We start from the raw sequence: 111,328 nt of genomic DNA, 5'->3' as shown, positions 1-111,328 counted from the left end.
CGACATGGCCCAACCACCTGTCGATCCTCAAGCACATGGGGATGGAGCGGGTTGATTACCGCTATTTCGACGAAGAGACGCGTGGCGTCGATTTCGATGGCATGATGGCCGACCTCGCCGGGGTCAAGGCGGGCGACGTGGTGCTGGTGCATGGCTGCTGCCACAACCCGACCGGCGCCAACCTGAACCTTGCCCAGTGGCGGGAACTGGTCGCCCTGCTGAACGCCAAGGGCGCGATCCCGATGGTCGACATCGCCTACCAGGGCTTTGGCGACGGTCTGGACGAGGACGCGGCGGGCGTGCGCCTGATCGCGTCGAGCGTGCCGGAATGCATCATCGCGGCAAGCTGCTCGAAGAATTTCGGTATCTACCGCGAGCGCACCGGCCTGCTAATGACGGTCGCACAGGACACGGCCAAGCAGAAGCTCAACCAGGGCACGCTGAACTACCTGAACCGACAGAACTATTCCTTCCCGCCCGATCACGGCGCGCGGCTGGTGACGCTGGTGCTGAACGACCCTGGCCTGCGCGCCGACTGGGCGGCGGAACTGGAAGAGGTGCGCCTGTCGATGCTGGGCCTGCGCGAGCAACTGGCCTCGGAACTGCAGCGCCTGTCGGGGTCGGATCGCTTCGGCTTCATCGCGCAGCATCGCGGCATGTTCTCGCGCCTCGGCGCGACGCCGGAGCAGGTTGCGCGCCTGCGCGACGAACATGCGATCTACATGGTGGGCGATTCCCGCCTGAACATCGCGGGTCTCAACAAGACCACGGTGCCTATCCTGGCGAGGGCGATCGTCGACGTGGGTATCTGATCCGGGCGTGATCCGGCGGCCTCGGCTGAGGCCGAGACACCATGCCTCTGCCCCCTCCCTGTCCCTCCCCCGTGTCCGGGGGAGGGAACACCGTTGAGGCCGATCCCGTCAGGACGGCCGCATCATCCGTGGCAGGCGACGCTGTCCTCCGGCGCTTCGGTTCGGTCGGTCATGCCATAGTCGCGCAGGACATGGCAGACCTTCAGCCGGTAATCGGCGAAGATGTCCTTTCGCCCGCGGCTCTGCGCCCGGCGATGCGCGGCCAGCCGGCGCCAGCGCATCACCGCCTCCTCATCCTCGAAGAAACTGATCGACAGCAGCTTTTCCGGGTTGGTCAGGCTCTGGAACCGCTCGACCTTGATGAAACCCTCCATCCCTTCGGCCAGCGGCCGCATCTCGGCGGCGATGTCGAGATACTCGGGCACGTGGCCCTCCTTGGGGATGACTTCGAAGATGATTGCGATCATGGCGTTCCCTCCTGTTGGCTGCGCGCAAGCTGTCGTGGCGACAGGAAAAGCGCAAGGTCAGTCCGGATTGCCGCGCGTCATCGGGATGGGCAGAGGCGTCTCGCGGGGATGGCCGTGGCGGGCGCCAGCCATGACGCGCAGATCCTGCCTCCTCTGGTTCGCAAGTACCGCGGGAGAGTCGTCGCCAGGCGACGGGGGCAGAGCCGCCTCGCACCTGCCACCCGCACCCGGCGTCAGGATGGGGCGCAGCAGCGCCACGGGATGCGCCCGCAGCGACAGGCGGAAGGCGACGTAATCCTCGACCACCGCCTCGCCCGGCGTCATCGCGGGCAGATGCGCCGCGGCCTCGATGATCGCCTCGCCGTCCATGTCGCGGGCGAACAGCGGCAGGTCGGGGCCTTTCGTCGTGGCCTTGGCCTCCCACAACGCGTCGCGGCGGTTCAGGCCAAGCGAGGCAAAGACGTCCGCCTCGGCCAGCCGTGCCAGCACCTGCGGGCCCAGGTCGGCCCGGCGCCAGACATCCCGCACGGCGGCATAGCCGTTGCCGCGCGCGGCGGTGATCCAGGTCGCGTCCTCCTCGGCCAGGCCCCGGATCTGGCGAAAGCCCAGCCGCAGCGCCAGCCCACCTTGGCCGTCGGGCTCCATCGTGTTGTCCCAGAAGCTGGCATTGATATCGACCGGGCGCACCGTGACGCCGTGTTCGCGCGCGTCGCGCACGATCTGCGCGGGGGCGTAGAACCCCATAGGCTGCGAATTCAGCAGCGCGCAGGCGAAGATGCCGGGATGGTGCCGCTTGATCCAGGCCGAGGCATAGACCAGCAGGGCGAAACTGGCGGCGTGGCTTTCGGGGAAGCCGTATGAACCGAACCCCTCGATCTGGCTGAAGCAGCGCTCGGCGAAGTCGGCCTCATAGCCGTTCTTCGCCATGCCGCGCAGGAAGCGAGTGCGGAATTCGCTGACATTGCCGTGTTTCTTGAAGGTGGCGAGGCTGCGGCGCAGACGGTCGGCCTCTTCCGGCGTGAACCCCGCGCCGGTGATGGCGATCTGCATCGCCTGCTCCTGGAACAGCGGCACACCCAGCGTCTTGCCCAGCACCTGGCCCAGCGCGTCAGAGGGAAATGCGACCCGCTCCTCGCCGTTGCGGCGGCGCAGGTAGGGATGCACCATGTCGCCCTGGATCGGACCGGGGCGGATGATCGCCACCTCGATCACCAGGTCGTAGAAGCAGCGCGGCTTCATCCGCGGCAGGAAGTTCATCTGCGCCCGGCTTTCCACCTGGAAGATACCCACGCTGTCGGCCTTGCACAGCATGTCGTAGACGCGCGGGTCCTCGGGCGGCAGCGTGGCCAGGCTGTGCCTTTGCCCGTGATGCGTGGCGATCATGTCGAAGGCCTTGCGGATGCAGGTCAGCATGCCGAGGCTGAGCACGTCGACCTTGAGGATGCCCAGCGTGTCGATGTCGTCCTTGTCCCAGCAGATGACGGTGCGCCCCTCCATCGTGGCGTTCTCGATCGGCACCAGCTCGTCCAGCCGGCCTTCGGTGATGATGAAGCCGCCGACATGCTGGCTGAGGTGGCGGGGAAAGCCGATGATCTCGTAGATCAGTTCGAGGGTAAGCGTCAGGCGGCGGTCGTCGGGGTCGAGCCCGATCTCGGCCATGCGCTGGCGTTCCAGCCCCTTGGTGGAGAAGAACCCCCAGAGCTGCGAGGACAGCGCGCCGATCGTGTCTTGTGACAGGCCCATGGCGCGGCCCACCTCGCGGATGGCGCGCTTGCCGCGGTAGTGGATGACGGTGGCGCAGAGGCCCGCGCGGTGGCGACCATAGCGGTCGTAGATGTGCTGGATCACCTCCTCGCGGCGTTCATGCTCGAAGTCCACGTCGATGTCGGGCGGCTCGTCACGGGCCTCGGAGACGAAACGCTCGAACACCATCGTGCCGATCTCGGGCGAAACCGAGGTGACGCCAAGCGCGTAGCAGACGACCGAGTTGGCGGCCGATCCGCGCCCCTGGCAGAGGATGCCGCGCGAGCGGGCAAAGGCGACGATGTCGCGCACGGTCAGGAAATAGGGTTCGTATTTCAGCCTGGCGATCAGGCGCAGCTCATGCGCCAGCATGGCGCGGACCTTGTCGGGGGCACCCTGGGGATAGCGCCAGTGCAGGCCTTCATGGGCGAGGCGCGACAGGCGCTCTGACGCCGTTTCGCCTTTGGCGATCTCGGAGGGGTACTCGTAGCGCAGGCTGCCGAGGTCGAAGGTGCAGCGCCCGGCCAGGGCCGCGGCGCGGTCGAGCGCCGCGCCATGCGGGCCAAGGATGCGGCGCATCTCCGTCTCGCTGCGCAGGCGCTGTTCGCCATTGGCCAGCGCGGCGCGGCCCAACTGGTCGACGCGGCAGCCTGTGCGGATGGCGGTCAGCACGTCGGCCAGGCGCCGGCGCCGGCCGTGATGCATCATCGGCGCGGCTGTGGCGAGCGTGGGCAATTCCAGATGCGCTGCGAGGCCGGCCAGCCGGTCGAAGCGCGCCCTGTCCTGCCCGTCATAGGCGGGGGCGAGGGCCAGGTGCATCTGCCCGGGAAAGCGGCGCGACAGCCGTTCCGCCCGTGTCCGCCATTCGCCCGCGCCGCGCGGTCCCGCCTGTGCCTGTGGGGCTGGGTGGAGGATGAATTCCAGCCCCTGCGCGTCCTCCGGCAGGTCGTTGAGGCCGATATCGCAGGAGCCCTTTCGCGCCCGCAACCGCCCCGTCGAGATCAGCCGGCAGAGCGCCGCCCAGCCCTGCCGCGTGGCGGCCAGCGTCGTCATCTGCACGCCTTCGCGGAAGACCAGCCTTGCGGCGGGGATCAGCCGGGGGACGTTGCGGATATCGGCCGAAGCGGCGCGCGGCAGGCCGTCGGGGCAGGGTGGGCCGATGGGGCCGTCGCGCGCCTCGATCGCGTCGCGCTCGGCCACCTGGCGGGCGATCTCGCGAGCGCGGGCATGGGCGCGCACGATTCCCGCCACGCTGTTCTCGTCGGCGATGGCGATGGCCCCTATGCCGATCAGGGCGGCACGGTCCATGTAGTCCTCGGGGTGGGAGGCCCCGGTGAGGAAGGTGAAGTTGGAGGTGATGCAGAGTTCCGCCGTCATGGGCGGTATATTAGTTCACGTTATGTTCTTTTTCGAGTCCGGTTGATCCGGGTGGCGACGTTTTTTGCGGGGGCTCTGCCCCCGTCGCGCGCTGCGCGACTCCCCCGGAGTTTGCCGGGCAAGATGAAGGGGACGGTCAGCGCAGGGCGGATTTCATCGCCGCTTCGGGGAAGCAGGTGGCGGGCGCGCCCCGCGACTCCTGCCATACACCGATGGATCGGCGGGTCTTGAACCCGGCGAGGCCGTCGGCGCCCCCCACGTCATGGCCCAACCGTTCCAGCGCCGTTTGCATCGCGGCCACGTCGGAGCGCAGCAGGCTGTCGACCTTGCCCCAGGGCGCGGTGAAATCGCCCATGCCATACTGGATGCGGTCGCCCACATGGCCCACGAAGAGCGCGTAGAGGTCGGAGAAGTTGTAATCCTTCAGGACGTAAAAATTCGGCGTGACGATGAAGGCCGGGCCGTTGCGGCCGGCGGGTAGCAGCAGCGAGCCCTTGGCGCGGGCTTCGTGGTCGGGAAAGGGTTTTCCGTTGATGCGGCTGATGCCCATCGCTGCCCAGTCGCGGATCGGGCGCGCCTGATCGGGGCCTTCGAGCGTGCAGGAGACGGATGCGGGCAGCGTGACCTCGAACCCCCAGTCGCGCCCGGTTTGCCAGCCGTGTTTGGCCAGATAGCTGCCGATCGAGGCGATCGTATCGGCCTCGGACCGCCAGATGTCGGCATGGCCGTCGCCGTCGCCGTCGGCGGCGTACTCCAGGAAGTTGGACGGCATGAATTGCGGCTGGCCCAGCGCGCCGGCCCAGCTGCTTTTCATTGCCCGCGAGGGCGCGTGCCCGGCCTCGGCGATTTGCAGCAGGGCGATCAGTTCCTGGGTGAAATAGGCGGCGCGGGTCGACATGAAGCCCTTGGTGCCCAGCACGCGGAAGGCGTCATGCGGGATCGCGGCGCGGCCATAGCCGCTTTCGCGGCCCCAGATGGCGAGGAGGATACGGGCGGGGACGCCGGTCTTGCGCTCGGTGGCGGCGAGGGCGGTTGCATGGGTTCGGGCCATCTGGCGGCCGACCGACGTGGCGCCGTCCAGGGCGCCTCGGCTGAAATACCGGGCGGGGGCGCCGAATTCGGCCTGGCTTTGCGGGCGGCTTTTCGGTGGTTTCGTGCCGGGCGGCACGAGGTCGGGCAGATCCCAGTCCAGCGCGACGCCGTCAAAGGCGCCCTCGAAGGTGCGGCGCGAGACGCCCTTTGCCTTGGCTGCGGGCCAGATCGACTGTTCCAGCCAGGTGCGGAACTGGCCTTCGACCTGCGCGCGGTTCTGTGCCGCGGCGGGACTGGCGCAAAGCAGGGCGAGAAGGAGCAGCGCGCGGATCATGGAGCCTCCGGGTTTCGGCCAGTCTAGCGCCCGAGCGTGGCCGCTCAAGAGGCGGTCCTGCGGCCAGCGGGACGCCGCGCATGGCGCGGTCAGGGGTGCTTGCGGTGCGGTCCCAGAAGGGTCGCCAGCAGCAGGACCGCGCCCGAGACGGTGGCGATCATCCCGGCGGCCGAGACCGCGTCGGTCCGGCCCAGCCAGAGCGGACCGTAGCCTGCCATTACATAGCCCAGAACCGCGGACAGCGTGGCAAAGCCCAGCGACCAGGCCACCTGCGCCCCCAGACGGTCGGTCATCATGCGGGCGGCGGCTGGCGGGCAGATGAACATGGCGATCACGATGATCGAGCCCACAGCGTCGAAGGCCGCGACCGCCGCCAGCGCGGCCAGTGTGGCGATGGCCAGGCCGATCAGCCCTGTCGGCAGGCCGAGGCTGCGGGCGAATCCCTCATCGAAGGTAGCCAGCACGAAGGGCCGCCAGAACAGCGCGACCACCGCCGCGACCAGAACAGTGACACCGGCCATTCGGAACAGTTCCGGCGGCAGCAAGGACAGCGCGGACGGATCGACAAGCGAGGCCCAGCCCACAGCGTCCAGCCAGATCAGGCTTTCGAGATTGCCATACAGAGCGTGTTCCACGTCAAGATGCACCGACGACGTGTCGGATTGCTCCAGCAGCAGTACGCCGCCCGCGAACATCGCGGTAAAGACGACGCCCATCGCCGCCCCCGGCTCGACCCGGCCAAAGCGGCGGATCGCCTCGATCGCCAGCACGGCAACCAGCGCGGCACCGGCGGCGCCCAGCATCATTGGAAGCGTGGAGATGACCCCGGTCAGAAGGAAAGCCACGACGATGCCGGGCAGGACCACGTGGCTGATCGCGTCGCCGATCAGCGACTGGCGGCGTAGCAGCAGGAAGTTGCCCGGCAGCGCGCAGGCGATGGCGGCCAGCGTGCCGATCACCATGGGCGGCAGCGATAGGGCGACGAACTCGAACCCCATCAGGTGGCTCCCCTGGGGGCCAGGGTGGTATCCAGCGCAGCCAACTGGTCCGCCGTCAGCACGCTGTCGATCAGGGTCAGCCCGTCATCGCGCGAGGACAGGTCCGTCAGCGTGTCCGAGCGGCGCAGGGCCTGCCAGCGCGCCTCGTCCAGGCGGATGCGGGCGGTCTCGGCGCGGCCGGCCTCGGTCGGTTGACCATCGGGGCGTGTCAGGCCGGCGCGGCGCAGCATCCTGCGGGTCATCGCCTCGTAGACCGGCTCGCCGCGCGAGAGCGCCAGCAGGCCCTGCCGCAGGTGGACGCGGCTTTGAAGACGGCGGTGGCGCAGGGCTGCGGCCAGCAGCCCGCGCGACGGTGCGACCAGCAGCGACACCGCGAACAGCGCGAAGCCCAGCAGCACCACGATGGGGCCGGTGGGCAGGGCGGGGGCGGTGGCCGACAGCGCGGCGCCGCCATAACCGGCCAGCCCTCCGAACAGGCCCGACAGCATCACCACGTGCAGCGCCCGTTCCGACCAGAAGCGCGCGGCGACGGCGGGAATGATGAGCAGGGCAACGATCAGGATCAGGCCGACGATCTTCAGGCCCACCACCGTCACCGCCAGCACCAGCGCCATCAGCGCTGCGTCCATGCGGGCGACACCGATGCCGTTGACCTGGGCGTAACCCTCGTCGAAGGCGACCATCAGAAGCGGGCGGCGCAGAGCCAGAACTGCGGCCAGCACGGCCGCCCCGCCTGCGGCGATGATCAGCGCGTCGGCGCGCAGCATCCCGGCGGTCGAGCCCAGGAGGAACCCCTCGAGCCCCGCCTGCCGCCCTGCCTGCATGGTCTGCACGATGGTCAGCAGAACGATTCCAGCGCCGAAGAAGGTGGACAGGATCGCGCCGATGGCGGCGTCCTGCGGCAGCCGCGTGCGGGCGGTCATGCGGCCCACCAGCCACAGCCCGATCCCGGCCGACAGGGCCGAGCCTAGCATGAGGCCGGGCAGGAACCGCCCCTCGCCCCCCAACGCGACCATCACCATGAAGGCCAGCGCCAGCCCGGGCAGGGTCGCATGGCTGATCGCGTCGCTGACCAGCGAGCGTTTGCGCAGGTAAAGGAACCCGCCCACCGCCCCGGCGGCGATGCCCAGCGCGGCAGAGCCGAGCGCCACCAGCGCGGCGTTGTAGCCCAGTTGCAGCGTCAGCGCCTGCCAGATCATCACGCCCTCCGCGCGGTGAACCCGTCGGACAGGCGCCCGCCATAGGCCTCGTGCAGCGTGTCGGTCGTGAAGGCGGTGGATACCGGCCCCTCGGCGATGCGGCGGCGATTGATCAGGAAGACGCGGTCGAAATAGGCCTCGACCGTGGACAGGTCGTGATGCACGGCGACGATGGTGCGGCCCTCGTCGCGCAGCGCCTTGAGCACGGCGATGATGGCGGATTCGGTCGCTGCATCGACTCCGGCAAAGGGTTCGTCCAGCAGGAACAGGTCGGCCTGCTGCGCCAGAGCCCGGGCCAGGAAGACGCGTTGCTGCTGGCCGCCCGACAGCTGGCCGATCTGGCGGTCGGCGAAATCGCGCATGCCGACCCGGTCAAGACAGGCCATAGCCGCCTCGCGGTGCTGCGGGCGGACCCGGCGCAACAGGCCCAGATCGCGATACATGCCCATCAGCACCACGTCGATGACCGTCACCGGGAAGTCCCAGTCGATGCTGGTGCGCTGCGGCACATAGGCGATGCGGCTGGACTGCCGCGCCACGGGCTTGCCCCAGGCGGTGATGCGCCCGGCCAGCGGTTTCACGATGCCGAGGCAGGCCTTGAGCAGGGTCGACTTGCCCGCGCCGTTCGGGCCGACGATGGCGGTCATCTGCCCGGGCGCGACGGTCATGTCGACCGAGAACACCACCGGATCGCCGCCATAGGATACGGTCAGGCCGCGCACCGCCAAGGGGCTGGTTTCGGCCTTGTCGGAGGTGCCGGGGCGGGCCAGGCGCATGCTCATGCCGACCCCAGCCTGCCGAAGAAGCCCGTCTCGGGCGCGTCGCCGCCCAGCGCGCGGGTGATCGTCGTCACGTTGTGGTCGATCATGCCCACATAGGTGCCTTCCCAGGTGCCCGGCTCTCCCATCGCGTCCGAGAAAAGCTCGCCACCGATGCGCACGTCGTGGCCCTGCGCGGCGGCGCCCTCGATCAGGGCGCGGATGTTGCGGTCAGAGACCGAGCTTTCGACGAAGACCGCCGGGATGCGCCGGGCCACCAGTGTGTCGACCAGTTCCGCGATGCGGGCGAGTCCCGCCTCGGACTGGGTCGAGATGCCCTGGATCCCCATTACCTCGAAATGATATTCGCGGCCGAAATAGCCGAAGGCGTCATGCGCCGTAACCAGCACGCGTGCCGCCTCGGGCACCGTGGACAGCGCGTCGCGGGCTTTCGCATCCACGGTCTCAATCTCGGCCAGCAGGCGCGCGGCGTTTTCCACGAAGGTCGGTTCGTCTCGCAGCGCCAGCATGGCGTCGCGGGTGGCTGTCACCGCGTGCGACCACAGGCGTGGCGCCATCCACAGATGCGGGTCAGTGCGGCCCTCGTATTCGGAGTGACGCAACAGGTCTGCCTCTGGCGCGGCCTCGGCCACCGCGACGACACTCGTCTTGCGCCCCAGGTCCAGCAGCAGCCCTTCCAGTTGCGCCTCCAGATACAGGCCGTTCCAAAGCACCAAATCGGCGCGCGACAGCGCGACGATGTCGGTGCGGGTCTGGCGGTAGGAATGCGGATCGACACCGGGGCCCATCAGCGCGGTCACCTCGGCCGCCTCGCCGGCAATGGCGCGGGCGGCGTCGGCGATCATGCCGGTCGTGGCCACGACGCGCAGCGGGGTGTCAGCCCGGCCGATGGCGGGCGCGGCCAGCCCGGCAGCCGTAAGGGTCAGCATGGATCGTCGGGTCAGCAGCATCGTGTTCCTCCTTGGCCTGCATATGCGAGGCATTCGCAAAAAGTCAATCCAGTTGCAATCCATTCTCAAAAAAGTCCGCCGATTGACGATCTGCTGCCTGCCGTCTGTGCGCGGCGCCATGAAATACGGCACGCCGCCGCTGGACCTTGCCACCTTGTCTCTGGCCGGAAGCGGACTTGCACGGCGGCCGCGCGTGGCCGTGACCCATCAGCAGCCCTTTTTCCTGACGTGCTTCGGGTCCGAGCGTTGCGGCACGCCAGAGATCGCGGCGGCCATCGAACGCGGCGGCATTTTGGATGCGATGGTCTTGCGTTGCGCGCTGCCCTACGGCCCGCGCGGCATCAAGCCCTTCATCAAGGCCGAGCTGTTCCTGCAGAACGGGCTGATGAACGCCGTCCGGCTGCGCTTTCTCGATCGGGCGCGGGCGGTGCTGAACTGTGACATCGACGAGCTGGTGATGGATGCGCGCGGCTCTATCTTCGACCGGGCGGTGCACAGCCGCTTCGGCCTTGTCGCTTTCCCGGGGTGCTGGGCGCTCCGCGCGCCGGGGGCGTCGGGGTTGCCCAGTCATGCCGGCCACAGCCATCGCGACGACCCGCCTCAATCCTGCCCGACCAAGTGGTGCATCGTGCCCTCCGGCCCGTCGAGGGGGTTGCAATGGCGCGCGCATCAGCTGGAGCGGCTGCCTCTGCCCCGGCTGTTCGCCCCGCGCGACGCCTGGTTCTGGCATCTTTACGGCCTGACAACGGGCTGGAAACGCATCGAGGCGACCCGCGTACGCTCCTGCCTGGTGCCTGAACCGGCCCTGACCCAAGCCATGGCTGCGGCGGGCCTGACGGAGCGGCAGGCGCCGTCTTGGCTTCAGGGCGCTTGCAACCCATGTGCGGGCTTGCCACTCTTGAGCATCCGCAGGAGCGAATGATGACCACCGCGACAGCCACAGCATCCCCGACCGCCACGCAGCTTCCCCAGACCACAGAGGGTCGCAACCCGGGCATGGACCTGGACATGGACTGGGTCATGCGCGCCCGGGCCAACCGCTCGGCCATCGAGCGGCGGGCCACCACCCTGCCGGGTCGGCGCAGCGTCAAGAAGGATCACCAGGCGGCATGGCTGGCCCGCGCCATTTCCTGCATCGACCTGACGACGCTTTCGGGCGATGACACTGCGGGCCGCGTGGCGCGCCTGTGTGCCAAGGCGCGCCAGCCGGTGCGCCCAGACCTGCTGGCGGCGCTGGGGCTGGAGGGGCTGACCGTCGGCGCGGTCTGCGTCTATCACGACATGATCGAACCGGCGGTGACGGCGCTGCATGGCTCTGGCATCCCGGTCGCGGCTGTCAGCACCGGCTTTCCGGCGGGCCTGTCGCCCTTTCACCTGCGCTTGGCAGAGATTGGCGAAAGCGTGCAGGCCGGCGCCGAGGAGATCGACATCGTGATCTCGCGCCGCAAGGTTCTGACCGGCGACTGGCAGGGGCTGTATGACGAGATGCGCGCCTTTCGCGCCGCCTGCGGGGCCGCGCATGTCAAGGCGATCCTCGCCACAGGCGAGCTGGGCACGTTGCAGAACGTTGCGCGCGCAAGCCTTGTCTGCATGATGGCCGGGGCGGATTTCATCAAGACCAGCACGGGCAAGGAAAGCGTCAACGCCACGCTGCCTGTCAGCCTCGTCATGGTCCGCGCGATCCGCGAATACCACGAGCGCACCGGCTATCGCGTCGGCTACAAGCCGGCGGGCGGGATTTCCAAGGCCAAGGATGCGCTGGTCTACCTGTCGCTGATCAAGGAGGAACTGGGCGACCGCTGGCTGCGGCCCGACCTGTTCCGCTTTGGCGCGTCCTCGCTGCTGGGCGATATAGAACGGCAGTTGGAACACCATGTCACCGGTGCCTATTCCGCCGCCTGGCGGCATCCGATGGGCTGACCCATGCAGCGCAACCCGCATCTGATCCTGATCGGCCTGTCGATACTGCTGTGGCTGGGCGCCCAGAACTGGCGCCGCCGCAAGCTGAAGCGCGCGGTGCGCGACCTGCCCACGCGGATGCAGCGCCTGCTTGGCCCCGAGCCGTCCTTTGATCCGCCATCCGAACCGCCCGAGGCGCTGGCCCCGTATGCCACGCTGCATGCCAGCACCCGCCGGGTCGAATGGGTGGTCCGCGGGCTGGCTCTTCTTTGGCTTGCCTATGTCCTCTACCTCGAGCTGAAAGGCCTCTCGTCATGACCGTCAAGCACCTCTTCGAGAGCATGGACTACGGCCCCGCCCCCGAGGCGGCGGGCGATGCGCTGGCCTGGATCACCGACCAGGGCGCGCGCTTTGGCCATTTAATCGACGGGGCGTTTGCCGCGCCGGGCCAGACCTTCGAGACCCGCAATCCTGCCACAGGCGAGGTGCTGGCCGAGATCACCCAAGGCACACCCGAGGACGTGACCGCCGCCGTCGCTGCCGCCCGCCGCGCGCAGCCCAAGTGGGACAAACTGGGCGGCAAGGGGCGGGCGCGCTTCCTCTATGCGCTGGCGCGGCTGGTGCAGAAGCACTCACGTCTTCTTGCGGTGCTGGAAACGATGGACAGTGGCAAGCCTATCCGCGAGGCGCGCGACATCGATATCCCGCTGGTCGCCCGCCACTTCTACCACCACGCCGGCATGGCCCAGCTGATGGAGGCCGAATTGCCCGGCCGCACGGCTCTGGGCGTCTGCGGGCAGGTCATCCCGTGGAACTTTCCGCTGCTCATGCTGGCGTGGAAAGTCGCGCCGGCGCTGGCCATGGGCAATACCGTGGTGCTGAAACCCGCCGAATGGACGCCGCTGACCGCGCTCTGTTTCGCCGATCTCTGCCAGCAGGCGGGCCTGCCCAAGGGTGTCGTCAACATTGTCACCGGCGATAGTGCGACCGGGGCCGCCGTGGTGGCGGCAGAGGTCGACAAGGTCGCTTTCACCGGCTCCACCGATGTGGGCCGCAAGATCCGCGAGGCGACGGCAGGGCGCGGCATCGCGCTGACGCTCGAGCTGGGTGGCAAGTCTCCGTATATCGTGTTCGAGGATGCCGATCTCGACTCGGCGGTCGAAGGGCTGGTCGATGCGATCTGGTTCAACGGCGGGCAGGTCTGCTGTGCTGGCTCGCGCCTGCTGGTGCAGGAGGGGGTGGCCGAGACATTCCACAACCGTCTGCGCGCCCGGATGGACAAGCTGCGGGTTGGCGACCCGCTGGACAAGTCGATCGACGTGGGCGCCATCGTCGATCCTGTCCAGAAGGAACGCATCGCCGCGCTGGTCGATGCCTCGGGCGGCTGGGTCTATCGCGCGGCATGCGAGGTGCCCGCGGGCTGCTATTACCCTCCGACACTGATCGCGGGCCTCTCGCCCGCCGATCCGTTGATGCAGGAGGAAATCTTTGGCCCGGTGCTGGTGTCCTCGACCTTCCGCACGCCGGACGAGGCTGTGCAGATGGCCAACAACACGCGCTACGGCCTCGCCGCCAGCGTCTGGAGTGAGAACATCAACACCGCGCTCGACGTGGCGCCGAAACTGGTGGCGGGTGTGGTCTGGGTGAACGGCTCGAACATGTTCGACGCTGCCGCGCCCTTTGGTGGTGTGCGTGAGTCGGGTTTTGGCCGCGAAGGTGGCTGGGAAGGGCTTTCGGCCTACACCAAGCCGGCGGGCAAACGGGGCGCCATGGCAAAGCCCGTGGCGCCCTTCGACGGGGCCGAGGCCGAACCTCAGCCAGTGGACCGCACCGCGAAACTCTACATCGGCGGCAAGCAGGCGCGCCCTGACGGAGGCTACGCCCAGAACATCTACGACAAGCGCGGCAAGCTGATCGGGCAGGCGCCCATCGCCAACCGCAAGGACGTGCGCAACGCGGTCGAGGCGGCGCGCGGCGCATCCGGCTGGGCGGGGGCAAGCGCGCATAACCGCGCGCAGGTGCTTTATTACATCGGCGAAAACCTGGCCGCGCGGGCCGAGGAATTCGCCGCGGGCATCGACCGGCTGACCGGGGGCAAGGGCGGCAAGGCCGAAGTCGCGGCCTGTGTCGACCGGTTCTTCACCTATGCCGGCTGGGCGGACAAGTTCGACGGCCGCGTGGCGCAGGCACCGATTCGCGGCCTTGCCGTGGCGCTGCGCGAGCCTTGTGGCGTGATCGGCGCGCTGTGCCCGGACGAGATGCCCTTGCTGGGGCTGGTGTCGTTGGTCGCGCCGGCCATCGCGCTGGGCAACCGGGTGGTGGCGGTGGCCTCGGAACCGTTCCCGCTGGCGGCGACGGATTTCACCTCGGTGCTGGAAACGTCTGATGTGCCCGGCGGGGTGGTCAATATCCTGACTGGCCCGCAGGTGGACCTCGCCCCTGTGCTGGCGGCGCATCTGGACGTGGACGCGGTCTGGAGCTTTTCACCCCGCGTGGATGCCGCAAAGGTGGAGCGCGCCTCGGCCGGGAACCTGAAACGGACCTGGATCCAGACCACGGCGCGCGACTGGCAAGGTGCGGCGGGCGAGGGGCGCGCGTTCCTCGAGGCCGCGACCGAGGTCAAGACGGTCTGGGTTCCCTACGGCGCCTAGCGGTAGGGAAGCAGCGCCTGAGCCCCGGAAACAGAAGAGGAGAAGACACCATGGCCCTGCCCGATTTCATCAATGCGCTGCCGGGCGTCGCGCTGCCGATCTCCGAGGACAAGGTTTCGGCCCGGGCAATCCGTTCGGACCGGGGCCTGGCGGTGTTCTTCACCATCCACGAGGATCTGGAATTGCCGCTTCACAGCCATGGCGACCAGTGGGGCACCGTTCTGGAAGGCGAAATGACCCTGACCATCGGCGGTGAGACGAAGGTCTATCGCCCCGGCGACTCCTATTTCATTCCCGCCGGCGTCGAACATGGCGCGAAACTGCCCGCGGGCGCGGTCATCCTCGACGTCTTCGCCGAGGCAGACCGGTATCCCTTGCGCGATTGACGCGGGCTGCCCGGCGGCGTATCGCCGCCACGTCCCGCGCCGGATCATTGAGAAATACGCCCCGCGATGCTATCTTTATTCCACGCCCGGTGCCGGGGCGAGGGATCGGCACGCGCTGAAAAGGAGGACGACGTCCTGTCATCGACGGCTCATGCGGCACAAGCCGCGCATTCCAGCGGACCGCTTTCCGGTCCGGTTTCCTCTCGAGTGACGAGCGAGACGCTGCTGTCCGCCATCCTCGAGTGCCTCTCCGACATGAAGGCCGAGGACATCGTGCAGATCGACCTGCGCGGCAAATCCTCTGTCTGCGATTACATGGTGATCTGCTCGGGGCGGTCCTCGCGGCAGGTCGCGGCGATCGCCGAGCGGGTCGAAGAGGTGCTCAAGCAGGATCACGGGACGCTGTCCCGGACCGAGGGCAAGGAAACCGGCGACTGGGTCCTGATCGACGCGGGGGACGTGGTGGTTCACGTGTTCCGCCCCGAAGTGCGCGACTTTTACCAGCTGGAAAAGATGTGGCAGCCTGTGGGGGCCTCCGGCAAGCCCGGGGCCTGACATGCGCCTGCATCTTTGCGTCGTGGGCCGCCTTCGGGCGGGGCCTGAACGCGCGCTGATCGATGACTACCTGATGCGATTCGACCGGACAGGCCGGGCGGTGGGCCTGGGCCCGGCGCAGGTCCACGAGGTTGACGACCGCAAGGGCGGCGGCATGGCGGCCGAGGCGGCGCTGTTGCGACGCGCGCTGCCCGAAAACGCCCCTTTTTGCGCGATGGACGAACGCGGGCGCGTCCTGACCTCGCCCGAGTTCGCCGACTGGCTGGCACGGATGCGCGACGACGGGGTGCAGGATCTGGGGTTCGTCATTGGCGGGGCGGACGGGATCGAACCGGCCCTGCGAGACGATTCTCGCATGACGCTGTCCTTTGGCGCGATGGTCTGGCCGCACATGCTAGCGCGGGTCATGCTGGCCGAACAGCTGTATCGGGCCGCCACGATCCTCGCGGGATCGCCCTATCACAGGGTGTAAGGGGGCGCTGCCCCCGTCGCCTTCGGCGACTCCCCCGGAGTTTATCGGGCAAGATGAAGGGTCACGAATACGCGATGCCCAGCAGGATGACGCCGAGAATCACCCGGTAGATCACGTAGGGCGTGAAGCTGACCGAATTGATGAGGCGCATCATCAGCCAGAGCGCGCCGAGCGCCGCGGCGAACGCGAAGAACGCGGCGATGCCTGCGTCGCGCGCGAGGCCGGGGGTGACGTTGCCCACCACGTCGAGTGCGAGGATGCCGCCGGAGGCCAGGATCGTGGGGATCGACATCAGCATCGACAGCCGCGCCGCGTCGTGGCGTTCATAGCCAAGGGTGCGCGCCGCGGTGATGCAGATGCCCGAGCGCGAGGTGCCGGGGATCAGCGCGACCGCCTGCCAGAAGCCCATGACCAGGGCGTGTTTCAGGCTCCAGTCGCTGGCGGTGCGTGTCTCGGGTCCGGTCTTGTCGGCCCAGTACAGGACGACGCCGAAGATCAGCATCGTCCAGCCGATCACCGCGGTCGAGCGCATGGCGTCGTCCCAGCCGGTGAGTTTCAGGACAAGGCCCGCGATGATGACAGGCACGGTCGCGATGGCGAGGCAGAGCGCGAGGAAAGCGCCGGGCGTGTCCACCCGACCGCGCAGGAGTCGGCCGGTGCCGGCCAGCGCCAGCCCCACGTCGCGGCGGAAATAGAGGATCACGGCGCAGAGCGTGCCGAGGTGCACGGCGATGTCCAGCGCCTGGCCCTGATCGGCCATGCCGGTCAGGCTGGGCAGGAGAATCAGGTGACCCGATGACGAGATCGGCAGGAATTCCGTCACGCCCTGGACCAGGGCAAGCATCAGAAGATAGGTGAGCGTCATGGCCGGGCCTGTTTGCTGCGCTGCCTTTGGCCTATCATGTCTGGGATTCCAAGGGGAAGGATGCATTTAGGTATCAAATCGGACCCAATTTTGCGGCATTGCAGCGAAGTTTCTCTCGCGAGGGTCAAGAAATCCAACATATAGGTCAGTAGTTCTGACTTTTATTCGGTTTCAGCTTCCCGTAATAGGGCGTTTCAAGGACTCTCAGGAGGGATGGACTCCATGGCAAAGCAGCCGATGCTGAAATTCGTGACCACCGAGCGCGAGATGCCGGTCAAGCGGGAGGCCGACTTGCGCCGGACGGATTTCGACGAGATCTATGCCGAGTATGCCCTTGCCAAGGCCGAAGAGCAGGCAAGCCGGTGCAGCCAGTGCGGTGTGCCCTATTGTCAGAGCCATTGTCCGCTGCACAACAACATCCCCGACTGGCTGCGCCTGACCGCAATGGACCGGCTGGAAGAGGCCTATGAAATCAGCCAGGCCACCAATACCTTCCCTGAGATCTGCGGCCGCATCTGCCCGCAGGACCGTCTGTGCGAAGGCAATTGCGTGATCGAACAGTCCGGCCACGGCACTGTCACCATCGGCGCGGTCGAGAAGTTCATCACCGACACCGCCTGGGAAAAGGGCTGGGTCAAGCCGGCCGCGCCGGCGCGCGAGCGCGCGGAAAGCGTGGGCATCATCGGCGCCGGCCCAGGGGGCCTCGCGGCGGCAGACATGCTGCGCAGGGCGGGCGTTCAGGTCACGGTCTATGACCGGTATGACCGTGCGGGCGGCCTGCTGACCTACGGCATTCCCGGCTTCAAGCTGGAGAAGGACGTGGTCATGCGCCGGATCGAGCAGTTGGAGCAGGGCGGTGTGCGCCTTGTGATGAGCTGCGCAGTGGGCGTGGACATGAGCTTTGAGGATATCCGCGCCCAGCACGACGCGGTCATCATCGCCACCGGTGTCTACAAGAGCCGTGACCTGGGCGGGCCAGGCGCCGGGGCGCAGGGCATCGTCAAGGCGATCGACTATCTGACCGCCTCGAACCGGGCGGCCAATTTCGGCGACAGCGTGCCGGAATTCGAAAGCGGCGAGTTGAACGCCAAGGGCAAGCGCGTGGTCGTGATCGGCGGTGGCGACACGGCGATGGATTGCGTGCGCACGGCGATCCGGCAGGGCGCCGAGAGCGTGAAGTGCCTCTATCGCCGCGACCGGGCCAACATGCCGGGGTCGCAGCGTGAGGTCGCCAATGCCGAGGAAGAAGGCGTTCAGTTCGAGTGGCTGACCGCGCCTAAGGGTTTCAAGGGCGAGCCTGTGAGTGCCGTCGTCGTGCAGAAGATGCGCCTGGGCGCGCCGGATGCCACGGGCCGCCAGTCGCCCGAGTTGATCGAGGGCTCGGATTACGACGAGCCCGCCGACCTGGTCATCAAGGCGCTGGGCTTCGAGCCCGAGGCGCTGCCGACGCTCTGGGGCTGCCCGGAACTGGAAGTGACCCGCTGGGGCACGATCAAGGCCGAGTTCACCACCGGCAAGACCGCGCTGCCGGGCGTCTACGCGATCGGCGACATCGTGCGGGGCGCCAGCCTCGTGGTGTGGGCGATCCGCGATGGGCGCGACTGCGCCGAGTCCATCTTGGGCGAATTCGCCGCCCGGTCCGCGGTGGCGGCCGAGTGATGACGGCAGAGCGGACCGGCGGCTGCCTGTGCGGCGCGGTGCGCTTTGCCGCGCGGGATGTGCCCGGGAAATGCGGCGTCTGCCATTGCGAGATGTGCCGCCGTTGGACCGGCTCGGCGCTGATCGGGGTCACGGTGCCGACAGGCAGCGTCACCTTCAGCGGCGACGGTCTGCGGGTGATCCAGTCGAGCGGCTGGGCCGAGCGCGGGTTCTGCGGGGAATGCGGCTCGGGGATCTATTTCCGGGTCACCCGGGAAGGGGAATGGTTCGGAAATACCGAGCTGCCCATCGGGATCTTCGACGACGCGAACGGGTTCGAGATCACGAACGAGATCTACATCGACCACAAGCCTGACAGCTTTTCCTACGAGGGGATGCAGGGGCGGCGGTTGTTGACTCGGGCCGAGTGTGTCGAGAAGTTTTCGGCTCTCGAAGGCGGCGGGCCGGAGGACTGACGGAGAATGCGGGACCGGGGGCCAGCCCCCGGACCCCCGGAGTTTGAGGGCAAGATGAAGAGGGGGCCGTGTGCCTCGCTTCGGACGGTCCGGAGAGGATGACCGCCCCTGGGGCGGGTTTGCATGGAGGATGCCATGACCAAGTATGATGCCGAATGGGCCGCGCGCGAGGAAACCAAGCGCAAGTGGATGGCGGAGAACGGGCTGTATTCCGAGGCGGAAGAGCATTCCTCCTGCGGTGTCGGGCTTGTCGTGTCCGTCGATGGCAAACCCTCGCGCAAGGTGGTCGAGAACGGGATCCAGGCGCTGAAGGCGGTCTGGCACCGGGGCGCGGTGGATGCCGACGGCAAGACCGGCGACGGTGCGGGCATCCATGTGCAGATCCCCGTGGCCTTCTTCTATGACCAGATCACGCGCACCGGCCACACGCCGCGCAAGGACCAGCTGATGGCCGTGGGCCAGGTGTTCCTGCCGCGCACCAATTTCGGCGCGCAGGAGACCTGCCGGACCATCGTCGAGACCGAAGTGCTGCGCATGGGCCACTACATCTACGGCTGGCGGCACGTGCCGGTCGATGTGACCTGCCTCGGCGAAAAGGCCAACGCCACCCGCCCCGAGATCGAGCAGATCCTGATCGCCAACGCCAAGGGCGTCGACGAGGAGACCTTCGAGCGCGAGCTTTATGTCATCCGCCGCCGGATCGAGAAGGCCGCGGGCGCGGCCGGGATCAACGGGCTGTATATCGCGTCGCTGTCCTGCCGCAGCATCATCTACAAGGGCATGATGCTGGCCGAACAGGTGGCCGAGTTCTATCCCGACCTCCAGGACCCGCGCTTTGAATCCGCGTTTGCGATCTATCACCAGCGTTATTCGACCAACACCTTCCCACAATGGTGGCTGGCGCAGCCCTTCCGCATGTTGGCCCATAACGGCGAGATCAACACGCTGAAGGGCAACCTGAACTGGATGAAGAGCCACGAGATCCGCATGGCTTCGGCCACGTTCGGGGACATGGCGGGCGACATCAAGCCGATCGTGCCGAACGGGTCGTCGGATTCGGCGGCGCTGGATGCGGTGTTCGAGGTGCTGGTGCGCGCCGGGCGCAATGCGCCGATGGCCAAGACCATGCTGGTGCCGGAATCCTGGTCCAAGCAGGCGGTTGAACTGCCGCAGTCCTGGCGTGACATGTATTCCTACTGCAACTCGGTGATGGAGCCCTGGGACGGTCCCGCCGCCCTGGCCATGACCGATGGCCGCTGGGTCTGCGGCGGCCTCGACCGCAACGGCCTGCGCCCGATGCGCTATGTCGTGACGGGCGACAACCTGCTGATCGCGGGCTCCGAGGCGGGCATGGTTCCCACCGACGAGGCCACGGTGCGCGAGAAGGGCGCGCTCGGGCCGGGCCAGATGATCGCCGTCGACATGAAGGACGGCAAGCTCTACCACGATACCGAGATCAAGAACCGCCTCGCCGCGGCGCAGCCTTTCGGCGAGTGGGTGGGCAAGATCAACGACCTGGACGACGCGCTGGCCAAGGTGACCGAAAAGCCGGTCTTCGACGGTGCCGAGCTGCGCCGCCGCCAGATTGCCGCCGGCTACACGATCGAGGAACTGGAACAGGTCCTGGCCCCGATGGCCGAGGATGCCAAGGAAGTCGTGGCCTCGATGGGCGACGACACACCGTCCGCCGTGCTGTCGAAGAAGTATCGACCGCTGTCGCATTACTTCCGCCAGAACTTCAGCCAGGTGACGAACCCGCCGATCGACTCGCTTCGGGAATACCGGGTGATGAGCCTCAAGACCCGGTTCGGCAACCTCAAGAACGTGCTGGACGAGGACAGCAGCCAGACCGAGATCCTCGTGCTGGAAAGCCCCTTTGTCGGCAACGCGCAGTTCACCGAGTTGAAGAAGCACTTCAACGCGCCCTCGATCGAGATCGACTGCACCTTTGCCGCGGGCGGCAAGCCAAATGCGCTGCGTGATGCACTCAGCCGCATCCGGGCCGAGGCCGAGGATGCCGTGCGCTCTGGCACCGGTCACATCATCCTGACCGACGAGCATTGCAGCCCCGACAAGGTGGCGATGCCGATGATCCTGGCCACCAGCGCCGTGCACAGCCACCTGACGCGCAAGGGGCTGCGGACCTTCACCTCGCTCAACGTCCGCTCGGCGGAATGCATCGACCCGCATTACTTTGCCGTGCTGATCGGCGCTGGTGCGACGGTGGTCAACGCCTACCTGGCCGAGGACAGCCTGGCCGACCGCATCAAACGTGGCTTGCTGGATGGCACGCTGACCGAAAACGTCGCCCGCTATCGCGAGGCGATCGACCAGGGCCTGCTGAAGATCATGTCCAAGATGGGCATCTCGGTCCTGTCGTCCTATCGCGGCGGCCTGAACTTCGAGGCGGTGGGCCTGAGCCGCGCCATGTGCGCGGAGTATTTCCCCGGCATGATCTCGCGGATCAGCGGCATCGGCCTGAACGGCCTGCAGCGCAAGGCCGAGCAGGTGCACGAACTGGGCTTTGTCTCGGGACAGGACGTGCTGCCCATCGGCGGCTTCTACAAGTTGCGCAAGTCGGGCGAGACCCATGCCTGGGGCGCGCAGACGATGCACCTGCTGCAGGCGGCCTGCGACAAGTCCAGCTATGAGCTGTGGAAGACCTATTCCAAGGCGATGCAGGCCAACCCGCCGATTCACCTGCGCGACCTGCTGGCGATCAAGCCGCTGGGCGAGGCGATCCCGCTGGAGCAGGTGGAATCGATCACCTCGATCCGCAAGCGATTTGTCACGCCGGGGATGTCTCTGGGCGCGCTGTCGCCCGAGGCGCACAAGACGCTGAACGTCGCGATGAACCGCATCGGCGCCAAGTCCGACTCGGGTGAGGGCGGCGAGGATCCGGCGCATTTCGTGCCGGAACCCAACGGCGACAACCCGTCGGCCAAGATCAAGCAGGTGGCGAGCGGCCGCTTCGGCGTGACCGCCGAATATCTGAACCATTGCGAAGAGCTTGAGATCAAGGTCGCGCAGGGCGCCAAGCCCGGAGAGGGCGGCCAGCTGCCCGGCATGAAGGTGACCAAGCTGATCGCGCGGCTGCGCCACTCGACCGAGGGCGTGACGCTGATCAGCCCGCCGCCGCATCACGACATCTATTCGATCGAGGACCTCGCGCAGCTGATCTACGACCTCAAGCAGATCAACCCGCGCGCCAAGGTGACGGTCAAGCTGGTGGCCTCCAGCGGCGTCGGCACCATCGCGGCCGGCGTGGCCAAGGCGAAGGCGGACATCATCCTGATCTCGGGTCACAACGGTGGCACGGGCGCCAGCCCCGCGACCTCGATCAAGTATGCCGGCCTTCCGTGGGAGATGGGCCTGACCGAGGCGCACCAGGTTCTCGCGATGAACAACCTGCGCGACCGCGTGACGCTGCGGACCGACGGCGGGCTGCGCACCGGGCGCGACATCGTCATGGCCGCGATGCTGGGGGCCGAGGAATACGGCATCGGCACCGCCGCGCTGATCGCGATGGGTTGCATCATGGTGCGCCAGTGCCAGTCGAACACCTGTCCGGTGGGCGTCTGCACGCAGGACGAATCCCTGCGCGCCAAGTTCACCGGCAATGCCGACAAGGTGGTGAACCTGATCACCTTCTACGCGCAGGAAGTGCGGGAAATCCTCGCCTCCATCGGCGCGCGCAGCCTGGAAGAGGTGATCGGCCGCGCCGACCTGCTGAGCCAGGTCAGCCGGGGCTCGGAACATCTGGACGATCTCGACCTCAACCCGCTGCTGATCCGCGTGGATGGGTCCGAGGACATCGTCTATGACCGCTCCAAGCCGCGCAACGTGGTGCCCGACACGCTGGACGCCGAGATCGTGCGGGATGCCGCGCGCTTCCTGGAAGATGGCGAGAAGATGCAGCTGTCCTACGCGGTGATGAACACGCACCGCACCGTGGGCACGCGGGTTTCCAGCCACATCGTGCGCAAGTTCGGCATGCGCAACGCGCTGCAACCCGACCATCTGCACGTCAAGCTGACCGGCAGCGCCGGCCAGTCGCTGGGCGCCTTCGCCGCGCCGGGGCTGAAGCTGGAAGTGTCCGGCGATGCCAACGACTATGTCGGCAAGGGCCTGTCGGGTGGCCTGATCGTCGTGCGCCCGCCGCAGGTGAGCCCGCTTGCCGCGTCGGAGAACACGATCATCGGCAACACCGTGCTTTATGGCGCGACCGACGGGCACCTGTTTGCCGCGGGCAAGGCGGGCGAGCGGTTTGCCGTGCGCAATTCGGGCGCCAAGGTGGTTGTCGAGGGCTGCGGCAGCAACGGCTGCGAATACATGACCGGCGGGGTCGCCGTGATCCTCGGACCGATCGGCGCGAACTTTGGCGCCGGGATGACCGGGGGCATGGCCTATCTCTACGATCCCGAGGGGCTTGCCGCCGATATGCTGAACCCCGAAAGCATCGTGACCTGCCCGGTCGCCGTGACCGAGTGGGAAGCCCAGCTCAAGGGGCTGATCCAGCGCCATGCCGACGAGACGCGCAGCCGCAAGGCCAGCGACATCCTCCAGCACTGGGAGACCGAAAAGGCGAACTTCGTCCAGGTCTGCCCGAAGGAAATGCTGAACAAGATCCCCTATCCGCTGGGGATCGAGGATCGCCGCGTTCCGGCTGAGTGATCGCCAAGACCAACCCCTTCGCGCCAAGGCGCGGAGGGGCTTCGCCAGGCTAGGCCAGCCGGCCGACTCCGACCACGTAGTTCTTCCCGTAGGCCTTGGCGCATTTCGGGCAGGTCGTGTAGAAGAACCAGATGTCGGTGGGCTCCGATCCGCGACTGCGGACAAGGTCCTGCATCTCTCCATACCAGTCGCGCGCAGTCCGGTAGGGCCCCTCGAAGACCTTCGTGACGAAATCTCCGGACAGCGTCACGTTCTCCTCGGTGTCGACGGGCTTGGTCGTGGCGAACAGGTGTTCGGCGTTCCAGGCGGACCTGTCCCGCGACAGGACGAGCGTCTGCCCGATATCCATCGCCTCCTGGTCCTCCATATGCCGGAAGACGCGGCCAAAGACCCGACCCATGTCGACCGGGACATGCATGACGCTGTGGGTCGACGCACGGACGAAAGGCTTGTCCTCAAAACGCAGAACCTGACCGTCCCATCCTTCGGGGTTGAAGCGGGCGCAGCACCCGGTCGTGTTGACGCTGGAATCATAGTGGGGGACAGCATTCGTTTGCATGGCGAACCTCCCTGATGAACGGAGAAAGTGTGGCCGAATCTTGGGCGTCGGTCCTTGTCCGGGATCAATGGGCCCGAGGCGAGGCTCGAAACTGTTCGTCCCTGTCTCTGCGCGCGGCAATCGACGGTCGCAAAGCTGCCTTGTTCCCGTCGCACTGGGAACCAGTTTCGCGGATAGCTTCCGATTGTCCGCGAAAAAGACCCAATAGGGCGGCAGTCGGGGATCATGCAGGCAGAGGGGCGTCCGTCGACGGACTGCCTTTCGCCTGTTTCTTTGTATTGCCCACTTTCGAGCGAATTCGGTACGCAATCGCTGTCTATCAAGATGGTGTGCGTAACGAGTGCCCGGTGTTTCGGGTGGGGCCGTTGCGGCCCCTGGGGCAGTTCAGCAATGAGTTGCCCCGTTCCCTTTTCCTGGACCGGACATCGGGATAGGAAGTGACATGGCAGCGAGAAGCACGGCAAAAACGTCCAGCACGGCCAAGACGCGGACCGGAAGGACCCGCGCCTCCCGGCCACGCCCGTTGCGCTGGCTGCGGCGCTGGGTCTTGCGGCTGGGGTTTGTCATGATCGCGGTGATGGTCCTGTCGGTGCTGCTGTTCAGCCAGGTGAACCCGCCCACGACACACACGATCTGGTCCGAAGGCCGCCGCCTGGGCACGGTGGAGCGCGCCTGGGTCGACGCCGATGCCATCGCACCGGTCATGCTGCGCAGCGCGGTCGCGGCGGAGGATGCGAATTTCTGCACGCATTGGGGGTTCGACATGGACGCGATCCGTGCCGCCATCGCCGAGGGCGCGCGGCGTGGCGGGTCGACCATTTCCCAGCAGGTGGTCAAGAATGTCTGGCTCTGGCAGGGCCGCAGTTATGTGCGCAAGGCGGCCGAGGCGGTGATGACGCCCATGGTCGAGGGCATCTGGTCCAAGCGCCGTATCCTCGAGGTCTACCTGAACGTGGCCGAGTTCGGCGAGGGCGTGTTCGGTGTCGAGGCCGCGGCGCGGCACTATTTCGGTAAGGGCGCGGGTGATCTCAGCGGGCGGCAGGCGGCGCTGCTGGCCGCAGTCCTGCCCAATCCCAAGGAACGCAACGCGGCCCGCCCCACGGGCTTCCTGGACCGCCGCGCGCGGGCGATCCAGTCGGGCGCGGCGACCATCGCCGCCGACGGACGGGCCGCCTGTTTCGAGTGATCGACTGCGCGGGTAGACTGCCGGCTCCCTCTTGGAGCAGTCTGGATCCCGAAAGGGAGGGTGCCATGCAGAGGCAAGGCGGGATGGTGCGCAGCAGGCCGGGATGGGCGCTGTTGCTTGCCGTGACGGTTGCCGGGATGGCGACGCCCGCCGCGGCGGACGTGCCGATGGTCTTCATGGTGGCACTGTTCAAGGTCAGCTCGATCCCGGGCATCCTCGCAGTCCTGCTGATCGAGGGGCTGGCGCTGCGCTGGATTTTCGGCTTCGACACGCCACTGGCGATGCGGACCGCCTTCTATGCCAATGCGGTCAGTTTCGGCGTCGGTCTGCTGCTGTATCCGATGATCGGCGCGGCGCTGTATCCGGTTCTGGCGCCCATCGTGATGAAAGCGTATGGTGCCGCGGCCCTCGCGGAACTGGCGATCACGCTGGGGGCGCTGGTGATCCTCGACACGCTGATCGAGTTGCCTTTCATCGGCAGGTTGCGCAAGGTGCGGCTGGGTCTGCGCGCCTGGGCGGGGTTCTTTCTTGCCAACGTGCTGGGCGTGCTGGCGCTTGCGGCTTTCGTCGTCGATTACGGCGCGCTGTTCGAGAAACCCCTGCCGCGGGAAGAGGTCGCCGGGCTGGAAGCCCATTACGCGCCCGAGATCGCCTTCATGCACCGTCTGCTGGATGAAAGCGCGGCGGTCTATGCCGAGCATGGAGAGATCTACGGGACCGACTGGGTGGACCAGGTCAGCGCAGAGGCGGCGGCCTTTCGTTTTCGCAGACTGACGGTTGCACGCGAGACCGCCATGCCCATCGTTTGGGGCGAGGGGCTGCACAGCACTTCGGGTCGGCGCGGCGAGGGCGCCTATTACACCGACGACGTCTGGGTCTGGCGGACAATGGAACAGGACGGCATCTGGTACTACACGTACGAGTTGCGGACCTCGTGGAGCCCCCAGACGCTGGCGGTGCGCGCGCTGTTCGATCCACCTTGATCTAGGTGGAGCCGTGCAGCCGGACATGGTGAAGCGGTTGAACCCGACGCCCGTTCGCGGCTACACGTGATGAACGTTCCCCTGTCCGCAACCGCCGGGTGCCTCATGGCCAAGCTCTACCACGTGCCGCTGTCCCCGTTCTGCCGCAAGGTGCGGCTGAGCCTTGCCGAGAAGAAGATCGAGTGCGAGCTGGTCGAGGAGCGGTATTGGGAGAAGGATCCGGATTTCCTGCGCCGCAACCCGGCCGCCAAGGTGCCGGTCCTGCGCATCGACGGCAAGACCATGTCCGAGTCGACCGCGATCTGCGAATGGATCGAGGAGACGTATCCGGAACCGCCGCTGATGCCCCGCAGCGCCGATGCGCGGCTGGAGGTGCGGCGGCTGGTCGGCTGGTTCGACGACAAGTTCCACAACGAGGTGACGTCGAAGCTGCTCTATGAGCGGGTCAACAAGAAGGTGATGAAGGCGGGCTTCCCGGACAGCGGCAACGTCAAGGCCGGCGCCAAGGCGATCAAGTATCATCTGGATTACATGGCCTGGTTGCTGGATCACCGCCGCTGGCTGGCGGGCGACGCGATGACGCTGGCGGATTTCGCGGCGGCCGCGCACCTGTCCAGCCTGGACTACATCTCGGACGTGGACTGGAACCGCAGCCAGGTGGTCAAGGATTGGTATGCCAAGATAAAGTCGCGCCCGGCCTTCCGATCGATCCTGGCCGACCAGGTGCCGGGCTTTCCGCCACCGGCGCATTATGCCGACCTCGATTTCTGAGACATCCCGCGGCGCAGGCGAGGGGCCGGCCCCTCGCGCTCCCCGGAGTTTAGGGGCAAGATGAAGGGGACGCGGTGGCCGGTCTCGCCGATCAGCTGAAGGCGCGGGCCTTGGAGGAGGGATTCTCCGCCTGTCGAATCTGTCGCCCCGATGCCATCCCGCAGGCGATGGCGCGGCTGCGGGCCTTCCTGGACGCAGGTCATCACGGGCAGATGGGCTGGATGGACGAACGCGTGGCCTGGCGTGGCGATCCCGCTGCCCTCTGGCCCGGGGCGCGGTCCGTCGTCATGCTGGCCGAGAATTACGGCCCCGAACACGATCCGCTGACGGTGCTGGAGCAGCCCGAAAAGGCCGCGATCAGCGTCTATGCGCAGAACCGCGATTATCACGACGTGGTCAAGAAGCGGCTGAAGCGGCTGGGGCGCTGGCTGATCGACGCGGCAGGCGGCGAGATCAAGGTCTTTGTCGACACCGCGCCGGTGATGGAAAAGCCGCTGGGGCAGGCGGCGGGGCTGGGCTGGCAAGGCAAGCACACCAATCTCGTCAGCCGCGAGCTGGGGTCCTGGTTCTTCCTGGGGTGTCTTTTTACCACGCTGGACCTGCCGCCGGACGAGGCCGAGACGGATCATTGCGGATCGTGCCGGCGCTGCCTGGATGTCTGCCCGACCGATGCCTTTCCGGCGCCTTACCGTCTGGATGCGCGGCGCTGCGTTTCCTACCTGACGATCGAGCATCGCGGGCCGGTGGACCCAGACCTGCGGGCGCGACTCGGCAACCGCATCTATGGCTGCGACGATTGCCTGGCGGTCTGTCCCTGGAACAAGTTCGCCGCCCGCGCGGCGGAGGTGAAGTATCACGCCAGGCCCGACCTGCTGGCGCCCGACCTGGCCGCGCTTGCTGCGCTGGACGATGCGGGGTTCCGCGCACGGTTCTCGGGCTCTCCGATCAAGCGGATCGGGCGCGACCGGTTCGTGCGGAACGTCTGCTACGCGATCGGCAATTCGGGGAGCGCGGCGTTGTTGCCGGCGGTCGAGGCGCTGTGCGGGGATGCGGACGAGGCGGTGCGGGACGCGGCGCGCTGGGCGGTGATCCGGCTAAAGGAAAGGCGCTGACCGGGGAACGGTCAGCGCCACGAGGTCGTGCCTTGGGGGATCGAGGGAAACTCTCTCTCCTCCACTCCTATGTGGGGCCATTCCCCGCATAAAGCAAGCGCGCTGTTGCGCGTTTGCGTCAGTTGTGAACGAAATCTTTCGTCCGGCTTGATCCGCAAAGGGAAATTTCCCTGTGCGGGACTTCATTTCACGCGCGCGCGAGCGATGTGTCGCGCCATTGCTTCTGTCGCGTTGCCGCCCAAATATGGAACAGGATCAAGGGAGACCTGCTGCATGACGCATTATGAACGCCGCCCCGAGGCGGTCGCCGCCCTGACACCCGAGCAATATAGGGTCACACAGGAGAACGGCACCGAACGACCGGGATCGGGGGCATACCTGCACAACAAGGAGCCCGGCATCTATGTCGACGTGGTGTCGGGAGAGCCGCTTTTCGCCAGTGCCGCCAAATACGAATCAGGCTGCGGCTGGCCCAGCTTCGTCAAGCCGATTGCGCCGGACAACATTGTCGAGCTGCGCGACACCAGCCACGGCATGATCCGGGTCGAGGTGCGCTCGCGCCACGGTGACAGCCACCTGGGCCATGTCTTTCCCGACGGGCCGACGAGTCGCGGCGGGCTGCGCTATTGCATCAACTCGGCCAGCCTGCGCTTCGTCCATCGCGACGACATGGAGGCCGAGGGTTATGGCGCCTATATCGACCAGGTGGAGGAACGCGCATGATGGAACGGGCTGTATTGGCCGGGGGCTGCTTCTGGGGCATGCAGGATCTGATCCGCAAGCTGCCGGGGGTATCCAGGACCCGGGTGGGCTATACCGGGGGCGATGTGAAACACGCCACCTACCGCAACCACGGCACCCATGCCGAGGGGATCGAGATCTGGTTCGACCCGGAAAAGATCAGCTATCGCCGGTTGCTGGAATTCTTCTTTCAGATCCATGACCCGACCACGCCGAACCGACAGGGCAACGACCGGGGCATGAGCTATCGCTCGGCGATCTACTATGTCGACGATGCACAGCGGCAATGCGCGCTGGAAACCATCGCCGATGTCGAGGCCTCGGGCCTCTGGCCGGGCAAGGTGGTGACCGAGGTCGAGCCTGTGGGCGATTTCTGGGAGGCGGAACCCGAGCACCAGGATTACCTGCAACGCTATCCGGGCGGTTACACTTGCCATTTCCCGCGCCAGAACTGGGTTCTGCCCCGGCGCGACGCGGCGGAATGACGGGCAGGGCGGGGTGAAACCCGCCCGTCTTCCCTTCACGCCACCAGAGGAGTGCCACCATGACCGAGACCACCTTCTGGGACCGGGTCGCGGACCGCTATGCCGCGCGGCCGCTTGGCAACCCCGAGGCCTACGAGGCCACGCTGGAGCGGGTGCGTCACTGGCTGCCGCCCCGCGCCTCGGTGCTGGAACTGGGTTGTGGCACCGGCAGCACGGCCTTGCGCCTTGCAGCGGATGCGGGTGCGATCCTCGGCACCGACCTGTCCGCCGAGATGCTGCGCATTGCGCGGGGCCGCGCGACCGAGGCGGGCGCGGCGCATGTGACCTTTGAACAAGCGGCGGCGGATCGCGCCGGTGCGGGCCAGACCTTTGAAGCGGTGCTGGCCTTCAACCTGCTGCACCTGCTGCCCGATCGCGCGGCGGCGCTGCGCCATGTGCGGGGGATCCTGCCCGCGGGTGGCCTGTTCATTTCCAAGACGCCGTGCCTGTCGTCGAAACAGTGGTTGCGACCGGTGATCCTTGCCCTGCGCTGTTTCGGCAAGGCGCCACCGGGCATCCGCTACCTGTCTCCCGCGCAGGTCGAGGCCGAGATCGCTGCGGCGGGGTTCGAGATCGTCGAGACAGGCGACTACCCCAAGAGCCTGCCCAACCATTTCGTCGTGGCCCGGGTGATCTGAACTCTCAGAGATCCATCCGGTAGAAGACCATCGTGTCGTGCAAGTCGGGAAAGGCGCGCAGTGTGCTGCTTTGCGCAAACGCATCGATCCGGCGAAAGCCGATGCTGTCATAGAGCCGCTGCATGGGTGTGTTGATGCTGATCGTGTCCACCAGCAAGGTGCGCAGCCCCATTGCGCGCGCCGCGTCGATGCGTCGGTCCACCAGGGCGCGGCCCAGGCCGGTACCGCGCATCGCGTCGCGGACGTAAAGCCGTTTCAGCTCCCCGACGTGTGGGTCGATTTCGGACAGAGACCCGCAGCCAACGGCGCGGCCATCTGGGGTGCGCGCGATGCACAGGCATCCTCGGGGCGGCAGGAAGTCGTCGACATGGTCCCAGAAATCCTGCACCGCCGCCGCGATCGGAACATCGGGGCCGCTGGCGCGCGCGACCATCGGGATCATCTCGCCGTAGAATTCGTGCAAGAGCGCGTTCATCTCGGCCCGGTCAGGGGCGGTGTCGGGTGTCTCGATGCGAAAAGGGGGCTTTCGGGAACTGGTATATGAAAAATCCTTTGATGACGTGCAAAGGCTATCACGGTCCGCGCCCTGCACGAAGCGCCGCGCTGCTCTGACGCGACGTTGACGTGGACGGCGCGGGCGTCATGGTGTCAGGTGCCCGGAATTGAGGGAGGCCCGCCATGACCGATTATCCGCACCTGCTGCAACCGCTCGACCTGGGGTTCACCACGCTGAAGAACCGCGTGTTGATGGGCTCGATGCACACCAATCTCGAGGAAACCGGCGACTGGAACCGGGTGGCCGAATTCTATGCCGCGCGCGCGCGGGGCGGGGCTGCGCTGATGGTGACGGGCGGCATGGCGCCGAACCGCGAAGGGGGCGTGTTTCCGGGCGCGGCGGGGCTTTTCAGCGAAAAGGACATCGCCAATCACCGAATGGTGACGGAGCGGGTGCACGAGGCGGACGGCAAGATCGCCATGCAGATCCTGCATGCAGGCCGCTATGCCTATGGCCCGGAATGCGTGGCCCCTTCGGCGATCAAATCGCCGATCAGTCCCTTCCCGCCGAAGGAGCTGGACGAGGCGGGGATCGAAAAGCAGATCGCCGATATCGTCACCGCGGCGGTGCGCGCCCGCGAGGCGGGCTATGACGGGGTCGAGGTGATGGGGTCCGAGGGGTATTTCCTCAACCAGTTCCTGGTGACCCATACCAACAAGCGCACTGACCGTTGGGGCGGTTCGTATGAGAACCGGATGCGCCTGCCAACGGAGGTGGTGCTCCGGGTGCGCGAGGCCGTGGGGCCGGATTTCATCATCATCTACCGCCTGTCGATGATCGACCTTGTGCCGAACGGCTCGACCCACGAGGAGGTGGTGATGCTGGCGCAGGCCATCGAGGCGGCCGGGGCCACGATCCTCAACACCGGCATCGGCTGGCACGAGGCGCGGGTGCCGACCATCGCCACCAGCGTTCCCCGCGCGGCCTTTGCTTGGGTCACGAAAAAGCTGATGGGCAAGGTGGGCATTCCGCTCATCACTTCGAACCGGATCAACACGCCCGAAGTGGCCGAAGACGTGCTGGCCACCGGCTGCGCCGACATGGTCAGCATGGCGCGCCCCTTCCTCGCCGACCCGGATTTCGTGAACAAGGCGGCCAGCGGCCGGGCCGACCTGATCGCACCCTGCATCGCCTGCAACCAGGCCTGCCTCGATCACACGTTCATGGGCAAGATCTCATCCTGCCTGGTGAACCCGCGCGCGGCCTTTGAGACCGAGATCGTGATCGGGCAGGCGGAGACGCCGAAATCCGTGGCGGTCGTGGGCGCGGGCCCGGCGGGACTGTCGGCGGCGATCACGGCGGCGCAGCGCGGCCATGCCGTGACCTTGTTCGACGCCGACACGCAGATCGGCGGGCAGCTGAACATGGCGCGGCAGGTGCCGGGCAAGGAGGAGTTCCACGGGCTTGTGGACTGGTTCGGCGCGATGGTGCGGGAAACTGGCGTGACCGTGAGGCTCGGCCAGCGCGTGTCGGCCGATGACCTTGCGGGCTTCGACGTGGTGATCGTGGCCACTGGCGTCACACCGCGCGATCCCGGCATTCCGGGACAGGATCATCCCTCGGTCATCAGCTACGTCGAGCTATTGCGCGGCAAGGCGCAGGCAGGCAAGCGCGTGGCGGTGATCGGCGCGGGCGGCATCGGTTTCGACGTGTCGGAGTTCCTCGTGACCGACCACAGCCCCACCACCAGCCTGCCCGACTGGATGCGCGAATGGGGCGTGACGGACCCCGAGACGCGCTCGGGCCTCGCACCCGAAGGCCCGCAGCCCGATGCGCCGGTCCGCCAAGTCGTCATGTTGCAACGCAAGGCGGAAAAGCCGGGCAAGCGGCTGGGCAAGACCACAGGCTGGATCCATCGCGCCGCGCTCCAGATGAAGGATGTGCAGATGAAGGCGGGCGTGAACTACGAGCGCATCGACGACCAGGGGCTGCACATCTCTTTCGGCGAGGGGCGCGACCGGCCCGAGGTCATCGCCTGCGATACGGTCGTGCTTTGCGCCGGGCAGGAGAGCGAGCGCAGCCTTGCCGATGCGCTGGAGGCAAGGGGGATCGCGGCGCACGTGATCGGAGGGGCCGACGTGGCGGCGGAACTGGACGCCAAGCGCGCCATCGACCAGGGCGTAAGGCTGGCGGCGACGCTCTAGGGACGGAGACGGCGCTCGTCCTGCGGACATCGCCCCGCCCGCCGTCCCATGCCTGTCGCCGCTGGACGCGACAAGGCGCAACCCCGCGCTATCTTTCCCGGTGCAACATGCAACGGGAGGTTACCATGTTCCGCCAGACACTGATTGCCCTGGCCTTTGCCGGTCTTGCCGGAATGGCCAGCGCCGAAAGCCAGGCCACCCCGGCACCAGAGGGGGCGATGGCCTATTTCATCGCGCTCGAGGACGGCGCGACCGTGAGCAGCCCGGTCACCATCCGCTTTGGCCTGTCCGGCATGGGCGTCGCCCCCGCCGGCACCGAGAAGGAGAACACCGGGCATCATCACCTGCTGATCGACCGCGCGCCGTGGGGCGAGGGCGAAAGCGACGCCGAATACGCCGCGAACGGCCTGCCCGCCGACGACAATCACAAGCATTTCGGCGGCGGCCAGACCGAGGTGACGCTTGACCTCGCGAACGGGACGCACACGCTGCAACTGCTTCTGGGGGATCATTTCCATGTGCCCCACAACCCTGTCGTTGCCTCGCCGGTCATCACGGTCACGGTGAACTGAGGCCTTCGGTGCCGGTCCGGTGGGATCGGTCCGGCGCCCCCAGCCCGCGGCGGAAAACCCGACTTTTCCGCCGCGGGACAAGCCGCTAGGCTGATCGTGCATCCCGTGACGGAGGGCAGGACATGCGCGCATCGGCCGGTCGGCGGTTCCTGGTGGTGGGGCTTCTCGTCCTGCTGATGTTCGTGCCGCTGTTCTTCGCTGCCGAGGTGATCGACAGCCGGAAATCCTATTCCCAGTCGACCATCGACAGCGTCGGCGAGGAATGGGGTGGCCCGCAGGTTCTGGCCGGGCCGCAGCTGGTCATTCCGGTGGAACGCACGGTCACGCGCCTGGCCACACGCCCCCGCCTCGACCCGGCCACCGGTGCGGTGCTGACCGATGCGCAGGGCAACGAGGTGGTCGACCGTTTCGAGGAAACCGTGCGCCAGCTTGCCGCACCGATCCACCTCTATCCCGACCGCTTCGAGGCGGATGTGCAGACCGCAACCCAGATCCGCAGCCGGGGCATCTTTACCGTGCCGGTCTACACGGCCGAGGCGGAGATCCGCTTCGACTTCGACACCGTGCTGGTCGACCGCGTGCTGGCGGAGGACGAGACCATCCTCTGGGACCGGGCCGAGATCCGCATGGCGGTGGGCGCCAACCGCGCCCTGCGCGGCGCGGCCGAGGTCACGGCGGATGGCCGCGCGCTGGAACTGGCGCCGCTGACCGGCGAGGCAGGGTTCCTCGCGCGGCTGGGCGATCCGAGGGGCATCGACGCCTACACGCTGGCGCTGGGTTTCAACGGGGCGCAGTCGCTGATGCTGGCGCCGGTGGGGCGCGACAGCCGCGTGACCCTGTCGGGCGACTGGCCGCACCCCTCCTTCACTGGCGCCTTCCTGCCGGACGGCTCGACCGTGACCAAGGACGGGTACGAGGCCACATGGACCATCCCGCACCTGGCCCGCGCCCTGCCGCAGGCCGCACGCGAGGATCCGCAAGCCATGGCGCAGCGGATGACAGCCTTCGGCCTGCGCTTCGTCGAAGCGAACGATTTCTACCACAAGGCCTTTCGTGCCGCTCGTTACGGCATCCTGTTCATCGCGCTGACCTTTCTCACCGTGGTGCTGATGGAACGCAGCAGCGGCCAGCCGGTGCACCCGGTGCAATACATCCTGATCGGGCTGGTGCAGACCGTCTTCGTTCTGCTGATGGTCGCCTATGCCGAGCATCTGGGCTGGGGCCCCGCCTACCTGATCGCCTCGGGCGCCACGATCGCGCTGCTGACCGCCTATGGCGCCTTCGGGCTGAAACTGGGCAGGCGCGCGCTGGTGCTGGGAGCTATGCTGGTGTCGGTCTACGCGGTGCTCTACATGATCCTGCAATCGGCGGATTACGCGCTGCTCGCCGGGTCCACCCTGGCCTTCCTGGCGCTGGCGCTGACCATGTGGGTCACCCGCGACGAGGACTGGTTCGGCCCGGAACGGCCCCGCCGCGAAGGCGCCTGGTCGCGGCTGCTGGGCGGCTCAGGGCCACCCCCGCCGCCCGACACGCCCGCCTGACCGTTTCCCCGACCCTGACAGCGCCGATGAATTCCCCTCAATTGTCCCGCGCATGCCCCGATTGCGACATGTTTGACCGCGATACACTGGGGCAGGCAAGAAACGATGAGGGAACCGCATGGACCGTCTGACCGAGATGGAGGCTTTCGCCACGGTGGTGGATCAGGGCGGCTTCACCGACGCCGCCAAGAAGATGGGCATTTCCAAGTCCGCCGTGTCGAAACATGTCTCGTCGCTGGAGGCACGGCTGGGCGCGCGGTTGCTCAATCGCACAACCCGGCGCGTCAGCCCGACCGAGATCGGACTGGCCTATTACGACCGCGCCCGCCGCGTGCTGAACGACGCGGGCGAGGCGGACGCACTGGTGACCTCGATGCAATCCGCGCCCTCGGGGCTGCTGCGGATCTCGGTTGCCACGGATTTCGGGGTGAACCACCTGTCGCCCTGCCTGGGCGAGTTCCTGGCGGAATTCCCCGACATCACCGTGAACATGGTGCTCAACAACCGCTACGTCGAACTGATCTCGGAAGGCTTCGACATGGCCATCCGGATCGGCGAGCTGGAGGACAGCACGCTGCGCGCCCGCAAGCTGACCGAGACGACCAAGCGGATGATCGCGTCGCCCGGCTATTTCCAGAAATTCGGGCGCCCGCAGCGGATCGACGACCTGAACGAACACAAGCTGCTGCACTACTCGAACCAGGCGTCGGGCAACGTGTGGAAGATCACCGCGCCGTCGGGCGAAAAGCGCCAGGTGCGCACCGCGGGCTGGCTGTCGGTGAATGACGGTCAGTCGTTGCTCAATGCCTGCATCGCGGGCCTCGGCATCGCCTACCTGCCCTCCTACCTCTATCACGAGGCGATGGAAAAGGGCTTGGTCGAGGACGCGATCCCCGACCTGCCGGTCGAGACGCTGGGCATCTACGCGGTCTATCCGCCGGGCCGGTTCACCCAGCCCAAGGTGCGCGCCTTCATCGACTTCCTCGTGCATGCCTTCGCCGAGACGGGACCGGAAAAGTGGTGACAGCGCCGGGCTGACGCCGCGCGTGTCGAGACGTTCAAAGGCAGACTGGCCCCGGACGCACTCCGGGGCCTCTTTCCGTCTATTCCGTCGAGATCACCACCACTTCGACCCGGCGGTTCGCCTCGCGCCCTGCGGCCGTCAGGTTGCTGGCCACCGGCGCCAGGTAGCCTGCGCCCTCTGCGCCGATCTGCGCGCCAGGGATGCCGCGTGCCGCGAGGTAGTCGACCGCCTCCTGCGCGCGCCGTTTCGACAGCGCTCGGTTGGTTTCCAGCGAGCCCGTCGCATCCGTGTGCCCCACCAGCAGCACCTGGCGTGACGGGTTCGCGCGCAGCCATTGCGCCAGTTCCTCCAGCGCAGCGACGGGGCCTTCGCCAAGGCCCGCCGACCCGCTGGAGAAATCTAGCCCGGGCAGAACCGCGTGGCCGCGCGCCTCCAGCGCCTCGGCCAGGCTTCCGGTGGCGGCGGTGGGTGCCGGCGTGACTGGACCGGTCGGTTGCGGCGCGGTTGCGGCGACCGCTGGTGCGGCCTGGCCTGCGCGCACGATCTGCACGTAACCCGACCCCCGGTCGCGGCTGGTCAGGACCGACAGGCCCGCGCCGTCAGGCGAGAGCGCCGACAGGAACCGATAGGCCGACAGGTCGACATACATCGCGGGCGCCGGGATGACCTCGGTCGCAAAGCGGAAATCGAAGCCGCCGCAGCCACGCCCGGCGCAATCCAGCAGGATCGTCCAGCCTGCCTGTTCCAGCTGCGTCCGCAGGGGTGCCATCAGTTGCAGCGGCGTAAGACCGGACCCGTCCAGCCGAAAGGCCTGCAGCGTGATCGGCCCCTCGATGCTGCGCACGGGCAGGCCCTCTCCCGGGGCCCAGGGCCCCGTGGGCAGCGCATAGCTGCCGGGGTCGCGGGCCTGTTCTTCGGTCAGCCGGGCATTGGCGGGCAGAGCAAGATCCTGCGCCGCGCCGCTGCCCGCCGCCACAAGCAGCGCCAACGCCAGCCCCCAGGCCCGGCGCGGCTCAGCGCGCCTGCGCGTGATACACATCGTTCGGGCGCATGTCGGTCGCGCTGGCCACCCGGTTCGTCATGTTGAAGAAACCTGCGACGTTGGCGATGTCCCAGATATCCGCCTCGGAGAAGCCCGCGTCGCGCAGCGCCTCGCGGTCCCATTCGCCGATCTCGGCGCTGGCCTTGGTCATCTTCTCGGCAAAGGACAGCATGGCCCGGTGCCGGTGCGACAGGTCCGCGACGCGCCAGTTCATCACCAGCATTTCGCCCAGTTTCGGTTCGCCCGACAGTTCCCGAACTGCCGCACCATGCGCGGTCAGGCAGTAGAAGCACTTGTTGATCGACGAGACGACAACCGCGATCATCTCTCGTTCCAGCTTGGACAGGCCGCTCTCGGCCAGCATCAGCTCGTTGTACATGGCGGTGAAGGCGTTCAGCTTGGCGACGTTGGTGGCGTAGGCGCGCAGCACGTTGGGCACCATGCCCAACTTGTCCTGGCACACGTCGAAGTATTTCTGCGTCTCGGGTGGCAGTGGGTCCACCATCGGCAGGTTCAGGGCGGTGGGCTTGGTCATGTCTCGTCGCTCTCCTCGGGCAGGACCCGATAGTGGTAGCCGCCCGCGTCCCGCATCCGCAAGGCGCGATACAGCGCATTCGCGCCGACATTCGCATCGGTGCAGAGTGCGCCGATCCAGTCCGCCCCGTTGTCGGCGGCCCAATGCGCCGCGCAGCGCATCATCCACTTTCCCAGACCCTTGCCCCGGTGAGGTTCCGCGATCTCCAGCGCGTGGACCAGCGCGATGCGGTCATGGATGGCGCAGAAGCCAGCCCCTGCGGGCCGGTCGCTGACCCGTCCGAAGAGGCCCGTCTTCGGCCCCTTTGCCCGGGCCATGACGCGCAGCCGCGCCTCTCCGATGCCGCCGGCCTCCCAGATCTCGCGCATGATGGCCAGCGGTTCCCATATGGCGAAGGCGGTGACGGGCGGAATGCGCTTGTCGGTCAGTTGCGCCACCGGGCACAGCCAGATCGTCACCGGGTCCTTGACCTCGTAGCCGCGCGCGGCCAGCACCGCGTCCAGCGCGCGGTCCTCGGGACGGACCATGAACAACGGCGCCTGCTTCATCATGCGCATTGCCTTCTCGGCGGCAGAGAGGTCGTCCTCGCGCCATTCGCCGCGCGCCGTCGCGGCCGAGACCCGCTGGCCGCCGCCGCGCCCCTCGCGCAGCGTCCAGGGCCCGGCCTGGATCGTGGCCGCGGCCGGCCATGTGCCGTCGATGGCGGCATAGAGGCGCGACGCCTCGGGCAGGATCATCCGAACATCTCCGCCAGTCGGGTCATCGCCGTGTCCAGCCGGCCCGCGTCATGGCCCCGGATCACCACGTTTGCGCCGAACACGCCGTCCTTCTGGAACGGGTAGGAGCCGAATTGCAGGTCGTCGAATTCCTGCGCCAACGCGCCCAGAGGCCCGGCGATCTCGCCCTCGCCGCGCAGAATGCGCAGGGATTGCGACAGCAGTGGCGCGCCCCCGGTGATCGTCGGCAGGACGCTGGCCACCATCGCCTGGAACACCGCCGGCACCCCGGCCATGACATGCACGTTTCCGATGGTGAAACCGGGCGCGATCGACACCGGGTTGTCGATCAGCGTGGCGCCCGCGGGGATGCGCGCCATGCGCATCCGAGCGGTGTTGAACTCCATGCCCTGCCGGTCGTAATGCGCCGCCAGCAATGCGCGGGCGTCATCCCGGACGTCGATGCCCACGCCGAACGCCTCGGCCACGCAATCGGCGGTGATGTCGTCATGGGTCGGCCCTATGCCGCCGCTCGTCACGACCACGTCATACGTGGCGCGCAGCGCGTTCAGCGCCGCGACGATGGCCGCGCGCTTGTCGCTGACGATCCGCACCTCCTGGAGGTCGACGCCGTGGCGGGTGAATTCGTTTGCCAGGAAATGCATGTTGGCGTCGCGGGTGCGGCCCGACAGGATCTCGTCTCCGATCACCAGCATGGCGGCGGTGGGGTTGGGCATGGCGGCGCTCCTTGCGAGGGGTCTGGCCTTGGTATAGGCCCGCGCGCATGCGCTTTCAAACCCCGCTGATCCCCGCCCGGCTGATCCGCCGCTACAAACGCTTTCTCGCCGATTGCGTGCTGGAGGACGGGGCCGAGGTGACGGCCCACGTGGCGAATCCCGGCTCGATGCTGGGTCTTGCGCAAGAGGGGGCCCGGATCTGGCTGGAGCCGAACAACGATCCGAAGAAGAAGCTGAAATACGCCTGGCGCCTGGTCGAGCATCCGGGCGGGCATTTCACCGGCGTCGATACCGGCGTGCCGAACCGCGTGCTGCGCGCCGCTTTGATGGCGGGGCGAGTCGCCGGGCTGGAAGGTTATGACATCGTCCGCCCCGAGGTGAAATACGGCGAGAACAGCCGCATCGATTTCCTGCTGTCAGGCGGCGGGCGGCCCGACGCCTGGGTCGAGGTGAAATCCGTCACCCTGTCTCGTGAGGCTGGCCTGGCCGAGTTTCCCGATAGCGTGACTGCGCGCGGCACGAAACACCTGGCCGAACTGGCGCGGGTGGTAGAAACCGGACAGCGTGCGTTGATGCTGTATCTGGTGCAGCGCACCGATTGCACACGAATGCGTCTGGCCGCCGATCTCGACCCGGCCTATGCGGCGGGCTTTGCGGCGGCCCGCGCGGCGGGGGTCGAGGTCATGGCGCTGGGCTGCGCGATCTCGCCGCAAGGCGTGGACCTGGCCGGGCCGGTCGACGTCATGGAATAGGCGCCGGCGCACCCGCGCGGCGGCGATTTGGTGGACGTGGGCGTAACGCTCGACAGGAGCCACGTGTCTGGCAGGGACAAAGCGCCCTGCTCCACCGCTGCGCGGCTCTCGCCCCGCCGGTTCAATTCCCGCCCAGGATGCTACGCAGCAGCTGCTCCAGCACCGTCTCGCGTTCCGCGCGGCTGGGCGCGGCGGCCGTCGGTGCGCGCTCGGGCGACTGCTGCGGCGCCTGTTGCACCTGCGAGGGCGCAGGCGCCTGCATCGGCAGCGGGCGCGGTGGCAGCCCCTCGTTCACGCGCAGCATCACCGCCTGCCAGATCTCGGCGGGCAGGCCGCCCCCCGTCACACCGCTGAGCGGCGTGTTGTCGTCGTAGCCCATCCAGACGCCGGTGACGTAATCGGCGGTAAAGCCGACGAACCAGGCGTCGCGCGCCTCCTGGCTGGTGCCGGTCTTGCCGGCCACGGCGCGGTCGGGAAGGGCGGCGCGGCGGCCGGTGCCCTCGGATACCACCTTTTCCATCATCCAGGTCAGCTGCTCGGCGGCGTCGCGGCGGATCACCCGCTCGGCGATGCCGCCGCCGGTGCCCATCAGCGGCGTGTCGTCCCCCTTGATGCGCAATTCGCGCAGGCCATAGGGTGTCACCGACGAGCCGCCGTTGAGGATCCCGGCATAGGCGCCCGTCATTTCCAGCAGCGTCGCCTCCGAGGCGCCAAGCGCCAGCGCGGGTGTGTCCTGCAACGCGCGGTCGATGCCGAAATCCGCCGCGACCCGCATCACCAGGTCGCGCCCGACCGACTCCGACACCCGCACCGCCGGGATGTTCAGCGAGTGCTTCAGCGCGTCGGTCAGCGTGACGCGCCCCCTGAAATCGTTGGTGTAGTTCTCGGGGCACCAGCGACCGGAACCGGGAATGCTCATGCAGAAGGGCTCGTCCACCACCGTGTCCAGCGGCGAATAACCCAGTTCCAGCGCGGTCGCATAGACGAAGGGCTTGAAGGCAGACCCGGTCTGCCGCACCGCCTGCGTCGCCCGGTTGAATACGCCCGAGGCGTCGGTGTCGCGCCCGCCCACCATTGCCCGCACCGCGCCATCCGCCGACATGACAACCACGGCGACCTCGGCCTTGGACCCATCGCGCACCTTTTCCGAGAAGACCTTGTTCACGGCTTCGGCGGTCGCGCGCTGGATGCGCGGATCCAGCGTGGTCGAGATGATCACGTCCTCGGTCGTGTCGCGGGTCAGGAAATCGGGGCCGGTCTGCATCACCCAGTCGCCGAAATAGCCGCCATCCAGGCTCTGGCTGTCCGAGGACAGGCTTGCCGGGTTAGCCTGCCAATGGGCTGCGTCGGCGTCGCTGAGGAACCCCTGCTCGTTCATCAGCCGCAGCACCGTCGCGGCACGGTCCTGGCTGCGTTTCAGGTTCGCCGTCGGTGCCAGCCGCGAGGGCGCGGTCAGCAGACCCGCCACCATTGCCGATTCGGAAGGGTTCAGCGCGCCCGCCGGCTTGCCGAAATAGCGTTGCGCCGCGGCCTCGGCGCCGTAGGCGCCGGCGCCCATGTAGGCGCGGTTGAGGTAGATCGAGAGGATCTGATCCTTGGAATACTTGACCTCCATCGCCATCGCGAAGATCGCCTCGCGCGCCTTGCGCTGAAGGCTGGACTGGCGGCAATCGGCGACGTAGTCGGCCTCGCTCTTCCACTCGGTCGGATCATACTCGCGGCCCAGGCAGATCAGCTTGGCGGTCTGCTGCGTGATGGTCGAGCCACCATGCCCCGACAGCGGTCCGCGCCCCTCGGACAGGTTGATGCGCACTGCGCCAGCGACCCCGCGCGGGCTGACGCCGAAATGGCTGTAGAATCGCTTGTCCTCGGTGGCGATCACCGCGTTCTTGAGGTGGACAGAGACGCTGTCCACCGTCACCGCGCCGCCAAACTGCGAGCCGCGCAGGGCGAATATCCGGCCATCGGCATCCAGCATGGTGACAGAGCCGCGCGCGCGCCCGTCCAGCAGCGCCTGATATTCCGGTAGCGTGGTCGAGGTTGACCAGACCATCGCGCCCAGGATCAGGCCGGCCACCAGTACGATGACCGCCGTCACCCGGAAGGCCAGCCGCAGGATCCAGCGCACGAAGGCTGCGATCCAGCCCAGCGGCCCGCGCCGCACCTTGCGCGCGGCGGGCTTTCGGCGCGTCTTGCGCGGGGCTGCGGCGGGCTTTGCCGCGGACTTGGGATAGCGCCTGTCGGCGACGAGTCGCTTGTCGCCTTTGCCGTTGGTGCTCATGGAAATCTGCCCGGATGACCCGTTTCTTTGGCCGCGACTCTACCCGCTTTGGTGGGGGATGTTGACCGTCTCTTTGCAGCCGCAGAGTTTTTGTTTTGCCTAATTTTTACTCATAAACGAATTTTTGCACAAAAATTGGTCTTAATGCCGCCTTCAGACGCTGCTCCGGGCCGTCTTTGGCTTCCCAATCCGGCATGGTCGCCTCTTTCTGCAACAGCATAACGCAGGGACCGGCCTGCCAGAAGCGAAAGGGATGAAGGTGAAACTGATCATTGCAACGATCAAGCCGTTCAAGCTCGAGGAGGTGCGCGAAGCGCTCACCGGGATCGGCGTCCGCGGCATGATGGTGACCGAGATCAAGGGCTTCGGCTCTCAGTCCGGCCACACCGAGATCTATCGCGGCGCGGAATACGCAGTGAATTTCGTGCCGAAGATCAAGCTTGAAATCGTCGTGGCATCCTCGATGGCCGACCAGGTGGTCGAGACCATCAAGACCACGGCCCAGACCGGCAAGATCGGCGACGGCAAGATTTTCGTGCTGGACGTGCAGCAGGCCGTGCGGGTGCGCACCGGCGAAACCGACGCAGACGCGCTGTGACGCGGGCAGGAAAAACGAAGGGATACGGACACATGACACTTCTCAAGACTCTCGCTCCGGCTGCCGCTATCGTGGCTCTGCCGACGCTGGGGCTGGCACAGGACGCGGTTCCCGGCACCGATGCGTCCACCGACTCGATCTTCATCTTCAACTCGCTGCTGTTCCTGATCGGCGGCTTCCTCGTGATGTGGATGGCCGCGGGCTTTGCCATGCTCGAGGCTGGCCTCGTGCGGTCCAAGAACGTGGCGATGCAGCTGACGAAGAACATCTCGCTCTTCGCCATCGCCGCCGTCATGTATTACCTGATCGGCTACAACCTGATGTATCCGCTGGGCAACTGGTCCATCGGCACCGATGACACCGGCGGCTACCTGGGCGCCTTCGGCGTTGCCGTTCTCGAGGCTGTGGGCGTGGCCCGTGATGGTGCGGACGATTACGGCTATGCCTCGACCGGCTCGGACTTCTATTTCCAGCTGATGTTCTGCGCCACCACCGCGTCGATCGTCTCGGGCACCCTGGCCGAGCGCATCAAGCTGTGGCCCTTCCTGATCTTCACCGTGGTCCTGACCGGCCTCATCTACCCGATCCAGGCCTCCTGGAAGTGGGGCGGCGGTTTCCTGGATAGCCAGTATGGTTTCCTCGACTTCGCAGGCTCGACGGTCGTGCACTCGGTGGGCGGCTGGGCAGCGCTTGCAGGCGCCCTGATCCTTGGCCCGCGCATCGGCAAGTATGGCAAGGACGGCCGCGTGACCCCGATCATGGGTTCCAACCTGCCGCTCGCCACGCTGGGCACCTTCATCCTGTGGCTGGGCTGGTTCGGCTTCAACGGGGGCTCGCAGTTGGCCATGGGCACCGTGGGTGACGTCGCCGACGTGTCGCGCATCTTCGCCAACACCAACACCGCAGCCGCAGGTGGCGCCATTGCTGCGCTGATCCTGACGCAGGTCCTCTACAAGAAGGTCGACCTGACCATGGTTCTGAACGGCGCGCTGGCCGGCCTCGTGTCGATCACCGCAGAACCGCTGACCCCGACCCTGGGGGCTGCCACCCTGATCGGTGCCGTGGGCGGCGTGATCGTGGTCTTCGCGGTTCCCTTCCTCGACAAGCTCAAGATCGACGACGTGGTCGGCGCCATCCCGGTGCACCTCTTCGCCGGTATCTGGGGCACGATGGCGGTCCTGCTGACCAACGCTGACGCCACCTTCATGGGTCAGCTGATCCCGATCATCATCGTCGCGGTCTTCGTGTTCGTCACCTCGGGCGTGATCTGGTTCATCCTCAAGGCCACCATGGGCATCCGTGTGAGCCAGGAAGAGGAAATCACCGGTCTCGACATGGCCGAGCTGGGCATGGAAGCCTATCCCGAATTCTCCAAGGGCTGACCTCCTCCTTCCAGTCAACCCATTGGACAACCTGCCCGGGCGAGCAATCGCCCGGGCTTTTTACATTGCATCCGCCTTGCGGATGCAACGGGTGGGGTGAGCGTCTTTTCGAAGAAAAGGCGCGGCCTCGCGCCTTCAGGCAGGGGCGCCGCTAAAACCGGCATCGCCCGACCTCCACGCCCCAGACCTGCAAGCCGCCATTGGAAAACCCGCGCCCACCCGCCACACTGACCGGGTCAGCAAGCGGTTGGAGGAAAACCCATGAAAGTCGCCATCGTCGGGTCGGGAATGGTCGGGTCCACCGCGGGTTTTGCGCTGGTGATGCGCAACGTGGTCTCTGACCTTGTCCTGATCGATCTCAACCACGCACGCGCCCGCGCCGAGGCCGAGGACATCGCCCATGCCGTGCCCTTCGCCGGGTCCACGGTGGTACGCGCGGGGGATTACGCCGACATCGCCGGGGCGGCGGTGGTCATCCTTGCCTGCGGTGTCTCGCAGCGCCCCGGAGAGACGCGGCCCGAACTGCTGGGCCGCAACGCCGAGGTGTTCCGTGCGGTTATCGGGCAGGTCATGGCCGTGGCGCCCGATGCGATCCTGCTGGTCGCGAGCAACCCGGTCGACACCATCACGCAGGTCTCGACCCGGCTGTCGGGCCTGCCGCCGGGGCGGGTGATCGGCTCTGGCACGATCCTCGACACCGCGCGGTTCCGCTGGCTGATCGGGCGGCATCTGGGCATCGCGCCGGGCTCTGTCCACGGCTACGTGCTGGGCGAGCATGGCGACAGCGAGGTCCTGGCCTGGTCCAACGTGCGGGCGGGATCGGTCCCTCTGACCGCTTTTGCCGCGCAGATCGGCGCGCCGCTGACGCAGGACGTGCGCGACCGGATCGACCTCGGCGTGCGCCGCGCCGCCTACACGATCATCGAGGGCAAGGGCGCCACCTGGTATGGCATCGGCGCGGGGCTGGCGCGGATCGTCCAGGCCATCGGGCGCGACGAGCAGGCGGTGCTGTCGGTTTCCATCGTCGAACCCGACGCGCTGGGGGTGCCCGACGTCGCGCTGTCGCTGCCGCGCTTGGTGGGCGCGCAGGGCGTCACCGCAACGCTCTGGCCCGATCTCGACGCAGGTGAGACCGAGGCGTTGCGCCACTCGGCCGAGGTGCTCAAGGCGATGGCGGACAGCGTGCCGCTCTAGTGTCCGGCCTCGCGCAGCAGGCGTTGTTGCGCCACCGCCTCGTGCGCCGCGGCGCGGCGGTCGGCAAAAAGCGCCTCCTCGACATAGGTCAGGTGCGCCTCGACCGCCTTGCGCGCCGCCGCCGGGTCCCGCGCCTGGAGCGCCTGGTTGATGGCGCGGTGCTGGTCCAGCAGGGCGCTGCGGGTGGTGCGCTGGCGGAACATGATCTGGCGGTTGTAGAACACACCCTCGCGCAGCAACTGATACATGGTGCGCATCATGTGCAGCATGATGACGTTGTGGCTGGCCTCGATGAGCGCCAGGTGGAAATCCGCGTCGAGGCTGGATTCCTCGTCCGGGTTGCGCTTGGCATGGGCCGCTTCCATCTTGCGGAAGATCGTGTCGATCACAGCGAGATCGCCATCTGTGCCGTGGATTGCCGCCCGCTCGGCGGCCAGCCCCTCCATGTCGCGGCGAAAGGACAGGTAGTCGAACACCGCCTCGTCATGGCGCGAGAACAGCCCCGACAAGGCCTGCGAAAAGGCGCTGCCCAGCACGTCGCTGACGTAGATCCCGGCACCCGCCCGCGCGGTCAGCAGGCCGCGCTCCTGCAACTCGGCCACCGCCTCGCGCAAGCTGGGGCGCGAGACGCCCATGCGCTCGGCCATGTCGCGTTCCGAGGGCAGGCGCTCCCCCGGCCGCAAGACGCCGCGCAGGATCAGCTGCTCGATCTGGCGCACCACAGCGGCGGCGAGTTTCTCGGACTGGACGGGTTCGAAGGGCATGACGGCTCCGGGGCGAATTGGTCAAAGGATATGACCGCATCCCCGTTGCGGCAAGGCCGGGTGCCCCCGGTGATCTGGATTAACAAGTTATTGATCTTATGTCACTATTCCTGACGCAAAGTTTCGCGTGCGAAACAATGGGTCAGGATTGCAGACCTTCTTCGTCCAGCAGGTGCCGCCCCTCGCGGTCCTCGACCTCGATCACCCAGAGATCGGGGTCAAAGCCACGCTGCCGGGCGATCGTGGCGTCGACATCGGCCTCGGGACCCTCGGCCAGCACGGTCCAGACCCGGCCGCCGGTCATCAGGTCGAAGCCCCGGGTAAAGGCGCGGGCGCGCCCGTCGAGCGTGTTCAGCTTGACCAGCACCGCTCCGGCCGTGTCGTCGCCATGCGCCACGACAAAGGCCGGAATGTCCATCAGTCGCAACCGGACAAGATAGGCATCGATCCAGAAGCGCGCGGTAAGGCGGGTCATGCCCGCCCCCGGGTGCAATTTTCCCGAGGGAAACCTGCAAATTCCTCCAAAGGAACTCGCCCGCGCTCAGGCATTGCCGTCCTTGAAATCGAGACCCATTTCGGAATAGCGCTCTGCCTCGTCCTGCCAGTGCTCGCGGACCTTGACCTGCACGAAGAGATGAACCTTGCGGCCAAGGAACTCCTCGAGTTCCTCGCGCGCGGCCTTGGAGATCGCCTTGATTGTCTCGCCCTTGTGGCCCAGCACGATGCCCTTGTGGCCGTCACGCGCGACATAGACCACCTGGTCGATCCTTGCCGTGCCGTCCTCGCGTTCCTGCCAGCTCTCGGTCTCGACCGTCAGTTGGTAGGGCAGTTCCTGGTGCAGCCGCAGGGTCAGCTTTTCGCGTGTCATCTCGGCGGCGATCATGCGCAGCGGCAAGTCGGCGATCTGATCCTCGGGGTAAAGCCAGGGCCCCTCGGGTACCTGGCCGGCCAGCCATTCCCGCAAGTCGTCGACGCCATAGCCCTTTTCGGCCGAGATCATGAAGGTCCTGGCGAAATCGAACCGCTCGTTCAGCGCCTGTGACAGCGTCAGCAGCGCCTTGGCTTCGACCCGGTCGATCTTGTTGATCGCCAGCGCCACGGCGCGGCCCCGCGGCAGGTCGCGCAGCCCCTCGAGGATGCGCTCGACCCCGTCGGTGATGCCGCGATGAGCCTCGACAAGCAGCACCACGATATCGGCGTCCGCCGCCCCGCCCCAGGCCGCCGCCACCATCGCCCGGTCCAGCCGTCGGCGCGGCTTGAACAGGCCCGGCGTGTCGACGAAGATCAACTGGCTTTCGCCTTCCATCGCAACGCCTCTGATGCGGGCGCGGGTGGTCTGCACCTTGTGCGTGACGATCGAGACCTTGGCGCCGACCATGCGGTTGGTCAGCGTGGACTTGCCCGCGTTGGGCTCTCCGATCAGGGCGATGAAACCGGCGCGTGTGGTCATGGGGCTTCCCTTGTCGTTAACCCTGTCGCTTCGCCACTTGAGGGCCACATGGGTTCAAGCCTTCGGCTTTAACGCGGAACGCCGCGCCGCGCCAGACCTGCGATCCCGGATCAGCGAGTAGACCCCGGCGCCCACGATCAGCGCCGCGCCGCTCAGGGTCAGCGCGTCGGGGCGTTCTCCGAACAGCGTATAGGCCAGCACCAGCGCCACGATCAGCCGGAAATAGCGGAAGGGCGCAACCACGCCGACCTCGCCGGTGCGCATGGCAAAAGTCATTGCAGTATAGCCCAGCACGCCCGAGACTGCCGTGCCGCAGATCAGCAGTGCCGCAAGCGGTGCGGGCAGTGTGGGCGGCCCGGGTTCGAAGGCCAGGATCACCAGCCCCGCGACGGTGACCACGGCAAAGCCCAGCACCCCCAGTTGCGCCGCGTGCACGCTGGCCGGTGCGGCGCGGGTGGCGAGGTCGCGCCCGGCGAAACCGATCATGCCCAGCAGGGCGAATATGGCGTTCGGCTCGATCCCCTCGGGCGAAGGGCGCACGATCAGCAGCACGCCCGCAAGGCCCACCGCCATCGCCGCCCAGCGGCGTGGGCCGATCTTCTCGCCGAGGAACAGCGCCGCACCCGCCATCACCACCAGCGGCGCCGCCTGGAGGATGGCCGAGGTGGTCGACAGCGGCGTGTAGGCGAGGGACAGGGCGAAGAACAGCCTTCCGACGATCTCGAACCCGGTGCGGATCAGCAAGCCGCGTTTCAGGTAGGCCGGGGTCAGCACCGGCACGCCTTTTGCCCGCGCATAGACGGCGTAAAGCGCCATCGCCACCAGCCCGTATTGCACCGTGCCCATACCCGCCGTCACCCCGCCCGTGGCGGTGGCCGCCTTGAAGAACGCGTCCTCGATGCCGAAACCCAGCATCGCCAGCATCATCAGGATCGCGCCGCGCAGGTTGTCGGTCACGTCAGTAACTTTCTGGACAGGTTGAGAAAATCGAAACTCAAGGTCAACTAATCGTCTCCGACTTCGATTCTCAATATTGCGGGCTCGCGGCGATCATTCCTTCATATCGGGCCTTTTCGAAAGACCTTGCGCTCGTTTCTTTGAATTGGATACCCTGTGGTTCAGTCGTTGAAGGTGTGTGTTTATGGAAGTGTTGGTTCTCGTTGTGCTTGGCGCGTTGTTGGTAGCGTTTGTTTCACGATCTGCAAGGAAACCACCTCCTCCGCCTCGAACCATCGAGGATGATTTCGAGAAACTCTCATTTCCACCGACACTGCGCCCCCAGCCCTCGGGAGAAGCGTCACCGGTCAGGCGGGTTCTCAAGGGCCGCGCGTGGGTGGTCGACGGAGATACGATTGATGTCGAAGGGGTCAGACTGAGACTGTTCGGGATAGACGCGCCGGAAATGGATCACCCCTATGGAAAACAGTCCAAGTGGGCCATGGTCAACTTGTGCAAGGGCCATCTTGTCACCGCCGAGATTGTCGATGAGGACACACACGGCCGGAGTGTTGCGCGATGCCTGTTGCCTGACGGACGTGACCTGTCGGCGGAACTGGTAAAACAGGGACTCGCGCTTGATTGGCCGAAGTATTCTGGTGGCGAATATAAGCCCCTCGAAACCGAAAACGCGCGAAAAAGGCTATGGCGGGCATCTGTGCGTCAAAAAGGCCGAACCGATCTTTGGGAAAAGTATCCCGCCAGCCAAGGTCGACAGCGCTAGGACCGCTGAGCCTATCCCAGCCGGTCCAGAAGCGCCTTTGCCGCCACCTGTTCGGCCTGCCGCTTGCTGCTGGCGCTGGCGGTCTCGGTCTCGCCCGAGGGCAACTGCACCTCGATGGTGAAGACCGGCGCATGGTCCGGCCCTTCGCGGCCGGTCAGCACATAGGCGGGCGGCGGCATGCCGCGCGCCTGCGCCCATTCCTGAAGGCTTGTCTTGGCGTCCTTGGCGTCGTCGTCGACCGCTTCGATCCGGTCGCCCCAAAGCCGCAGCACAAGGTCTTGCGCGGCATCGAAGCCGGCGTCGAGGTAGACGGCGGCGATCACCGCCTCCATCGCGTCGCCCAGCAGCGCCACCTTGCGCCGCCCGCCGGTCATCTGCTCGGACCGGCCCAGTTTCAGCGCCTCGCCCAGTCCCACGTCGCGCGCCACGTCGGCGCAGGTCTCCTTGCGGACCAGCGCGTTGAATCGCGGCGCAAGCTGGCCCTCGGCGGCCTTGCGGTCGGCCCGCAGCAGAGCCTCGGCCATCACCAGGCCCAGCACCCGGTCGCCGAGGAATTCCAACCGCTGGTTGTCCTCGCGACCCGGCCCGGACATCGAGGAATGCGTCACCGCGCGGCGCAGCAGGCGCGGGTCGGCAAAGGCATGGCCCAGCCGCTCCTGCAACGCCAGCAGCTCCGCCGACAGCTTCATTCGATTCCCTTGAAGAACCGGTCGCCGCGCCACGTCCAGAAGAACAGCATAGACCGCCCGCCCGACGAGAACATGATCCGGTCGGCACGGCCGATCAGGTTCTCGTAAGGCACGAAACCGACGCCGCCGACCATGTTCGAGATCCGGCTGTCCGAAGAGTTGTCGCGGTTGTCGCCCATGAAGAAGTAATGCCCGGCGGGAACCGTGTAGACCTGCGTGTTGTCCGAGCCCTGCGTGCCGATGTTCAGGATCGAGTGCGAGGTGCCGTTCGGCAGGGTCTCGATGAACTTTTCCTTCTGGCACACGCCGCCTTCGCCCACCGGGTCGTTGGAACAGCGCGGCCGCAGGCGCTGCGGTCCCTGCGCCTCGGCGGTCTCGTCGAACGTGCCGTCCGGCGTGACCTGGACCGGCGTGCCGTTGATATGGACCAGCCCCGCCTTGACCTGGATCTGGTCGCCCGGCAGGCCGATCAGCCGCTTGATGAAATCGCGCCCTGTCACCGGGTGGCGGAACACCACCACGTCGCCGCGCTGCGGTTCTCCGCCGAACAGGCGGGTGTTGTCGCCATCCGCCCAGCCGCACAGGTCGCTGGCGTCGATGTCCAGGCCCACCGCCGGAACGATGATCGACGGGCAGGAGGCATAGGAATAGCCATAGGCCATCTTGTTCACGAACAGGAAGTCGCCGATCAGCAGCGTGTCCTTCATCGATCCCGACGGGATCCAGAAGGGCTGGAAGAAAAGGGTGCGGAACACGCCCGCGATCAGCAGGGCATAGACGATGGTCTTGATCGTCTCCCAGATCCCGCCGCCGCTCGTCTCTTTCGCCATGTCGCGCCCCTGCCTCGGATGTCCCGCGCTACATGAGCGGCCCGGCCCGGAGTGTCAAGGCAAGCGCAGGGCGCGTGGCGCCCGAAACAGGCCCCGCAGGTCCAGGCCTGTCCGGACCGCCCGCTTCTTCTTGTTCCAAATACGCCGGGGGAGTCGCCGTCAGGCGACGGGGGCAGAGCTCCCTTGCCCCGCCACCGGCCGCGCCTCGATCACCACAAAGGCCTGCGCCCAGGGGTGATCGTCGGTCAGTGTGACGTGGATGATCGCCTCGTGTCCCGGCGGTGTCATGGACTCCAGCCGTTCCTTCGCCCAGCCGGTCACGGCCATCACCGGCTGGCCGGTCTGCAGGTTGCTGACCGCCATATCCTTCCAGGCGATACCCATGCGTAGGCCGGTCCCGAGCGCCTTGGAACAGGCCTCCTTCGCGGCCCAACGCTTCGCATAGGTGCCAGCCACGTCGGCGCGTCGCTCGGCCTTGCGCTGCTCTACCTCGGTGAAGACGCGGTTTCGGAACCGGTCGCCGTGGCGCTCCAGCACCGCGGCGATCCGCTCGATATTCGCAAGGTCGGTTCCGATGCCCAGGATCATGCGCGCCTCATGCGGAAAACAACGGAAAGGATACGCCCAGCGCCCAGGCCAGCACCAGCCCCAACGCCAGACCCGCGCCCGACGCCCCGCTCCGCGCCGCCGCCCAGCGGCCCATCAGGCCGAAGGTCAGCCAGAACAGCACGATCACCGGCGCGATCATCACCAGGAAGAACAGCCCCTCGAAATCCAGCGCCACCGCGATGCCGAGCGAGACCAGGAATCCGACCCGCGCCGCGATGCGCTGCCACAGGGGCGCGCCCCAGGCCGTCCAGGCATCCGCCAGCATGAAGGGCACCGCCCCCAGAGCCAAGGCCGCAATGATGCCAAGGCGCGGCAGGGTGGGCCAGAAATTCGCGCCATAGCGGTCGAGCGCGAGACCGAACACGCCCAGCCCCCAGGCCAGAAGCGCCACCACGGTCAGCGTCGATGTCCACCGAGGGCTTCCGCGCCAGCGCCACAGCAGGGCCAGCTGGATCGCACCATAAAGCGCCAGGTGCAGCGCCAGGTAATCCGCGACCAGCACTGGCAGGAGGCGGGTGTCCAGCGGCGCGGCCAGCAGCGGCGCGGCTAGCATCGGCAGCAGAACCAGCAGGCCAAGGCGCGGCGCGCTCAGCGGTGCGGGTGCGTCGGGCCCGGCGGGCAGGCGCCGCGCGATGGGCGCGAACAGCGCCGCGATCGCCGCCAGCAGCCCCAGCAGCGCCCAGCCGGTCTGCGGCACCGGTGCCCTTTCGCTGCGGCCATAATAAGCGTTCAGCCAGTCTAGCGCCGCTGCCCGCCCTGCGCGGCTGTGCAGGATTGAGACATGCTCGGCATAGGGCGCCAGCAACGCCTCGCGCGCGTTGGATCCGCTTGTCACCGCCTCCCCTTCCTGCGCGGCGGGATCGACCATACGCGCCGCTTCCAGCGCGAACTCGGCCAGTCCCGGCTCCCACGCGCCGGTGATCAGCAGTAGGTTCTCCGGGTGGCTCCGGTCTATTGCCAGCGAAAAGGCCGAGAGCAGCACCAGCGGCCCGATCCCCTCGGTCTCCAATGCGGTGCGCACCAGGATATCGGTCGCCATGGAATGGCCCAGCAGCGCCACGGGTTCGTCGCCGCGCCGAACTGTCTGGATCACGCTGCGAGTCTGCTCGACCAGCAACCGCGTCGTGCCGTCCAACGAGGTCACGTCGCCTGACATCGGGATGTCATGCCGCCCGTGCCCCTCGAAGTCGAATGCATACACCGTGTATCCCGCCTGCGCGAGCACACCGGCATAGCCCTGCATCATCTGGCGCGACCCGGCAAAGCCGTGCGCGATCACCACCACCGGCCCGTCGCTGCCGTCGCTCCACTCGGTGATCGGCGTCGGGCCCTCGCGGAAATCGGTCAGGGTCAGGCCCGCACGTGCCCCCTCCAGCAGCCAGAGCGCCCAGGCGCCGACCAGAACCGCCAGCAGCGGCAGCAAGCGGCTCATTCCGGCTGCAGCAGCATGGCGCCGATCGCCCCGGTCGCCTGGTTCAGGGTAAAGCGCAGGATGCCGTCCTCGAAATCCCCGGTCCCACCGTTAAACCGCGTCGCGGGCAAGGTCAGGATCAGCCCCACGGTCGGGTCATAGCGCGCGGCCAGTGCCGCGAAATCGACGCCGGCGAAACCCATGCCGCCGCTGCCGACCATCCGGCATTGCCGATCGCCAAGCTGCGAATAGGGCGGCGACAGCACGAGGATGCGATAGCCCCCCGCTGCCGGCTCGCCAGTGTCGATCAGCGCCACCCGCACCGCGCCGTTGGCGAAGGTGCGCGTGTTCTCTTCCCAGGGCTCGGCCAGGAACTGCGCCCCCGCCGCCCAGTCGTCGCAATCCTGCACCTCCTGCGCGGCGGCGGGCAGACCTGCGGCCAGCAGCAGAAGGGCAGCGCGGATCACGCCCGCGCCTCGTCCATCAGGCGGCGCATCTCGTGGATGGCTGGCGCCAGCCCGCGAAAGATCGCCTCGCCGATGATGAAATGGCCGATGTTCAACTCCATCACCTCGGGAAAGGCGGCGACCGGCGCAACCGTCTCGTAGGTCAGTCCGTGGCCCGCATGCACTTCGAGCCCCAGCGAATGCGCATAGGCCGCCATGGTGCCCAGCCGCTCGCATTCGGCGTCGCGCTCGTCCAGCCGGCCTTCGGCGTGGAAATCGCAATAAGCCCCGGTGTGCAGCTCGATCACCTGCGCACCGATGCGGTGGGCGGCGTCGATCTGCACAGCGTCCGCGGCGATGAAGATCGACACCCGGCAGCCCGCATCGCGCAAGGGTGCTATAAAATGCGCCAGCCGGTTCTCGTCACGCGCCACTTCCAGACCGCCCTCGGTCGTCCGTTCCTCGCGCTTTTCCGGCACGATGCAGACCGCGTGCGGCTTGTGGCGCAGGGCGATCTTCTGCATCTCGTCGGTGGCCGCCATCTCGAAGTTGAGCGGCAGCGTCAACGCCTCCATCAGCCGCTCGATGTCGCGGTCCGAGATGTGGCGGCGGTCCTCGCGCAGATGTGCGGTGATGCCGTCGGCGCCGGCCTCCTCGGCGATCTGCGCGGCACGGATCGGGTCAGGATAGGCACTGCCGCGCGCGTTGCGCACGGTTGCGACGTGGTCGATGTTGACGCCCAGGCGCAGGCGTCCGGCATAATCGGTCATGGGTCTGGTTCCCTCTTGCTTGCCGCCCAAGCTAGCGGTCCGCGCGCGCGGTGCAATCGTGAAAGCGCGATCGGCGGTGACGATCCGGGAAACCTGCCCCTGCTTCTTCTGGCAAAAAAATATTTCGGGGGTCCGAGGTCAGACCCCGATGCGGTCGCGCAGCAGCCGCAGCGTGGCGCGGTCGGCCTCGTCCAGCGGCGCGCAGCGCGAACGGAACAGCGTCGCCTGGCTGCGCAGGACGGGTTCCTCGGCCAGCACCTTGAGGTGGTTTGCGCGCAGCGTCTCGCCGGTCGAGGTGATGTCGGCGATGGCCTCGGCGGTCAGGTTGGCGACCGTGCCCTCGGTCGCGCCCTGGCTGTCGACAAGCTGGTAATCCGACACCCCGCCGTCACGCAGATAGTCGCGCACCAGCCGGTGATACTTGGTCGCAATGCGCAGCCGGTGGCCGTGCCGGGCACGAAAGGCGGCGGCGGCGGCGTCGAGGTCGTCCAGCGTGTCCACGTCGACCCAGCAGGCGGGCACGGCCACGATCAGGTCGGCATGGCCAAAGCCCAGCTCGGCCATCTGTTCCACCTTCTGGTCCCACTGCACCAGCTTCTCGCGGATCAGGTCGGTGCCCGTCACGCCCAGGTGGATGCGCCCGGCGGCCAGTTCGCGAGGGATCTCGCCCGCCGACAGCAGCACCAGCGCCACGTTCTCGACCCCGTCCACCGCGCCGGCGTATTCGCGTTCCGACCCGGTGCGCGACAGCGAAACACCGCGCGTGCCGAACCAGTCGAAGGTCTTTTCCATCAGCCGGCCCTTGGACGGCACGCCCAGCTTGATCATGCCGCGCCCTCCATCTGCATCAGCGCGTCGGGCCGGATGACGCCTCCTACGGCGGGGATCTCGCGGCCCTGGCCCAGGCGGCGGGTCAGCGCGTCATAGCGCCCGCCGGTGGCGACGGGGGGCAGGTCGGGGCGCGCCTCGGCGATCATGCCAAAGACGAAGCCGTCGTAATATTCCATCGAGGTGCGGCCGAAACTGGCCTCGAAGCCGAGGCGGCCCACGTCGACCCCGCGCGCCGACAGCGCCTCCAGCCGCCGCGCCATGCGCGTCAGCGCGGGCGTCAGCGCGGGCAGGTCCACGGCGATGTCGCGCAGCCGTTCCAGCGCAAAGGGGCCCGGCGCCTTGACCGCCAGCACCGCGTCGATCAGCGCCACCTGTTCGGCGCTCAGGGGCGGCTCGGCGGCATCGGCGCGCAGCGCCTCGATCCGGGCGGCGATCTCGGCCTCGCTGCGCAGGCCGATCATCGGCGTCGCGCGAGCCATCGGGTCGGCCTCGGCCAGCAGGGCGCGACGCGTGGGCGGCATCGGCGTCTTGCCTGAGAACCGGTCGAGCAGTTGGCGGAACCGGCGCGGCCGCCAGAGATGGCGCATCAGCGCGGCATGACGGCGCTCCGAGGCGCCAAGACCCGCCACGGCGGCGGTCAGCACCCCGATATCGCCGGTGACGGCGCGCAGGGCGTAGCCCTTGAGCAGGTCGGCAAACAGGGCAAAGACCTCGGCATCTGCCGCCGCCGGATCGGCGCGGTCGAAGATCTCGAAGCCGACCTGCAGGTATTCGACGGGCCGTTCCGGGTGCCTCTCCTGCCGGCGAAAGACCTTGCCGGAATAGGTGTAGCGGGCGGGCTCGGCCCCGTCCGACATGTGCATCTGCACCACCGGCACGGTGAAATCCGGGCGCAGCATCATCTCGCCCTGTACCGGGTCGTGGGTCACGTAGGCACGGGCGCGGATGTCCTCGCCATAGAGGTCCAGCAGCGTCTCCGCCGGTTGCAGCACGCCCGTTTCCACCGGGATCGCCCCGGCGGATTCGAAGGCCGCGCGCAGTTGAGCGGCCTTGGCGACAGAGACGAGGCTCACCCCTGCGCCCCTGTATCCAGATTGTGTGCAGAGAGTATTTCACGAACCTTCGCCACCAGGTCGCCGCGCGGCACCTCGTATTGGCTGGGGCGGTCCTTCCATTCCTCCAGCGTGGCGTCCTGCGCGATTTTCGCGCCCAGGATCAGGTCCTTGATCTGCACGACGCCATTGGCCTTCTCGTCGCCGCCCTCGATCACCGCGACGGGGGATTGCCGCTTGTCCGCGTATTTCAACTGGTTGCCGAAGTTCTTGGGGTTGCCGAGATAGACCTCGGCGCGGATGCCCGCCTGCCGGAGTTCCGCGACCATCTGCTGGTAGTCGCCCATGCGGTCGCGGTCCATCACGGTCACGACGACCGGCCCGGCGACCTGCCCGCCGATCCGCCCCTTTTCCCGCAGCGCGGCCAGCAGCCGGTCGACGCCGATGGAGACGCCCGTCGCCGGCACCGCCTGCCCGGTGAACCGCTTCACCAGGTCGTCATAGCGCCCGCCGCCCGCGACCGAGCCGAACTGCCGCTTGCGGCCCTTGTCGTCGAGGATTTCGAAGGTCAGCTCCGCCTCGAAGACCGGCCCTGTGTAATAGCCCAGCCCGCGCACCACGCTGGGGTCGATGATGATGCGGTCGGGGCCGTAGCCCTGCGCCGCCAGCAGAGCGGCGATTTCCTCAAGCTCCGAGACCCCCTCGTCGCCGACCTGTGACTCGCCGATGGCATCGCGCAGGTTGGCCAGCGTGTCGGCGGCCTCGAGCCGCCCCGAGGTCAGGAAGGCGATGACCGGCTCTGCCTGATCCGGAGCCAGACCCACGCCGTCGATATAGGCGCCCGAGGCGTCCAGCCGCCCCTTTCCCAGCAACTCGCGCACCCCGGCCTCGCCGACCTTGTCGAACTTGTCGATGGTGCGCAGCACGGCGGCGCGCTGGTCGTCGTCCTTGAGGCCCATCACCTCGAGCACGCCATTCAGAACCTTCCGGTTGTTCACCCGGATCAGGTAGTCGCCGCGCGGGATGCCCACGGTTTCGAGGCAATCGGCCAGCATGGCGCAGATCTCGGCATCCGCCGCGACGCTGGCCGCGCCCACGGTGTCCGCGTCGCACTGGTAGAACTGGCGGAAGCGCCCCGGCCCCGGCTTTTCATTCCGCCAGACCGGGCCCATCGCATAGCGGCGATAGGGCAGGGGCAGGTCGTTGCGGTGCTGGGCATAGACGCGGGCAAGCGGCGCGGTCAGGTCATAGCGCAGCGCCACCCAGCCGTCATCGTCATCCTCCCAGGCGAACACGCCCTCGTTCGGACGGTCCACGTCGGGCAGGAACTTGCCCAGCGCCTCGACCGTCTCGACCGCCGAGGATTCCAGCGCGTCAAAGCCGTAGCGATGGTAGACCTGCATGATGGCGCGCAGCATCTCGGCGCGGTCCGACACCTCGGCGCCGAAATAGTCGCGGAACCCCTTGGGGGTCTGCGCCCGCGGGCGGAGAGATTTCTTGTCCTTGGCCATGACTCGGGGCTCCGGCTTGGGTCGCGCCCCCTCTAGCGGAAGGGCGCAGGGGGGGCAAGCGACGGGGCGGCGGTCAGAACGTGTAGCCGAAGCGGGCGATGTCCTGCGCGCAGAGGTCGGCGACGTGATCGGCCAGCGCGGCGTCGTAATGGTCGCGGTAATCGCCACGGTCGGAGCGGTTCACATGCGGCAGGTCCGGGGTGAAACCGAGGTGCGCGGCCAATGGGGCCATGTCCTTGTCCAGTTGCTCCAGACGCAGGAAAAGCGCCGGGCGTTCCGCCCCCGTCAAGTCGCGGACGTAACGGCCATAAGGCCATGCCTTGAGGCTGGCCATGGTGTGCGGATGGCGCAGGAAGCCCGCGAAATCATGCGTCCGGGCAAGCGTCACGGCATCATGGTCGAACTCCTGCGCGCGCAGCCAGTGGTAATAACTCACCAGCCGGTCCCACGGGTTGCGGATAAGGGTGAAGACCCGCATCCCGTCCATCTCGGTGCCGCTCACCACCCCGTCGAGATCGGCCAGTGTGGAGTGCTTCCACAGACGGCCTGCCGAGGTCAGCCCCTTCAGCCGCCCCTTGCGGCGCTGCGCCTTCGGCGTGTCTCCGATCAGGATGTCATCCTTCATCGCCCGCGCCTCCAGCGCCAGCGCCATCGAGGTGCCGCCGGTCTTGGGGATGTGGACAAAGATGTAGCGGCGCCCGCGCGACACGATCATGGGCGCGACGGTAAGGCAGGCCGCCCGGACCACGCAAGCAGGGTCAAACTTCCCTGGCGATCTTGCGCAGTTCGAATTTCTGGATCTTGCCGGTCGAGGTCTTGGGCAGTTCCTGGAACACCACCTTTTTCGGCGTCTTGAACCCGGCGAGGTGCTGGCGCGCATAGGCGATCAGGTCGGCCTCGGTCGCGTCATGACCGTCCTTCAACTCGACGAAGGCGCAGGGCACTTCGCCCCATTTCTCGTCCGGCTTGGCCACCACGGCGCAAAGCAGCACCGCGTCATGGCCCATCAGGCAGGATTCCACCTCGACCGAACTGATGTTCTCTCCACCCGAGATGATGATGTCCTTCGCCCGGTCCGCGATCTGAAGGTAACTGTCGGGATGCAGAACGGCGATGTCGCCGGAATGGAAATAGCCGCCCGCGAACGCCTCTTCGGTGGCCTTGGGGTTCTTGAGATAGCCTTTCATCACGCCGTTGCCGCGAAACACGATCTCGCCCTTGGTTGCGCCGTCGCACGCCACCTCAGCCCCGGCCTCGTCCCAGACGGTAACATGCTCCATGAAGGGCATGGCGACGCCCTGCCGTGCCTTCACCGCGGCGCGCGCGTCGCCTTTGGTGTGCTCCCACTTCGCTTGCCAGGTGGATTCGGTGGCGGGGCCGTAGGTCTCGGTCAGGCCGTAGACCTGGGTGACGTTGAAGCCCATCGGCTCGATCTTGGCGAGCGTCGCCGGGGCGGGGGGCGCACCCGCGGTAAACACCTCGACAATGTGCGAGAACTCACGGCGTTGCGCCGCGGGTGCGTTCACCAACGTGTTCAGCACGATCGGCGCGCCGCCGAAATGGGTTGCGCCCTCGTCCGCGATGGCGTCGAAGATGTTCTTCGCCGTGATGTCGCGGCAGCAGACGACCGTGCCGCCCACCGCCGGCATCATCCAGGTGTGGCACCAGCCGTTGCAGTGGAACAGCGGCACGATGGTCAGGTAGACCGGGTGCAGCACGATCCGCCAGGACAGGACTTGCCCCATGGCATTCAGGTAGGCGCCGCGATGGTGATAGACGACACCCTTGGGCCGCCCCGTCGTGCCGGAGGTGTAGTTGAGCGCGATGCTCTCCCACTCGTCCTCGGGCATGATCCAGGCGAAACCCGGATCGCCCGAGTCCAGCAGGTCCTCGTAGGTCCGGTAGTGTCCGCCGGCATGGACGCCAGCATGGTCGTCGGGAACCTCGATGATGACCGGCGCCGACCCGTCCATCCGTTCCAGCGCCTCGGCCAGCAGCGGCAGGAATTGCGGGTCGACCAGCACCACCTTCGCCTCGCCATGATCGAGGATATAGGCGACCGTATCGGGATCGAGCCGCGTGTTGATCGTGTTCAGCACCGCGCCACAGGCGGGCACGCCGAAATGCGCCTCTGCCTGGGCGGGAATGTTGGGCAGGATCGTCGCCACAACGTCGCCGGGACTTACCCCCAACCCCGCCAGCGCCGAGGCCAGCCGCGTCACCCGCTCGATGTATTCGGCATAGGTCTTGCGATGCGCGCCGTAGACGACCGCCAGGTGATCCGGCCAGATCTGGGCCGCGCGCGTCAGGAAGGACAGTGGCGTCAGTGGCACGTAATTCGCCGCGGTCCGGCCCAGCCCGGTCTCGTCCTTCATCCAGCCCATGATCCCCTCCCGTTTGTTGCGCGGGCCAACGATATGGCGCGGGGCGCATTTGGAAAAGCCCATTCCGTGCCCCCGCGTCCCGGCTTCTTCGGTTCACGAATTCCGCGGGAGGGGTTCGGAACGGTCAGAGGCCTGCCCGTGGCGCGACGGCGGGATCAGCGCACTGGGTCGAGCAGCGCGTCGCGCATCGTGCAGTCGCGCACCACGTCGCGGCCGCAGGGCACCGGGTCGAGCGTTTTCGACAGGCACAGCCGCGCCTCCTGGATGCGGCCGGCCTTGCAGGTGATGGTCAGCATGTCCGCCTCCCAGCCGGGATTGGCCTTGAGGAATGCCTCTTCGACCACCTGCGCGGGCAGGGAGACGGGCTGCTCCAGCGCGCGGAACACGGGCGGGCGGTTCACGGCGTCATAGGCGCGCCGGGCTGTGGCGAAATAGTCTTCCGCCGACAGGCCCGAACAGCTGCCATGCTTGTTCCACTGGTGCCAGGCCAGGCCCGGCGTGCCCATGATGTCCGCCATCCCTGCGGTCATGGCGCGGGTCGGCGGGCGCTGCGGCGTGGCGCAATAGGACGGCCAGCCACGATGATATTGCGGCCAGAGCCCGTGCAGGATCCAGCCGTGGTCCTCGTCGCATTGCGGGCTTCGGCGGGCATCGCCCTCCAGCGCGCACCAGGTGGGCGACCAGCTGAGCGCCAGCACATAGTAATCGAACTCGCCTGCCCGCTCGCCCTCGGCCAGGGCGGCGGTGACGCTCAGCAGCAGGGCAACCAGCCAGCGCATTTTCTCTTTCCCTCTTGGCCCCGGACGACTATATACGCGCCGAGTTTCCCGACAACGGCAACTTGTTCCGGCCCTCCGGAACCGCCGAGGCGCAAGCCCGGCGCCAGGATTTCCGTTGTCCGACGACAAGGAGAAAACGACATGGCAAAGCTGCTGCATCCCAAGGCGACCGCCGTCTGGCTGGTGGACAACACCACGCTGAACTTCAAGCAGATCGCCGATTTCACCGGCTTCCACGAGCTCGAGATCCAGGGCATCGCCGATGGCGACGTCGCTGTCGGCGTCAAGGGCTTTGACCCGGTCGCCAACAACCAGCTGGACCAGGCCGAGGTCGAGCGCGCCGAAAAGGACCCGCTCTACAAGATGCGGCTCAAGCACAACCCCGCCGCCGAGGACGAGGACAAGCGCCGTGGCCCGCGTTATACCCCGCTGTCCAAGCGCAAGGACCGTCCCAACGCGATCCTCTGGCTGGTCAAGTTCCATCCCGAGTTGACCGACAGCCAGATCGCCAAGCTGGTCGGCACGACCAAGCCGACCATCCAGACGATCCGCGACCGCACCCACTGGGACATCCAGAACATGCAGCCGATCGACCCGGTCGCGCTGGGTCTGTGCCGCCAGTCCGAACTGGACGATGCCGTGGCCAAGGCCGCAAAGAAGGCCGAGGCCGTGATGACCGACGACGAGCGCCGCAAGCTGGTCTCGACCGAGCAGAGCCTCGGGATGGAGACAGAGCCGCGTCTGCCCACCGCGATCGAGGGGCTCGAGACCTTCAGCCTGTCCGACCCGCGCGGCGAGGATGACGAGGACGAGGACGAGCCCGATTTCAGCGATGCCGAAAGCTTCTTCAAGCTGCCCGCGGGCGGCGACGATGACGACGACGACGAAGATCCGCGCCGCTGATCCGGTGCGCTTGCCGCGGCGCAGGGTGGAAATTCTGCGCTGCGGCACTATGTGTTCTGGGTGATGAACGCTTTCGCGACAGTCTCCCGCGCGCTGCCTCAGCCCGGCGGCGCAGCCCTGCTGCTGGATTTCGACGGCACGCTTGTCGACCTGGCCGAGACGCCGGGGGGCATCGCCATCGACCCCGGCCTTCCCTCCTTGCTGGACGATCTGGCTCGGGCCACGGGTGGCGCGCTGGCGCTGGTTTCGGGCCGAGCCATCGATGATCTCGCCGGTTTCCTTCCAGGCTATGGCGGCCCGCTGATCGGCGGCCACGGTGCCGAAACCCGGCTGGACGGGCGTATCTCGCGGCATCCGCTGGCGGGATCGGCCCTGCTGGCGCGGCTCTGGTCCGAGGTTCAGGCGCTGGCCGCCGAGGCGCCGGGCCTTCTGGCCGAGCCAAAGCCCACCGGCTGCGTCCTGCATTATCGCCGCGCGCCCGGGCACGAGGCCTGGGTGCAGGACAGGCTGGCCGCGCTGGCCGGCTCTGCGCCGGGGATAGAGGCGCACCAGTCCAAGATGGCGGTGGAACTGCGACCCGACGATATCGGCAAGGATCGCGCGGTGGCAGCGCTCTTGCAGCTGCCGCCCTTTGCCGGCCGGGCGGCAATTTTCTGCGGTGACGATGCAACCGACGAGCCCGCCATGGCGTTCTGCCTGCAAGCAGGGGGGACGGCCATCAAGGTGGGCAAGGGTCCCAGCGCCGCGCCCCATCGGCTCGACGCGCCCGCCGCGCTGCGCGCCGCACTGACCCATTGGGCAGGACTGGAGACCGCGAGATGACCGGCAGACTGATCGTCCTATCGAACCGTATCCCGACCGAGGCGCAACCCTCGGGCGGGCTGGTCGTCGCCTTGCACGATTGCCTGACGCAGCGCGGCGGCATCTGGATCGGCGCCGCCGCCGAGCCGACAGCGACGCCCGACGAAGGGTTCCGCACCGTCGCGACCGGCGCCTACACGCGCCTCGCCTTCGACCTGACGCCGCAGGAGTTCGAGACCTATTACCTCGGCTATGCCAACTCGGTGCTCTGGCCTCTGTTCCACCGCCGTGCCGACCTCATGGACGTGCAGCCGGGATTTGCCGAGGGCTATCTCGGGGTGAACGCGCGGCTGGCGGGCCTGCTGGCCGATTTCCTGCGCCCCGACGATGTGCTGTGGGTGCAGGATTACCATTTCCTGCCGCTGGCGCACGAATTGCGCCGTCTGGGCGTGACGAACCGGATCGGTTTCTTCCTGCATATCCCCTTCCCCGTGGCCACCGACGTGCCCGCACTGCCAGAGGCCGCCGTCCTGCCGGACTGGGTCGCGGGTTACGACGTCTTCGGGGTCCAGACGCGGGCGGATGTGGAGCGGCTGCGCATCCTGTTCGATCGCAACGGCGTGTCCGGTGCGCTGGGTGACGGGCCGATCCGGCTGCGCGGGCGAGAGGTTCTGCCGCTGGCCTGCCCCATCGGCATCGACGCGAAGGGCTATCGCGAGACGGCGGCGAAGTCGGCCGGCGGGGATCGCATCGCCATGCCGCCGCAACAGAAGCTGGTGCTGGGCGTCGACCGGCTGGACTACTCCAAGGGTCTGGTGCAGCGCTTTGCCGGGTTCGGCGCCTATCTCTCTGCGCGGTCCGGGGACGATCCGCAGGCGACGCTGTTGCAGATCGCGCCGCCCTCGCGCGAGGATGTCGATGCCTACCAGGACATCCGGATGCAGTTGGACCTGACGACGGGGTCCATCAATGGCGAACATGGCGAGATCGACTGGACGCCGATCCGCTACATCCGCCGTCCGGTTCCCCGCGACGACCTGGCGGGACTGTATCGCCGGGCGGACGTGGCGATGGTGACGCCGCTGGCGGACGGGATGAACCTGGTGGCCAAGGAGTTCGTCGCCGCGCAGGACCCGGCCAATCCCGGCGTGCTGATCCTGTCGCATTTCGCCGGCGCGGCGGAACAGATGCCGCAGGCGCTGATCGTGAACCCCTACGACGCGCAGGACATGGCGCAGGCGCTGCGGCGGGCGCTGACCATGACGCTGGCAGAGCGCCGCTCGCGGCACGCCGCGCTGTGGAAAGCAGTCGACGACGAGGATATCGGCTGGTGGACGCGGCGCTTCCTGAATGCGCTGGGCGGGGCCACAGTGGCCGAGGTCGCCTGACGCGTCACATCCGCTTGCGCGCGTTCAGCGCGGCGGTGATCGTACCGTCGTCGAGATAGTCCAGTTCGCCGCCCACCGGCACGCCCTGCGCCAGAGAGGACAGCGCCACGCGCCCCTCCAGCTGGTCGGCGATGTAATGCGCGGTGGTCTGGCCGTCGATCGTGGCGCCAAGGGCGAGGATGATCTCGGAAATCGCCTCGGCCTCGATCCTTCGGGCGAGTTGCGGGATGCGCAGGTCATCCGGCCCCACTCCGTCCAGCGCCGACAACGTGCCGCCAAGGACGTGGTAGCGCCCCTTGAACACGCCCGATCGTTCCATCGCCCACAGGTCGGCCACGTCCTCGACCACGCAGAGCAGGCCGTTCGCGCGGGCCTCGTCGGCGCAGATCGGGCAGATGTCGGCCGTGCCGATATTGCCGCAGTTCAGGCAGTCGCGGGCAGTCCGGGCGACCTCGGCCATGGCCTCGGCCAGCGGCATCAGCAGCATCCCGCGTTTCGCCATCAGGTGCAGCACCGCGCGCCGGGCAGAGCGCGGCCCGAGGCCCGGAAGCCGGGCCATCAGGTCGATCAAGGTCTCGATGCTGTCAGGTGCACTCACGGGGCGTCGGGCGGGGTTTCACCCCCGCCTCTCCTTCAGAAGGGCAGCTTCATGTCTGCTGGCAGGCCCAGCGATTCGGTCAGCTTGCGCATCTCTTCGGCGCTCTTCGCGCCGGCCTTGGCCTGGGCATCCTTGATGGCGGCGAGGATCAGGTCCTCCGCCACTTCCTTTTCGGACGGCACGAAGATCGACAGGTCGATATCCAGCCCCGTCAGCTCGCCCTTGGCGGTGGCGGTGGCCTTGACCAGCCCCGCGCCGGATTCGCCGGTCACGGTGATCTGCGCCAAGTCCTCCTGGAGTTGCACCACCTTGGCCTGCATCTCCTGCGCCTGTTTCATCATCTTGGCCATGTCGCCAAGTCCGCCAAGTCCGCCGAGTCCCTTGAGCATCGTCATTTCTCCTGGTCTGTGGTCCGCCCCTGCGAGGGGGCGGTGTAGAGGATGGTTGCAACACATATCGCAGCGACGACGGCGATGAACAAGGCGGGCGAGGCGATACAGCCCTCGGTCGCGGCCATTTGGGTCGTCTCGCCGCCGCCGGGCGCGAAGACGCGCAGCGAAGCCAGGATCGACCAGCCGCAGACCGCCGCCAGCCCGACCCACTGATTGCGTAGCCGCACGGCCAGGGCCGTCACCAGCAGCAGGACCAGCGAAACCGGCGAGGCCGCCATGTGCAGCGCCTCGTCCAAAGCGTTCGCGGGACCGCCGGTAGGATCCCAGAGCGGGCGTAGCGTGTCGCAGGTTGCGGCCAGCGCCGGGCCCGGCAGGGCGATGCAGAGGGCCAGCGCGGCAACGGCCCGGCCAAGGGCGCGGGTCGGGGTCATTCCTCGAACGGGTCCCACTCGTCCTCGACCTCGGGCAGGGCCTCGGCCTGCGCGGCGGTGTTGGCCTCTTCCACCGTGCGGATCGCGGCAATCTTTGAACCCGGAAATGCGGCCAGCGCGGCCTTGACCAGCGGATGCGCCTCGGCCTCGCGCTTCAGCGCCTGCGCGTCGGCATCGCGACGTTCGGTGATGGTGGGTTCCGTGCAATCTCCAACCACCGAGATCGCCCAGCGGTTCCCCGTCCAGCGTTGCAGCGCGCCGCCCAGCCGCGCGGCCAGGTCGGAGGGTGCATTGTCGGTGGGCGTGAACTCGATCCGTCCGGGGCTGTAGGCGGCAAGGCGCAGGCAGCCCTCGACCTCGACCAGAAGCTTGACGTCGCGGTTGGCTCGGATCAGGTCCAGCACATGCTCGAACGTGGGATAATGCGCCAGCGCCTGCGCCGGGGCCAGCGCCACGACCGTGTTGCCGTGGCTGGCCAAGGGGCCGGAAGGGCCGGGATGGGTGGGCGCGGGCATACCCTGCGCGCGGGTCTGCGCGCTGCCGCCGGCACTCATGCCGCCAGAGGGGCCGGGGCTGGCGGGCGGTGGCGTGTCCTGCAACTTGCGCAGCAATTCCTCGGGCGAGGGCAGGTCGGCGACATGGGTCAGGCGGATCACCGCCATCTCGGCCGCCATCATAGCGGACGGCGCGGTCGAGACCTCCTCGATCGCCTTAAGCAGCATCTGCCACATCCGCGTCAGTGCCCGCATCCCCAGCCCGTCGGCAAAGGCGAGGCCGCGCGCCCGTTCATCCGGCGAGACCGTGGGGTCCTCGGCAGCGTCCGGCGTGATCTTGACCACGGAAATCCAGTGCGTCAGCTCTGCCAGGTCGCGCAGCACCGCCAGCGGGTCGGCCCCGTCGGCATATTGCGCACCCAGTTCCTGCAAGGCGCCCGCCGCGTCGCCGCGCATGATCCGCTCGAACAGGTCCATGGTGCGGCCCCGGTCGGCCAATCCCAGCATGGCGCGGACCTGGTCGGCGGTCGTCTCGCCCGCGCCATGCGAAATCGCCTGGTCCAGCAGCGAGGTGGCATCCCGCGCCGATCCCTCGGCCGCGCGGGTAATCAGCGCCAGCGCGTCGTCGGCGATCTCGGCGCCCTCGGACGTGGCAATCTTGCGCAGCAGCGCGATCATCACCTCGGGTTCGATCCGGCGCAGGTCGAAGCGCTGGCAGCGGGACAGCACGGTAACGGGAACCTTGCGGATCTCGGTCGTGGCAAAGATGAACTTCACATGCGCCGGCGGTTCCTCCAGCGTCTTGAGCAGCGCGTTGAAGGCGCTGGTCGACAGCATGTGAACCTCGTCGATGATGTAGATCTTGTAGCGCGCGCTGGCCGCCCGGTAATGTACGCTGTCGATGATCTCGCGGATGTCGCCGACGCCGGTGCGGCTGGCCGCGTCCATCTCCATCACGTCGACATGGCGGCCTTCCATGATGGCGACGCAATGCTCGCATTTCCCGCAGGGTTCGGTCGTGGGGCCGCCCTTGCCGTCGGGGCCGATGCAGTTCATGCCCTTGGCGATGATGCGCGCGGTGGTGGTTTTTCCGGTGCCGCGAATCCCCGTCATGATGAAGGCCTGCGCGATGCGATCCGCTGCAAAGGCGTTCTTCAGCGTGCGCACCATCGCGTCCTGCCCGACGAGATCGGTAAAGGTCTCGGGGCGGTACTTGCGGGCGAGCACCTGGTATTGCGGTGTATCGGACATGGGTGGCCTTCCTTGCTGGAGCCAGAGCCTAGGACGGGGCAGCGGCGCCGTCTACCCGTCCGGGCGCGTCAGTAGTGCGGCGGCTTCTCGTTGCCCAGGACGACGCCACCCGTGCCCTCGGATTCGCGCTGGGCCTCGCGGTACAGCAGCATCTCGACCCGGCGGGTCAGAACGGCGATCTCGCGGTCCTGTCGGGCCACGGTGTCGCTGAGATCGTCGACTGTGCGGATCAGGTGCGCCAGGCGTTCCTCGATCTCGGTCATTTCGGACCCCTTCCGGCTTCGGCCTTCTTCTTTTTCAGCGCCGCCAGCTTTGCCTTGAGCGCGCCCTTGCGGCGGTTCTGGTAGGCGGTGATCAGCGGCAGCGAGAGGTAGTAGCAGACCATTCCCGCGACGATGCCCGGCAGGATGCCGCCCACGAGGTAGGGATAGAAGACCTCGTGGTAGAAGATCGACAGGCGCGACCAGTCGGTCTGGGCGTCGGTGAACAGCGCCACGAAATTCTGCCACAGGTCGTCGCCCGCGAGGACGAATTTCTGCAACAGGGTGCCGTGTTCCTCTTCCGGGGTCATGCCAAGCAGCCAGTAGCCGGTCTTGAGCGCGATCACCCCGATGGGCACGTAGGTCAGCGGGTTGCCAAAGAAGGTCGACAGCATCGCGGCCAGGATGTTGCCGCGCATCACCCAGGCAATCAGGCCGGCACAGACGAAATGCAGGCCGTAGAACGGGGTGAAGGTGGTGAACACGCCGGCAAAGATGCCGCGCGCGATGCGGTGCGGCGGATCGGGCAGGCGGTTCAGCCGGTGGCTGACGTAACGCGCGGCGCGGCCCCAGCCGCCACGCGGCCAGAGTGCCTCGACCACGACCCGCCAGGCCGGTCTTCGATCCCGTCGCTTGAATACCAAGACGCCGTCCTTACCCTTTGCCCCGCCAAGTCACTCTGCCGCTTCCGGGGTGAGGGCAAGACCCGGATCGCGGCGCCGTTCGACCGAGGCCAGATTGCTGTCTGCCTCGAGCGCGGAGAGGACGCTGTGCAGATGTTCCGCATCGCGCAACTCCACGTCCACCATGATGCGGTAAAAATCCGGTTTCCGGTCGACGAAATGCAGGTCCGAGATATTGGCCTGACGCTCTCCGATCAATGTGCAGATTCGTCCCAGGACGCCGGCATCGTTGGTGATCGTGAGATCGAGCGAGACCGGATAGACCGGCGGGTGCAACCCGTCGGCCCAATGCAGGTCGAGCCAGCGGTCGGGCTGGCTTTCGAAATCGGTCAACGCGGCGCAGTCGATGGCATGTACGGCGACGCCCTTGCCGGGGCGCACGATGCCGACGATGCGTTCGCCCGGCAGCGGCTGGCAGCAGGGCGCGCGCTCGAACGCCTGGCCGTGGGCCAGGCCCACGACGGCGCGCTTGGCCTCGACCTCGCCGCGGTCGGCGGGGGCGAGATCGGGGTAGACCGACTGCACGACGGTGTCGGTGCCCAACTCTGCCCGGCCCAGCGCCGCCAGCAGATCCTCGGCATCCTCGTAGCGCAGGGTGCGCGCGGCCTTGGCCAGGACCTTGTCCGTCGCCTTCTTGCCGTGGTGGTCGAAGGCGGCGCGCGCCAGTTCCAGCCCCAGCTTGGCAAAGCGTTCCTTGGTCGCCTCGCGCAACGCCCGGCGGATCGCCGTCTTGGCCTTGCCGGTCTGGGCGATGTCCAGCCAGGTCGCCTGCGGCATCTGACCCTCGGCGGTGATGATGTCGACCGACTGGCCGTTCTTGAGCCGGGTCCAGAGCGGCACGCGGATGCCGTCGACCTTGGCGCCGACGCAGCCCGCGCCGATCCGCGTGTGGATCGCATAGGCGAAATCCAGTGGCGTTGCGCCCTTGGGCAGCTTCACCACGTCGCCCTTGGGCGTGAAGCAGAAGACCTTGTCGGAATACATCTCGAGCTTGACCGCCTCGAGGAATTCGTCGTGGTCGTCCTCTTCGTCGAACTGCTCGGTCAGCTGGGCGATCCACTTGGTCGGATCGACGGCAAAGCGGTTCAGCGCGGGCACGCCGTCGCGGTAGGACCAGTGCGCGGCGACGCCTGTCTCGGCGACCTCGTGCATCTCGCGGGTGCGGATCTGCACCTCGACCCGCTTGCCGTCGCGGCCCGAGACGGTGGTGTGGATGCTGCGATAGCCGTTCGATTTCGGCTGGCTGATATAGTCCTTGAACCGGCCCGGCACGGCGCGCCAGCGCTGGTGGATGGCACCCAGCGCGGCATAGCATTCGGCCTCGGACTGGGTGATGACGCGAAAGCCATAGATGTCTGAGAGCCGGGAAAAGCCTATCTTCTTTTCCTGCATCTTGCGCCAAATCGAATAGGGTTTCTTGGCCCGGCCAAAGACCTGGGCGTGCACGCCGACCTTTTCCAGTTCCGCCTGCATGTCGGCGGTGATCCGGTGGATCACGTCGCCGGTTTCCTTTTGCAGCGTGACGAAGCGGCGGATGATGCTGGAACGCCCCTCGGGGTTCAGAACGCGAAAGGACAGGTCCTCGAGTTCATCACGCATCCACTGCATGCCCATCCGGCCGGCGAGCGGCGCGTAGATGTCCATCGTCTCGCGCGCCTTCTGCACCTGCTTTTCGGGCCTCATCGCCTTGATGGTGCGCATGTTGTGCAGCCGGTCGGCGAGTTTCACCAAGATCACCCGCAGGTCCTTGGACATGGCCATGAACAGCTTGCGGAAGTTCTCGGCCTGCTTGGTTTCCGAGCTGGACAGTTGCAGGTTGGTCAGCTTGGTCACGCCATCCACCAGGTCGGCGACTTCGGTGCCAAAGCGGCGCTGCACCTCGGCATAGGTGCTGCGCGTGTCCTCGATGGTGTCGTGCAGAAGGGCGGTTACGATGGTGGCATCGTCCAGCCGTTGTTCGGTGAGGATGGCGGCGACGGCCACCGGGTGGCTGAAATAGGGCTCACCCGACTTGCGGGTCTGCCCTTCATGCATCGCGCGGCCATAGTCATAGGCCGCGCGGATCAGCGCCTCGTTCGTGCGCGGGTTGTAGTTGCGGACCAGGGCGACGAGGTCTTCGGCGGCGATCATGGCGCGATGTTCCTCAGGACCCCGGCAGCGGGGCGCGTCAGCCCTGACCCTGCGCCTCCATCAGCGCGCGCAGGAGTTTCTCTTCGCTCAGGTCGTCCTCGACCGGGCGGTCCGCCTCGGCACCCATCAGCAGGGCCATGGCGTCGTCCTCGGGTTCGTCGACCTCGATCTGGGTCTGGTTCGATTCGATCAGGCGTTCGCGCAACTCGTCTGCCGACTGCGATTCCTCGGCGATTTCGCGCAAGGCGACGACGGGGTTCTTGTCGTTGTCGCGGTCCACGGTGATCGCGGCCCCGGACGAGATTTCACGGGCCCGGTGCGCGGCGAGCATCACCAGCTCGAACCGGTTGGGAACCTTGTCGACACAATCTTCAACCGTTACTCGGGCCATTGGACACTCCGTTCGTCAGACTTCGGAAAGCCGTGGTTTATCGCGGATGATGGGGCTTGACAAGGGCGGAAAACCCGTTCCGCGATGACTTTTCCGCGCGTCACAAGGGTACCACGGCGGCGCGTTCGGGGGCGGGCAGATCATTGCAAAGCTGGCGCGCGCTGCGGTCCAGAACGGGATGGCGCCAGCCGGGGGCAATGTCGCAGAGCGGCACGAGGACAAAGGCGCGCTCGGCCATGCGCGGATGCGGCAGGATCAGCCTGTCGGGGGCAAGGCGGCGCTGCTCTTCGGGCGGAAGCCCTTGCCAGCGGCCAAAGGTCTCGCGGTCGGGCAGAACCGCGTCGCCGGCCGCCAGCAGATCCAGGTCCAGTGTGCGCGCCGCCCAGCGCGCGGTCCGTTGCCGGTCGAAGGCCGCCTCGATTCGGTGCAGTGCCGCCAGCAGCGCCTCGGCGCCGCCTTCCCAGCGCAGGGCGACCGCAGCGTTGACATAGTCGGGGCCGGCACCGGCGGGAAAACAGGGTGTGCGGAAGAATCGGCTGACACGCATTAGTTGTGCGCCTTCGCGCGGAAACTCGCCTAGTGCTGCGGCCAGCGTCGGCGCGGCATCGCCTGCGGTCGACCCGAGGTTTGAACCCATCGCGATGAGATATTCTTGTCTGATCATGAAATTGGGCATATCTTTGAGGTATCGGTTGTTGCGTTTGCGTCACTTCAGGTGCTTGTGTCGGACTGAAAAATCCTTACTTTTACGAGGCTCGGATCGCCGAACTTCTACTCACACTCACGGACTGGCGGTCTCATTATCGGAAGGACATTTCATGTTTTACAAGGACGAACGGCTCGCGCTGTTCATCGACGGATCGAATCTATACGCCGCAGCCAAGGCGTTGGGATTCGATATCGACTACAAGCTGCTCCGACAGGAATTCGCGCGACGCGGGAAAATGGTGCGCGCGTTCTACTACACGGCGCTGCTGGAGAATGACGAATACTCGCCGATTCGCCCGCTGGTCGATTGGCTGCACTACAACGGGTTCTCCATGGTGACGAAGCCCGCCAAGGAGTACACCGACAGCCAGGGCCGCCGTAAGGTGAAGGGCAACATGGACATCGAACTGACGGTGGACGCCATGGAGCTCGCCCCGCGGGTGGACCACATCGTGCTGTTCTCGGGCGATGGCGACTTCCGTCCGCTGGTGGAAAGCCTGCAACGCCAGGGCGTGAGGGTTTCGGTCGTCTCGACGATCCGCAGCCAGCCGCCGATGATCGCGGACGAACTGCGCCGCCAGGCCGACAACTTCATCGAACTGGACGAACTGCGCGAGGTCATCGGCCGCCCGCCGCGCGACACCCAGGTGGAGCGCAACTTCGAGGTTGCCAACACCAAGTAATCGGGACGGTCCGCATGGGGATGGGGACCGGACTAATGGATCAGGCCGCCGCGCTGGGCGGCCTTTTTCTTGCTGCCTTCGGGGCCGCGACGATCCTGCCGTTTCAATCCGAACTGGTCTTTGTGGGCCTGCAACTGGCCGACGCCGCGGGCGTCGGTGCACTCGTCGTGGTGGCCAGCATCGGCAACACGCTGGGTGCGGTGGTGAACTATGTCATGGGCCGCGGGGTCGAACGGTTCCGCGGGCGACGCTGGTTTCCGGTCACGCAGGCGCAGTTGGACCGCGCGCAGGACTGGTATCGCCGCTGGGGCGTCTGGACGCTGCTTCTGTCCTGGGCGCCGTTCGGCGACGCCTTTACCGTGGTTGCGGGCATCATGCGAACCCGCTGGTGGGTGTTCCTGGCGCTGGTCGCGCTGGCCAAGACGGGGCGCTATGTCGTGCTGGCCTGGATCACCGCGCAGGCGGCGGGCTGAGCGGCGGAAGAGCGCATGGACAATCCGCGCCCGCGCCCCATAGTCCGCCGCATGGAAAGCGATCTGATCATCACCGGCGGCGGGCTGAACGGCCCCGCCCTTGCCCTTGCTGCCGCGCGGCATGGGCTGTCCTCCATCGTCATCGACTCGCTGCCGCGCGACACCCGTGCCGATCCGGCCTTTGACGGGCGATCCTATGCGCTGGCGCATGCCTCGCACCGGATGCTCGACCGTCTGGGCCTGTGGGACGGCCTGCCCAACCAGCCGATGCTGGAGATCAAGGTCAGCGACGGGCGCGTGGGAGAGGCGGGCGCTTTTCTCGGCCTGCATTTCGACAGTGCCGAGATCGAGGAAGGCCCGATGGGCTTCATGGTCGAGGACCGGCACATCCGGCGCGCCCTGCTCGACGCGATGGAGGCCGAGCCGAAGATCACCCATCGCGCCGGCGAGACGGTGATCGCGCAGGAAACCGGCCCGGCCTTTGCCACGGTGACACTGGCCACGGGCGAGGAACTGACCGGGCGCCTTCTGGTGGGTGCTGACGGGCGCAGCAGCGGCACCGCCGCGCGGGCGCGGATCAAGCGCACCGGCTGGCGCTATGGCCAGACAGCGCTGGTCTGCGCCATTGCGCATGAGCGCCCGCACAATGGCGTCGCGCACCAGCTGTTCCTGCCGCCCGGTCCGCTGGCGATCCTGCCGCTGACCGGCAACCGCTCCAGCATCGTCTGGTCGGAGACCGACGCGCAGGCCCGCGCCATCAACGCACTGTCCGATGACGATTACCTGACCGTCCTGCGCCCGCGCTTCGGCGATTTCCTTGGGGATATCTCGCTGGCCGGGGCGCGCTACACCTATGCGCTGGGGCTGTCCCTCGCGAATGCCTTTGTCGCAGACCGGCTGGCGCTGGTGGGCGATGCGGCGCACGGTCTGCATCCGATCGCGGGGCAGGGGCTGAACGCCGGGCTGCGCGATGTGGCGGCGCTGGCGCATGTCATCGGCCACGCGGCGCGGCGGGGCGAGGATATCGGCGCGCCCGGCGTGCTGGAGCGTTACCAGGGCTGGCGGCGGTTCGACACCGCCGCGCTGGCCGCCGCGACCGACCTGTTCAACCGCCTCTTCTCGAACGACAGCGCGATCCTGCGCGCCGGGCGCGACCTGGGCATGGCGCTGGTGGGCGCGCTGCCCTCGGCCCGGCGCAGCTTCATCCGCGAGGCGGCGGGCCTGACGGGCGATCTGCCCGAGCTGATGCGCTAGGCAGTCCCCCCGCGCGGGGTCGCGTGACGACAGGCGCCCCATTGCGCCCGCCGCGCGCCCCTTCTAGCCTGCCCGCGACAGCAGGGGAGAGCGACACATGGACTGGACAGAGATGAGCGCCGCAGCACTCGGCCGCGGGATCGGGGCCGGAGAGATCGACCCGGTAACGCTGGCCGAGCATTTCCTGGCCCGGATCGAGGCGCATGAGATGACGCCGCACATCTACGCCCGCCTGACACCCGACCGCGCGCTGGCCGAGGCGAAGGCCGCCCGCGACCGCGCGAAATCGGGCCGCCGCCTGTCGCCGCTCGATGGTGTGCCGGTCAGCTGGAAGGACCTCTTCGACACGGCGGGCGTGGCGACCGAGGCGGGCTCGAAACTGCTGGAAGGCCGGGTGCCCGACCGCGATGCCAAGGTGCTGCGCACGGCGACGGCGGCGGGGTTGGTGTGCCTGGGCAAGACGCACATGTCGGAACTGGCCTTTTCGGGGCTGGGGCTTAACCCGGTCACCGCCTCGACTCCTTGCGTGAACGACCATGACGCGGTGTCGGGCGGCTCGTCCTCGGGCGCGGCCGGGTCGGTCGCCTTCGGTCTTTGCGCGGCGGCGGTCGGCTCGGACACCGGTGGTTCGGTGCGTATCCCGGCGGGCTGGAACGACCTTGTCGGCCTCAAGACCACGGCGGGGCGGCTGAGCCTGGAGGGTGTGGTGCCGCTTTGTGAAAAGTTCGACACGGTCGGCCCGCTCTGCCGCACGGTCGAGGATGCGGCGCTTATGCTGGCTGCCCTCGAGGGGCGCACGGCGCCCGACCTGCGCGGCGCAGGCAGCCTTGCGGGCCGGCGACTGGCGGTGCTCAAGACCATCGTCGAGGACGACCTGCGCGATGCGCCGCGCGCCGCCTATGACTCGGCGCTGGACCGTCTGCGCGCGGCGGGGGCCGAGCTGGTGCCGGTCGAGGCGCCCGAGATCGAGGGGCCGATGGCGGATGCCGGCGTGCTCTTCACCACCGAGGCCTGGGCGATCTGGGGCGAAGAGATCGAGAAACGCGGCGAGGTGATGTTCAAGCCGATCCGCGAACGCTTTGCCGGCGGGGCGGTGTTTGGAGGCGCGGCCTATATCCGCGCCTGGCGGCGGATGGAGGCGGCTCGCGCGCAATGGGCCGCGCGCATGGCGGGCTTCGATGCCGTGCTGGCGCCCACCGCGCCCAACCTGCCGCCCAAGGTCGACAAGCTTATGGAGCAGGGCGAGTATTACGTCACCGAGAACTTGCTGACCCTGCGCAACACGCGGGTGGGCAACCTGATGGGGCTTTGTGCCGTGACCCTGCCCACGGGCGTGCCCTCCTGCGGGATCATGCTGATGGGCGCGGCCAATGCCGAGGACCGGTTGCTGCGTCTGGCCGTGGCGGCCGAGGCGGCGCTGTCCTGACGGTCTGGCGGGCGGGGGTCTACCCCGCCCGTGCCGCGCGGCCGCCGCGCAGCATCAGCGCGGCAGCCACCAGCCAGGCGAACAGCACCACGACCAGCACCCCGCCGAAGAACAGCATGAAAGCCGCCGCCATCGGCGACAGGATCGCCAGCGTGGGCAGGGTCAGCGCGGCGGGCAGAGCGCCGGTCACTGCCACGACGCCCATCGTCGCCGCCAGCCAGCCCAGCATGACCGCCACCGCCGCGACCAGCGCCACCCGGACCCGCGCCATGCGGAACCGCAGCCCGCGCCGCAGCGTTGCGCCCAGCCGGGCGAAATCATGCTGCACCGCCAGCAGCGCCGGCACCACCAGGAGCACCAGCACCATGCCGAAGCCGAGGCCATAGACCAGTGTGATGACCGTGGGCTTCAGGAACTGCGCATCTGCGGATCGCTCGTACAGCAGTGGTGCAAGGCCCAGAACCGTCGTCGCCGTGGTCAGGAACACCGCCCGCAGCCGGTCCGCCGCGCCGTCGATGATCGACGGGATCAGTCCACGCTCGGCCGCGTATTCATCGACCTGCGTCACCAGCACGATCGAGTCGTTGATGATGATCCCGGTCATGCCCAGCAGGCCCACCACCGTGAACATGGACAGCGGCACCTCCCACAGCGCGTGGCCGTAGATCGTGCCGACCAGCCCGAAGGGGATGATTGCCATGACCACCAGCGGCCGCGACCAGCTGGCAAAGACCCAGGCCAGCACCAGGTAGATCCCCAGCAGCACCAGGATCAGGCCCGTGGTGGCATCGGCGAGGAATTCGTTCTCCTGCTCGCTGAGGCCCGACAGGCGATAGTCCACCTGGTGCTTGGCGGCGACGGCGGGCAGGATCTCGTCGTTCAGCGCCTTCTCGATCTCGGCGGCGCGGGCGGCGTCATCCATAGCGATGTCGCCGGTGACCGAGATCAGGCGGATGCCGTTCTCGCGTCGGACGGTGGAAAACCCGTCGCGCCGCTCGACCCGCACGATATCGGCCAGCGCCACGTATGCGCCGCCCGGCGTGCGCATCTGCGTGCGTTGCAGGAAATCGGCCGTGAGTTCATTCGCGGGCAGTTCCACCCGGATCGTGGCGCTGCGTGGCCCGACGGGATAGGTCGCCGCCTCGATTCCGCCCAGCCGGTTGCGCAGCACCCGGCCCAGACCGTCGATGTCGAAGCCCAGCGCCTGCCCCTGTGCCGTCAGTTCGAGGATCAGCTCTTCCTTGTCGTAGGACAGATCGTCCTCGACCGCCGAGATCTCGGGGAAGCGGGTCAGCGCGGCCTTGAGGTCCTCGGACGCGGCCTTGAGCGTGGCCGCATCGGCGCCGAAGATCTGCACGTCCAGCGCATCGCCGCCCGGCCCCGACCGCCAGCCGCGGAAACTGATCGTCTCGACCATCGGGTGGTTCGGCACGCGATCCTGCAACTCTCCGACAAAGGCAAAGCTGGAATAGGGCCGTTCATCCGCCTCGATCAGCTCGATCGAGATGCCGCCCAGCTGGTCGGCTTCCTTGCTTTCTGTCCCGGCCAGGCCCCGACCGGCATTGCCGCCCACCTCAGCCAGCACATAGGCCAGGGGGTTCTTGCCATAGCGCTCTTCGTATTCGCGGCCCAGCGCCTCGGTCGTTTCCTGCAACAGGCGCATCTGGGCGATCGTGTCCTCGCGCGTGGCGCCGGGGGCCATGGCGAAATTCCCGGTGACAGAGGGCTGTTCCGGCGCATTGAAGAAGCGCCACTGCACGTCGCCCCGGATCAGCAGCACCGCCTGGCTGGCCAGCAGCGCCACGGCCCCCGCCAGCACGACATAGCGCGCGGCGATGACCCCCGCGATCAGCGGTCGGAACAGCTTTTCGCGAACCCAGCGGAACCCGCGGTTCACCAGCCGCGAAGGCAGGTCGTACCAGTGCTCGCGCGCCGAATGCTTCAGCGAATGGGCCATGTGGTTCGGCAGGATCAGGAAGCATTCGACCAGCGAGGCCAGCAGCACCGCGATCACGGTAAAGGGGATGTCGGCGATCAGGTCACCGAAGCGCCCAGAAATGGCGGTCAGCCCGAAGAAGGCGATGACCGTTGTCAGCGTGGCCGAGAACACCGGCAGCGCCATGCGGTTCGCCGCCGTCTCGGCCGCGTCGTAGGGATCCATCGCGCGGCGCCGCGACAGGTGGTCAGCATGCTCGCCCACCACGATGGCGTCGTCGACCACGATGCCCAGCGTTATGATCAGCGCGAAAAGCGAGATCATGTTGATCGTCAGTCCGAAGGCATACATCAGCGCGATGGCCGCCAGCAGCGAGACCGGGATGCCCGCCGCCACCCAGAGCGCGGTCCGCGCGTTCAGGAACAGGAACAGCAGCACCACCACCAGCGCTAGGCCCATCGAGGCGTTGTCCAGCAGGATGTCGAGGCGGCCGGTGATCGCCTCGGCGCGGGTGCGGATCAGGTCGATGGTGACGCCCTCGGGCAGCGATGCCTCGAAGGACCGGGCGACCTCCTCGACGCTGCGCTGAATGCCGATGGCGTCGCCCCGGTCGGACCGGTCGACCCGCACCGACAGCGCCGGGTTCTCGCCCACGAAATAGCTCTGTTCGCGGTCGATCCCCTCGACCCGGATCTGTGCCACGTCCCCGATGGTCAGGTTCGATCCGTCGGGGTTCGAGCGTAGGACAATACCCGCGATATCCGCCGCCTCGCGCTTTTCGACGCCGGTGCGCACGCGGGCGCCGGATCCGCCCACGTCGCCCGCCGGATCGGCATCGACCTCTGCGGCGATGGCCTCGGCGATCTGGGCCATGGTCACGTCATGCGCGATCAACGATTGCGTCGGCACTTCGACCACGGTCTGCGGCGCAGCGACGCCGCGGATCGTGGTCCGCGTGACGCCCTCGGCGAACAGCCGCACCACCAGCTCGTCCGCAAAGCGGCCCAGCTGGTCGATGCCCACCGGGCCTGTGATGACCAGGTCCGTCACGCGGTCGCGCCAGTACGAGCGGCGCACCTCGGGGTCCTCGGCATCCTCGGGCAGGGTTGTCACGCCGTCGACCGCCGATTGCACGTCGTTGGCGGCACGGGCCATGTCCCAGTTGGGTTCGAATTCCAGCTCGATGCTGGCCCGGCCCTCGCGCGAGAGCGCGGTCGTGCCCTCGACCCCGTCGACTGCCAGCAGCACGGGTTCCAGCACTTGCGCGATGGCGGTGTCCACGTCCTCGGCGCCGGCGCCCTCCCAGCGCACGGACACGTCGACCTCGTCGATGATGACGTCGGGAAAGAACTGTGCGCGCATGTTCGGCACGGCCAGCAGCCCCGCCGCCAGCATCACCACCAGCAGCAGGTTCGACACGGTGGGGTGCCGCGCGAAATAACCCAGGATCGAACCGGCGCGGGCAGGGGTGGACCGGACCATGGGCGTCTCCTTTACCGGGCGGCGCGGGGCCGCGTCACATGCGGGATTCGATGCGTTCGATCATCTCGGCGGGCACTTGCGGCTGTTGCAGCTGCGCAAGGATGCGCGTCTTGGCCTCTGCGGGCATGCGGGTGTTGCCCTCGACGAAGGCGACCAGTTTCGCGCGGCGTTCCTCGGACAGTTCCACCATCTCGGGCGCTTCCGGGGCGGCATTGCCCGCGCGCAGCGGGTTCACCTTGATCCCGGCGCCCAGCAGCGGTGTGCGTGCCGCCACCACCTCGCGCCCGGCAAGGTCGCGGGCGCGGATCAGAACGTCGTCGCCCTGTCGGCGCAGCACCTGTACCGTGACAGCTTCGAGCCGGTCGCCCTCGGCCAGCACCAGCACCTCGTCCGCCGCGTCAACTGCGGCCGCGGGGATGCGCGCGACGTAGGGCAGCGGCGGCTCCTGCAGCGTGACGGTGACGAAATCGCCCGGCTTGAAGCCGCGCGGCGCGTCGAGGCTGGCGAACAGCAGCCGCCCGGTCTGCCCCGCGCCCACCGACGCCCCCTCGCGCGAAAGCTGCCCGGTGGCGGTGATGTTGGTGCCGTAGATGTCCAGCGTGACGGTGACGGGGGATGGGCGCAGCTGGCCCGCCTCGTCGATCAGCCTTGCATATTGCTGGGTCGAGACGCGGAACGCGACCTCGAGCGCGCCGGGATCGACCAGCTGCGCCAGTTGCTCGTTGGTCGATACCAGCCGCCCGGCGACCACGGTCACGTCCGACAGCGTGCCGGCGAATTGCGCGCGGATCTCGGTATCGGCCAGGCGACGCCGGGCTTCGTCGCGGGCGATCTCGGCGCGGCGGGTGGCTGTGGCGGCCTGGTCGATGCGGGCCTCGGCGCTGGCCAGAGCCTGTCGGCGGGTCAGCACCGCTTGCCGGGCCGAGGACAGCGCCAGTTCGGCATCCTCCAGCGCGGCGGTGGTGCCCACGTTCCGCTGCAACAGGTCGCGCTGGCGCTGCAATGCGCGGTCGCGCAAATCCACCTGTTCCTCGGCGGCGGCCAGTTCGTCGCGGGCCAGCACGATGGCGCGTCCCGCTTCGCGGCTTTCGGCCTCGGCGTCCAGCAGGTCGCTTTCGGCGCGGTCCAGCGCCGATTGCGCATCCGCCGGGTCAATCCGCGCCAGCAACTGTCCTTCCTCGACCTGCCCGCCCTCGACAAAGGCCGGGTCCAGGTCGATCAGCGTGCCCGAGGCGGCGGCGCGGATTTCCAGCGTGCGGCGGCTCTGCACCTCGCCAAAGGCGGCCAGGTCCGGCGTCACGGTCTGGAACTCCAGCGGCACGACATTGACGGTGAACACGCGCTCGCGCGCCTGAGGCACGCGGGGTTCCTCGTTCAGGCGGGCCAGCACCGCGTCGCGCACGGTGACGCCCGACCACAGCAGCAGCCCCAGCGTCAGCGCCAGCAGGACCAGCCCCATCAGGCTCTTGCCCAGAAACCGCATGCGTGTCCTTTCCGTTCGTGTCTTGCGAACCTGTCAGACAATCTAGACAGACCCTGCCGAATGCCAAGTCACGATGGTGACACGGGGACGCGGCCTATTTCCGTCGCTTGTGTTCCTCGAGGCGGGGGAAGATCTCGACGAAATTGCAGGGGCGGTGGCGATAGTCGAGCTGCCATTTCAGGATCTCGTCCCAGGCGTCGCGGCAACCGCCCGGGCTGCCGGGCAGGGCGAAGAGGTAGGTGCCGCCCGCGACGCCCGCCGTGGCACGACTCTGCACCGCGCTCGTGCCGATCTTCTGGAAGGACACCATGGTGAACACGGTGCCGAAGGCGTCGATTTCCTTTTCATAGACGTCCCGATGCGCCTCGACGGTCACGTCGCGGCCCGTCAGCCCCGTGCCGCCGGTCGAGATCACCACGTCGACTTCCGGGTTGGTGATCCACGTGCGCAGCTTGTCGGCGATCAGGGCGCGTTCGTCCTGCACGATGGCCCGGTCGGCGAGGGTGTGCCCCGCTTCGGTCAGCCGCGCCACCAGCGTATCGCCCGAGCGGTCGTCGGCCAGCTGCCGCGTGTCGCTGACCGTCAGCACGGCGATGCGGACGGGGATGAACTCCTTGGTTTCGTCGATGCGGGACATCGGGGCTCCTTCGGTTTGGTGTCAGCCGTTCCGCAGGCGCGCCTTGAGCGCCAGCAGGTCGGCCCAGGCCTCGCGCTTGGCGCCGGGATTGCGCAGCAGGTAGGCGGGGTGAAGCATGGGGATCGCGGGCAGGCCCTCGGCCTCGGTCCATTGGCCGCGCAGGCGGGTGATGCCGGTGCGGCCCAGCAGCGCCTTGCAGGCGTGGTTGCCCGTGACCACCAGCAGCCTGGGTTGTGCCAGCGCGATGTGGCGGCGCAGGAAGGGCTGCATCATGGCGATCTCGGCGGGCAGCGGATCGCGGTTCTGCGGCGGGCGCCAGGGCAGGACATTGGTGATGTAGACGCTTTCGGTCCGGCTGAGGCCGATGGCCTCCAGCATACGGTCCAGCAACTGCCCGGCGCGGCCGACGAACGGTCGCCCCTCGCGGTCCTCGTCCCGGCCCGGCGCCTCGCCCACGATCATCACGGGGGCGCCGGCGATGCCGTCGGAGAAGACGAGGTTGCGCGCGCCCTTGCGCAGGTCGCAATGCTCATAAGCGCCCAGCGCGGCGCGCAAGGCGTCGAGATCGGTGGCGGAGCGCGCGGCCGCCTGCGCGACGGCAACCGGATCGACCTGTTCGACGGGGTGCGGTGCCGTGGGCGCGGCGGTCGCGGTCGCGGTGCGGCCGCGCTGTGCCTGCGCCGCCTCGCGGGCGGCGGCATCGATGGCGAAACGGTCTAGGGGCTGGTCGAGGATCGCCTCGTCCACCCCCATCTCGAGCTGCCACTCGAGCATCGCCTTTGTCGCGTGCCAGTCGATTGCCGATTCCATGAGGCTTACCTTACTGTGCCGGGCGGGCGGGGGCCACGGGGCTCAGGACAGGGTGACGGCGGCAACCCACCAGCCGGGATGCGCGGCCTGGATGGCGTCGGCCAGCGCCTGCGCATCGGTCAGGCTGTCGCAGAGGCCGAAACAGGTCGCGCCCGAGCCCGACATGCGCGCCAGCCGCGCCGGCGCCAGCGCCGCAAGGACCGCGCCGATGACCGGGGCCTGTGCGCGGGCGGGTGGTTCAAGGTCATTGCGCTGGGTCGCCAGCCAGTCGATCAGCACGCCGGGCGCTGCGCCCTCGGGGATCGGGTCGAGCGGGGGATTGTGTTTCGACGGCAGGGCCCGGAACACCGATGGCGTCGGCACCTCGATGCCGGGATTGACCAGAACGGCGGGCAGCGGCGGCAAGTCGAGTGGTTCGACGCCTTCGCCGATCCCGGTCATCCGCGCCGCGCGGCCCAGCATGCAGACCGGCACATCCGCGCCCAGCGCCAGCGGATCGAAGGCGGGCGGGCGGCCGGTCATCCGTTCCAGCCCGCGCAGCACGGCCGCCGCGTCGGACGAACCGCCGCCGATCCCGGCCGCGGCGGGCAGGTGCTTGTCCAGCGTGATCGAAACCGCGCGGCCATAGCGGTCGGCGGCCTTCCAGCAGAGGTTGCGCGCATCGTCGGGCACTCCGGCGGCGCGCGGCCCGGTTACGGTCAGCGCCATCGCGGGCGCGGGGGCCAACGCAATGCGGTCGCCCAGGTCGGCGAACATCACGATCGAGTCGAGCAGGTGATAGCCGTCGCTGCGCTGGCCGGTGACGTGGAGGCAAAGGTTGACCTTGGCCGGGGCCAGCAGGTCAACCGTCGTCATCTTTGCCCGGCGTGGCGGCCGCGGCCCGCAGCGGTTCGGAGCCTTCCTCGGAGAGCACCAGGTCGAGCCCGACCTCGATCTTGCGGCGGATGCGCGGGATGTCGACGTCTTCCGAGGCGTCCTCCCACTCGGCGAAGGACAGCGCGCGCTTCCACATGAATTCGGCCTCGCGCTTGCGGCCCACGGCCCAGTAGACGTCGCCCAAGTGGTCGTTCACTACCGGGTCGATGGGCATCAGTTCGGCAGCGCGTTCCATGTGGCCGACGGCTTCTTCATAGCGACCGAGGCGGTAAAGGACCCATCCCAGGCTGTCGACGATATAGCCGCTGTCGGGGCGCGCGGCGACGGCGCGTTCGATCATGTTCAGCGCCTCGTCCAGCTTGCGCTGCTGTTCGACCAGCGAATAGCCGAGATAGTTCAGCACCTGCGGCTGGTCGGGGTTCAGTTCCAGTGCCTTGCGGAAATCGGCCTCGGCCTCGTCCCAGTGGTCCAGCCGTTCGTGGCTGATGCCGCGGGCGTAGAACAGGAACCATTGCCGCTGGGTGATCTCGGCATAGCGGTCCAGCGCGGCGGTATAGGCGGCGATCGCCTCGTCATGGCGTTCCAGCTGGCGCAGCAGGTCGGCGCGGGTCGAATGCACGATGGGCAGGTCGCCATGGCTTTCGGCCAGCGCTTCGAGCACGGCCAGCGCGTCGTCCGTCTGGTCCTGCTGGCGCAGCGCCTCGGTGCGGCCCAGTTCGGCGGCATGGAAGGAGGGATCGTCCGCGGACACCTCGGCATAGGTGCGTTCGGCCAGCTTGTATTGCCGCATCTGGTAGAGCACCTCGGCGGCCAGCAGGATCGCGTCGGTATGGTCGGGGCGCAGATGATGGGCCATGCGGGCGTAAAGCAGCGTCAGGTCGTCGCTGTTCTCGTTCGAGAGCGCGCCGGCCACGGTGTAGAAGACCTCTGCCATGCCGTCGCGGGCCGATCGGATGTGGTCGAAGGGCAGGCGTTCCTTCGCCGCGACCGAGGCGCGCATCGCCGCCAGCCCCGGGTCGAGGTCGGCGCCGAAGGCGGTATCGATCAGTTGCACCGCCTCGTCGAAGCGGTCGAGCTGGCTCAGCACCTGCACGCGGGCCATGACGCCGCGGCGGGTCATCGCCATGCCGCCGATCTCGGACCCGGCGAACAGCGCCTCGGCGCTTTCGAAATCGCCGACCGAGGCCAGCGCCAGCGCCTTGTGATAGGTAGCGAACGGACCCAGCCCCTGAAGCTGCGCGGCCTCGTCGAAGGCGACCAGTGCCGCGCTCATATCGCCCTGGCCCAGTTGTGCCCAGGCTTCTGTCAGGCGGTCGGAAAGCGGTCCGAGACCGCGGTCTGCCTCGATCGCCATGAGGATCGCGGCGTATTTCTCGGCCTGGCCGTCGCGGGTGATGAGGGCCATCTGGGCGATCTGGCTGACCAGGCCAAGGTCCGCCATTCGGTCGGCGACGGCCGCGGCCTGTTCCACATCGCCAAGCGACATGTTGGCCAGGACCGCGCGTTCCAGCAGTTCGGGGTTGTCGTTGTCAAAGGCCAGTGCGCGGCCGTAATGGCGCGCCGCTGCTTCGAAATCGCCCATGATGGCGGCCTGGCGCGCAGCGAGATAGTCGCCTGCGATGCCGTTGGCCGGGGCCGCGGCGGGCAGGGCCAGCGCGCAGCAAAGCGCCGTCGCGCCAAGAAACCGTCTGATCGGATGAGTCACCGATGCCTCTCCCCTTGTCTCGCCGCGCCTCGGCACGGGCTGTTGCCGCCAAACTAGGCGGGCTGTCCCGCCATGACAACGGGATTGCGGCCCGGCGGCGCACACAGCGGTCACAAAGGAGAGATCATGCCCGGGTTCAGCCCACGCTGCGGGCGTGCAGCCGCCGGAACTGCCGCAGCGTGCCCAGTTGCACGGGATCGAGCGGTGTGTCAAAGGCCAGCGCGACGACGCCGTCCGCTTTGCGCACCACCCGCCCGTAGATGCGCCGGCCGACCACGGTGAAACGTGCCCGTTCGCCCAGTGCCACCGGCACGGGCACGCGACAGCGCAGGCCGGTCTGGCTGACATTGACGATCTCGGCGACACGCATGCCGCTGTCCTTGAATTCGATTTCCGTCTGCCACGCGCTGGGCCAGCGCGTGGCGCGCATCTGCATGACCATCGGGCGACTCCCTTGCCTTGATCCGTGCGGGAATCGTCGCAGAGCGGGGTTAACGGGGCATGAAAAAGGGTTGGCTCGACAAACCCGCCCCGCGCCCATGCCTCACATGTTGGGATAGTTCGGCCCGTCACCGCCCTGCGGCACCGTCCAGTGGATGTTCTGGCTGGGGTCCTTGATGTCGCAGGTCTTGCAGTGCACGCAGTTCTGGAAATTGATGACGAAGCGGGGTGACTTGCCCTCTTCCCTGACCACCTCGTAGACGCCGGCCGGGCAATAGCGCTGCGCGGGCTCGGCATACTTGGGCAGGTTGTCGACGATCGGCACGTTTGCATCCTTGAGTTTCAGGTGCGCGGGCTGGCTTTCCTCGTGGTTGGTAAAGCTGAAGGCCACGTTTGTCAGCCGGTCGAAGGACAGCGTGCCGTCGGGTTTCGGATAGTCGATGGGCTGGAATTTCGCGGCGATGCCGGTCGCCTCGGCGTCGGTCTTGCCATGGCCGATCGTGCCGAACAGCGACAGGCCCAGAAGCTCGTTCGTCCACATGTCGAGCCCGCCCAGCGTCAGCGAGGCCGTCAGGCCGTATTTCGACCAGAGCGGCTTGACGTTGCGGACCTTCTTGAGGTCCTTGCCGATGGCTCCGCCGCGAACCTCGGTCTCGTAGGCGGTCAGCTCGTCGCCCTCGCGGCCCGCCTGGATCGCGGCATAGGCCGCCTCGGCCGCCGCCTTGCCCGAGAGCATGGCGTTGTGGTTGCCCTTGATGCGCGGCACGTTGACCATGCCGACCGAGCAGCCCAGCAGCGCGACGCCCGGCGCGACCATCTTGGGCATCGACTGGTATCCGCCCTCGGAAATCGCCCGCGCGCCATAGGCTACGCGCTTACCGCCCTTGAGCAGCTCGGCCACCATCGGGTGATGCTTGAACCGCTGGAATTCCATGTAGGGATAAAGGTGCGGGTTCTCGTAGTTCAGGTGCACCACGAAGCCGACGTAAACCTGGTTGTTCTCGAGATGGTAGATGAAGCTGCCGCCGCCGGCGTTGCTGCCCAGCGGCCAGCCCATCGTGTGCGTAACCGAGCCCCGCTTGTGCTTGGCCGGGTCGATCTCCCAGATTTCCTTCATGCCGATGCCGAATTTCTGCGGCTCGTGGCCCTTGGACAGGCCATAGCGGCCGATCACTTCCTTCGATAGCGACCCGCGCACGCCCTCGGCAAGGAAGACGTACTTGCCGTGCAGTTCCATCCCCGGCTCGGTGTTCGGGCCATAGGTGCCGTCCGACTCCAGCCCGAAGACGCCGGCCACCACGCCCTTCACCCGGTCACCGTCATAGACCAGTTCGGAACAGGACATGCCCGGGAAGATCTCGACCCCCAGCGCCTCGGCCTGTTCGGCCATCCAGCGGCAGACATTGCCCATCGAGACGATGTAGTTGCCGTGGTTGTTCATCAGCTTCGGCATCGGCCAGTTGGGGATGCGGATCTGTCCCGCCTCGCCCAGCATGTAGAAATTGTCCTCGGTCACGGGCGTATGCAGCGGTGCGCCCCTGTCCTTCCAGTCGGGAATCAGTGCATCGAGCCCGCAGGGGTCCAGCACCGCGCCCGACAGGATATGCGCGCCGACCTCGGAGCCCTTTTCCAGCACCACGACCGAAAGATCGGCGTCGAGTTGTTTCAGCCGGATCGCCGCAGACAGGCCCGCCGGACCCGCGCCCACGATCACCACATCGTATTCCATCGACTCGCGTTCGATCTCGGCCATGTCGCCACCTCCCGGGGTTCGCGCAATATTCTGTCGCGGTTACGTAGCGCGGCAGTGCGGCAAGGGTCAATTGCGACACGGCGTTACATCGCCCGAAACCCGCCTGTTCCGGCGCCCTTGCATTGCGCGGGAGCATTGCTCACTCTTGCACGCAAGAGATGCGCGTGCTTTGAACGCGCAGGACGCGGAACCGGGCCGCCGGGCCCGCAATAGGCCGGAAAGACGTTCATGGAAAAGATCCTGATGACCCGCGCGGGTTTTACCGCGCTCGAAACCGAATTGAAGATGCTCAAGACCAAGGAGCGTCCCGCCGTGATCCAGGCGATTGCCGAGGCGCGCGAACTGGGCGACCTGAAGGAAAACGCCGAGTATCACTCGGCGCGGGAAAAGCAGGGCTTCATCGAGGGGCGCATCAAGGAACTCGAGGGCATCCTCGGCCTGACCGAAGTGGTGGACCCCACGACCCTGTCCGGCGCGGTCAAGTTCGGCGCGACGGTGAAGATCGTCGACGAGGACACCGACGAGGAAAAGACCTGGCAGATCGTGGGCGAGCATGAGGCCGATGTCGAGAAAGGCCTGCTCAACATCAAGTCGCCTATCGCCCGCGCCCTGATCGGCAAGGAGGCGGGCGACAGCGTCGAGGTGCGCACGCCCGGTGGCGAGAAGAGCTACGAGATCCTCAGCATCGAGTACAAGTGATCCGATGGCCGGCGAACAGGAACCGCGCCCCGGCCAGGTCGGCCTGTATCAACGGGAACCGTCGCAGGCCCTGACGGGGATCGAGGTCGCGGGCCTCGGCCTGTCCGGGTTCTGGCTGCTGCTGTCGGGTGCATTCTTCCTGTTCGGCGGTGCGGACCTGCCGGATGGCGGGCTGGGTTTCGTCATCGTGCTGATGGTGATCGTGCTGCCGGTGGCGCTGATCTGGGTTGCCGTGATGGCGGCGCGCAGCGCGCGCGTGATGCGCGAAGAGGGCACGCGGCTGCGCGCCGCGATCGACGCGATCCGCCAGGCCTATGTCGCGCAGGCGCAGCAGGGCCGGTCCGAGCAGCCGCACCCGGCGATCCTGAAACGGCTAGACGAGATGTCCGCGACCCAGAAGGGCCTGGAGACGACGTTGGCGATGCTGGTCTCGGTCCGAGCGGCCGAGGCCGCGGCGTCGGCGATGGCGCCCCCCGCCGCCGCACCGGAGGCGGGCGACCAGCCGGCGCTGATGCTGGGCACGCCACCGGACGCGATGAAGCCGCCGCTGGCCAATGCCGATTTCATCCGGGCGGTGAACTTTCCCGAGACGGCCGAGGACAAGGACGGGTTCGCCGCGCTGCGCCGGGCGCTGAAGGACCGGCAGGCGGCGCAACTGATCCAGGCGGCGCAGGATGTGCTGACGCTGCTGAGCCAGGACGGCATCTACATGGACGACCTGCGCCCCGATCTGGCGCGGCCGGAAATCTGGCGCGCCTTTGCCCGCGGCACGCGGGGACGCGAGATCGCGGCGCTGGGGGGCGTGCGCGACCGCTCGTCGCTGACCCTGGCGACGGGCCGGATGCGGGCCGACACGATCTTTCGCGACGCGGTGCACCATTTCCTGCGCCGCTTTGACCAGACGCTGGCGGCGTTCGAGCCGAACGCCAGCGATGCCGAACTTGCCGAGTTCGGAAATACGCGCACGGCGTGCGCCTTCATGCTGCTGGGGCGTGTGGCAGGCACGTTCGACTGAGAGCGGGTTTCGGCCCGCTGGCGTGACCCGATCCGCCGGGGGCTCTGCCCCGGACCCCCGGGATACTTTCAGCCAGATGAAGCCCGGGCGGTTACTTCTTGCCGATCTTCGGTTCTTCGCCCTTGAGGATACGGGTGATGTTGGCCTGGTGGCGCCACCAGATCAGCGCGGCCAGCGGGATCCCGACCACGACCAGGTCGGGCCGTCCAAGAAACCACATCCAGAGTGGCGTCAATGCGGCGGCGGCCAGCGCGCCCACAGAGGAGATTCGGCTGACGGCGGCGGCGGCAAGCCAGGTGGCGCAGGCGGCGAGGCCGACGGGCCAGGCCAGTGCCAGAACAGTGCCTAGGAAGGTGGCGACGCCCTTGCCGCCCTTGAACTTCAGCCAGACCGGGAAGCAATGCCCGGCGAAGGCCGCGAGGCCCGCCCATTTCGCCACGTCCGGCCCCGCGAAGGCCAGCGAGAGCAGGACCGCGATGGCACCCTTGCCGCTGTCGAGGAGCAACGTGGCGAGGGCCGCGGGCTTGTTGCCGGTGCGCAGGACGTTTGTCGCGCCGATATTGCCCGAGCCGATCTGGCGCAGGTCGCCCAGACCCAGCGCGCGGGTGATGACGAGGCCGAAGGGGATGGAGCCCAGCAGGTAGCCCGCGACGATCCAGACCAGCAGTTCCATTGCGTCAGCCTCCGAAAACGCGTTTGCCCGCGACCCAGGTGCCCAGCACGCGGCCCTGCAGGCGGGCGCCGTCGAAGGGCGTGTTCCGCGATTTCGAGCGCAGCTTGAACCGGTCGAGGATGATCGGCTTGTCCGGGTCGAAGAGCACGAGGTCGGCGGCTGCGCCAGTGGCGAGGCGCCCGGTGTCGAGGCCCAGCAGGCGCGCGGGGTTCAGCGCCAGCGCGCGGAACAGGATGGGCAGGGTCAGTTCGCCCGAATGGTAGAGGCGCAGCAGCACGGGCAGCATGGTTTCCAGGCCGACGGCGCCCGAGGCGGCCTCCTCGAAGGGAAGGCGTTTGCTTTCCTCGTCCTGCGGCGTATGGAAACTGCCGATCACGTCGATCAGACCGTCGCGGATCGCGGCGACCACGGCCTGGCGATCGTCCTCCGAGCGCAGCGGCGGCTTGACCTTGAAGAAGGTGCGGTAGTCGGCCACGTCCAACTCGTTCAGCGTCAGGTGATGTATCGACGTGCCGGCGGTCACGGCAAAGCCGTTCTTGCGGGCGCGGTCCAGCGCGGGCAGGGCGCGCGCCGTGGTGATCTGGTCGGCGTGATAGCGGACACCGGTCATCTCGACCAGGGCGATATCGCGGTCCAGCCCCATGCGTTCGGCCATGGGCGAGACGCTGGGCAGGCCGCGGAGCGAGGCGAACTTGCCGGAGGTCGCCGCGGCGCCGTGGCTGAGGCCGGGCTCCTGCGGGTGGCCGATCACCAGCGCGTTCAAGCTGCGGGCATAGGTCATGGCGCGGGACAGCACCTTGGTATCCGTCACGACCGCATCGCAATCGGTAAAGGCGACGGCGCCCGCATCCATGAGAAAGCTGATCTCGGTCATCTCGCGCCCCTCGCGGCCCTTGGTCAGCGCGGCCATGGGCAGGACGTGGACGGGGGCCGCCTCGACCGCGCGGCGGCGGATGAATTCCAGCGCTTCGGGCGTGTCGATGCAGGGGTGGGTGTCGGGCCGGGTGACAATCGTGGTCACGCCCCCCGCCGCCGCCGCCTGTCCGGCAGAGCCGTAGGATTCCTTGTGGCGTTCGCCCGGCTCGCCCACCTTGACGCCGAGATCGACGATGCCCGGGGCGAGGCAGGCGCCGTCGGCGTCGATCACCTGCGCCTTGCCGGCGGGCAGGCCGGGGCCGATGGCGGCGATGCGGCCGGCCTCGATCAGCAGGTCGCCAATGGTGTCGGACTGCGCCTCGGGGTCGATCAGGCGGGCGTTGCGGATGAGCGTCGCTGTCATGCAGAGCCTCTTTCGGCCTCGATCCGGGCGATGGTGCCGGCGGGATCGGACTGGAACTTGATCAGGTGCTTGTCGCCGGACCGGGTGACCATCTGGACGGCGGAGCCGATGGCGCGGAGTTTTTCGATCTGTCCCAGTGGCACCATGCGGCCGCCGGGGCCGTGCAGGGTGGCGTCGCGCAATTGCCATGTCTCGGCCAGGGCCTCGTCCATCAGGTACCAGCCGCGCAGGGTGACGGCCGCGAGGCCGCCCACGGCGCCGGTCCAGACATGCGGGTTGCCCGCTGCCCACAGCACGACCATGCCTGCCGCCATGGCGACAGCGGCCAGTGTGACGTGGCTTTGCACATAGGTTCTGCGGTCGGGGATAAAGGGGATCATGCTGCGCCTCGCTGGACCTGGCGCATCAGGGCATAGACCTGCCGCGCCTCGGCGATGTCGTGAAACCCGATGCGGGTCTCGTAGCCGCCCTTGCGGCCGACCCGCCACTCGGAGGCGAAGATCACCGATCCCGGTTCCCGATCCCTGAAGACCAGGCCGTTGTCCGGGGTGACGGGATAGCTTTTCAGGTCGCGCCCCTTCAGCGGCAGGTCGCGCGCGATGAAGGCGCGGCGGTCGGTCAGCGTGTACCAGGTGCGGCTGCGCACAAAGGGGCGGCCCAGCACCGGCCAGAGCACGATGCCGAGGCCCAGCGAGAAATGGATGGTGCCGAACAGCCAGAACGGCCCGCCGCCCTGCGCGGCCATCACCATCCAGAACAGCGCGAACCCGGCAAAGATCGTGCCGAAGACCATCATCAGGATATCCCCGCCGCCGACCCGGATCAGAGTGGCGGGGCGACCCTGCCAGAGGATGCGCTCGCCGGGATCGAGCAGACCCTCCCATCCTGTCGGCGTCTGTACGGCGGACGCGGTCATCGCAGCGCCAGCGCCACGACGAGGACGACCACGATCGCGACAGCCAGTGCGATCAGCCGCAGCAGGCCCGAGCCTCCGGTGCCCGCCGGGGCGGGCTGACCACCCAACGCGCCCCTGGCGGCGTCGCTTTGCAGGCGCGCGCCCTTCGGCTTGGCCCTGGTCTCGGCAAAGGTGCCTATCCAGCGCAGCGGTGTGGCGATGGACAGCGTCTGCGAGGTGTTGTCGAAGGCCTGCGCGGGCAAGATCACCACATGGCCCGTCAGCGCGTCGATGCGGTTGCGCATCTGGCGGAAATCGTCACCCGAGGCGCCATGCGCCTCTGTCATGTATTGCGACAGGCTCATCTGGCCGAGATCGCGGATGTCGACCACGTCGACGAAGGCGGTGCGCAGAACGGTGGCCCCGAGCGCGTATTTCAGCGGCCATTCCCCGGTGCCTGCCTGGGTGACGAAGCGTTCGACGGCCTCGCGTGGCAGGTCGAGGTGGAACAGGCGTACCGTGTCGCGTTCCGATCCGTTGATCTGCATGCTTGTCATGCCCTGACCTCGGACGGGCGGGCACGCAGGTTGCGCGCCAGCAGTTCCATCGCGGCCATGCGCACGGCGACGCCCATTTCCACCTGGTCCTGGATGACCGAGCGGTTGATATCGTCGGCCAGCGTGCCGTCGATCTCGACCCCGCGATTCATCGGGCCCGGGTGCATCACGATGGCGTCGGGCGCGGCGCATGCGAGTTTCTCGGCATCCAGCCCGTAGCGGTGGTAATACTCGCGCTCGGACGGGATGAAACCGCCGTCCATACGTTCCTTTTGCAGCCGCAGCATCATCACCACGTCCACGTCTTCGAGGCCCTTGCGCATGTCGTCGTAGACCTCGACGCCGAAGGCCTCGATTCCCGTTGGCATCAGGGTGGGCGGGCCGATCAGGCGGATGCGGTTTTCCATCTTGTGCAGCAGCAGGATGTTGCTGCGCGCCACGCGGGAATGGGCGATGTCGCCGCAGATCGCGATGTTGAGCCGGTGCAGCCGACCCTTGGCGCGGCGGATCGTCAGCGCGTCCAGCAGCGCCTGCGTGGGATGTTCGTGCCGCCCATCGCCTGCGTTGATGACGGCGCAGTTGACCTTCTGCGCCAGCAGGTCGACCGCGCCCGATTGCGGATGGCGCACCACCAGCAGGTCCGGGCGCATGGCGTTCAACGTCAGGGCGGTGTCGATCAGGGTTTCCCCTTTCTTGATCGACGATGCCTGCATCGCCATGTTCATCACGTCCGCGCCCAGCCGCTTGCCCGCCAGTTCGAAACTGGCCTGCGTGCGGGTCGAGTTCTCGAAGAACATGTTGATCTGGGTGAGGCCCGCCAGGACCTGCGAATGCCGATCACGGCCGCGGTTGAAGCGGACATATTGCTCGGCCAGGTCGAGGATCGTCACGATCTCGTCGGGGCGGAGCGGCTCGATCCCGAGCAGGTGGCGATGGTCGAAGCGCATTGGCGTCCTATGCGTGGGGCATACCCTGTTTAGGAAGGCCCGCGCGCCGGGGCAAGACCGTCAGGCGACCCGTGCGACGACATAGTCCGACAGGTCGACCAGCAGATCGCGCAGGTCCGACCGCGGCAGGCTGCCCATCGCGGCCTTGGCGCGACGGGCCCAGTCCAGCGCCTCGCGCCGGGTCGCTTCAAGCGCGCCATGGCGGTTGAGCAAGTGCAGCGCGTGGTCGAGATCGCCATCGCGCTGGTCGCCCTTCTCGATCACCCGGGACCAGAAGGCGCGTTCCTCGGCATCTGCCCTGGCCACCGCCTTGATCAGCGGCAGGGTCAGCTTGCGCTCGCGGAAATCGTCGCCGACGTTCTTGCCGGTGGCCGTGCCGCCCCAGTAATCCAGCAGGTCGTCGACGATCTGAAACGAAATGCCCAGCGCGTCGCCATAGTCGAACAGCGCGCGCACCTCGTCCTCGGGACGGCCGGCGATCACGCCGCCCACCTCGGTTGCCGCCGAGAACAGCGCGGCGGTCTTGCCGCGCACGACTTGCAGATAGGTCGCCTCGGTCGTCCTGAGGTTCTGCGCGGCGGTCAGCTGCAGCACCTCGCCTTCGGCGATGGTGGCGGCGGCGTCGGACAGGATGCGCAGGACGCGCAGGTTGCCGGTTTCCGTCATCAGCTGGAAGGCGCGGGCGAACAGGTAGTCGCCCACCAGCACGCTCGACTTGTTGTCCCACAGCAGGTTGGCCGTGGGCCGGCCGCGGCGTTTCAGGCTTTCGTCCACCACGTCGTCATGCAGCAGGGTCGCGGTGTGGATGAACTCGACCGTGGCCGCGAGATGAACGTGATAGGGGCCCTCGTAGCCGCACAGATGCGCCGAGGCCAGCGTCAGCAGAGGGCGCAGCCGTTTGCCGCCGGCCTCGACCAGGTGGGCAGTGACCTCGGGGATGCGGGGGGCATGTTCCGAGGCCATCCGCTCGCGGATCAACTCGTTCACGCGTCCCATGTCGTCCTGCATCAGGGCGGCCAGCCGCTCATGCGGTTTCGTCGCGGTCTCGTCCAAGCTCATCAAACTCCCCTGCAAGGCTCGACAAGTAACGTGCCTTGTCCTTACATCCACCCTATGGAAGAGCTTCTGCGCACCACCGACATCACGCTTATCCCGCTGGCCCGGACCCTTCTTGAGAGCGAGGGTATAGACAGCTTTGAATTGGACGTAAACATGAGCGTCCTCGAGGGCTCCATCGGCATCCTGCCACGCCGGCTGATGGTCCGCTCCGGTGACCTGGCGCGGGCACGGACGGTGCTTTGGGAGAACGGGGTGCGGTTTGACGGCTGAGCCGGATGTGACCCTGACGCAGGACCATTTCCTCGGCGGGCGCGTTCGGCTTTGGCAGCCAGTCGCAGGCTATCGTGCGGGCGTCGATCCGGTACTGCTGGCGGCGGCTTGCGCCGCGCGGTCCGGCCAGGCGGTGCTGGAACTGGGCTGTGGCGCGGGAGCGGCGCTGTGTTGTCTTGGCGCGCGCGTCGGCGGGCTGCGGCTCGACGGGCTGGAGATCCAGCCGGACTATGCCGCACTGGCCCGGCGCAACCTGTCGGAAAACGCCCTGACGGGTACGGTCTTCGAGGGTGACGTTGCGGTGCCCCCGGCCGCGGTGCGGCAGGTTTCCTATGACCATGTCATCGCCAATCCGCCGTATTTCGAGGCGAGCAAGGGGCTGGCGGCGCAGGATGCCGGACGTGACACGGGCCGCGCGGGCGCGGTGCCGCTGGCCGACTGGCTGGGGCTGGCCGCGCGGCGGCTGAAGCCCGGCGGCTTCGCGACCGTCATCCAGCGTGTCGAGCGCCTGCCGGAATTGATGGCGGCCTTCGACGCCGTCCTTGGCTCGCTTGAGTTAATGCCGCTGATCCCGCGCGAGGGGCGCGGGCCGCGCCTGATCCTGCTGCGCGGCCGCAAGGATGGGCGGGCGCCCTTCCGGTTTCATCCCGGCCCGATCATGCATCCCGGCGCGGCGCACGGATTCGACGGCGAGGGATACACCCTGCTGTTTGAGGCGATTTTTCGCGACGCTGCGTCATTGCCCTTTCCCGAATGATATCGGCAAATTTTCGCACTTTCGGCGCCAAACCTCGGTCCCATGCTGCACCCGCAGCGTGACAGACTCGAAATACTGTGCTGCACTGAAGGTCCAACCCATCAAAGGAGGACCACCATGAGCCTGAGTTCGCACCTGAATGAACTGAAGCGCAAGCACACCAGCCTTGCTGCTGCGGTGGAAGAGGCGCAACGCGCCCCCGGTGTCGACGATCTGCGCGTGGCGGAAATGAAGAAGCAGAAATTGCGCCTCAAGGAGGAGATAGCCCGGCTCGAATCGCGACCGGTGCACTGAAGGGGACAGGGCGTCAGACGCCCGTGAGTGGAAATCGGGCCTGCCCTGCGGGGGCAGGCCTTTTTCGTTGGTGGTGGCGTTCGGGCCGTGAGCAAGGGCGGCGTCACGGGCCGGGTCGTGCACTCCCCCGGAAGCATGCTAGACACCGCCAAAAGCCGGGCAGGGTGCCTGGCGTTCAGGGGAGGCAGGCTTTTGAAAAGGATCGCGATTCTTGCGGGTGACGGCATTGGGCCCGAAATTTCGCAGGCGACGCAACGCGTCCTCCAGGCAGTTTCGGACCACCATTCGCTGGGATTGACGTTTCACCCGGTGACGGTCGGGTTCGACGCGCTGCGCAAGCATGGCTCGACCTTTCCCGACGCCGCCATGCAGGAAATCCAGACCTGTGACGGGATCGTTCTGGGGCCGGTCTCGCACAATGCCTATCCCCCGCGCGACGACGGCGGGCTGAACCCGTCGGGCGAATTGCGCAAGCGGCTGGATCTGTATGGCAATATCCGCCCCGCACGCAGCCGCGCCGGGATCCCGCCGCGGGCGGGCGTTCCGCTGGACCTGATCGTGGTGCGCGAGAACACCGAAGGCTTCTATGCCGACCGGAACATGGTCCAGGGACCGGGCGAGATGCTGGTGACAGAGGACGTGGCGATTGCCATGCGCAAGATCACCCGGCCCGCCTGCATGCGGATCGCGCGCGAGGCGTTTCGCATCGCGAAGGGGCGCAGCGGCCGAGTGACCGCCGTGCACAAGGCCAACGTGATGCGCACCTCCTGCGGATTGTTCCTGGAGTGCTGCCGCCAGATCGCGGCCGAGAACCCCGAAATCGCCTACCAGGAGCAGCTGGTGGACGCGATGTGCGCGCTTCTGGTCCGCGCGCCGGATCAACACGACGTGATCGTGACCACCAACATGTTTGGTGACATCCTGTCCGACCTCGCCTCGGAACTCTCGGGCAGCCTGGGCCTGGCCGCGTCGCTGAATGCCGGAGAGGACCGCGCGATGGCGCAGGCGCAGCACGGGTCGGCACCCGATATCGCGGGGCAGGACATCGCCAACCCGGCCTCGCTGATCGGGTCTGCGGCGATGCTGCTGGACTGGATGGGCCGCCGCTTGCAGGACAAGGCGCTAGGCACTGCCGCCGTCGCGATCGAGGCGGCGCTCGAGGCGGTGCTTAGCGTGCCCGAGCAGCGCACCCGCGACCTAGGTGGCAAGAACGGGACGGCTGCCTTTACCGATGCCGTGATCGCCGAACTGGGCCGTGGGGGTGCGTGAGCTTACGCGCCCTGCGCCTGGAGAAAGCGCGCGGTGGCCTGCACCTCGTCCTGCGTGATCTCGTGCCCGCCGCGGTGCCAGTGGCTTGTGACCTCCGCGCCCTGGTCGGCGAACCAACCTTCCAGTGCGCGGTTCAGCGGGGCGGGGCAGATCGGGTCGCGTTCGCCTGCGGTGATCAGCACCGACCGCCCCGACAGGCCCGGTTGCGGCTGTGGCTGCCACGGAATCAGCGGATGCATCAGCGCCATCGCCTCGACGATCCCGGGATGGGCAAAGCCCACCGAGGCGAGGATGTTCGCGCCGTTGGAATAGCCGAAGGCGAGGGTGCGGCGCGCGCCAACCCGCGCCTTTTCCGCGCGCAGGAAATCGGCCATCGCCTCTGTCCGCTGCGCGAGATCGTCCATGTCGTAGACGCCTTCGGCCCGGCGACGGAAATAGCGCAGTGCACCCATTTCCGACACGTCGCCCCGGGGCGAGATCACATGCGCCTCGGGCAGGATCTGGCGGGCGAAGCCGTGGAACTGCGTCTCGTCCGCGCCGGTGCCGTGAAAGGTGAAGACCAGCGGCCCGGCGCCGGGGGTTTCCGCGAAGGCGTAGCTCATTCGATCGGCTCCAGGTAGCGTTCCAGCGCGGCGCGCAGGTGTTCGTGCTGGGTGGGGAGTTTCAGCGCCTCGCCCAGGTGGGCGCTGTCCTCGTCCCGGTCGAAGCCGGGCTCGTTCGTGGCCACCTCGAACAGGACACCGCCGGGGGTGCGAAAGTAGATCGCCCAGAAATAGTCGCGGTCGATGACCGGCGTCACCTGGAAACCCGTCTCCATCAGCGCCTTGCGCACCTCCAGCTGGGCCGCCCGGTTGTCGACGGAAAAGGCGATGTGATGCACGCTGCCCGCGCCCTGCGCTGCGTGGCGCGCCTCGACCGTGGTGATGTCGATGACCTCGGCGCCATTGCCGTCTGGCACGCGAAACCGGGTGATCCCGCCGTCCTTGCCCTCTTCCTCATATCCCATGAAGCGCAGCAGTTCGGCGCTGGCCGCGGCCCCGCGGGGCGTCAGGCGCATGTCGGCGGAGTGAAAGCCGCGGATCGCAACGTCCTCGGGAACGCCCTCGGTCCAGGGGGTGCGGGGGTCGTCCCCGGTTTCGATGAGGGCGAACCCGTCGCCATCCGGCCCCTCGAAGGCCAGAACGGCATCGCCAAAGCGCGTGCCCTTTTGCATCCCTTCGACCTTGTGCCCCGCAAGGCGCTGTTCCCACCAATCCAGAGAACCCTTGGGCACGGAAAAGGCGGTGGTGCCGACCTCGCCCGCACCGGGGCGGCCCCGGCCTGCGTCGGGGAAGGGGAAATAGGTCATCACCGTGCCGGGCGTGCCGGTCTCGTCGCCGTAATACAGGTGATAGACGTCGGGCGCGTCGAAATTCACCGTCTTCTTGACCCGCCGCAGGCCAAGCGTGCCGGTGAAGAAGGCATTGTTGCCTCGCGCGCTGGAGGCCAGCGAGGTGACATGGTGCAGGCCGTTGATCTGGGTGAGCATGATTCGGGTTCCCTATCCTGGTCCAATGCGGAGATAGGGGACCCGTCTCTGTGAATAAACGCGCTTTGAAGCGCGCTAAGGGTGCAGGATCGCACAGGGTTGGGTGTGGATCAGCTTCGGCTTGGGTACTGACCCAGAAAATTGACGCAATAGCGTGTGCCATCGACCGGACCAGGAATGTTCGGCAGGTTGAAGTTGGTCCGACCGTCGCCGCCATAAACGGTCCCGAACAGGGAGAACAGCGCGGTATACTCCTGGATGGCGATCGTCCGCCCGTCGGCGGGCAGCGTCCCGACGGGGCAGAAATTGCCCCCAAAGAGCCAGATTGTCCCGGTATAGCTCTCCATGCTCTGAGCGCTTGCGGCCTTGGACAGGCCCAGCGTTGCGGTGGCCAGCAAGAGAGCGGCGACGAAGGATTTCAACATGAGAAAGTGCCTTTCCTGAATTTTGTCGGGGTTGAAGGTCCCTTCGGCAGGATGCCTCTCTTGGTTGTGCAGGTCAAACATCATCGCGCAAGGCGTGTCTGCATTCCTGACCACGCACGAAAAACCATTGCCGAATGGCCGGGGTCTGGATCCAGTCCGTCGTCCCGGGTGCAGGGAAAGGGCTGCGCGTCGCGGCCAATGGAGAAGGCGGTGTTGCCCCGCGCATTACAGTCCAGACAAGAGCGGCGGTGCAGGCCGTTAATCCAGTTGAGCACAGGGCAGCTCCTGTCGAACTGCGCCTCATACGCACGTTGGCCTCTGAGCGCTTGGACAGTGCCGCGCCGGGGCGGTGCGCTATTGCACAGGCTGCATGGCACGGACCAGCCGCAGGAAAGCGGCGAAGGCCAGCAGGCACAGCACGAGAAAACCGATGCCCAGCCAGAAGGCCGCCTCGCTGCGGCCCAAGGCCTCGGCCGCGACGCCGGCCAGCGCGGGGGCCGCGACCATCACGACGTAATAAAGGGTAAAGAACAGGCCCATCCCAAGGGCGCGCGTCTCGGCCGGCAGGACGCGGGTGGGCAGCGCCATGATCGGGCCGGCCGGCAGACCGAAGATCAGCCCGACCATCACGAAGGCCAGCGCAGGCAGGCCCGGTTGCAGCACCATCAGGAACGTGGCGCCAAAGCCAGCCAGTCCCAGCGTCAGCACCGCGTCGGACTGGCCCAGACGGTCGGCGAGGATGCCACCCGCCGGAACCGAAAGCGCCCCCAGCCAGAGCGCGAGCGAAGTCGTGGAACTGGCCTCGGCCAGGGTATAGCCGCGCTCGGTCAGCAGGGTGGGACCAAAGCTGAACACCATGGCGATGGCGGCGTTGTAGAAGCCCCAGATCAGCGCGGCCAGCAGGATGCCGGTCAGCGCGGGCCCCACCGGCCAGCCGCCCTTTGCCCCGCCGCGCCTGCCCTGCGGCGCATCGCGGTAGAGCGCCGCGAACAGCGCCAGCGCGGCAAGGTTGACGGCCACTGTCACACCAAAGGCGACGCTCAGCCCCATGCTGGCGGCGAAAGGCGGCAGCACGACCAGTGCCAGCGCGATGCCCACCGGCCAGGAATTGACGAAGATGCCCATGGCGGTCGCGATCTCGCGCCCGGCGAACCAGTCCTGCACCATCTTGGACATCAGCACGTTCAGCAGCACGCCGCCGGTGCCCGCCAGCACCCGCCCGGCGACCTGCGCCTCCCACAGCGGAACCCGCCACATCAGCAGCCCGCCCAGCACCATCAGCCCCAGCGCCGCCGTAACCACGCGCTTGTCGCCAAGCAGTCGGGCGATGCCGCCGCCGGGCAGGGCGATGACAAAGCCGGGCAGCATGTAGAGGCCGATGAGAAAGCCGAGGTCGGCCAGGCTGGCGCCGTGACGTTCCATGAACAGCGGGCCTGTCGCGGCCACCGCCTGGAACTGAAAGCCCATCGTCATTCGGACGGTGAACAGGATGGCAAGCGCGGACCACCTGGATGTCATGCGGCGGTCTCCCCTGCCATGTCTGCGGAAAGCCTAGCAGAAAAGCGCGGTCAAGCGACGAAAAAGGGCGCCCCGCGGCGGGGGCGCCCTGTCCGTGCCGAAGCCGTGCCGCGTCAGACGAAGAACTGCGCGCCGTTGGCCGAGATCGTCGAGCCGTTGATAAAGCCCGCGTCGTCCGAAGCAAGGAAGGTCACGCAGCGGGCGATCTCCGAGGGCTCGCCCAGGCGGCCGGCGGGGATGCCCTTGATGATCTTCTCGCGCACGGATTCGTCGATGGCCATGACCATCTCGGTCGCGATGTAGCCCGGGCAGATGGCGTTGGCGGTGATGCCGAACTTGGCGCCTTCCTGTGCGAGACTCTTGACGATGCCGAGGTCGCCCGCCTTGGTCGCGGCATAGTTGACCTGGCCGGCCTGTCCTTTCTGGCCGTTGATCGACGAGATCACGATGACGCGGCCGAACTGGCGCTCGCGCATGCCGGCCCAGACCGGGTGCACGGTGTTGAACACGCCCGTGAGGTTGGTGTCGATGACCTCTTTCCACTGTTCCGGCGTCATGCGGTGGAACATGGCGTCGCGGGTGATGCCCGCATTGGCCACCACGATGTCGACCGGGCCGAGGTCGGCCTCGACCTTGGCGATGCCCGCCTTGGATTCCTCGTAATCCGCGACGTTCCACTTGTAGGTCTTGATGCCGGTCTCGGCGGTGAAGGCGGCGGCCTTCTCGTCGTTGCCAGCATAGGTCGCGGCGACCTCGCAGCCTGCGGCCTTCAGGGCCTTGGAAATCGCTTCGCCGATGCCGCGCGAGCCTCCGGTGACGAGTGCAACTCGTGCCATGACTGTCCTCCTATGGGTGTTCTTTGTGATGTGTCTTGCGAAAAGGGCGGGGTCATGCCCCGCCCCGTGATCCGTGGGTCAGCGTTCGACGCAGAGCGCGACGCCCATGCCGCCGCCGATGCAGAGGGTGGCGAGGCCCTTCTTGGCGCCGCGGCGCTTCATCTCGAACAGCAGGGTGTTCAGGACGCGGGCGCCCGAGGCGCCGATCGGGTGGCCGATGGCGATGGCGCCGCCGTTCACGTTCACGATCGACGGATCCCAGCCCATGTCCTTGTTCACGGCGCAGGCCTGCGCGGCGAAGGCCTCGTTGGCCTCGACGAGGTCGAGATCCTCGACCTTCCAGCCGGCCTTGGCCAGCGCCTTGCGGCTGGCATGGATCGGACCCACGCCCATGATCGACGGGTCGAGACCCGCGGTGGCGTATGAGACGATGCGCGCCAGCGGTTCGATCCCGCGCTTTTCCGCGGCCTCGGCCGACATCAGCAGCACGCCCGCAGCCCCGTCATTGAGCCCGCTTGCGTTTGCGGCGGTCACAGTCCCGTCCTTGACGAAGGCAGGACGCAGTTTCTGCATGCTGTCCAGCGTCGCGCCGTAGCGGATGTATTCGTCCTTGTCGACGATCGTCTCGCCCTTGCGGGTCTTGATGGTGAAGGGGACCACCTCGTCGTCGAACTTGCCGGCCTTTTGTGCGGCCTCGGCCTTGTTCTGGCTGGCCAGGGCGAATTCGTCCTGCATCTCGCGGCTGATCTGCCATTGCTGCGCGACGTTCTCGGCGGTCTGGCCCATGTGGTAGCCGTTGAAGGCGTCCCACAGGCCGTCGCGGATCATCGTGTCGATATAGGACACGTCGCCCATCTTGTGGCCGGCTCGCAGATGCGCGGCATGGGTCGACAGGCTCATGTTCTCCTGGCCACCGGCGCAGATGATATCGGCGTCGCCCAGCATGATGTGTTGCGCACCCAGCGCCACGGCGCGCAAGCCCGAGCCGCAGACCTGGTTGATGCCCCAGGCGGCGGCCTCTTTCGGCAGGCCGGCGTTGATGTGTGCCTGGCGGGCGGGGTTCTGGCCCTGCGCCGCGGTCAGCACCTGGCCGAGGATCGTTTCCGACACCTCGGACTTGTCGATCCCGGCCCGGGCGACCAGCGCCTCGAGAACGGCGGCACCCAGATCGTGCGCGGGGGTGTTTGCGAAGGCGCCGCTGAAGCTGCCCACCGCGGTCCGGGCCGCGCTCGCGATAACGACGTTGGTCATGTATAGCCCTCCTGCCAAGCATGTATGCCTTGGGATACAGTGATTCCGCGTCTTGCGAAACCATCTCCCGTTGCTTGTCGCGCGAGGGTCTATCCGATGCCGCGCCGCAGCGGAACCGGACAGGGTGTCTCAGCTTTGAGACCGAAGCCGCCGGGGCCCTGTCAGCCAGCCTTTTCGTTTGTGGACTGCCGCCAGGCCGGGCGGGTCGTGGGCGCGCCGAAGTAGTAACCTTGCAGGCAGTCGAGCCCCATCGCCGCCAGGCAATCGGCATCCGCGCCGTTCTCGACGCTTTCGGCGACGGTGAACAGGTCGAACTGCTCGGCGATCGAGACCATGGCCCGCACCAGCACCTGGTTGTCGGGATCCTCGGCCACGCCGCGGATGAACTGGCCGTCGATCTTGAGGATGTCGAAGGAGAAGTCCTTGAAATAGCGCAGCGCAGTATAACCCGAGCCGAAGTCGTCGATGGCGAAGGAGACGCCCTGCGCCTGCACCTCGTCCATGAAGCTGACCACCAGCTCCGGCACGGTGATGGCGGAATGTTCCGTGATTTCCAGGATCAGGCGTTCGCCCACGGTGGGGTCGCTGGCCAGTGCACGGTTGAAGATCTTCATCCACTTGGCATAGCCGATGGACCGCGCCGACATGTTGATCGACAGCCGCATCCACGGTTCGCGGGCCAGTTCGGCCAGCCCCTTTTCCAACGCGATGCAATCCAGCAGGCGGCCGTATTCGGTTTCCTCGACCGCGCCGATGAACTCGCGGGCCGGGATGATCCGGCCGGTTTCGTCCAGCACGCGGATCAACCCCTCGTAGAAGGCGATGCGGTCGGGCGACGCGGCCTGCACAACCGGTTGATAGGCGACCATGACCTGCCGGTGCTGGATGGCGCGGCGCACCATTTCCAGCGTTCCGGCGTCACGCTTGTTCACGGCATACTCGAGCGGGTTGTGCATGCCTGCGGGAATGTCGGCCTTGTGCATGATCGGTCCCCTTGGTCGATCCGGTTATCGCCCGCCGGGATTAAGCGCGCCTTAATGATTTCAATTGCGGCGAATTTCCCCCGGGCAAGGGGCGCTTGACTCTGCGCCGGGTGGCTGTATATGCGGCGCTTCATTGGTGTTGGCGGACCCCGCAAGGGGAACCCTGTCGTCCCGGCAAAATCCGGGGAGAGGACAACGCCCTTCGCAACTGCAGAAGGAGATCAGCCGTGACCAAACGCACGTCTGCCAAGTACAAGATCGACCGCCGGATGGGCGAGAACATCTGGGGCCGCCCGAAATCCCCCGTCAACCGCCGCGAATACGGCCCCGGCCAGCACGGCCAGCGCCGCAAGGGCAAGATGTCCGACTTCGGCCTCCAGCTGCGCGCCAAGCAGAAGCTGAAGGGCTATTACGGCGACATGACGGAAAAGCAGTTCAAGAAGGTCTACATCGAGGCCGCCCGCGTGAAGGGCGACACCGGCGAGAACCTGATCGGCCTGCTCGAGCGTCGCCTGGATGCCGTCGTCTATCGCGCCAAGTTCGTGGCGACCGTCTTTGCCGCCCGCCAGTTCGTGAACCACGGCCATGTCCTGGTGAACGGCCAGCGTGTCAACATCCCCTCCTACCGCGTGAAAGAGGGTGACGTCATCGAGGTCCGCGAAAAGTCCAAGCAGATGGCCGCGCTTCTCGAAGCCACCCAGCTGGCCGAGCGCGACGTGCCCGATTACATCGAGGCCGACCACTCCAAGATGACCGCGACCTTCGTCCGCACCCCGGGTCTGGGCGATGTGCCCTATCCGGTGATGATGGAACCGAACCTCGTGATCGAATACTACGCTCAGAACTGAGCGCGCCGGGTCATCGGGCCCGCGCCTACAGACAGGGGGCCGTCTTTTGGGGCGGCCCTTTTGCTTTTCTTAAGGCCGGATTTGGAACGTTTCGGACCGGCTTAAGGACCGTTTCCCGGCTTTCGTGGGACCAAGGGGCATCGCAACACGCAACCCCGAGGTATCCGACATGGCCTTTTTCGACACTCCGCTCCGCACCGCCCTTCCGGTCAACCCGCTGCGCGCCCTGCTGGCGCTGCTACGTCCCGCCCGCCCTACAGCGCCCCGCGATCCTATCGCCGAGATGCAGGTGCGGGCCCGCCGCGAAGCGGCCCGACTGACCGCCGACCGCCTGATGCACCGAGCGCGCGGGCCCTTCTGAGGTCAGGGCGGAAAGCCCAGCCCCTCCAGCGCCTCTACCATGATCGCGCGCAGCCTTTCGCTGATGAAAGGGCGGGTGCGGTTGTGCAAGGACACCGACATGTCGGGCACCTTGGCGCGGAACCAGTCGGCCATGCGTTCGGCATCGTCCCGACGTCCCAGCGCCCAGTAGCAGCCCATCAGGCTCAGCTGGATCGTGGCGAATTCGGGAAACTCGGTCAGCGCCTGTTCCAGGTGCCGGACAGCCGTCTCGTAGTTGCCCGCGATGATCTGCGCCTGCCCGATGCCCGAGGTGATGATCCCGATCTGCGGATGCAGCGGGCTGATGCGTCGCGCGCGCTGCAACTGCTCGATCGCCTCGTCGGGACGGTCGAGATAGTTGTAGACCCAACCCAGCAGCATTGACACCGTGCCGGAGTTCGGGTTCAGCGCCGCCGCGCGCTGAAGTGCGGTCAGACCCCGCCCTGGCTCGCCGCCAAGATAAGCGATGTAGTGCCCGGCATAAGCCAGCACCAACGGGTCGTCGGTGTTGCTGTCCAGCAGCGCGCGCGCCAGCGGGATGGCGGCGCTTGCCTTTTCATGTGACCACCAGCGCGTGGCGAAGGCGCCGGTATGCGCGTAGCAGATCAGCGCCCGCGCCTGCGCATAGTCCGGGTCCAGCGCGACCGCCCGGTGCAGAAGCGCCAGCCCCTCTTCGAGATTGTCCAGCGTGTTCTGCACATAGACCATCGGCGCAGCGCGCAGGCAGAGGTCGTAGGCGTCGAGGCTTTCGGTGGGCTTGCGGCGCGTCCGCGCCGCCTCGGCCCAGATCAGCTTTGGTTCCAGCGCCGCGGCGACGCTTTCGGCCACTTGGTCCTGCAAGGCAAAGAGATCGTCGGAGGCGCCGTCGAACTTGCCGCGCCACAGCGTGTGCCCTGTCTCGCATTCCACCAGTTGCGTCGAGATTCGCAGCGTCGGGCCGGCCTGCTGAATGCCGCCCTCGAGGACGTAGCGAACGCCCAGTTCCTCGCCCACGGTGGCGAGGTCGACCACCTTGCCCTTGTAGGAAAAGCTGGACGTGGTCGAGACGACAAAGAAGGACGACACCACCGATAGGGCCGAGGCGAGTTCGTTCACGATCCCGTCCACCAGGTAGTCGCGCCCCGGATCGCCGGTGAGATTGGCGAAGGGCAGGACCGCAAGCGAGGGTTTGTCCGGCAGGGGCGGCGCGGCACGGGACGGTCCGTCGGTCGCCGCACCGCCCAGCGTCAGCTTGTAGCCGACGCCTGGGACCGTGCCGATCGCCTTGGCCCCAAGCGCCTTGCGCAGGGTGGCGATCTGCACGGTCAGGTTGCTTTCCTCGACCATCCGGTCGGACCAGACCGTGTCCAGCAGTTCTGTCTTCGAGACCACGCGCTCGGCATTGTCGTGCAGGACCACCAGCACGTCGAAGGCCCGCGCCCCCAGCGACAGGTCTTGCCCGTCCAGCCGGGCCAGCCTTTGAGCCGGCAGGATTTCAAGCCCTGTCATGCGGTCCCTGTTCCGGTGCTGCGACGCCGCCGGCGCCAGACTGGCAACACGCTAGCGCAGGAGCGTCCAGTCACCAACCGTCAGGCAAGGAAAAGGCCGCGTCCCTTGCGGGGCGCGGCCTGTTGCGCGGATCGCGCGGCGCGTCAGACGTAATAGACGTCGCGGAAGACGTGGCGCACGATGTCCTGGCGGCGCAGGCCCAGGCTCTTAAGCTGGGCGTCGCTCAGGGCATTCAGGCGCTCGACCTCGCGGATGCGATGGTTCGACTCGGCGATATTGCTCAGGAACTTGAGGATCGCCTCCCCGAAGGCACGCAGCGGGTTGAGAGGCGTCGTGCTCGGGGCGTGGTTGGTGGTGATATGGGCCATTGCGGTTCCCTTTGTGTTACTGCTTGTCCCTAGTTATGCCGCGCCGCAGCATCGCAGTAGGCACGCATCGGAATAGCCGCTTTTCCGCCGGTGCATGGCTGGGTCATGAAAAAGGGGTGGCACGATGGCCACCCCTGTCGCTCATGGAAAACGGATTCTTTGCCCTAAAGGCCAAACGGGGGATGGGCGCAATGGATCGCCCGCGACTGACTACGACCGCTCGATAGGCGCTCTGCATGACATGTGTGTGACGGGTTGGATCAGAGCGGGTCGCGCCGCCAGTCGTCTGCCCAGGTGACACGCTCCAACCCGGCGAAGCGCGCTGTGCGGTGCAGTTCAGCCTCCAGCCGGTCCTGCCGGCCGGCACCCCAGCGGATGCCGCGTTCAGGCCAGAGCGCGGCGACATGCAGGGCATCGCCCGCCCGCGCCATGTCGATGCGGCCTGCCAGCCGGTCGCCCTCGAGCAGTGGAAAGACGTAATAGCCGTAGCGCCGCTGTGGCGCGGGGGTGAAGATCTCGATCCGGTAGTGAAAGCCGAACAGCCGCTCGGCCCGCTTGCGGTCGCGCAGCGCCGGGTCGAAGGGGCTGAGCACGCGAAGGCGGCCCGGCGGGTCGGGCACGTCGGACAGTGCGTCAAGCGTTTCGGGGCGGGCGTGGCATTGCCGGAGGCCACCATCGGCCTGCGTCACCGTGACGGGCACGACCGCGCTACGTTTGGCTTGCGCCGCCAGCCAGTCCTTCGCCTCGGTCGGCGTGACAATGTCCCAGAAGGCGGCGATTTCGCCGCTGGTGGCAAAGCCCAGCCGGTCCAGCGCGGCGTGACAGAGCCAGTCGATGCTGTCGGCCTCGGAAGGGCGATGCGCCCGAATGCCTTCGGGAACGACCCGTTCGGTCAAGTCATAGACCTTGCGGAACCCTTCGCGCCGCGTCACCGACAGCGCGCCGCTGCGCCACAGGAACTCCAGCGCGGTCTTGGACGGGTGCCAGTCCCACCAGCCGCCGGAACTGCGTCCCTCGTCCTGGCCCATCTCTCCGGACGTGACGGGCCCGTGGTCACGCACATGGGCCAGAACTTCTTCCAGCTTGCCGTGGAATCCGTCGCCGCGCCACTTGCGCCAGCGTTCGGCCAGGCGGTGCCGGTCGCGGGCGAATCGCAGCCGCCAATGCGGCCAGAAGTCGGTGGGAATCACCGCGGCGTCATGCGTCCAGTGCTCGAACAGGGAGCGGTCGCGTTCCAGAAGCGGCGCGAGGTGCGCCGGGCGATAGGCCGGGCGGCGCGCGAAGAGGATCATGTCATGCGCCCGTTCCACGGTGCGCACGCTGTCCACCTGCACGAATCCCAGTTCCTGGATCAGTGCCAGCAGGTCGGCGCCCTTGCCGGGGCCGGAAGGCGTTTCGCCCAGCCCGTGCGCATGCAGGAAAAGCCGCCGCGCCGTGCCGTTCGACAGGCGCATCTCAGCGCCGTTTCAGAGTGTCGCCATAGCTGATCGTCGGCGTCAGTTCGATCACGCGCTCGTCCTCGACGGTGCCGGTGGCGATGCGGTCGGCGATGATCTGAGCCGCCTTGCGCCCGACCTCGGTGCGGCAGGCATCCATCGTGGCAACCCGCCGCGGCAGGCCGTCCAGCAACTCGACCCCGTTGAAGCCGGCAAGACCGATCTGGCCGGGAATGTCGATGCCCTGCTCTAGCAGTTCCAGAAGCCCGCCCGCCGCGATCATGTCGTTGGAGTAATACAGGAAATCGAGTTCCGGATCGCGTTTCAGCATGGCGCGGGTCATCTCGCGCCCCTTGGCCAGCGCCGAGCCGCCGGAATAGAACTCCTGGTCCGCGATCTCGACCCCGGCCTTGGCCAGCGCCTCGGTGAAGCCCTCGAAGCGTTTGCGCGCACGGTGGTCGAGCGGCATCTTGGTGCCCATGAAGCCGATGCGCTGGTAGCCCTGCTTGAGGATCGCCTTGGCCATCTCGCGTCCGGCGCGCCTGTGGCTGATGCCCACGGCGGCGTCGATCGGGATGCCGTCGGTATCCATGATCTCGACCACCGGGATGCCGCTGGCCTTGAGCATGGCGCGGGCCGCGTCGGTATGTTCCAGCCCGGCGATGATGACGCCCGAGGGCCGCCAGGACAGCATCTCGTAAAGGACGCGCTCTTCCTTTTCGGGCAGGTAGTCGGTGACGGCGACGATCGGTTGCAGGTCAGTCTCCTCGAGCACGCTGGAGATGCCCGACATGACCTCGGGGAAGACCATGTTGCGCAAAGAGGGGATGACGACCGCCACCAGGTTCACCCGCTGGCTGGCCAGCGCGCCGGCGATCTTGTTGGGCACGTAGCCCAGCGCCTTGGCGGCCTCCAGCACGCGTTCGCGCGTGGCCTGGCTGACATCGCCGCGGTTGCGCAGCACCCGGCTGACCGTCATTTCGGAAACGCCCGAGGCTTCGGAGACATCGCGGAGCGTCAGGGGACGTGAGTCGTCATTGGCCAAGGGCGGCATCCTTCTTCTGCACCGTGACGTTAGCGCAATCGCCAGCGCGCCGACAAGACGCGAAGCGGGATGACAAGCCCGGCAGGGCGCGTTATGGGGAATTGGGCGGTCCCGTGGCTCAACTGGATAGAGCAGCCCCCTCCTAAGGGGCAGGTTGCAGGTTCGAATCCTGCCGGGATCACCACCTGCCTTTTCACATGCATCGTGATGTGTGCTACCCTTTCACTGACGGTGGCGGAGGACAAATTGGCCGCATTCATCTACACCGGGTTGGAGCCTGGCGAGGGTGTGAACGATACACCTGAAACTGCGGGCCTTGCCGGCGGTGTCGGCGCGTTCACCGATACAAACGGGCAACTCGATTTCCTCATCGATGTCGCCACTTTCACGGGCAGCGTGCAAAGCTACGACGAATACGGCGATCCGGGCACGGACATCGCGGATTTCGTCCTGATGCCCGTCGGCAGCGCGACGCGGGGCCTCGAACTGGGCGTCGCACTCGACCTTGGCGGGCCAATCGACACCCTGTTCTCGAACGGGATCGGAGGCACATTCTACCTCGACTTCACGATTTCCGGGACTGTCAACCAATCGCATTCCCTTCAGGCGGATTGGGGGGCGGCAGCGTCTCTTGACAGCCGCATCGGCGCGCTGACCCCCTATACGACCATGCAGAATGCGGTTGTCGACGCCTACCTGGCGTTGATCCGGAACGTGGATTGGACGGTCGTCGACGAAGTCGAATACAACTCGCTGATCGATCTGAGGAACGAGATCGAAGAGTTGCAGTCCGCGACGGCCACGGGCGCGTTCGACTTTCCGGAAACCGGAGAGTTCGACATCCGGCCGGTTGTCTTCCGGGATCGCGTCCTGGCGCGTTTGCTGGATATGGAATCCTTCTTGCAGAACGTGTTGGCCGGTCAGCCCGAGCTTGCAGCGCTCAAGGAGTCGATCGCCGCCTATATCAAGGTCTTTCGAGGCATCGTGGAGGAGTTCTTCTCCATCCGGTATTTCATCGACGGGATCGAGTTGGGCCCCGGAGATTTCGACGGACTGTCGTTCCATCCCACGCAGATGGAATGGTCCGAGACCTTCGACATCCCGGTCGGCGATGTCCTGTCGCTTGAGTTTACCGGAGGAGAAAGCCTCTGGGTCGATCTGTCGAGTGCGTTTCCGACGATCCTGTCTTCATCGGCTGACTACGGTTTTGGCGCCAGGGTCACGGGTTATGTCTGGCCAAGCGTTGTCTCGCTGGGGCCGGACAACGACAGGTTCGACGGGACGGCCGGCAACGATATCGTCGAGGGACTGGGTGGCAACGACACCCTGTCCGGCCTCGCCGGAGACGACAGCCTGGACGGCGGAGACGGCGACGACAGCCTGTCGGGCGATGCGGATGCCGACACGCTGCTTGGCGGTTTCGGGAACGACACGCTGCGGGGCGGTGACGGCGACGACAGCCTGAGAGGACAAGGCGGTGACGACAGCCTGTTCGGGGGACGCGGGCACGATCTGCTGATCGGCGACGCGGGACATGATGTCATCCAGGGCAGTTCCGGCGACGACACGGCGCTGGGCCAATACGGGAACGACACCATCTTCGGCGGCGCCGGACATGACGAGTTGCGCGGCTATTTCGGCGATGACTCCCTGTCGGGCGGCGACGGGAATGACTGGCTTGTGGGTGCGAACGGCGATGACAGGCTTTTCGGCGGCAATGGCAGCGACACGGTGAGTGGCGGCCTCGGCAACGACCTTGCGCATCTTGGTGCCGGGCATGACAGCTTCGAGGATGGCACGCACACGTCCGAGACGGACAATGACACGATTGCAGGACAAGGCGGGCGCGACACTATCGACGCGGGCAGCGGCGACGACTTGGTCTACGGCAACAAGGGCAATGACCGGATTCTCGGAGGCGATGGAAACGACCGGCTGTTCGGCGGCGAGAACAACGACACCCTTCTGGCGGGGGCGGGCGCGGATACGGTGACCGGCGGCGACGGCAGCGACCGCGCCTACCTGGGAAGCGGCGATGACGTCTGGCAGGACAACGGGCAGGCCACCTTTGGAAACGATGTCGTCCTTGCAGGCAATGGAAACGACACGATCGGCATGGGTGGTGGCAACGACACGGCGACCGGGGGCGCCGGGGCCGACACGTTTGTCTTTTCCGGTCGGATCGATTCGGACACGCTGACCGACTATCTGCCGGGCACCGACCGGCTGCAGATCGACCGGGCGCTGTGGGGCGACGCGCCCCTCGACCAGGCGCGGCTCGACGTGCTGTCGGTCACGGACGCGGTCGGCCTCTTGCTGGATTTCGGCGCGGGCAACACGATCTTCTTCCGGGGCCTGGCGTCGAATGCCGGGCTGATTGACGACATCATGCTGATCTGAGCCGGGGCTCACATCCTCGCCTGCGCCTGACCCGCCCGGTGCCTTGGCTATTCCGACAAAAGCAGCCTGCACAGGGCGGCCATCTGCACCCGGCATTCCGCGATGGTGGCGAGTGTCTGCCGCGGTTCGTCCCGACCTGCGGCCGTCGCGCGCTCTAGCGCCTCCTCGAGGTCAGAGATCCGGTCCGACAGTGCTTGAAGCTGCGCGCCCATCCCCCCGGCCAGAGCGCTGTCCGCTGGGCCGTCGCGGTCGACCAGCGTGACCGCACCGCTTCGTTCCAGCGCGCGCAGACGGTCGAGCGGGGTCTGCGCGGCATAGGCCGACAGGCGGGCGGCTTCGGTATGGGGCATGGGCGTCTCCTGTTGGTGCGTCGCTGCGTGGGACGCTAGCGCCGAAACCCGAAGAAACGGTTACCCCTGTATCAAACGACTTCGATCACGCCCTTGTCGATCGCCAGGACATAACCGCGCCGGGCGATGTTCTTGACAAGCAACTCGCTCACCAGTTGGTTGCCCAACCCGTCGCGCAGACGCTTGATCCGCGTGGCGCCGGCGGCCTCCTCGCAGTCGGTCTCAGACCGACCTGAGATCACCGCCTCGATCTGCGCACCGGTCAGGATGTCGTCGTCCATGCGCGCCTCGGCCAGAACGGCCAGCGTCTCCATCATCGCCTCGGTCAGCTTGAAGCCCATCGTGTTGAGATAGACGGTGTTTTCCTCACGCGAGATGATGAGCGACGAGACCTGGATGCCCGAGCGTTCGATCTGCGCCATGCGCCGGTTCAGCGTGACCAGCATCACCAGGAAGACCAGCGCCGCAATCAGCAGGGCGGCGGCGAAGACCATCAGCACGAAGATCACCATCCGGTAATGGCCCAGCGTGTCGGAAAAGGCGGTGCCCGACTGCGCGAGGATCTCCAGCAGCTTGATCTCGGCCTGCCCGGTCAGGTCGGCGTTCTCGACGAACAGTTGTTCGACCCGCGCGTTGAAGGCGTTGGCGTCGGGCAGGGCGAACAGCAGCACCGCGCCCGCCACGGCGAGGATCGCGGCGATGGCGGCGATGCCGAAGCCGACAATGCGCGACCCGGCGCGGCGGCTTTCGGCGATGTCAGAAGCGGAGGTAGAAGTCACCGGCATTCGCCTTTTTCTGGTCCGGGGGCGTCTCGGCGCTGACGCCGAGGACGGTCAGCAGGGTCCAGCCGCCTGCGGCGAGGCGGCGGGCGGCAGCGTCCTGCGCGGCCGGGGCCGACGGGCAGCCGCCGGGCAGCGCGAGGATGCCGTAATGCAGGCGCAGGGGATCGTCCTGCTTTGCCTTGTATTCGACAAAGCAGTCGGCCCGTGCGGCGCCGGCCAGGGCCAGCGAGACAAGGAGGGTGAGGGCGAGGGTTTTCATGCCGTCACGATGCGGGTCACGCCGCTGAAAGACAATAACCGAAGGGGTCCGGCCGCCCGGTTATCCGATAGCGGGGGGGCGTTATTGCCCGATTTCCGGGGGCGGGGCCAGCGTGGATGCAGGGCGTCCCGTGGCGCTTTGGATCACACACCAGAAAAAGGAACCTGCCCCATGTCCTTCCGCTTC

113 protein-coding genes and 1 tRNA gene (2 of these 114 running past the window's edge) are annotated in these 111,328 nt (G+C 67.3%); 45 read left to right on the top strand and 69 right to left on the bottom strand.

Features of this window, described 5'->3' with window-relative positions:
* A protein-coding gene (locus KB874_RS20325; protein WP_212538401.1) for an amino acid aminotransferase crosses the window boundary here: on the top strand, positions 1–812 show its 3' portion. It extends 373 nt beyond the left edge of the window; the window shows 812 of its 1,185 coding nt (coding positions 374–1,185); the start codon falls outside the window, past its left edge; its stop codon occupies positions 810–812.
* A 122-nt stretch (positions 813–934) separates the two neighbouring features.
* Here KB874_RS20325 and KB874_RS20320 read toward each other — a convergent pair whose 3' ends face one another.
* The 7 genes from KB874_RS20320 to KB874_RS20290 all read right to left on the bottom strand — a co-directional run bounded on the left by KB874_RS20320 (position 935) and on the right by KB874_RS20290 (position 9,691).
* On the bottom strand, positions 935–1,279 hold the full coding sequence (locus KB874_RS20320) for an antibiotic biosynthesis monooxygenase family protein (protein ID WP_212538400.1): 345 nt from the start codon (positions 1,277–1,279) through the stop codon (positions 935–937).
* A 57-nt stretch (positions 1,280–1,336) separates the two neighbouring features.
* On the bottom strand, positions 1,337–4,399 hold the full coding sequence (locus KB874_RS20315; protein ID WP_212538399.1) for an error-prone DNA polymerase: 3,063 nt from the start codon (positions 4,397–4,399) through the stop codon (positions 1,337–1,339).
* 136 nt (positions 4,400–4,535) lie between these two features.
* Positions 4,536–5,765, bottom strand: coding sequence for a lytic murein transglycosylase (locus KB874_RS20310; RefSeq protein ID WP_212538398.1), 1,230 nt, complete (start codon positions 5,763–5,765; stop codon positions 4,536–4,538).
* Positions 5,766–5,854: 89 nt separating this feature from the next.
* Positions 5,855–6,763, bottom strand: coding sequence for a metal ABC transporter permease (locus KB874_RS20305; RefSeq protein WP_212538397.1), 909 nt, complete (start codon positions 6,761–6,763; stop codon positions 5,855–5,857).
* Positions 6,763–7,962 carry a metal ABC transporter permease gene (locus KB874_RS20300; RefSeq protein ID WP_212538396.1) on the bottom strand — a complete coding sequence of 400 codons (1,200 nt, stop codon included), beginning with the start codon at positions 7,960–7,962 and terminating at the stop codon, positions 6,763–6,765. The genes KB874_RS20305 and KB874_RS20300 overlap by 1 nt, the downstream gene beginning before the upstream one ends.
* Positions 7,962–8,744 (bottom strand): zinc ABC transporter ATP-binding protein AztA, encoded by a 783-nt coding sequence (gene aztA, locus KB874_RS20295; protein WP_212538395.1) that lies wholly within the window; start codon positions 8,742–8,744, stop codon positions 7,962–7,964. The genes KB874_RS20300 and aztA overlap by 1 nt, the downstream gene beginning before the upstream one ends.
* Entirely contained in the window at positions 8,741–9,691 is a 951-nt protein-coding gene (locus tag KB874_RS20290; RefSeq protein ID WP_212538394.1) for a metal ABC transporter solute-binding protein, Zn/Mn family, read from the bottom strand. Before KB874_RS20290 ends, aztA begins: the two co-directional genes overlap by 4 nt.
* Between KB874_RS20290 and KB874_RS20285 the strand changes: the two genes are divergently transcribed.
* The 7 genes from KB874_RS20285 (at position 9,669) to rlmH (ending at position 15,654) form a co-directional block, all read left to right on the top strand.
* The gene (locus tag KB874_RS20285; RefSeq protein WP_212538393.1) at positions 9,669–10,613 is read left to right on the top strand and encodes a hypothetical protein; all 945 of its coding nucleotides are present in this window, start codon (positions 9,669–9,671) and stop codon (positions 10,611–10,613) included. The two genes, KB874_RS20290 and KB874_RS20285, sit on opposite strands and share 23 nt — an antisense overlap.
* Positions 10,613–11,611 carry a deoxyribose-phosphate aldolase gene (deoC, locus tag KB874_RS20280; RefSeq protein ID WP_212538392.1) on the top strand — a complete coding sequence of 333 codons (999 nt, stop codon included), beginning with the start codon at positions 10,613–10,615 and terminating at the stop codon, positions 11,609–11,611. Before KB874_RS20285 ends, deoC begins: the two co-directional genes overlap by 1 nt.
* A gap of 3 nt (positions 11,612–11,614) precedes the next feature.
* Entirely contained in the window at positions 11,615–11,908 is a 294-nt protein-coding gene (locus KB874_RS20275) for a hypothetical protein (protein WP_212538391.1), read from the top strand.
* Positions 11,905–14,241 carry an aldehyde dehydrogenase family protein gene (locus tag KB874_RS20270; RefSeq protein WP_212538390.1) on the top strand — a complete coding sequence of 779 codons (2,337 nt, stop codon included), beginning with the start codon at positions 11,905–11,907 and terminating at the stop codon, positions 14,239–14,241. The genes KB874_RS20275 and KB874_RS20270 overlap by 4 nt, the downstream gene beginning before the upstream one ends.
* A gap of 50 nt (positions 14,242–14,291) precedes the next feature.
* A complete protein-coding gene (locus KB874_RS20265; RefSeq protein ID WP_212538389.1) occupies positions 14,292–14,627 on the top strand; it encodes a cupin domain-containing protein in 336 nt (111 codons plus the stop codon).
* A gap of 66 nt (positions 14,628–14,693) precedes the next feature.
* On the top strand, positions 14,694–15,182 hold the full coding sequence (gene rsfS, locus KB874_RS23405) for a ribosome silencing factor (RefSeq protein WP_212538388.1): 489 nt from the start codon (positions 14,694–14,696) through the stop codon (positions 15,180–15,182).
* Between the two features lies 1 nt (position 15,183).
* Positions 15,184–15,654, top strand: coding sequence for a 23S rRNA (pseudouridine(1915)-N(3))-methyltransferase RlmH (rlmH, locus tag KB874_RS20255; protein WP_212538387.1), 471 nt, complete (start codon positions 15,184–15,186; stop codon positions 15,652–15,654).
* Between the two features lie 61 nt (positions 15,655–15,715).
* Here the strand turns inward: rlmH and KB874_RS20250 are convergent, their stop codons facing one another.
* Positions 15,716–16,519: an undecaprenyl-diphosphate phosphatase gene (locus KB874_RS20250; protein ID WP_212538386.1), complete on the bottom strand. Its 804-nt coding sequence runs from the start codon at positions 16,517–16,519 to the stop codon at positions 15,716–15,718.
* Positions 16,520–16,741: 222 nt separating this feature from the next.
* Here KB874_RS20250 and KB874_RS20245 point away from each other — a divergent pair, with 222 nt between their 5' ends.
* The 3 genes from KB874_RS20245 (at position 16,742) to gltB (ending at position 23,307) form a co-directional block, all read left to right on the top strand.
* On the top strand, positions 16,742–18,178 hold the full coding sequence (locus tag KB874_RS20245) for an NAD(P)-dependent oxidoreductase (protein WP_212538385.1): 1,437 nt from the start codon (positions 16,742–16,744) through the stop codon (positions 18,176–18,178).
* Complete coding sequence (locus KB874_RS20240; protein ID WP_249200679.1) at positions 18,178–18,633, top strand: GFA family protein; 456 nt, start codon at positions 18,178–18,180, stop codon at positions 18,631–18,633. The genes KB874_RS20245 and KB874_RS20240 overlap by 1 nt, the downstream gene beginning before the upstream one ends.
* 135 nt (positions 18,634–18,768) lie before the next feature.
* Positions 18,769–23,307, top strand: coding sequence for a glutamate synthase large subunit (gene gltB, locus KB874_RS20235; RefSeq protein WP_212538384.1), 4,539 nt, complete (start codon positions 18,769–18,771; stop codon positions 23,305–23,307).
* A gap of 49 nt (positions 23,308–23,356) precedes the next feature.
* On the opposite strand, the gene KB874_RS20230 is transcribed toward gltB, so the two are convergent.
* Entirely contained in the window at positions 23,357–23,866 is a 510-nt protein-coding gene (locus tag KB874_RS20230) for a hydrolase (protein ID WP_212538383.1), read from the bottom strand.
* A gap of 442 nt (positions 23,867–24,308) precedes the next feature.
* Between KB874_RS20230 and mtgA the strand changes: the two genes are divergently transcribed.
* The 7 genes from mtgA to KB874_RS20195 all read left to right on the top strand — a co-directional run bounded on the left by mtgA (position 24,309) and on the right by KB874_RS20195 (position 29,821).
* Positions 24,309–25,052, top strand: a complete 744-nt coding sequence (gene mtgA / locus KB874_RS20225) for a monofunctional biosynthetic peptidoglycan transglycosylase (protein WP_212538382.1) — start codon at positions 24,309–24,311, stop codon at positions 25,050–25,052.
* A 65-nt stretch (positions 25,053–25,117) separates the two neighbouring features.
* Positions 25,118–26,035 (top strand): hypothetical protein, encoded by a 918-nt coding sequence (locus KB874_RS20220; protein WP_212538381.1) that lies wholly within the window; start codon positions 25,118–25,120, stop codon positions 26,033–26,035.
* Between the two features lie 105 nt (positions 26,036–26,140).
* Positions 26,141–26,806, top strand: a complete 666-nt coding sequence (gene fzlA, locus KB874_RS20215) for an FtsZ-binding protein FzlA (protein WP_212538458.1) — start codon at positions 26,141–26,143, stop codon at positions 26,804–26,806.
* A gap of 74 nt (positions 26,807–26,880) precedes the next feature.
* Positions 26,881–27,918 carry a tRNA epoxyqueuosine(34) reductase QueG gene (queG, locus tag KB874_RS20210; protein ID WP_212538380.1) on the top strand — a complete coding sequence of 346 codons (1,038 nt, stop codon included), beginning with the start codon at positions 26,881–26,883 and terminating at the stop codon, positions 27,916–27,918.
* 273 nt (positions 27,919–28,191) lie between these two features.
* Positions 28,192–28,641 (top strand): peptide-methionine (R)-S-oxide reductase MsrB, encoded by a 450-nt coding sequence (gene msrB, locus KB874_RS20205; protein ID WP_212538379.1) that lies wholly within the window; start codon positions 28,192–28,194, stop codon positions 28,639–28,641.
* On the top strand, positions 28,638–29,144 hold the full coding sequence (msrA, locus tag KB874_RS20200; RefSeq protein WP_212538378.1) for a peptide-methionine (S)-S-oxide reductase MsrA: 507 nt from the start codon (positions 28,638–28,640) through the stop codon (positions 29,142–29,144). Before msrB ends, msrA begins: the two co-directional genes overlap by 4 nt.
* Positions 29,145–29,203: 59 nt before the next feature.
* On the top strand, positions 29,204–29,821 hold the full coding sequence (locus KB874_RS20195; protein ID WP_212538377.1) for a class I SAM-dependent methyltransferase: 618 nt from the start codon (positions 29,204–29,206) through the stop codon (positions 29,819–29,821).
* 4 nt (positions 29,822–29,825) lie between these two features.
* Here the strand turns inward: KB874_RS20195 and KB874_RS20190 are convergent, their stop codons facing one another.
* Entirely contained in the window at positions 29,826–30,296 is a 471-nt protein-coding gene (locus tag KB874_RS20190) for a GNAT family N-acetyltransferase (RefSeq protein WP_212538376.1), read from the bottom strand.
* Between the two features lie 203 nt (positions 30,297–30,499).
* Here KB874_RS20190 and KB874_RS20185 point away from each other — a divergent pair, with 203 nt between their 5' ends.
* From KB874_RS20185 to KB874_RS20170, 4 genes are all read left to right on the top strand, one after another.
* Positions 30,500–32,521 carry an NADPH-dependent 2,4-dienoyl-CoA reductase gene (locus KB874_RS20185; protein WP_212538375.1) on the top strand — a complete coding sequence of 674 codons (2,022 nt, stop codon included), beginning with the start codon at positions 30,500–30,502 and terminating at the stop codon, positions 32,519–32,521.
* A 125-nt stretch (positions 32,522–32,646) separates the two neighbouring features.
* Complete coding sequence (locus KB874_RS20180; protein WP_212538374.1) at positions 32,647–33,093, top strand: DUF4399 domain-containing protein; 447 nt, start codon at positions 32,647–32,649, stop codon at positions 33,091–33,093.
* Between the two features lie 122 nt (positions 33,094–33,215).
* A complete protein-coding gene (gene creD, locus KB874_RS20175; protein ID WP_212538373.1) occupies positions 33,216–34,634 on the top strand; it encodes a cell envelope integrity protein CreD in 1,419 nt (472 codons plus the stop codon).
* A 118-nt stretch (positions 34,635–34,752) separates the two neighbouring features.
* A complete protein-coding gene (locus KB874_RS20170) occupies positions 34,753–35,658 on the top strand; it encodes a LysR family transcriptional regulator (protein WP_212538372.1) in 906 nt (301 codons plus the stop codon).
* A 79-nt stretch (positions 35,659–35,737) separates the two neighbouring features.
* Here the strand turns inward: KB874_RS20170 and KB874_RS20165 are convergent, their stop codons facing one another.
* Genes KB874_RS20165 through KB874_RS20150 form a run of 4 tightly spaced genes read right to left on the bottom strand, consistent with a single transcriptional unit; the run spans position 35,738 to position 38,688 of the window.
* The gene (locus KB874_RS20165; RefSeq protein WP_249200677.1) at positions 35,738–36,646 is read right to left on the bottom strand and encodes an OmpA family protein; all 909 of its coding nucleotides are present in this window, start codon (positions 36,644–36,646) and stop codon (positions 35,738–35,740) included.
* 25 nt (positions 36,647–36,671) lie between these two features.
* Positions 36,672–37,235 (bottom strand): peroxidase-related enzyme, encoded by a 564-nt coding sequence (locus KB874_RS20160; RefSeq protein WP_212538370.1) that lies wholly within the window; start codon positions 37,233–37,235, stop codon positions 36,672–36,674.
* A complete protein-coding gene (locus KB874_RS20155; RefSeq protein WP_212538369.1) occupies positions 37,232–37,972 on the bottom strand; it encodes a GNAT family N-acetyltransferase in 741 nt (246 codons plus the stop codon). The genes KB874_RS20160 and KB874_RS20155 overlap by 4 nt, the downstream gene beginning before the upstream one ends.
* A complete protein-coding gene (locus KB874_RS20150) occupies positions 37,969–38,688 on the bottom strand; it encodes a competence/damage-inducible protein A (RefSeq protein WP_212538368.1) in 720 nt (239 codons plus the stop codon). Before KB874_RS20150 ends, KB874_RS20155 begins: the two co-directional genes overlap by 4 nt.
* 47 nt (positions 38,689–38,735) lie before the next feature.
* Here KB874_RS20150 and sfsA point away from each other — a divergent pair, with 47 nt between their 5' ends.
* Positions 38,736–39,440, top strand: coding sequence for a DNA/RNA nuclease SfsA (gene sfsA, locus KB874_RS20145; protein WP_212538367.1), 705 nt, complete (start codon positions 38,736–38,738; stop codon positions 39,438–39,440).
* A gap of 121 nt (positions 39,441–39,561) precedes the next feature.
* Here the strand turns inward: sfsA and KB874_RS20140 are convergent, their stop codons facing one another.
* Positions 39,562–41,721, bottom strand: coding sequence for a transglycosylase domain-containing protein (locus KB874_RS20140; RefSeq protein ID WP_212538366.1), 2,160 nt, complete (start codon positions 41,719–41,721; stop codon positions 39,562–39,564).
* Between the two features lie 259 nt (positions 41,722–41,980).
* Here KB874_RS20140 and KB874_RS20135 point away from each other — a divergent pair, with 259 nt between their 5' ends.
* The 3 genes from KB874_RS20135 (at position 41,981) to KB874_RS20125 (ending at position 44,895) form a co-directional block, all read left to right on the top strand.
* Positions 41,981–42,319: a P-II family nitrogen regulator gene (locus KB874_RS20135; RefSeq protein WP_212538365.1), complete on the top strand. Its 339-nt coding sequence runs from the start codon at positions 41,981–41,983 to the stop codon at positions 42,317–42,319.
* A 32-nt stretch (positions 42,320–42,351) separates the two neighbouring features.
* A complete protein-coding gene (locus KB874_RS20130; RefSeq protein WP_212538364.1) occupies positions 42,352–43,701 on the top strand; it encodes an ammonium transporter in 1,350 nt (449 codons plus the stop codon).
* Between the two features lie 261 nt (positions 43,702–43,962).
* Positions 43,963–44,895: an L-lactate dehydrogenase gene (locus KB874_RS20125; RefSeq protein ID WP_212538363.1), complete on the top strand. Its 933-nt coding sequence runs from the start codon at positions 43,963–43,965 to the stop codon at positions 44,893–44,895.
* Here the strand turns inward: KB874_RS20125 and KB874_RS20120 are convergent.
* From KB874_RS20120 to KB874_RS20105, 4 genes are all read right to left on the bottom strand, one after another.
* Entirely contained in the window at positions 44,892–45,659 is a 768-nt protein-coding gene (locus tag KB874_RS20120) for a FadR/GntR family transcriptional regulator (protein WP_212538362.1), read from the bottom strand. The two genes, KB874_RS20125 and KB874_RS20120, sit on opposite strands and share 4 nt — an antisense overlap.
* 142 nt (positions 45,660–45,801) lie before the next feature.
* Entirely contained in the window at positions 45,802–46,134 is a 333-nt protein-coding gene (locus tag KB874_RS20115; RefSeq protein WP_212538361.1) for a DUF1491 family protein, read from the bottom strand.
* Positions 46,135–46,200: 66 nt separating this feature from the next.
* Positions 46,201–47,109 carry a GTPase Era gene (gene era, locus KB874_RS20110; RefSeq protein WP_212538360.1) on the bottom strand — a complete coding sequence of 303 codons (909 nt, stop codon included), beginning with the start codon at positions 47,107–47,109 and terminating at the stop codon, positions 46,201–46,203.
* A 54-nt stretch (positions 47,110–47,163) separates the two neighbouring features.
* Positions 47,164–48,066, bottom strand: coding sequence for a DMT family transporter (locus KB874_RS20105; RefSeq protein ID WP_212538359.1), 903 nt, complete (start codon positions 48,064–48,066; stop codon positions 47,164–47,166).
* A 184-nt stretch (positions 48,067–48,250) separates the two neighbouring features.
* Here KB874_RS20105 and KB874_RS20100 point away from each other — a divergent pair, with 184 nt between their 5' ends.
* Entirely contained in the window at positions 48,251–48,829 is a 579-nt protein-coding gene (locus tag KB874_RS20100; protein WP_212538358.1) for a thermonuclease family protein, read from the top strand.
* Between the two features lie 11 nt (positions 48,830–48,840).
* Here KB874_RS20100 and rnc read toward each other — a convergent pair whose 3' ends face one another.
* From rnc to KB874_RS20040, 12 genes are all read right to left on the bottom strand, one after another.
* Positions 48,841–49,518, bottom strand: a complete 678-nt coding sequence (gene rnc / locus KB874_RS20095; protein WP_212538357.1) for a ribonuclease III — start codon at positions 49,516–49,518, stop codon at positions 48,841–48,843.
* The gene (gene lepB, locus KB874_RS20090) at positions 49,515–50,348 is read right to left on the bottom strand and encodes a signal peptidase I (protein WP_212538356.1); all 834 of its coding nucleotides are present in this window, start codon (positions 50,346–50,348) and stop codon (positions 49,515–49,517) included. Before lepB ends, rnc begins: the two co-directional genes overlap by 4 nt.
* A 159-nt stretch (positions 50,349–50,507) precedes the next feature.
* The gene (gene acpS / locus KB874_RS20085) at positions 50,508–50,936 is read right to left on the bottom strand and encodes a holo-ACP synthase (RefSeq protein WP_212538355.1); all 429 of its coding nucleotides are present in this window, start codon (positions 50,934–50,936) and stop codon (positions 50,508–50,510) included.
* 7 nt (positions 50,937–50,943) lie between these two features.
* A complete protein-coding gene (locus tag KB874_RS20080) occupies positions 50,944–52,389 on the bottom strand; it encodes an alpha/beta hydrolase (RefSeq protein ID WP_212538354.1) in 1,446 nt (481 codons plus the stop codon).
* Positions 52,386–52,835, bottom strand: coding sequence for a hypothetical protein (locus KB874_RS20075; protein WP_212538353.1), 450 nt, complete (start codon positions 52,833–52,835; stop codon positions 52,386–52,388). Before KB874_RS20075 ends, KB874_RS20080 begins: the two co-directional genes overlap by 4 nt.
* Positions 52,832–53,584: a pyridoxine 5'-phosphate synthase gene (locus tag KB874_RS20070; protein ID WP_212538352.1), complete on the bottom strand. Its 753-nt coding sequence runs from the start codon at positions 53,582–53,584 to the stop codon at positions 52,832–52,834. Before KB874_RS20070 ends, KB874_RS20075 begins: the two co-directional genes overlap by 4 nt.
* 138 nt (positions 53,585–53,722) lie before the next feature.
* Positions 53,723–54,412: an ATP phosphoribosyltransferase gene (gene hisG / locus KB874_RS20065; protein ID WP_212538351.1), complete on the bottom strand. Its 690-nt coding sequence runs from the start codon at positions 54,410–54,412 to the stop codon at positions 53,723–53,725.
* Positions 54,409–55,488 (bottom strand): ATP phosphoribosyltransferase regulatory subunit, encoded by a 1,080-nt coding sequence (locus KB874_RS20060; protein ID WP_346346579.1) that lies wholly within the window; start codon positions 55,486–55,488, stop codon positions 54,409–54,411. The genes hisG and KB874_RS20060 overlap by 4 nt, the downstream gene beginning before the upstream one ends.
* A complete protein-coding gene (gene hisS / locus KB874_RS20055) occupies positions 55,485–56,978 on the bottom strand; it encodes a histidine--tRNA ligase (RefSeq protein ID WP_212538350.1) in 1,494 nt (497 codons plus the stop codon). The genes KB874_RS20060 and hisS overlap by 4 nt, the downstream gene beginning before the upstream one ends.
* A 73-nt stretch (positions 56,979–57,051) precedes the next feature.
* The gene (locus KB874_RS20050; RefSeq protein ID WP_212538349.1) at positions 57,052–57,693 is read right to left on the bottom strand and encodes a sulfotransferase family 2 domain-containing protein; all 642 of its coding nucleotides are present in this window, start codon (positions 57,691–57,693) and stop codon (positions 57,052–57,054) included.
* Between the two features lie 43 nt (positions 57,694–57,736).
* Positions 57,737–59,362, bottom strand: coding sequence for an AMP-binding protein (locus tag KB874_RS20045; RefSeq protein ID WP_212538348.1), 1,626 nt, complete (start codon positions 59,360–59,362; stop codon positions 57,737–57,739).
* A 155-nt stretch (positions 59,363–59,517) separates the two neighbouring features.
* The gene (locus KB874_RS20040; RefSeq protein WP_212538347.1) at positions 59,518–60,141 is read right to left on the bottom strand and encodes a ribonuclease T2 family protein; all 624 of its coding nucleotides are present in this window, start codon (positions 60,139–60,141) and stop codon (positions 59,518–59,520) included.
* 141 nt (positions 60,142–60,282) lie between these two features.
* Between KB874_RS20040 and KB874_RS20035 the strand changes: the two genes are divergently transcribed.
* The 3 genes from KB874_RS20035 (at position 60,283) to KB874_RS20025 (ending at position 63,233) form a co-directional block, all read left to right on the top strand.
* A complete protein-coding gene (locus KB874_RS20035; RefSeq protein WP_212538346.1) occupies positions 60,283–61,044 on the top strand; it encodes a DUF1013 domain-containing protein in 762 nt (253 codons plus the stop codon).
* Between the two features lie 63 nt (positions 61,045–61,107).
* Positions 61,108–61,866, top strand: coding sequence for a trehalose-phosphatase (gene otsB / locus KB874_RS20030; RefSeq protein WP_212538345.1), 759 nt, complete (start codon positions 61,108–61,110; stop codon positions 61,864–61,866).
* Positions 61,863–63,233: an alpha,alpha-trehalose-phosphate synthase (UDP-forming) gene (locus KB874_RS20025; protein ID WP_212538344.1), complete on the top strand. Its 1,371-nt coding sequence runs from the start codon at positions 61,863–61,865 to the stop codon at positions 63,231–63,233. Before otsB ends, KB874_RS20025 begins: the two co-directional genes overlap by 4 nt.
* Before the next feature lie 4 nt (positions 63,234–63,237).
* On the opposite strand, the gene recR is transcribed toward KB874_RS20025, so the two are convergent.
* The 9 genes from recR to folK all read right to left on the bottom strand — a co-directional run bounded on the left by recR (position 63,238) and on the right by folK (position 70,527).
* Positions 63,238–63,831 carry a recombination mediator RecR gene (gene recR / locus KB874_RS20020; RefSeq protein WP_212538343.1) on the bottom strand — a complete coding sequence of 198 codons (594 nt, stop codon included), beginning with the start codon at positions 63,829–63,831 and terminating at the stop codon, positions 63,238–63,240.
* Between the two features lie 35 nt (positions 63,832–63,866).
* Positions 63,867–64,220, bottom strand: a complete 354-nt coding sequence (locus KB874_RS20015; RefSeq protein WP_212538342.1) for a YbaB/EbfC family nucleoid-associated protein — start codon at positions 64,218–64,220, stop codon at positions 63,867–63,869.
* 2 nt (positions 64,221–64,222) lie between these two features.
* On the bottom strand, positions 64,223–64,654 hold the full coding sequence (locus KB874_RS20010; RefSeq protein WP_212538341.1) for a hypothetical protein: 432 nt from the start codon (positions 64,652–64,654) through the stop codon (positions 64,223–64,225).
* Positions 64,651–66,399 carry a DNA polymerase III subunit gamma/tau gene (locus KB874_RS20005; RefSeq protein WP_212538340.1) on the bottom strand — a complete coding sequence of 583 codons (1,749 nt, stop codon included), beginning with the start codon at positions 66,397–66,399 and terminating at the stop codon, positions 64,651–64,653. Before KB874_RS20005 ends, KB874_RS20010 begins: the two co-directional genes overlap by 4 nt.
* Positions 66,400–66,467: 68 nt before the next feature.
* The gene (locus tag KB874_RS20000; protein ID WP_212538339.1) at positions 66,468–66,662 is read right to left on the bottom strand and encodes a SlyX family protein; all 195 of its coding nucleotides are present in this window, start codon (positions 66,660–66,662) and stop codon (positions 66,468–66,470) included.
* A complete protein-coding gene (locus tag KB874_RS19995) occupies positions 66,659–67,303 on the bottom strand; it encodes a DUF2062 domain-containing protein (protein WP_212538338.1) in 645 nt (214 codons plus the stop codon). Before KB874_RS19995 ends, KB874_RS20000 begins: the two co-directional genes overlap by 4 nt.
* Positions 67,304–67,333: 30 nt before the next feature.
* Positions 67,334–69,472, bottom strand: coding sequence for a RelA/SpoT family protein (locus tag KB874_RS19990; RefSeq protein WP_212538337.1), 2,139 nt, complete (start codon positions 69,470–69,472; stop codon positions 67,334–67,336).
* A gap of 37 nt (positions 69,473–69,509) precedes the next feature.
* Positions 69,510–69,863 (bottom strand): DNA-directed RNA polymerase subunit omega, encoded by a 354-nt coding sequence (gene rpoZ, locus KB874_RS19985; protein ID WP_212538336.1) that lies wholly within the window; start codon positions 69,861–69,863, stop codon positions 69,510–69,512.
* 100 nt (positions 69,864–69,963) lie between these two features.
* A complete protein-coding gene (gene folK / locus KB874_RS19980; RefSeq protein ID WP_212538335.1) occupies positions 69,964–70,527 on the bottom strand; it encodes a 2-amino-4-hydroxy-6-hydroxymethyldihydropteridine diphosphokinase in 564 nt (187 codons plus the stop codon).
* A 154-nt stretch (positions 70,528–70,681) separates the two neighbouring features.
* On the opposite strand from folK, the gene KB874_RS19975 reads away from it, so the two are divergent.
* From KB874_RS19975 to KB874_RS19960, 4 genes are all read left to right on the top strand, one after another.
* Entirely contained in the window at positions 70,682–71,254 is a 573-nt protein-coding gene (locus KB874_RS19975) for a LabA-like NYN domain-containing protein (RefSeq protein WP_212538334.1), read from the top strand.
* Between the two features lie 35 nt (positions 71,255–71,289).
* Complete coding sequence (locus tag KB874_RS19970; protein ID WP_249200672.1) at positions 71,290–71,727, top strand: YqaA family protein; 438 nt, start codon at positions 71,290–71,292, stop codon at positions 71,725–71,727.
* Between the two features lie 15 nt (positions 71,728–71,742).
* Entirely contained in the window at positions 71,743–72,981 is a 1,239-nt protein-coding gene (locus tag KB874_RS19965; protein ID WP_212538333.1) for a UbiH/UbiF/VisC/COQ6 family ubiquinone biosynthesis hydroxylase, read from the top strand.
* Between the two features lie 97 nt (positions 72,982–73,078).
* Entirely contained in the window at positions 73,079–74,407 is a 1,329-nt protein-coding gene (locus KB874_RS19960; RefSeq protein WP_212538332.1) for an amidase, read from the top strand.
* A gap of 19 nt (positions 74,408–74,426) precedes the next feature.
* Here KB874_RS19960 and KB874_RS19955 read toward each other — a convergent pair whose 3' ends face one another.
* From KB874_RS19955 to KB874_RS19920, 8 genes are all read right to left on the bottom strand, one after another.
* The gene (locus KB874_RS19955; protein WP_212538331.1) at positions 74,427–77,825 is read right to left on the bottom strand and encodes an efflux RND transporter permease subunit; all 3,399 of its coding nucleotides are present in this window, start codon (positions 77,823–77,825) and stop codon (positions 74,427–74,429) included.
* A gap of 34 nt (positions 77,826–77,859) precedes the next feature.
* Positions 77,860–79,308: an efflux RND transporter periplasmic adaptor subunit gene (locus KB874_RS19950; protein ID WP_212538330.1), complete on the bottom strand. Its 1,449-nt coding sequence runs from the start codon at positions 79,306–79,308 to the stop codon at positions 77,860–77,862.
* A 94-nt stretch (positions 79,309–79,402) separates the two neighbouring features.
* Positions 79,403–79,945, bottom strand: coding sequence for a molybdenum cofactor biosynthesis protein B (gene moaB / locus KB874_RS19945; protein WP_212538329.1), 543 nt, complete (start codon positions 79,943–79,945; stop codon positions 79,403–79,405).
* 21 nt (positions 79,946–79,966) lie between these two features.
* The gene (locus KB874_RS19940) at positions 79,967–80,755 is read right to left on the bottom strand and encodes a uracil-DNA glycosylase (RefSeq protein WP_212538328.1); all 789 of its coding nucleotides are present in this window, start codon (positions 80,753–80,755) and stop codon (positions 79,967–79,969) included.
* Positions 80,756–80,797: 42 nt separating this feature from the next.
* The gene (locus KB874_RS19935; protein ID WP_212538327.1) at positions 80,798–81,610 is read right to left on the bottom strand and encodes a 4-(cytidine 5'-diphospho)-2-C-methyl-D-erythritol kinase; all 813 of its coding nucleotides are present in this window, start codon (positions 81,608–81,610) and stop codon (positions 80,798–80,800) included.
* On the bottom strand, positions 81,597–83,336 hold the full coding sequence (locus KB874_RS19930) for a tetratricopeptide repeat protein (protein WP_346346578.1): 1,740 nt from the start codon (positions 83,334–83,336) through the stop codon (positions 81,597–81,599). The genes KB874_RS19935 and KB874_RS19930 overlap by 14 nt, the downstream gene beginning before the upstream one ends.
* Positions 83,337–83,472: 136 nt before the next feature.
* Positions 83,473–83,778 (bottom strand): PilZ domain-containing protein, encoded by a 306-nt coding sequence (locus KB874_RS19925; protein ID WP_212538326.1) that lies wholly within the window; start codon positions 83,776–83,778, stop codon positions 83,473–83,475.
* Between the two features lie 102 nt (positions 83,779–83,880).
* Positions 83,881–85,530, bottom strand: coding sequence for an electron transfer flavoprotein-ubiquinone oxidoreductase (locus KB874_RS19920; protein WP_212538325.1), 1,650 nt, complete (start codon positions 85,528–85,530; stop codon positions 83,881–83,883).
* Positions 85,531–85,758: 228 nt separating this feature from the next.
* Between KB874_RS19920 and greA the strand changes: the two genes are divergently transcribed.
* Both greA and KB874_RS19910 read left to right on the top strand, forming a co-directional pair.
* Positions 85,759–86,229 carry a transcription elongation factor GreA gene (gene greA, locus KB874_RS19915; protein ID WP_212538324.1) on the top strand — a complete coding sequence of 157 codons (471 nt, stop codon included), beginning with the start codon at positions 85,759–85,761 and terminating at the stop codon, positions 86,227–86,229.
* Between the two features lie 4 nt (positions 86,230–86,233).
* Entirely contained in the window at positions 86,234–87,244 is a 1,011-nt protein-coding gene (locus KB874_RS19910) for a hypothetical protein (protein WP_212538323.1), read from the top strand.
* A gap of 91 nt (positions 87,245–87,335) precedes the next feature.
* On the opposite strand, the gene plsY is transcribed toward KB874_RS19910, so the two are convergent.
* Genes plsY through KB874_RS19875 form a run of 7 tightly spaced genes read right to left on the bottom strand, consistent with a single transcriptional unit; the run spans position 87,336 to position 92,654 of the window.
* Positions 87,336–87,917: a glycerol-3-phosphate 1-O-acyltransferase PlsY gene (gene plsY, locus KB874_RS19905; protein ID WP_212538322.1), complete on the bottom strand. Its 582-nt coding sequence runs from the start codon at positions 87,915–87,917 to the stop codon at positions 87,336–87,338.
* A gap of 4 nt (positions 87,918–87,921) precedes the next feature.
* A complete protein-coding gene (gene pyrC / locus KB874_RS19900) occupies positions 87,922–89,196 on the bottom strand; it encodes a dihydroorotase (RefSeq protein ID WP_212538321.1) in 1,275 nt (424 codons plus the stop codon).
* Positions 89,193–89,576: a hypothetical protein gene (locus tag KB874_RS19895; RefSeq protein WP_212538320.1), complete on the bottom strand. Its 384-nt coding sequence runs from the start codon at positions 89,574–89,576 to the stop codon at positions 89,193–89,195. The genes pyrC and KB874_RS19895 overlap by 4 nt, the downstream gene beginning before the upstream one ends.
* Complete coding sequence (locus KB874_RS19890; protein WP_212538319.1) at positions 89,573–90,112, bottom strand: aspartate carbamoyltransferase catalytic subunit; 540 nt, start codon at positions 90,110–90,112, stop codon at positions 89,573–89,575. The genes KB874_RS19895 and KB874_RS19890 overlap by 4 nt, the downstream gene beginning before the upstream one ends.
* Positions 90,109–90,648, bottom strand: coding sequence for an aspartate carbamoyltransferase catalytic subunit (locus tag KB874_RS19885; RefSeq protein ID WP_249200670.1), 540 nt, complete (start codon positions 90,646–90,648; stop codon positions 90,109–90,111). Before KB874_RS19885 ends, KB874_RS19890 begins: the two co-directional genes overlap by 4 nt.
* Positions 90,645–91,595, bottom strand: a complete 951-nt coding sequence (locus tag KB874_RS19880) for an aspartate carbamoyltransferase catalytic subunit (protein ID WP_212538318.1) — start codon at positions 91,593–91,595, stop codon at positions 90,645–90,647. The genes KB874_RS19885 and KB874_RS19880 overlap by 4 nt, the downstream gene beginning before the upstream one ends.
* 60 nt (positions 91,596–91,655) lie before the next feature.
* Positions 91,656–92,654 (bottom strand): polyprenyl synthetase family protein, encoded by a 999-nt coding sequence (locus KB874_RS19875; protein WP_212538317.1) that lies wholly within the window; start codon positions 92,652–92,654, stop codon positions 91,656–91,658.
* Positions 92,655–92,708: 54 nt separating this feature from the next.
* Between KB874_RS19875 and KB874_RS19870 the strand changes: the two genes are divergently transcribed.
* The 4 genes from KB874_RS19870 (at position 92,709) to KB874_RS19855 (ending at position 95,244) form a co-directional block, all read left to right on the top strand.
* Complete coding sequence (locus KB874_RS19870) at positions 92,709–92,924, top strand: putative signal transducing protein (protein ID WP_212538316.1); 216 nt, start codon at positions 92,709–92,711, stop codon at positions 92,922–92,924.
* A gap of 7 nt (positions 92,925–92,931) precedes the next feature.
* Positions 92,932–93,681 (top strand): tRNA1(Val) (adenine(37)-N6)-methyltransferase, encoded by a 750-nt coding sequence (locus KB874_RS19865; RefSeq protein WP_428849253.1) that lies wholly within the window; start codon positions 92,932–92,934, stop codon positions 93,679–93,681.
* 117 nt (positions 93,682–93,798) lie between these two features.
* Entirely contained in the window at positions 93,799–93,975 is a 177-nt protein-coding gene (locus KB874_RS19860) for a YdcH family protein (protein WP_212538314.1), read from the top strand.
* 192 nt (positions 93,976–94,167) lie between these two features.
* Entirely contained in the window at positions 94,168–95,244 is a 1,077-nt protein-coding gene (locus KB874_RS19855) for an isocitrate/isopropylmalate dehydrogenase family protein (RefSeq protein ID WP_249200668.1), read from the top strand.
* A 2-nt stretch (positions 95,245–95,246) separates the two neighbouring features.
* Here KB874_RS19855 and KB874_RS19850 read toward each other — a convergent pair whose 3' ends face one another.
* From KB874_RS19850 to KB874_RS19820, 7 genes are all read right to left on the bottom strand, one after another.
* Entirely contained in the window at positions 95,247–95,846 is a 600-nt protein-coding gene (locus KB874_RS19850; protein ID WP_212538312.1) for an alpha/beta hydrolase, read from the bottom strand.
* The gene (locus KB874_RS19845; RefSeq protein WP_212538311.1) at positions 95,843–96,772 is read right to left on the bottom strand and encodes a VOC family protein; all 930 of its coding nucleotides are present in this window, start codon (positions 96,770–96,772) and stop codon (positions 95,843–95,845) included. Before KB874_RS19845 ends, KB874_RS19850 begins: the two co-directional genes overlap by 4 nt.
* A gap of 110 nt (positions 96,773–96,882) precedes the next feature.
* Positions 96,883–97,281 carry a phage tail protein gene (locus KB874_RS23020; RefSeq protein ID WP_249200666.1) on the bottom strand — a complete coding sequence of 133 codons (399 nt, stop codon included), beginning with the start codon at positions 97,279–97,281 and terminating at the stop codon, positions 96,883–96,885.
* Between the two features lie 270 nt (positions 97,282–97,551).
* Entirely contained in the window at positions 97,552–98,715 is a 1,164-nt protein-coding gene (locus KB874_RS19835; RefSeq protein ID WP_212538310.1) for an MFS transporter, read from the bottom strand.
* Positions 98,716–98,828: 113 nt separating this feature from the next.
* Positions 98,829–99,551 (bottom strand): acetoacetyl-CoA reductase, encoded by a 723-nt coding sequence (gene phbB, locus KB874_RS19830; protein ID WP_212538309.1) that lies wholly within the window; start codon positions 99,549–99,551, stop codon positions 98,829–98,831.
* A gap of 78 nt (positions 99,552–99,629) precedes the next feature.
* Positions 99,630–100,802: an acetyl-CoA C-acetyltransferase gene (locus KB874_RS19825; RefSeq protein ID WP_212538308.1), complete on the bottom strand. Its 1,173-nt coding sequence runs from the start codon at positions 100,800–100,802 to the stop codon at positions 99,630–99,632.
* Between the two features lie 161 nt (positions 100,803–100,963).
* The gene (locus KB874_RS19820) at positions 100,964–101,785 is read right to left on the bottom strand and encodes an EAL domain-containing protein (RefSeq protein WP_212538307.1); all 822 of its coding nucleotides are present in this window, start codon (positions 101,783–101,785) and stop codon (positions 100,964–100,966) included.
* 227 nt (positions 101,786–102,012) lie between these two features.
* Between KB874_RS19820 and rpsD the strand changes: the two genes are divergently transcribed.
* Together rpsD and KB874_RS19810 are read left to right on the top strand one after the other, a co-directional pair.
* Positions 102,013–102,633, top strand: coding sequence for a 30S ribosomal protein S4 (gene rpsD, locus KB874_RS19815; protein ID WP_212538306.1), 621 nt, complete (start codon positions 102,013–102,015; stop codon positions 102,631–102,633).
* Between the two features lie 169 nt (positions 102,634–102,802).
* Positions 102,803–102,994 (top strand): hypothetical protein, encoded by a 192-nt coding sequence (locus KB874_RS19810; protein WP_212538305.1) that lies wholly within the window; start codon positions 102,803–102,805, stop codon positions 102,992–102,994.
* A 2-nt stretch (positions 102,995–102,996) separates the two neighbouring features.
* Here KB874_RS19810 and KB874_RS19805 read toward each other — a convergent pair whose 3' ends face one another.
* The 4 genes from KB874_RS19805 to KB874_RS19790 form a co-directional block, all read right to left on the bottom strand.
* Positions 102,997–104,502 carry a tetratricopeptide repeat protein gene (locus tag KB874_RS19805; protein ID WP_212538304.1) on the bottom strand — a complete coding sequence of 502 codons (1,506 nt, stop codon included), beginning with the start codon at positions 104,500–104,502 and terminating at the stop codon, positions 102,997–102,999.
* A 143-nt stretch (positions 104,503–104,645) separates the two neighbouring features.
* Positions 104,646–104,870, bottom strand: a complete 225-nt coding sequence (locus KB874_RS19800; protein ID WP_212538303.1) for a DUF1127 domain-containing protein — start codon at positions 104,868–104,870, stop codon at positions 104,646–104,648.
* Positions 104,871–105,130: 260 nt separating this feature from the next.
* Entirely contained in the window at positions 105,131–106,324 is a 1,194-nt protein-coding gene (locus tag KB874_RS19795) for a winged helix-turn-helix domain-containing protein (protein ID WP_212538302.1), read from the bottom strand.
* Between the two features lies 1 nt (position 106,325).
* Entirely contained in the window at positions 106,326–107,351 is a 1,026-nt protein-coding gene (locus KB874_RS19790) for a LacI family DNA-binding transcriptional regulator (RefSeq protein ID WP_212538301.1), read from the bottom strand.
* Positions 107,352–107,458: 107 nt separating this feature from the next.
* Between KB874_RS19790 and KB874_RS19785 the strand changes: the two genes are divergently transcribed.
* Both KB874_RS19785 and KB874_RS19780 read left to right on the top strand, forming a co-directional pair.
* Positions 107,459–107,535 (top strand) — tRNA-Arg (locus KB874_RS19785).
* A gap of 62 nt (positions 107,536–107,597) precedes the next feature.
* On the top strand, positions 107,598–109,751 hold the full coding sequence (locus tag KB874_RS19780; protein WP_212538300.1) for a calcium-binding protein: 2,154 nt from the start codon (positions 107,598–107,600) through the stop codon (positions 109,749–109,751).
* A gap of 47 nt (positions 109,752–109,798) precedes the next feature.
* Here the strand turns inward: KB874_RS19780 and KB874_RS19775 are convergent, their stop codons facing one another.
* The 3 genes from KB874_RS19775 to KB874_RS19765 all read right to left on the bottom strand — a co-directional run bounded on the left by KB874_RS19775 (position 109,799) and on the right by KB874_RS19765 (position 111,142).
* Complete coding sequence (locus KB874_RS19775; protein ID WP_212538299.1) at positions 109,799–110,101, bottom strand: hypothetical protein; 303 nt, start codon at positions 110,099–110,101, stop codon at positions 109,799–109,801.
* 71 nt (positions 110,102–110,172) lie between these two features.
* Positions 110,173–110,886, bottom strand: a complete 714-nt coding sequence (locus KB874_RS19770) for a winged helix-turn-helix domain-containing protein (protein WP_212538298.1) — start codon at positions 110,884–110,886, stop codon at positions 110,173–110,175.
* Positions 110,858–111,142: a hypothetical protein gene (locus KB874_RS19765; protein WP_212538297.1), complete on the bottom strand. Its 285-nt coding sequence runs from the start codon at positions 111,140–111,142 to the stop codon at positions 110,858–110,860. Before KB874_RS19765 ends, KB874_RS19770 begins: the two co-directional genes overlap by 29 nt.
* 171 nt (positions 111,143–111,313) lie before the next feature.
* Here KB874_RS19765 and KB874_RS19760 point away from each other — a divergent pair, with 171 nt between their 5' ends.
* A protein-coding gene (locus tag KB874_RS19760; RefSeq protein WP_212538296.1) for a hypothetical protein crosses the window boundary here: on the top strand, positions 111,314–111,328 show its 5' portion. 447 nt of this gene lie beyond the right edge of the window; the window shows 15 of its 462 coding nt (coding positions 1–15); its start codon is at positions 111,314–111,316; its stop codon lies off the right edge, out of view.

It is taken from the genome of Thetidibacter halocola (assembly GCF_018224955.1).
Classification (GTDB): Bacteria; Pseudomonadota; Alphaproteobacteria; order Rhodobacterales; family Rhodobacteraceae; genus Thetidibacter; species Thetidibacter halocola.
This window is presented reverse-complemented; position numbering and strand designations above follow the sequence as displayed.

Bases quoted from the DNA above. Each gene is read 5' to 3' on its own strand.
- KB874_RS20320 (WP_212538400.1), bottom strand. From the start codon at position 1,279: ATGATCGCAATCATCTTCGAAGTCATCCCCAAGGAGGGCCACGTGCCC.
- KB874_RS20315 (WP_212538399.1), bottom strand. From the start codon at position 4,399: ATGACGGCGGAACTCTGCATCACCTCCAACTTCACCTTCCTCACCGGG.
- KB874_RS20310 (WP_212538398.1), bottom strand. From the start codon at position 5,765: ATGATCCGCGCGCTGCTCCTTCTCGCCCTGCTTTGCGCCAGTCCCGCC.
- KB874_RS20305 (WP_212538397.1), bottom strand. From the start codon at position 6,763: ATGGGGTTCGAGTTCGTCGCCCTATCGCTGCCGCCCATGGTGATCGGC.
- KB874_RS20300 (WP_212538396.1), bottom strand. From the start codon at position 7,962: ATGATCTGGCAGGCGCTGACGCTGCAACTGGGCTACAACGCCGCGCTG.
- aztA (WP_212538395.1), bottom strand. From the start codon at position 8,744: ATGAGCATGCGCCTGGCCCGCCCCGGCACCTCCGACAAGGCCGAAACC.
- KB874_RS20285 (WP_212538393.1), top strand. From the start codon at position 9,669: ATGGATCGTCGGGTCAGCAGCATCGTGTTCCTCCTTGGCCTGCATATG.
- KB874_RS20290 (WP_212538394.1), bottom strand. From the start codon at position 9,691: ATGCTGCTGACCCGACGATCCATGCTGACCCTTACGGCTGCCGGGCTG.
- deoC (WP_212538392.1), top strand. From the start codon at position 10,613: ATGACCACCGCGACAGCCACAGCATCCCCGACCGCCACGCAGCTTCCC.
- KB874_RS20275 (WP_212538391.1), top strand. From the start codon at position 11,615: ATGCAGCGCAACCCGCATCTGATCCTGATCGGCCTGTCGATACTGCTG.
- KB874_RS20270 (WP_212538390.1), top strand. From the start codon at position 11,905: ATGACCGTCAAGCACCTCTTCGAGAGCATGGACTACGGCCCCGCCCCC.
- KB874_RS20265 (WP_212538389.1), top strand. From the start codon at position 14,292: ATGGCCCTGCCCGATTTCATCAATGCGCTGCCGGGCGTCGCGCTGCCG.
- rsfS (WP_212538388.1), top strand. From the start codon at position 14,694: ATGCTATCTTTATTCCACGCCCGGTGCCGGGGCGAGGGATCGGCACGC.
- rlmH (WP_212538387.1), top strand. From the start codon at position 15,184: ATGCGCCTGCATCTTTGCGTCGTGGGCCGCCTTCGGGCGGGGCCTGAA.
- KB874_RS20250 (WP_212538386.1), bottom strand. From the start codon at position 16,519: ATGACGCTCACCTATCTTCTGATGCTTGCCCTGGTCCAGGGCGTGACG.
- KB874_RS20245 (WP_212538385.1), top strand. From the start codon at position 16,742: ATGGCAAAGCAGCCGATGCTGAAATTCGTGACCACCGAGCGCGAGATG.
- KB874_RS20240 (WP_249200679.1), top strand. From the start codon at position 18,178: ATGACGGCAGAGCGGACCGGCGGCTGCCTGTGCGGCGCGGTGCGCTTT.
- gltB (WP_212538384.1), top strand. From the start codon at position 18,769: ATGACCAAGTATGATGCCGAATGGGCCGCGCGCGAGGAAACCAAGCGC.
- KB874_RS20230 (WP_212538383.1), bottom strand. From the start codon at position 23,866: ATGCAAACGAATGCTGTCCCCCACTATGATTCCAGCGTCAACACGACC.
- mtgA (WP_212538382.1), top strand. From the start codon at position 24,309: ATGGCAGCGAGAAGCACGGCAAAAACGTCCAGCACGGCCAAGACGCGG.
- KB874_RS20220 (WP_212538381.1), top strand. From the start codon at position 25,118: ATGCAGAGGCAAGGCGGGATGGTGCGCAGCAGGCCGGGATGGGCGCTG.
- fzlA (WP_212538458.1), top strand. From the start codon at position 26,141: ATGGCCAAGCTCTACCACGTGCCGCTGTCCCCGTTCTGCCGCAAGGTG.
- msrB (WP_212538379.1), top strand. From the start codon at position 28,192: ATGACGCATTATGAACGCCGCCCCGAGGCGGTCGCCGCCCTGACACCC.
- msrA (WP_212538378.1), top strand. From the start codon at position 28,638: ATGATGGAACGGGCTGTATTGGCCGGGGGCTGCTTCTGGGGCATGCAG.
- KB874_RS20195 (WP_212538377.1), top strand. From the start codon at position 29,204: ATGACCGAGACCACCTTCTGGGACCGGGTCGCGGACCGCTATGCCGCG.
- KB874_RS20190 (WP_212538376.1), bottom strand. From the start codon at position 30,296: ATGAACGCGCTCTTGCACGAATTCTACGGCGAGATGATCCCGATGGTC.
- KB874_RS20185 (WP_212538375.1), top strand. From the start codon at position 30,500: ATGACCGATTATCCGCACCTGCTGCAACCGCTCGACCTGGGGTTCACC.
- KB874_RS20180 (WP_212538374.1), top strand. From the start codon at position 32,647: ATGTTCCGCCAGACACTGATTGCCCTGGCCTTTGCCGGTCTTGCCGGA.
- creD (WP_212538373.1), top strand. From the start codon at position 33,216: ATGCGCGCATCGGCCGGTCGGCGGTTCCTGGTGGTGGGGCTTCTCGTC.
- KB874_RS20170 (WP_212538372.1), top strand. From the start codon at position 34,753: ATGGACCGTCTGACCGAGATGGAGGCTTTCGCCACGGTGGTGGATCAG.
- KB874_RS20160 (WP_212538370.1), bottom strand. From the start codon at position 37,235: ATGACCAAGCCCACCGCCCTGAACCTGCCGATGGTGGACCCACTGCCA.
- KB874_RS20155 (WP_212538369.1), bottom strand. From the start codon at position 37,972: ATGATCCTGCCCGAGGCGTCGCGCCTCTATGCCGCCATCGACGGCACA.
- KB874_RS20150 (WP_212538368.1), bottom strand. From the start codon at position 38,688: ATGCCCAACCCCACCGCCGCCATGCTGGTGATCGGAGACGAGATCCTG.
- sfsA (WP_212538367.1), top strand. From the start codon at position 38,736: ATGCGCTTTCAAACCCCGCTGATCCCCGCCCGGCTGATCCGCCGCTAC.
- KB874_RS20140 (WP_212538366.1), bottom strand. From the start codon at position 41,721: ATGAGCACCAACGGCAAAGGCGACAAGCGACTCGTCGCCGACAGGCGC.
- KB874_RS20130 (WP_212538364.1), top strand. From the start codon at position 42,352: ATGACACTTCTCAAGACTCTCGCTCCGGCTGCCGCTATCGTGGCTCTG.
- KB874_RS20125 (WP_212538363.1), top strand. From the start codon at position 43,963: ATGAAAGTCGCCATCGTCGGGTCGGGAATGGTCGGGTCCACCGCGGGT.
- KB874_RS20120 (WP_212538362.1), bottom strand. From the start codon at position 45,659: ATGCCCTTCGAACCCGTCCAGTCCGAGAAACTCGCCGCCGCTGTGGTG.
- KB874_RS20115 (WP_212538361.1), bottom strand. From the start codon at position 46,134: ATGACCCGCCTTACCGCGCGCTTCTGGATCGATGCCTATCTTGTCCGG.
- era (WP_212538360.1), bottom strand. From the start codon at position 47,109: ATGACCACACGCGCCGGTTTCATCGCCCTGATCGGAGAGCCCAACGCG.
- KB874_RS20100 (WP_212538358.1), top strand. From the start codon at position 48,251: ATGGAAGTGTTGGTTCTCGTTGTGCTTGGCGCGTTGTTGGTAGCGTTT.
- rnc (WP_212538357.1), bottom strand. From the start codon at position 49,518: ATGAAGCTGTCGGCGGAGCTGCTGGCGTTGCAGGAGCGGCTGGGCCAT.
- lepB (WP_212538356.1), bottom strand. From the start codon at position 50,348: ATGGCGAAAGAGACGAGCGGCGGCGGGATCTGGGAGACGATCAAGACC.
- acpS (WP_212538355.1), bottom strand. From the start codon at position 50,936: ATGATCCTGGGCATCGGAACCGACCTTGCGAATATCGAGCGGATCGCC.
- KB874_RS20080 (WP_212538354.1), bottom strand. From the start codon at position 52,389: ATGAGCCGCTTGCTGCCGCTGCTGGCGGTTCTGGTCGGCGCCTGGGCG.
- KB874_RS20070 (WP_212538352.1), bottom strand. From the start codon at position 53,584: ATGACCGATTATGCCGGACGCCTGCGCCTGGGCGTCAACATCGACCAC.
- hisG (WP_212538351.1), bottom strand. From the start codon at position 54,412: ATGATCAAGCTGGGCGTGCCGTCCAAGGGCCGGCTGATGGAAAAGACC.
- hisS (WP_212538350.1), bottom strand. From the start codon at position 56,978: ATGGCCAAGGACAAGAAATCTCTCCGCCCGCGGGCGCAGACCCCCAAG.
- KB874_RS20050 (WP_212538349.1), bottom strand. From the start codon at position 57,693: ATGATCGTGTCGCGCGGGCGCCGCTACATCTTTGTCCACATCCCCAAG.
- KB874_RS20045 (WP_212538348.1), bottom strand. From the start codon at position 59,362: ATGGGCTGGATGAAGGACGAGACCGGGCTGGGCCGGACCGCGGCGAAT.
- KB874_RS20040 (WP_212538347.1), bottom strand. From the start codon at position 60,141: ATGCGCTGGCTGGTTGCCCTGCTGCTGAGCGTCACCGCCGCCCTGGCC.
- KB874_RS20035 (WP_212538346.1), top strand. From the start codon at position 60,283: ATGGCAAAGCTGCTGCATCCCAAGGCGACCGCCGTCTGGCTGGTGGAC.
- otsB (WP_212538345.1), top strand. From the start codon at position 61,108: ATGAACGCTTTCGCGACAGTCTCCCGCGCGCTGCCTCAGCCCGGCGGC.
- KB874_RS20025 (WP_212538344.1), top strand. From the start codon at position 61,863: ATGACCGGCAGACTGATCGTCCTATCGAACCGTATCCCGACCGAGGCG.
- KB874_RS20015 (WP_212538342.1), bottom strand. From the start codon at position 64,220: ATGCTCAAGGGACTCGGCGGACTTGGCGGACTTGGCGACATGGCCAAG.
- KB874_RS20010 (WP_212538341.1), bottom strand. From the start codon at position 64,654: ATGACCCCGACCCGCGCCCTTGGCCGGGCCGTTGCCGCGCTGGCCCTC.
- KB874_RS20005 (WP_212538340.1), bottom strand. From the start codon at position 66,399: ATGTCCGATACACCGCAATACCAGGTGCTCGCCCGCAAGTACCGCCCC.
- KB874_RS20000 (WP_212538339.1), bottom strand. From the start codon at position 66,662: ATGACCGAGATCGAGGAACGCCTGGCGCACCTGATCCGCACAGTCGAC.
- KB874_RS19990 (WP_212538337.1), bottom strand. From the start codon at position 69,472: ATGATCGCCGCCGAAGACCTCGTCGCCCTGGTCCGCAACTACAACCCG.
- rpoZ (WP_212538336.1), bottom strand. From the start codon at position 69,863: ATGGCCCGAGTAACGGTTGAAGATTGTGTCGACAAGGTTCCCAACCGG.
- folK (WP_212538335.1), bottom strand. From the start codon at position 70,527: ATGATCAGACAAGAATATCTCATCGCGATGGGTTCAAACCTCGGGTCG.
- KB874_RS19975 (WP_212538334.1), top strand. From the start codon at position 70,682: ATGTTTTACAAGGACGAACGGCTCGCGCTGTTCATCGACGGATCGAAT.
- KB874_RS19970 (WP_249200672.1), top strand. From the start codon at position 71,290: ATGGATCAGGCCGCCGCGCTGGGCGGCCTTTTTCTTGCTGCCTTCGGG.
- KB874_RS19965 (WP_212538333.1), top strand. From the start codon at position 71,743: ATGGACAATCCGCGCCCGCGCCCCATAGTCCGCCGCATGGAAAGCGAT.
- KB874_RS19960 (WP_212538332.1), top strand. From the start codon at position 73,079: ATGGACTGGACAGAGATGAGCGCCGCAGCACTCGGCCGCGGGATCGGG.
- KB874_RS19955 (WP_212538331.1), bottom strand. From the start codon at position 77,825: ATGGTCCGGTCCACCCCTGCCCGCGCCGGTTCGATCCTGGGTTATTTC.
- KB874_RS19950 (WP_212538330.1), bottom strand. From the start codon at position 79,308: ATGCGGTTTCTGGGCAAGAGCCTGATGGGGCTGGTCCTGCTGGCGCTG.
- moaB (WP_212538329.1), bottom strand. From the start codon at position 79,945: ATGTCCCGCATCGACGAAACCAAGGAGTTCATCCCCGTCCGCATCGCC.
- KB874_RS19940 (WP_212538328.1), bottom strand. From the start codon at position 80,755: ATGGAATCGGCAATCGACTGGCACGCGACAAAGGCGATGCTCGAGTGG.
- KB874_RS19935 (WP_212538327.1), bottom strand. From the start codon at position 81,610: ATGACGACGGTTGACCTGCTGGCCCCGGCCAAGGTCAACCTTTGCCTC.
- KB874_RS19925 (WP_212538326.1), bottom strand. From the start codon at position 83,778: ATGGTCATGCAGATGCGCGCCACGCGCTGGCCCAGCGCGTGGCAGACG.
- KB874_RS19920 (WP_212538325.1), bottom strand. From the start codon at position 85,530: ATGGCCGAGATCGAACGCGAGTCGATGGAATACGATGTGGTGATCGTG.
- greA (WP_212538324.1), top strand. From the start codon at position 85,759: ATGGAAAAGATCCTGATGACCCGCGCGGGTTTTACCGCGCTCGAAACC.
- KB874_RS19910 (WP_212538323.1), top strand. From the start codon at position 86,234: ATGGCCGGCGAACAGGAACCGCGCCCCGGCCAGGTCGGCCTGTATCAA.
- plsY (WP_212538322.1), bottom strand. From the start codon at position 87,917: ATGGAACTGCTGGTCTGGATCGTCGCGGGCTACCTGCTGGGCTCCATC.
- pyrC (WP_212538321.1), bottom strand. From the start codon at position 89,196: ATGACAGCGACGCTCATCCGCAACGCCCGCCTGATCGACCCCGAGGCG.
- KB874_RS19895 (WP_212538320.1), bottom strand. From the start codon at position 89,576: ATGATCCCCTTTATCCCCGACCGCAGAACCTATGTGCAAAGCCACGTC.
- KB874_RS19890 (WP_212538319.1), bottom strand. From the start codon at position 90,112: ATGACCGCGTCCGCCGTACAGACGCCGACAGGATGGGAGGGTCTGCTC.
- KB874_RS19885 (WP_249200670.1), bottom strand. From the start codon at position 90,648: ATGACAAGCATGCAGATCAACGGATCGGAACGCGACACGGTACGCCTG.
- KB874_RS19880 (WP_212538318.1), bottom strand. From the start codon at position 91,595: ATGCGCTTCGACCATCGCCACCTGCTCGGGATCGAGCCGCTCCGCCCC.
- KB874_RS19875 (WP_212538317.1), bottom strand. From the start codon at position 92,654: ATGAGCTTGGACGAGACCGCGACGAAACCGCATGAGCGGCTGGCCGCC.
- KB874_RS19870 (WP_212538316.1), top strand. From the start codon at position 92,709: ATGGAAGAGCTTCTGCGCACCACCGACATCACGCTTATCCCGCTGGCC.
- KB874_RS19860 (WP_212538314.1), top strand. From the start codon at position 93,799: ATGAGCCTGAGTTCGCACCTGAATGAACTGAAGCGCAAGCACACCAGC.
- KB874_RS19850 (WP_212538312.1), bottom strand. From the start codon at position 95,846: ATGAGCTACGCCTTCGCGGAAACCCCCGGCGCCGGGCCGCTGGTCTTC.
- KB874_RS19845 (WP_212538311.1), bottom strand. From the start codon at position 96,772: ATGCTCACCCAGATCAACGGCCTGCACCATGTCACCTCGCTGGCCTCC.
- KB874_RS23020 (WP_249200666.1), bottom strand. From the start codon at position 97,281: ATGATGTTTGACCTGCACAACCAAGAGAGGCATCCTGCCGAAGGGACC.
- KB874_RS19835 (WP_212538310.1), bottom strand. From the start codon at position 98,715: ATGACATCCAGGTGGTCCGCGCTTGCCATCCTGTTCACCGTCCGAATG.
- phbB (WP_212538309.1), bottom strand. From the start codon at position 99,551: ATGGCACGAGTTGCACTCGTCACCGGAGGCTCGCGCGGCATCGGCGAA.
- KB874_RS19825 (WP_212538308.1), bottom strand. From the start codon at position 100,802: ATGACCAACGTCGTTATCGCGAGCGCGGCCCGGACCGCGGTGGGCAGC.
- KB874_RS19820 (WP_212538307.1), bottom strand. From the start codon at position 101,785: ATGCACAAGGCCGACATTCCCGCAGGCATGCACAACCCGCTCGAGTAT.
- KB874_RS19810 (WP_212538305.1), top strand. From the start codon at position 102,803: ATGGCCTTTTTCGACACTCCGCTCCGCACCGCCCTTCCGGTCAACCCG.
- KB874_RS19805 (WP_212538304.1), bottom strand. From the start codon at position 104,502: ATGACAGGGCTTGAAATCCTGCCGGCTCAAAGGCTGGCCCGGCTGGAC.
- KB874_RS19800 (WP_212538303.1), bottom strand. From the start codon at position 104,870: ATGGCCCATATCACCACCAACCACGCCCCGAGCACGACGCCTCTCAAC.
- KB874_RS19795 (WP_212538302.1), bottom strand. From the start codon at position 106,324: ATGCGCCTGTCGAACGGCACGGCGCGGCGGCTTTTCCTGCATGCGCAC.
- KB874_RS19775 (WP_212538299.1), bottom strand. From the start codon at position 110,101: ATGCCCCATACCGAAGCCGCCCGCCTGTCGGCCTATGCCGCGCAGACC.
- KB874_RS19770 (WP_212538298.1), bottom strand. From the start codon at position 110,886: ATGCCGGTGACTTCTACCTCCGCTTCTGACATCGCCGAAAGCCGCCGC.
- KB874_RS19765 (WP_212538297.1), bottom strand. From the start codon at position 111,142: ATGAAAACCCTCGCCCTCACCCTCCTTGTCTCGCTGGCCCTGGCCGGC.